The sequence below is a fragment of the Geodermatophilus poikilotrophus genome (assembly GCF_900111455.1).
GTDB classification, from domain to species: Bacteria; Actinomycetota; Actinomycetes; order Mycobacteriales; family Geodermatophilaceae; genus Geodermatophilus; species Geodermatophilus poikilotrophus.
On the sequence record NZ_FOIE01000010.1, the window covers coordinates 55752 to 171094 of the forward strand.

Consider the following 115343-nt stretch of genomic DNA (forward strand, 5'->3'; position numbering starts at 1 on the left):
CGCTGCGGCGCACCAGGCCGGTCATCAGCCCGTCGCGCGGACCCGGGCCGAGGTGCACGCCGACGTAGGCGGCGGTGGCGACGGCGTTGAGCGCGATGCCGAGGCCGACGAGCACGGCCCGGACGGGGAGGGACGACGGCTCGGGCAGGACGGCGAGCGCGGCGTCCAGCGCCAGGCCGATGACGACGACGTTGCTCACCGTGCCCAGCCCCGGCCGCTCGCGGAGCGGGACCCAGGCCAGGAGCACCAGCGCGCCGACGACCATCGTGACGACCCCGAGCGACCAGCCCAGCTGGCGGGCCAGGCCCTGGTGCAGCACGTCCCACGGCATGACGCCCAGGCCGGAGCGCACGAGCAGGGCCATCGACACCGCGTAGAGCACCAGGCCCGCGTAGAGCTGGACGAGGCGGCGGGCCGGCCGGGCGGTCAGGAACTGGTGCATGCCCCGATCCTCCGCCACGATTGGCCTGCAGACCACAGGCCAATCCGCGGGAGGTGGCATGGAGACGACGTCCGCGCGCTCGCTGGCCGTGCTCGTCGGCGACCTCGCCACCGACCGGCCGCCGCGCTACGCGGCGCTGGCCGGGCGCATCCGCCGGCTCGTCGCCGACGGCCGGGTGCCCCTGGGCACGCGGCTGCCGGCGGAGCGGGAGCTGGCGACGGCGCTGGCGGTCAGCCGGGCCACGGTCACCGCCGCCTACACCCGGCTGCGCGAGGACGGGTGGGCCACCGCCCGCCAGGGTGCCGGGACGTTCGCGGCCCTGCCCGCTGGGCCGCACCGCGGTGCGTGGGTGCCCGGGCCGGCGGACGACGGAGCCATCGACCTCGCCCACGCCGCACCCGGGGCACCCGCCGCCGTCCCGGCCGCCCTGGCCGCGGCGCTCGAGGAGCTGCCCCGCTTCCTGGGTTCCCACGGCTACCACCCCGCCGGCCTGCCCGACCTGCGGGCCCGGATCGCCGCGCGCTACACCGCCCGCGGCCTGCCCACGACCCCCGAGCAGGTGCTGGTCACCAACGGCGCGCTGCACGGGGTGTCGATCGGGTTCTCCGCGCTGCTGCGGCGCGGGCAGCGCGTGCTGGTCGAGCAGCCGAGCTACCCCAACGCCCTGCAGGCTGCCCGGGCTCTCGGCGCCCGCGTCGTCCCCGTCGCGCTCGACCTCGACGAGCCCGCGGCCTGGCTGGACGCCGCCGAGCGTGCGCTGTCCTCCGTCCGGCCCGCGGCGGCCTACCTGATGCCGGACTTCCAGAACCCGACCGGCGTCCTCCTCGACGCCTCCGGCAGGGAGCGACTGGCCCGGGCGCTGCGCCGCACCGGCACCCCGGCCGTGGTCGACGAGACGTTCGCCGAGCTCGGGCTGGACACGACGGCACCGCCGCCGCTGGCCGCCTTCGGCGCCGGCCACCTCTCCGTGGGGACGCTGAGCAAGGTGGCGTGGGGAGGTCTGCGGGTCGGGTGGGTACGCGCCGAGGCCGACGTCGTCCGCCGGCTGACCTCGGTGGCCGTCCGGACGTCGATGTCCGGGCCGGTCGTCGAGCAGCTCGCGGCCTGCGCGCTGTTGGACGGCCTCGACGAGTCGCTGACCGCCCTGCGCGAGCAGCTGCGCGAGCGTCGGTGGGTGCTGACCACCGAGCTGCGGCAGCGGTTGCCCGACTGGCGGGTGCCCACGCCGGCGGGCGGCCTGGTGCTGTGGTGCGGGCTGCCCTCGCCGCGTTCCCGTGCGGTGGTCGCGGCGGCCGAGCGGCTGGGGCTGCGGCTGGCTGCCGGCCCGCTGTTCGGCACCGGCCACGCCCTCGACGATCGGCTGCGGCTGCCCTACACGCAGCCGCCGCAGGTCCTGCGCCGCGGGGTGGTCCTGCTCGCGCGGGCCGACGCCGAGGCGACCGGGGCCCGACCGCCGGCGGACGCCGCCGACGGGCCGCAGCCGGTGGTCTGACCCGGCTCAGCCGGCGCCCCGGGCCGCGTGGGCCCGTCGCAGGTAGGCCGAGGGCGTCGTGCCGGTGACGGCCCGGAAGTCGCGGCTGAAGTGGGCCTGGTCGAACCAGCCCAGGGACGCCGCCAGGCCCGCCAGGTCGTCGACCCCGTCGGCGTCGATCGTCGCCGCGGCGTCCTGCAGGCGGTACCGGGAGAGCACCGCCTTGGGGCTCAGCCCGACGTAGCCCGCGAACAGCCGCTGCAGTGACCGGACGCTCATCGCACCCAGCGCCGCCACCTGCTCGACGCGGACCAGCGACCGGTCGGCGGCCATCCGCTCGAGCAGGGCGAGCAGCTCCTGGTACGCCGCGGGCGGGTCCGGAGCCAGTGGGGCGAGGGCCGCGTCGAGCACCGCCGCGCGGGCGCCGTCGTCCTCGACGGCGAGCACCGCGTCGAGCAGCCGGGGGGCGTCGAGGCCGAGGGCGGAGCCCAGCGGCGTCGCCGTGGCCCGGCCGGGGAACCGGCCGCCGAGGGCGACCCAGCCGCCCGGGCGGAACTCGGCCGCGGTCACCCGGCCGGTCCCGACGAGGTCGATGGTGAAGCGACGCGGCGTGACGCCGTGCACCAGGACGGCGGGCAGCGGGTGCCCGAACCGCGGCTCGGAGCCGGACTCCACCGACAGGTCCACGCCGGGGTGGCTGAGCACCTCGGAGCGGTGCGGCGGTCGGCCGGTCCGGTCCCACCGCACCGACCCGTACCGCTCCACGAACGGGGCCAACACCGGGGACACCGGGTCGTCACGGCGCAGACCCACCTCCCGGGCGGTCTCGGCCGGCCGCAGCAGGCCGCTCGCCGGACCTGTCGCGTTCGTCCAAGACGGCACGGCCGGAGCCCAGGCAGGCTCGGGGACATGGCGATCACGGACGGCCGTCCCGACGGCTACACCACGCTGACCCCGTTCCTCGTCTGCTCGCCCGCGGCCGAGGCGATCCGCTTCTACGCCGACGTCTTCGGCGCCACCGTCGTCCAGCGGATGGACGGCCCCAACGGCACGGTCGTGCACGCGGAGCTCGACCTCGGCCTCGGCCGGCTGCAGCTCGGCGATCCCAACGACGCCTACGGTCTGGTGGCCCCGAGCGGGCAGGAGGCGGACCGGGTGAGCAGCTCCACCTGCGTCTACGTCGCCGACGTCGACGCGGTGTTCGCCCGCGCCGTCGAGCGCGGCGCCACGGTGCGAGAGGAGCCGGCCACCTTCGTCACCGGCGACCGCTTCGCCTCCGTCTACGACCCGTTCGGCCACCGCTGGGCGGTCATGACGAAGGTCGAGGACGTCAGTCCCGGGGAGCAGGACCGGCGGCTGGCCGAGTGGGCGGCGTCAGGCGCGCAGTGACGCTCCGCTCACCCGGTGCTCCTCGCCCGGTGATCAGCTGAGCTGATCCCGTCGGGTCCTGGCTCACCACTGGTCGTGGGCCAGGACCCGCGACGGTGGTCCCAGCCGATCGTCGCGGGTACGGCGGAGCGGTCAGCGCCGCGTGCGGCGGGCGACGCGGGCGGCGAAGACGCCGGCGGCGTGGCCGTTGTCGATGTTGCTGACCACCACGCCGGGAGCCGCCGAGGTGAGCACCGTCAGCAGCGCGCCGAACCCGCCGAAGGAGCCCGGCTGCCCGGTCGAGGTGGGGACGGCGACGATCGGCACGTCGGTCAGCACACCGACCAGGCCGGGCAGCGAGGCGTCCAGCCCGGCGATGACGACCAGGCAGTCGACGTCCTGCGGCAGCGCGTCCCCGGGCAGCCCGGCGCGGAACCGGCTGCCCCCGACGTCGTCCACCCGGACCACCGCGGTCCCCGTGACACGGGCGGCGAAGGCTGCCTCGGCGGCCACCGCGAGGTCGCCGCCGACCCCGCACAGCACGCCGATCCGGCCGGCGGGTTCGGGCAGCGGCCCGACCGCCGCGGCCATCGACGCCGCGTCGACCGTCGTGCAGGCGTCGTGCTCGGCGGCCAGCGCGACCAGCGTCTCGGCGGGCGCGCGGACGACGACGGCGGGCCGGTCCGGGAACTGCCGGCGCGCCTCGCGGACCAGGGCGAGCACCTGCTCGGTGCTGCGGCCGGTGCCCCAGATGACGTCGGGCTCGCCAGGCGTCCCGGGGGCCGGCGCGGCCGGCGGGACCGCGGGCTCGACGGGTGGTGCGGCGGCCGGTGGAACCGGCGCCAGGGCCGGCTCGCCGGGGCTGCCGAGGCCCAGCGGCGGGTCGGCGGGCTCGACGAGGAGCGCGGCGAAGCCGCTGCTCACCGCGGTCGGGTCGGCCGGCGGGGGGACAGGCACGGCAGGGACCGCAGGAGCCGCCGCGGTCTCCCTCGGGGAGCGGGCGGCGGCCGTGTCGTCCCGGGGGGACCGGTCCGTCGCGGCCGGCCCGGGCAGCGTGTCCGGCGGGCTCCCGGCGGCCCGCGTCTGGGTCACCGCCGACAGCCGGACGACCCGGTCGCGGCCGGTGCGCTTGGCGTCGTAGAGGACGCCGTCGGCGGCGGCGAACAGCGTGCGCCGGTCGTCGCCGCGGGTGGCCGAGGCGATGCCGACGCTGATCGTCACCGGCACGGGGAGGCCCAGCGCGGCCCAGTCGGTCTCCGCCACCGCGCGGCGGCAGCGCTCCAGCGCGCGCTCGGCCTGCTCGGCCGTGGTGTCGGGCAGCAGGACGACGAACTCGTCGCCGGCCCACCGGCAGACCTCGTCGGTGTCGCGGCACCCGGCCACCAGGATCTCGGCGACCCGGCGCAGGACGTCGTCGCCGCCGGCGTGGCCGACGGCGTCGTTGACCTCCTTGAACCGGTCGACGTCCACGACGGCCAGGGCGGGTGTCGTCCCGCTGCCCAGCAGCCCGTCGAGGGTCGCCTCGGCGTAGCGCCGGTTGGGCAGGTGGGTGAGCGGGTCCTCGTAGGCCTGCCGGCGCAGCTGCCCGGCGGCCCGCTCGGTCTCCAGCAGGCTCTTGCGCCGGCCGAACAGCTCCACCCAGCGGGTGCGCCGCTCGTCGACCCGGTCCAGCTCGTCGGCCAGGTAGGCCTGCAGGTACGGCAGTGCCCGGCCGGCGTCGTCCAGTTCGGCGTGCAGCGTGCACAGCTCGCGCAGCGCGGCCCGGCGCAGCCGCGGCAGGCCGTGCTCGGTGGCCGTGGCGAGCGCCTGGGCCAGCTGCTCGTCGGCGTCGCGGCCGTTCCCCTGCCGGCGCAGTGCGCGGCCCAGGGCGAGCAGCGCCGCGGCGTGCACCGCCCGGTCGCCGGCGGTGGTGGCGTGGACGGCGGCCCGCAACGGTCCCGCGGCGGCGGCGTGCTCGCCCAGGCCCACCAGCGCCCAGCCGTGCACCACCTGCGCGGCCACGACCGCCTCGGCCGACTCCGGCGGCAGCAGGGTCAGCGCCTGCTCGGCCAGCGTGCGGGCCTCGGCGAAGTGCGGCTCGGCCGCGTCCGGGACGCCGTCGTCGAGCAGTGCCTCCCCGAACTCGGCGCACAGCTCCCCCAGGGAGCTGGCGGCGCGGGCGACCAGGAGGGCGGGGTCGCCGTCCTCCGGCCGCAGCGCCCCGGGGACCGCGGCGGCGGCCACCGCGGTCTCGTGCGCCCGCCGCTGGTAGTCCAGGGCCAGCGGCATCAGCTCCAGGTCGGCGAGCACGCCCGCGAGGTCGGTCAGGGTCTGCACCAGCAGCGCGGAGGGCGGCATCGCGGGGCCGAGCAGGCTGGCCGCCTCCACGGCCTCGTCCATGGCGGCGTCGGTGCGGCGGGACAGCAGCTCGATCCGGGCGTGCCGGGCCAGACCGGCGGCGCGCTGCAGCTCGTCCGCGGTGGCGTCGAAGGCGGCCTTGGCCGAGCGCACCAGCGCGATGGCCAGCGCCGCGGAGGAGGCGCGCGGGTCGCCGTCCTCCGATGCGCCGGCGCCGTCGATCAGCTCGGCCACGCCCGCGTGCAGGTCCAGCGCGGGCTCGACGGCAGCGCCGGACGGAGGTTCCACCGGGTCGCCGACGAGGGTGAAGCCGGCCTGCCGCAACCGGCGGACCAGCAGCTCGGCGCGCAGCGTGTCGGCCCAGGCCCGGCCCAGGTCGGTGGGACGGTCGGCGCCGCCGTCGCGCGGCGCGGGCGCCACGTAGGGGGAGTCGGTGCCGACGTCGGCCAGCAGCTCCTCGGCGTCGTCGAGCCGCCAGTTCGACAGGGCGGCGGTCACCCGGTGGTGCAGGGCTCCGGGAGGCACGAGCGCACTGTGCACGCCGCTGTCAACGGAGTCGAGCACCGGCAGGGGGGCACGCCGGGAGCCCGGTGCACTCCCGTCCCAGCCGTCCCTCCCGGTCCGTGCCGTCACGGTGCGTCGTCCCCGGCGCGGCCGCCGTGCGCGCGCACCCGGTTGCGTCCGCCGCGCTTGGCGGTGAACAGGTGCAGGTCGGCGGTGTCGAACAGCGACCGCCAGCCCAGCGGCTCGTCGGCGGCCGCCGGGGCGGTGGCCACGCCGATGCTCACCGTCACCGGCTCGGGCAGTTGCAGGTCGCCCCAGTCGGCGCCGGCGACGGCGGCGCGCAGCCGGTCGACGGCGGTCAGCGCCTGGGCCTCGGTCGCCGTCGGGAGGACGACGAGGAACTCGTCGCCGGCCCACCGGTACACCTCGTCACCGGTGCGGCTGTGCTCGCGCAGCAGCTCGGCCACCCGGCGCAGCACCTCGTCGCCGTGCGAGTGGGACGTGTCGTCGTTGACCGCCTTGAACCGGTCGATGTCGACGACGGCCAGCGACACCGGCTCGACGCCCACGCGCATGCCGCCCAGCCGGCGCTCGGCGCTGCGCCGGTTGCCCAGCCCGGTGAGCGGGTCCTCCAGCGCGACCCGGCGCAGGTGTGCGGTCTGCCGCTCGGCCTCGCGCAGCCGGCTGCGCCGCACGAACATCTCCGCCCACAGCTCCCGGCCACGGGCGTGCGCGCGGCCGGTGTCGGCGCGGTAGGCCTCCAGCCAGTGCAGCGCCTCGGCGGGGCGGCCCATCGCCGCGGTGCCCTGGCCCAGCTCCAGCAGGCACTGCCGGTAGCGCCGGCGGTCCCCGGCGGCGGCGAAGGCCCCGGCGGCGTCGACCAGCAGGTCGGTGGCCTCCGCGTCGTGCCCGCCGCCGGACCGGGTGCGGGCCAGCCGGGTCAGCAGCCGGGCGAGCACGAGGTCGGCGTAGCCGCGCAGCCAGGTGCCGCCGTCCCGGTGCACCCGCTTGTGCGCGCGGCGCATCGGGCCGATCGCGTCCTCGACCTCGCCGCAGCCGGCTACCGCCCACGCCTGGACGACGTCGAGCAGGTCCTGGTCGGCGGGCCCGGCCTCCCAGTCCAGGGCGCGGGCGGCCTCCGCGAGGTCCACCGCCGTCCCGGCCAGCTCGCGGGCGCGCTCGATCTGGCCGCGGCGGTGCAGCGTCTGCGCCAGCTCGGCGTGCTGCTGGGCGCACAGCTGCAGCAGCCGCCAGCGGTCGGCGACGCCCGGCAGCTCGTCCGCCACCCGGGAGCCCTGCAGCGCCTGCGCGACGGCGAGCTCCTCCAGGTCGAGGGCGGCCAGGGCGAGCGACAGCCACAGGTGGGCCTGGTGCAGGGCGCGGGAGGGGCCGTCGGCCGCCGCCGTCTCGGCCAGCAGGCCGGCGTCGATGGCCAGCACCATCGCCGCGTCGACGTGGTCGGCGGCCACCTCGACGACGGCCAGGTACGCCAGCGTCAGCGCGGTCTGCGCGCACGGCAGGCACCGGCCCAGGGCGTCGCGGGCCGCGGAGACACCGGCCGCCACGGCCTCGCGGTCGCCGTCGGCCAGGGCACGGCGGGCGGCCAGGGCGTGCCGCCAGGCGATCCAGCGCGGGTCGGTCGCGGCGTCCAGTGCCTCGGCCGCGCGGTCGTGTTCGGCGGCGAAGGCGGCGGGGTCGTCCCGGTCGCTGGCGGACAGCAGACCCCAGAGCGCATCGTCGAGGTCACCCTCGGTGAGGCGTTCAGAGCCGGGGGTCACGCATCCTCCAACGACGGTGTCCGGCCGCTGCACGGCCACGGGTCGTGCGACCAGCGGAGCAGCTCTCCCCGGTGTGGCACCCGCCCTCGCCCGGGCGCACTACCCTCGTCGGGTGCCTGGGACGCCTCCGACGCGGTACGCCTATCTGGGACCCGAGGGTACCTTCGCCGAAGCGGCCCTGATCAGCGCCGTTGCGCCGGGCGAGGGTTCCCGGATCCCCGCTCCGGGCGTGCCGGCGGCGCTGGCCGTCGTCCGTTCGGGGGACGCCGACGCCGCGCTGGTGCCACTGGAGAACTCCGTCGAGGGCTCCGTGCCGGCCACCATGGACGGCCTGGCCGAGGGCGACCCGCTGCTGATCACCCGCGAGGTGTTCCTGGCACCCTCCTTCGTCCTCGCCGGTCGTCCGGGGACGACGCTGTCGGACGTCCGCTCGGTGGCGAGCCACCCGCACGCGCTGGCGCAGACCGCCGGCCGGCTGGCCCAGCTGCTGCCCGGCGTCGTCCCGCTGCCGGCCACCTCCACCGCCGAGGCCGCGCGGCAGGTGGCGGCCGGTGAGCACGACGCCGCGGTGTGCGCGCCGATCGCCGCCGAGCGCTACGGGCTCACCGCGCTCGCCGACGACGTCGCGGACCGCTCCGGCGCGGTGACCCGGTTCGTGCTCGTCGCGCCCCCGGGCCCGCTGCCGGCGCCGACGGGCAACGACAAGACCTCGCTGGTCGCCGTCGTCGGGGACCGCACCGGGGCGCTGCTGGACCTGCTCCGCGAGTTCGCCGTCCGTGAGATCAGCCTGACCCGCATCGAGTCGCGGCCGACCCGTGAGCGGCTGGGCGTCTACTCGTTCTCCCTCGACTGCGAGGGGCACGCCGCGGACGCCCGGGTGGGGGAGGCGCTCGCCGCGCTGCACCGGGTCTGCGACGAGCTGCGCTTCCTCGGCTCCTACCCGCGCGCCGACGGCCGGGAGAACAAGCCGGTGACGGACGTGTCGACCGACGCGGCGTTCGGCGAGGCCGCCGGCTGGCTGGAGCGGGTGCGCGCCGGCCGGGTGTGACGCCGGGTTCCGCCGTGATCACCGGCGTCTGGCGGGCGTCGTCGGCGTGCTGGGCAGCCACCCGCCGATGACCACCGGGTTCACACCCGTTCGAGCTCGCGCTCCGGCTCCTCGGGGGTGGGCCGGCGGGCCAGCCGGCCGGGCCACCAGGTGCGGTCGCCCAGCAGCGCCACGGCCGACGGCACCACCAGGGAGCGGACGACGAAGGTGTCGAGCAGGACGCCGAAGCCCACCAGGAACGACAGCTGCACGAGGAACAGCAGCGGCAGCACCGACAGCGCGCCGAAGGTCGCCGCCAGCACCAGCCCGGCGCTCGTGATCACCCCGCCGGTCACGGCCAGCGCCCGCAGGACGCCGTCCCGCGTGCCGTGCCGCAGCGACTCCTCCCGCGCCCGGGTCATCAGGAAGATGTTGTAGTCGATCCCCAGCGCGACGAGGAACACGAAGGCGATCAGCAGGATGCCGGGGTCGCTGCCCGGGAAGCCGAAGACGCCGTCGAAGAGCAGGGCGGCCACCCCGACCGTCGCCCCGACGCTGAGGACGACGGTCGCCATCAGCAGCAGCGGCGCCACGAGCGCGCGCAGCAGCAGCGCCAGGACGACGGTGATGACGGCGAGCACCGTCGGCACGATGACCTGCAGGTCGCGGGCCGCGGTCTCGCGGGCGTCGAGGTTGCTGGCGGTGTCGCCGCCGACCAGCGCGGCCGGGTCGGCGGCGTCCAGCGTGCCGCGCAGCTCCTGCACGACCTCGAGGGCCTCGGTGCTGTCGGCCGGGACGCCGAGCACGACGTCGAGCCGGACCAAACCGTCGACGACGACCGGCGGGCCGCCTGGAGGCCCGCCCGTGAACGGCACCACGGTCGCCACGCCGTCGGCGGACGCGGCCGCCTCGGCCACGGCCGGCCAGGTGTCCTCCGGTGTGACCACCACCGTCGGGCTGCCCGAGCCGGCGTCGTAGTGCCGGGCGATCGCCTCCTGCCCCGCGACGCCGTTGGACTCGCCCTGGATGGCGTCGGAGAAGGTGATGCCCGAGGCGTCGTAGCTGGGCGCGAAGACGGCGGCCGCCACCAGCGCGAGCGTGCTCACCGCGAGCACCCGGCGGGGACGGCGTCCCACCGCGGCGGCGACCCGCTGCCAGCCGCGGCCCGCCGGCGGCTCGGCGCCGAACCGCGGGCGGAACGGCCAGAACGCGGCGCGGCCGAGCAACACCAGCGCGGCCGGCAGGAAGGTCAGCGCGGCCACCACCGACAGGGTGACGCTCACCGCGGAGATCGGGCCCAGGCCGCGGTTGGAGGCCAGGTCGGAGAACAGCAGGCAGAGCACGCCGAGGACGACGGTGGCGCCGGAGGCCACGATCGGCTCCCAGGACCGGCGCAGCGCGGTGCGCATCGCGGCGTACGTCGACCGTTCCCGCCGCAGCTCCTCGCGGAAGCGGGCGACCAGCAGCAGGCCGTAGTCGGTGGCCGCGCCGACGACCAGGATCGAGGCGATGCCCTGGCTCTGCCCGTTGACGGTGATCAGCCCGGCGTCGGCCAGCAGGTAGGCGACCGCGTTGCCGGCGGTGAGCGCCAGCCCGGCGGTGCCGATGACCAGGAACGGCAGGATCGGGCTGCGGTAGACGACCAGCAGGATGAGCAGGACGACGCCGAAGGCGGCGAGCAGCAGCAGGCCGTCGATGCCGGCGAACCCGTTGGCGAAGTCGGCGAAGATGCCGCCGGGGCCGGTGACGAAGGTGTCGGTGCCCTCGACCGCGATGGTGTCGCGCAGGTCGGCCACCAGCGGGATGATCTCGTCGCCGACCTCCGGGTCCAGTGGGAGGAGCACCTGCACCGCCGCGCCGTCCGCCGACGGGACGGGCGGGGACGGCGGTGCGGACAGCGCGCCGGCGTCCTCGGCGACCCGGGCCGCCTCCGCGCTGCGCTCGGCGACGGCCTGCAGCGTCGCGGCGTCGAGGGGGCCGTCGCCCTCCCACAGCAGGATGGCCGGGATCGCCTGCACGGGCGAGAAGCCCTGCTGCAGGTCCGCCACGCGGGTGGACTCGGCGCTGTCGGGGAGGAAGGCGGCGGTGTCGTTCTCCTGCAGCCCGGTCAGCTGCGCGCTGAGCGTGGAGAGCGGGCCGGCGCCGCCGAGCCAGACGAGCAGGACGAGGGCGGGGAGCAGCCAGCGGAGCCGGGCCATCGTGCCTTCTCTCGATGTTCGACAATCTCGACAGTCGAGAGACTAGGGTGATCGGCGGTCGTGGGCAACGGGAGGTGGAGTGGACGTCGAGGAGCGCCAGGAGGTCGCCCTGCTGCTGCGCCGGCTCAGCGTGGAGCTCGACGCCGTGGGGCAGCGGTTCGCGACGCTGCACGGGCTCGGGCGCACCGACGTCCGGGCGATGGTGGCTGTCATGGACGCCACCCGCCGCGGGGAGGCGCTGACCGCCGGCGCGCTGGGCCGGGCGGTCGACCTCAGCTCCGCCTCGGTGACCGCGCTGGTCGACCGGCTCGAACGGGCCGGCCACCTGCGCCGGGTGCGCGACCCGCAGGACCGGCGCCGGGTCGTGCTGGAGATGTCGGAGTCCGCGATGGCCGCCGGCGGGCAGTTCTTCGGCGGGCTGAACCGGGACCTGCTGGCGGCGATGGCGGAGTACTCCGAGGAGGAGCTCGCCGTCGTCCACCGGTTCCTCTCGGAGGTGACGGCGGTGGTCGAGCAGCACGCCCACGCCGAGGGGTGAGCGGTGGCGCGGAGGTGGACCCGTCCGGTGCGTCGTCCCCCGCGCAGCTGCAGGGGGGCCTCAGAGGTAGAGGCCGGTGGACTCCTCGATCCGCTCGGCCGCGACGGCGTGCACGTCCCGCTCGCGCAGGATGATCAGCTCCTCGCCGTGCACCTCGACCTCGTGCTGGTCCTCGGGGGAGAAGAGCACCTGGTCGCCGACCTTCACCTGGCGGACGCTCGACCCCACGCCGCGTGCCTCGCCCCACACCAGCCGCTTGGCCACCTGGGCGGTCGCCGGGATGAGGATCCCGCCGGTGGACCGCCGCTCGCCGTCCTCCCGGCGCTGCGCCACCAGGATGCGGTCGTGCAGCATCTTGATCGGCAGCTTCCCTGCGGTGTCCGGCACGCCGATCACGGTACGCGGCGGTGCGGTGCTGGAACGGCGGGCTCCCGGGGCCCTCCCACGGTGGGGGGAACCGGTCCCTCAGGACCAGCCGAGCTCGTGCAGCCGGTCGTCGTCGATGCCGAAGTGGTGCGCGATCTCGTGGACGACGGTGATCGTGACCTCCTCGACGACCTCCTCGGCGGTCGAGCAGATGTCGCAGATCGCCTCGCGGTAGACCATGATCCGGTCGGGCAGCGCGCCGCCGTACTCCCAGCCCCGCTCGGTCAGCGCGTACCCCTCGTAGAGGCCCAGGAGGTCGGGTTCGTCGGCGTTGCGGTCCTCGACGAGGACGACGACGTTGTCCATCAGCGCCAGCAGTTCCGGCGGGACCTGGTCGAGGGCGTCGGCGACCAGGCCCTCGAAGACGGCGGGGGGGAGCGGCCTCACCAGGAGGTCGGCAGCGGCCGGCCCTCCTCGTAGCCGGCCGCGCTCTGCACCCCCACCACCGCGCGCTCGTGGAACTCGTCGACGGTGCGGGCGCCGGCGTAGGTGAACGACGAGCGCACCCCGGCGACGATCTGGTCGACGAGGTCCTCCACGCCCGGGCGGGCGGGGTCCAGGTACATCCGCGAGGAGGAGATGCCCTCCTCGAACAGGCCGGCGCGGGCCCGGTCGAAGCCGCTCTGGGTCGACGTCCGCGCCTTGACCGCGCGGGCCGAGGCCATCCCGAAGGACTCCTTGTACAGCCGGCCGGAGCCGTCGTCGTGGACGTCACCGGCGCTCTCGTAGGTGCCCGCGAACCAGGAGCCGACCATCACGTTCGCCGCGCCGGCGGCCAGCGCCAGGGCGATGTCGCGCGGGTGGCGCACGCCGCCGTCGGCCCAGATGTGCTTGCCCAGCGCGCGGGCCGCCGCGGCGCACTCCTCGACGGCGGAGAACTGCGGCCGGCCGACGCCGGTCATCATCCGCGTGGTGCACATGGCGCCGGGGCCCACGCCGACCTTGACGACGTCCGCCCCGGCCTCGATCAGGTCGCGGGTGCCCTCCGCGGTGACCACGTTGCCGGCGACGACCGGCGTCGTCCCGGCCACCGAGCGGGCCGCGCGGACCGCCTCGACCGCCTTCTCCTGGTGGCCGTGCGCGGTGTCGACGACGAGCACGTCGACCCCCGCGGCCAGCAGCGCCGCCGACTTGCCCGCGACGTCGCCGTTGATGCCGACCGCCGCGGAGGCGAGCAGCCGTCCCCGGGCGTCGACCGCCGGCTGGTAGAGCGCCGAGCGCAGCGCGCCCTTGCGGGTGATGACGCCGACCAGCCGGTCGCCCTCGATCACCGGGGCCGCGCTGACCCGCTCGCCGGAGAGCACGTCGAAGATCTTGGGCAGGTCGGTGCCGGCGGGGACGGTGAGCGGGTCCTCGGTCATCACCTGGGACAGCTGCGTGAAGCGGTCGACGCCCTGGCACTGGCCGTCGGTGACCACGCCGAGCGGGACGCCGTCCTCGACCACCACGACGATGCCGTGCGCGCGCTTGGTCAGCAGCGACAGCGCGTCGGCCACGGTCGAGGTGGAGGAGAGCGTGATGGCGGTGTCGTAGACGGGGTGGCGGGCCTTGGTCCACGCCACGACCTCGGCGACGACGTCGACCGGGATGTCCTGCGGCAGCACGGCCAGGCCGCCGCGGCGGGCCACGGTCTCGGCCATCCGCCGTCCGGAGATGGCCGTCATGTTGGCGACGACGATCGGGATGGTCGTCCCCACCCGGTCCGGGGTGGTCAGGTCGACCTCGAGCCGGGAGCCCACGGTGCTGTGGTTGGGCACCATGAAGACGTCGGCGTAGGTGAGGTCGGTGGCCGGGCGTTGGTCGTTCAGGAACCGCATGACGGCCATTGTCCCGCACGGCGCGGGGCCGGCGGCCGCGCGTCGTCGACGCGCGCCGGGTCAGGCGACCCCGACCGGCTCGGCCTCGGTGAAGCCGGTGCGCGGCATCGCCGTCCACACCGGGGTGCGGCGCATCAGGGCGGCGACCAGCCCGCGCAGCCGGAACCAGGCGTGCAGCTGGCGGTAGCCGAGGTTCTCCAGCAGCCCGGTGAGCAGCAGCACGCCGACCTCCCGCCCCCGCGTGTAGCGGGCGTAGGAGAACTCCTCGACCGCCACGGCGGCGGTCGACAGCAGCGTGCCGAGACCCAGGGCCAGGCCGACCATCACCAGCGCGGTGCCCGTGTCCAGCAGCCCGAGGAACGCGGCCAGCACCACGGAGACGAGGCCGACGACCTCCACGACCGGCCCCAGCAGCTCGAAGAGCAGGAAGAAGGGCAGCGCCAGGACCCCGACCGGGCCGAAGCGCGGGTTGCCGATCATCCGCCGGTGCTTCCACAGCAGCTGGGCCAGGCCGTGCGACCACCGGCGGCGCTGCCGGCCGAGGACCGCGAGGGTCTCGGGCACCTCGGTCCAGCAGACCGGCTCGGGCACGAAGACGACCCGGTGCGGACGGCGCTGCCGCCGCAGGTGCTCCTGCAGCGTCACCACCAGCTCGGCGTCCTCGGCGAGGGAGAGCGCGTCCAGGCCGCCGACCTCGACGACCAGGTCGCGCCGGAACAGGCCGAACGCCCCGGAGATGATCAGCAGCGCGTTGGCGTCGGCCCAGCCGGTGCGACCGAGCAGGAACGAGCGCAGGTACTCGACCACCTGGAAGCGGACCACCCACCGCGAGGACAGCCGCGGCTCCAGGACGCTGCCGCGGGCCACCCGGGCGCCGTTGGCCGCCCGGATCACGCCGCCGCTGGCGACGACGTTGGCCGGGTCCTCGACGAAGGGCCGGGCCACCTGCACCAGGGCCTCGGGCTCGAGCAGCGAGTCGGCGTCGACCATGCACACCAGCGGGTGCCGGGCGACGTTGAGCGCCGCGTTCAGCGCGTCCGAGCGCCGTCCCACGCTGGTCTTGCGGACGACGGTCAGCGGGTCGCCGGTCGTCGCGCGGTGCACCGAGAGGATCTCGCCGTCCACCGGCAGCGAGGCGGTCGGCCGGGCGGTGACCTGCACCAGGCCGAAGCGTTCGGCGACTTTGTCGAAGGTGCGGTCGGTCGAGCCGTCGTCGACCAGCACGACCTCGAGCACCGGGTAGCGCTGGGCGAGGACGGCGCCGAGGGTGTCGAGGATCCCCGCCTCCTCGTCGTGCGCCGGGATCAGCACGGAGACGCCCGGCGTGAGCGGGCTGGCGAAGATCTCCTCGTGGCCCTCGGAACCGTCCCACCGGCGGCTGGCCCGGACCCGGCGCGCGCCGGTCAGCACCAGCGCGAGCATCACCGAGTCCAGCAGCAGCGTGTAGCCGAGGACGGCCCAGCTCATGGTGAGCAGGACGTCGACCAGGACCTCGCGCATCACACACCCACCAGCCGGCCGGGCTGCGGGGCCGCGTCGAGGGTGGCCGCGGCGGCGGTGCCCAGCGGACCGCCCCGTGCCGCGGCGTCGGCCAGGACGGCAGAGCCCTCCGGGCCCAGGGCGACCAGCGCGTCGTCGCATGCGGCGGCGACCTCGCGGGCGGGGCAGGTGAGGCCGGCGAGCAGCGCCGGTGCCCCGGCCGGGTCGCCGACGCGCCCGAGCGCCTCGGCAGCGGCCCGTTGCAGCGGGGGGAGCGCCGCGTCGAGCAGGACCTGCGCGAGCGGGTCGGTGGCGGCCGGGTCGCCGATCCGGCCCAGCGCCGTGGCCGCGGCGCGGCGGACGTCCTCGGGCTGGCGGGCCTCGGTGAGCAGGTCCACCAGCGCGGAGGTGGCGGCGAGGTCGCCGTGCACCCCGACCACGTCGGCCGACAGCGCCCGCGCGGCCGGTGACCCGGTGACGAGGGTGGCGCGCAGGGCCGGCAGGACGGCGGTGCCCAGGTCCAGGACGGCCATGCCGACGACGCCGGCGGGCAGCGGGCGGGCGGTGGTGAGGGAGGCCAGCAGGCCGTGGACGGCGGCGGGGTCGCCCACCCGGCCCAGGGCGCGGGCCGCGGCGCAGCGCACCTCGAGCGAGCGATCGGCGAGCAGCGCGGTCAGCCGGGCCAGGTGGTCACGGCCCGCGGTGCTGCCGAGCAGCGTCGCCGCCCGCCCGCGCCGCCAGGCCGCCCGGGCGTCGAGGTCGGCGGCCGCGCGCGCGACGACGCCGCGGCGGGTGAGCGCGGTCTGGATCGCCTCGCGGTCGGCGCCGCGCAGCTGGGGGAGCAGGTGCAGCAGGACCTCGTCGAGGTCGTGCGGGGCCGCGACGACGGCGTCGGGATCCCCGTCGTCGAGCAGGTCGTGCACCAGGGCCATGAGCCCGGCCCGGTTCCCCTGGGCGGCGGCCAGCCGGCGGGTTCGGGTGGTGTGCACCGCCGCGACCGCGACCAGCAGCACCACGACCAGGACGCCGAGGACGGCCGTCGCGGCCGCGGCCGCCGCGGCGAGGGAGTTCACGCCGGGACGGTGGGGAGGGCCGCGGTGACCCGGCTGACCAGCTCGCGCGTGCTGAAGGGCTTGGCGACGAAGTCGGTGGCGCCGGCGGCGAAGCCGCGCTCGAGGTCGGGTTCCTGCGACTTGGCGGTCAGCAGCAGCACCGGCATCCGGGCCAGGACGGGGTCGGCGTCGGCACGCAGGGCCCGGCAGACCTCCAGGCCGTCCATGCGCGGCATGAGCCAGTCGAGCACCACGAGGTCGGGGCGCAGCCGGCGGGCGGCGGCCAGCCCGGTCTCGCCGTCGGTCTCGACGGTCACCTGCAGGCCCAGCCGCTGCAGGCGGAAGGCGACGAGGTCGGCGACGACGGGGTCGTCGTCGACGACGAGGACGTGCGGCATGGTGGTTCTCCCATCCGTGGGTGGACTCAGACCGCTATCGGCAGGACACGGGTGGGACTGAAGTGGTGCGTGGGACGGGCCGGTCACCACCCGGTCGCGTTCAAGGAAGCGGTGCCGGAGGCCGACACCGGAAGCGTGTTCCCCCACCGCGCCCGCCGTCCCGGCGCCGAGCCGCTGCCCCTGCGGGTGCTGCTCCGGCGTCCCCTGCTCGTGGCGCTCTCGGGGGTGTCCGTCGTCGCCCTGACCCTGCTGGGGCTCGCGGTGCTCGTCGTCCCCGTGCTGGGGAACCGGATCGCGACGTACGACCAGATGGCGTGGGCCCTGCAGGACAGCCACGTCGCGATGCTCAACCAGGAGACCGGGCTGCGCGGGTACCTCATCACCCGCGAGGAGCGCTTCCTGCAGCCCTACGAGGCAGGTGTGGCCGAGCTGCAGGAGGTCGACGCGGAGATCGCCTCGTGGACCGGGGTCGACGCCGAGCTGGCCGGCCGGCTGGCCGAGCTGACGGCGGCCCACCAGGCGTGGACCGAGGACTGGGTGCGCCCCATGCTCGCCGGGCAGCCGGCGGTGGGGGACGCCGTCGCGCTGGCCGAGCTGCTGAGCCAGGACAAGGCGCTGTTCGACCACTACCGGGCGATCGAGGCGGAGGCCCGCGCCGCGGTCGAGGAGCGGCGGGCCGGCGCGATGGCGCTGCAGCGGCTCGCCCTCTACGCCGGTGCGCTCGTCGGGGTGGGCACGGCGGCGGCGGTCGCGGCCGTCCTGCGGCGCGCGTACCGCCGGCTGGAGACCCAGGTCGTCCCGCCGACCCAGGAGGTGCGCGACGCCCTCGCGGCCCTGGCGGCCGGCGACCTCACCCGCCGCGCCGGCGAGTCCGGGTCGGACGAGCTGCGCCGGATCGCCGCGGACGTCAACGCCCTCGGGCACGCGCTGCAGGAGCGCAACGAGCTGGTCGCCGCCCGCGAGCGCGACCTGGTCGCCGCACGTGACGACGCCGAGCGCGCGGGGCAGGCCAAGACCGCGTTCCTCGCGACGATGAGCCACGAGATCCGGACGCCGCTCAACGCCGTCCTCGGCCTGACCGACCTGCTGCTCGCGACCGACCTCACCGACGAGCAGCGCGGCCACCTCGAGACCGTCGCCGGCAGCGGGGACAGCCTGCTGTCCCTCATCAACGACATCCTCGACTTCTCCAAGATCGAGGCCGGCGAGCTGGACCTGGAGGCCGCGCCGTTCGACCTGGTCGGCGTCGTCTACGACGTCGCCCAGCTGCTGGCGCCCACGGCCAGCGGCGCGGGGCTGGACCTGCTCGTCGACGTCGCCGGCGACGGGCCGTGGCAGGTGGTCGGCGACGGCAGCCGGTTCCGCCAGGTCGTCACCAACCTCGTGGGCAACGCGGTCAAGTTCACCTCCGAGGGCCACGTCGTCCTCCGGCTCACCGGGACGGCCGCCGAAGGGCGGCTGCAGTGCCGGCTGTCGGTCGTCGACACGGGGATCGGCATCGGCCCCGACCAGCGCCACCGGTTGTTCCGCTCCTTCAGCCAGGTCGACGCCTCGGTGACCCGCTCCTACGGGGGCACGGGACTGGGCCTGGCGATCAGCCAGCGCATCGCCCGGGCCATGGGCGGCGACATCCAGGTGCACAGCGAGCTCGGCGTCGGGTCGACCTTCACGGTGGCGCTCGACCTGCCGCTGGCCCCGGCCGTGCCCGACGGCTCCTCCGCCGACGGCCTGGCCGGTCTGCGGGTGCTGGTCGTCGACGACAGCCCCACGAACCTGCGGATCCTCGAGCACCAGCTGGTCCGGCACGGCGCCGAGTGCGTCCTCGCGGGCAGCGGTCCCGCGGCCCTCGAGCTGCTCGACCGGGGGACCGGGATCGACGTGGCCGTCCTCGACCTGGACATGCCCGGGATGGACGGCGACGTGCTCGCCGCGCGGCTGCGGGCCCGGCCCGCGACGGCGGACCTGCCGCTGGTCCTGGTGAGCAGCTCCGCGACGCTGCCCGCGGAGCGCTACGCCCACTTCGACGCCCGGCTCAACAAGCCGGTCCGGCCCGAGCGGCTGGCCCGCACGGTGCGCTCGGTCGCCCCCCGCGGCCGGACCGAGGGCGTTCCCGGCGGTGCGGAGCGGGGGAGGTCCGCACTGCCCGCCCCGGCCCGGTCGCTGCGCGTGCTCGTCGCCGAGGACAACGCGGTGAACGCGCAGCTCATGAGCCTCTACCTGCGCCAGCTGGGCCACGAGTGCACGCACGTCGGCGACGGCGAGCAGGCGGTGGACGCCGTCCTGCGCGGCGCCTACGACGTCGTCCTCATGGACGCGCAGATGCCGGTCCTCGGCGGAGTCGAGGCGACCGCCGCCATCCGGCTGCTGCCGCTGGAGACGCAGCCGCGGGTCTACGCGGTGACGGCCAGCGTGCTGGCGGCCGACCGCACCGCCTTCCTCGAGGCCGGGGCCGACGGGTTCCTCACCAAGCCGATCCGGATGGGCACGCTGCGGGACGCCCTGGACGAGGTGACCCTCCCGCCGGACGCGCCGGTCGCGGCCGGGCCGGGGCAGCAGGCCGCGCTCGACCCCGAGACGGTGGAGGACCTCCGCGACCTCGGCGACGACGCCTTCGCCCACCTCTACAGCCGCTACCTCAGCACCCTCGACGACGCGGTCTCGGCCATCGTGGCCGCCGCGGACCGGCCCTCCTGGTCGGTGGACGACGAGGGCTCGGTGCCCCGCCTGGCGCACGGGCTCAAGGGCAGCAGCGCGGCGCTGGGCGCGACCGCGCTGGCGCAGGTGTGCCACCGCCTGGAGACCGTCGACCCGGCCACCCTCGCCGTGGGTGACACGCTGGCCGTCCTGGACCGGGAGCGCTCCCGGGTGCGGACCGCGGTCACCGAGCTGCTGGCCGCCGTCGGGCCGGGGTGCCGGGACGGCGTCAGCGGGCCACCTACGATCGAGCGGTGATCGACCTGCGCCTGGTGCGCGAGCACCCCGACCTCGTCAAGGCCAGCCAGCGAGCCCGCGGGGCCGACGAGTCCCGGGTCGACGAGCTGCTCGCCGCCGACGCCGCCCGCCGCGAGGCGGTCAAGCGCGCCGACGACCTGCGCGCGGAGCAGAAGGCGGCCTCCCAGGCGGTGAGGACGGCGAGCCCGGAGCAGCGGCCCGCCGTCCTGGACCGGGCCCGGGCGCTCGCGGCCGAGGTCAAGCAGGCCGAGGAGGCGCTGCGGGGGGCCGACGCGGCGCTGCGCGAGGCGCACTTGCGCATCGCCAACGTGGTGCACGACGGCGTCCCGCCCGGCGGCGAGGACGACGCGGTGACCCTGCGCACCGTCGGCGAGGTGCCCGCCCACGACTTCCCGGTGCGCGACCACCTGGAGATCGGCGAGGCCCTGGGCGCGATCGACACGGAGCGCGGCGCCAAGGTCTCCGGCGCCCGGTTCTACTTCCTCACCGGCCCGGGCGCCATGCTGGAGTTCGCCCTGGCCCAGCTGGCGATCGGCCAGGCCGTCGCGGCCGGGTTCACCCCCGTCGTGGCCCCCGCGCTGGTGCGCCCCGAGGCGATGGAGGGCACCGGCTTCCTCGGCGAGCACGACGAGGAGGTCTACCGGGTCGAGCGCGACGACCTCTACCTCGTCGGCACCTCCGAGGTCGCGCTGGCCGGCATGCGCAGCAACGAGGTGCTCGACCTGTCCGCCGGGCCGCTGCGCTACGCCGGCTGGTCCTCCTGCTTCCGCCGCGAGGCCGGCTCCTACGGCAAGGACACCCGCGGGATCATCCGCGTGCACTGGTTCGACAAGGTCGAGATGTTCAGCTTCTGCCGGCCCGAGGACGCCGCCGAGGAGCACCGGCGGCTGCTGGCCTGGGAGGAGGAGTTCCTCCAGGCCCTCGAGCTGCCGTACCGGGTCGTCGACATCGCCGCCGGCGACCTGGGCACCAGCGCCGCCCGCAAGTACGACATCGAGGCCTGGTTCCCGTCGCAGGGCACCTACCGCGAGCTGACCAGCACCTCGGACTGCACCACCTTCCAGGCACGGCGGCTGAACACCCGCTACCGGGACGCCGACGGGAGGAACCAGACCGCGGCCACGCTGAACGGCACGCTCTGCGCGGTCGCCCGCACCATCGCCTGCCTGCTGGAGGTGCACCAGCGCGCCGACGGGTCGGTGTACGTGCCCAAGGCGCTGCGTCCCTGGCTGGGCGGCGTCGAGGCCCTCACCCCCGGCATGACGCTCGTGGCTCCCGTGCCGGCACCGAACGCATGACGGCTGACCGGCCGGGCGTGCTGCCCAGCACCGGCACCGCCGGTGCCAGAGCGGACGACGTCGTCGAGCTGGGCGACCTCGGCACCTGGCGGCCCAAGCTGGTCGCCAGCGACCTCGACGGCACGCTGCTCACCTCCGACGGGGAGGTCAGCCCGCGCACCCGGGCGGCGCTGACCGCGTGCTGGGACGCCGGCATCCCGGTGGTCGGGGTGACCGGCCGGGGTCCGCGGCTGTTCGACAGCGTCCGTGCCGCGCTCGACGGACGGGGCATCGCCGTCCTCGCCCAGGGCGGCTTCGTCGTCGACCTGGAGCGCGACGAGGTGCTGCGCACCGTGGGCCTGCCGCGCGAGCAGGCGACCGCGGTCATCGAGCGGATCGAGTCGGTCGCCGGCGAGCTGGTCCTCGCGGTGGAGGACGCCGCCGAGCAGGGCGAGGTGCACTCCCCGCTGCGCGTGCAGCACGGCTTCGACTGGCCCTACCCGGAGCCCGCGCACCTGCTGCCCCGGCACCAGGTGCTGCCTCCCGGTGCGGTGCTGAAGGTCTTCCTCCGCTCCTCGACCCTCGGCCAGGACGAGCTGCTCGCCCGCGCCCGCGAGGTGGTCGACCCGGCCCGGGCCGAGGTCACCCACGCCGGGCTGGGCTTCATCGAGGTGCTGCCGCCCGGCATCACCAAGGCGACCGGCCTGGCCATCGCGCTCGAGCGCTACGGCGTCGGCTTCGGTGACGTGCTGGTCTTCGGCGACATGCCCAACGACCTGCCCATGATGGAGGCGGTGCGCGACGCCGGCGGCCGGGCGGTCGCGGTGGCCAACGCGCACCCCGCCGTCCGGGCGGCCACACCACTGGTCACCAGCGGGCACGACGTCGACGGCGTCGCGCGCTACCTGGAGGCCCTGCTCGACGGGAGGCGGCCGGGTGTCTGACTGGAGACCGCGGCTCATCGCGACCGACATGGACGGCACCCTGCTGCGCGGCAACGACACCGTCAGCGACGCGACGGTGGCCGAGCTGGAGCGCTGGCGGTCCGAGGGGGTGCCGGTCGTGCTGGCCACCGGCCGGCCCCCGCGCTGGATGGTCCGCATCCGCGAGGTCCTGGGGTCCGGCACCGCCGTGTGCTGCAACGGCGCCGTCCTGCTGGACCTGGCCGGCTTCGAGGTGCTCGAGGAGGACGCGCTGGAGCCGGCCGTGCTGCAGGAGGTCACCGCCGAGCTGCGCCGGCACCAGCCCGACACCTGGTTCGCCGTCGAGTACGGCCTGGAGTTCCGCCACGAGCCGGTCTACCAGCCGCGGTGGGACGTCGACGCGCCCGGCGTGGCGGTGGCGACGCTGGAGGAGATGGTCGCCGCGCCCGTGGCCAAGCTGCTGGCCCGGCACGAGACGCTGCCCCGCGACGAGTTCGTGGCGCTGGTGGAGCGCGTGGTGGGCGACACCGCGACGGTCACCACCTCCTCCACCGACGCGCTCGCCGAGATCTCCGCCCGCGGCGTCACCAAGGCCACCGGCATCGCCAAGGTGGCCGCCGAGCACGGCGTCGGCCCCGAGGACGTCGTCGTCTTCGGCGACATGCCCAACGACATCGCCGCCTTCGACTGGGTGCGCGAGGCCGGCGGCCGGGCGGTGGCCATGGCCCACGCCCACCCGGACCTGCTGGCCGCGGCCACCGACGTGACCGGCACGAACGAGGACGACGGCGTCGCGGCCTTCCTCTCGTCGCTGTGACGGCTCCGTGACCAGCTGAGCTGGTCACCGCGGGTCCCGGCGCACCACCGGTCGCGAGCCAGGACCCGCGACCGTGATCTCAGCCGATCACCGGCAGCGGCGGCGCCGGCCGCGGTGGTCGACCCCACCGACCGGGGCACCGCCTCACTCCGCCCGGAGCCGCTCCGCCCGCAGGGCCACCGCGCCCGCCCGCGGGTCGCCGGCCGGCAGGAGGGCGAGCAGGCGGTCGTGGGCGTCCAGGTCGTCCTCGCCCTGGGGGTGCGCCACGAAGGCGTGCAGCAGGTCGACGTCGCCGGTGGCCAGCACCGCGGAGCGCAGCCCGGCGGTCAGCTCCTCGCGCAGCTGGCGGATCTCCGTCGCGTCCGACCGGGGGAGCAGGGGGCCGGCGCACGCCCGCAGGGCCGCGGCCACCTGTCCGGCCCGCAGTGCCCGGCGGGCCGACCCGAAGTCGCTGTCCACGGCGCCGGCGAGCCGGTAGGGCCGGGTGCGCAGCACGTCGCCACCGACGAGGGTGCGCAACCGGCGGACCTGGACGCGCACGGTCGTCTGGTTCCCGTCGTCCCCGTACAGCAGGTAGCCCAGCTGCTCCGCGGTGAGGCCCTCGGGGTGCAGGACCAGCGCGGTGAGGATCTCCGCCGCCCGCAGCGGCAGGGAGACGAGGCGGCCGTCGAGCACCGCGCTGGGGGTGCGGTTGCCGGTGAACCGCAGCGACAGGGCGGCGGCGCGCGGCGGGCGCGTCGCCCGGGGGGTCTGCTCCGCCGTCCGCAGCAGCCAGCCCTCGGCGAGCGGCTCGACCAGCACCTCCCGGCCGTCCGGCAGCAGGGCCCGCTCGGTCGCGCCGTCGAGGTCGACGCGCTCGGGCCAGCCGGAGGGATCCGGGGCGAGCACCCGGCCGGTCGGGGTGACCAGCGCGCCGGCGGCGCGCCCCAGCTGGGCGAGGTGCGGCGTGTTCCGCAGCAGGAAGCGCTGGTCGGCCACGGCCATCCGGGCCCGCAGCTCGCTCTCCGCCAGGCGGGCGGTCGTCGCCACCAGCTGCGCCAGGGACGAGTGCATGGTCCGCAACGGGCCGCTGACGTCGACCGCGCCCAGGGTCGCCCCGGTGTCCGGGTCGTGCACCGGCGCGGCGACGCAGGTCCACGAGTGGTAGGTCCGGACCAGGTGCTCGGCGGAGTGGATCTGCACCGGCGCGTCCACCGCGAGCGTGGTGCCCATCGCGTTGGTCCCGATGGCGGCCTCGCTCCAGTTCGTCCCCGGGAACAGGCCGACCCGGTCGGCCGGGCCGAACAGCTGCCCGGCGCCCTCGCGCCACAGGACGTGGCCCGCCGCGTCGGTGACCAGCAGCAGGTGCACCCCCTCCTCGGCGATGCCCACCAGGCTGTGCCGCAGCAGCGGCATGACCGCGTTCAGCGGGTGGGCCGACCGGATGTCGCGCAGCTCGTCGGGGGCGTGCACCACCGGGGGCGTCCGGCGGTCCGGGTCGACCCGGGCGGCGACGCTGCGCGCCCAGGACGCCGAGACCAGCGGGCGGGGCGCCCGGCGCACCGGACTGCTCCCGAGCACGGCGTCGAAGGTCTCCGCGAGCTGCCGGGCGTGCGCGGCGGCGTCGTCCCCGGGGACACCGGGGCAGGAGGGCCGGTGCCGGGCCGAGCGGGACATGTCACCCCCGGGCATCCTCGCTGGGCGGGCGACGCCGGCCCGCTGGGATCATCACCCATGCCCGTCCGGCCAGCAAGGGAGCCCCGAGGGGCGGCCTCACCCCTCCAGAGCGGCGGCGGCGGCCGTGGCGACGGTGACGTCCTGCTCCACGGAGCCCGCGCTGACGCCGACGGCCCCCACGATCTCGCCGTCGCGCACCAGCGGCACGCCGCCGCCGAAGGCCACCATGCCGCCCGCGGTCTGCTCCAGCCCGTACAGCTCGGCGCCGGGCTGCACCAGGGGGGTGAGGTCGGCGGTCGGCGCGGCCATCAGGACGGAGGTGACCGCTTTACGGGTGGAGATGTCGATGCTCGCCTTGATGGCGCCGTCCATCCGGCCGAAGGCCACGAGGTGCCCGCCGTCGTCGACGACGGCGATGTTCATCGGCTGGCCGATCTCCTGGGCGCGAGCGACGCCCGCCTCCAGGACGCGGCGGGCGGTGTCGTACGTCAGCGAGGCGCTCATGCCGGGAGCAAACCGCACCGCGGGAGGACCGGGCACCTCTCCGGTCGGGTAGGTCCGACCTCTCCGGGTGGAGGGTCGCGGAGGTCGCCCGCCCGGAGGCAACGTCGGTGCAACGTGGCGCGTGCCACAGTGGCGCGTCGTTGCGCGGACCGACCGAGAGTGAGCCTGCGTTGAGCGCCTCCCCGCCTCCCGAGCTGACCACTGCGGACTACCCCCTGTCGATCAACCGGCCGGAGCTGCTGCACACCCCCAGCGGCAAGCCGATCACGGCGCTGACCATGGACGCCGTCGTCTCCGGCGAGCTGTCGGCCGAGGACCTGCGGATCGCCCCCGAGACCCTCCAGCTGCAAGCCCAGCTCGCCGACGCCAGCGGCCGCCCCCAGCTGGCCGCCAACTTCCGCCGGGCCGCCGAGATGACGGCCATCCCCGACGCGGAGGTGCTCGCCATGTACAACGCGCTCCGCCCCCGCGCGTCCACCGCGGCGCAGCTCGCCGAGCTGGCCGACCGCCTGGAGCGGGCGTACTCGGCGCCGGTCTGCGCGGCGCTCGTCCGCGAGGCCGCGGAGGTCTACGCGCGGCGCGACCTCCTCGCCCGCCCGACGGCCGACGTCGGCTGACCCCGCACCCAGGACCGAGAGGGACGCCCCCCATGACCACCACCGAGCCCCGGCCCTCGATCCGCACCGAGCTCCTCGAGAGCCGCCCGGTCAACCTCGACGGGTTCGTCGAGGAGTGGCCCGAGAAGGGCCTCGTCGCGATGGAGAGCGACTTCGACCCGGCGCCGAGCATCCGGGTGGAGGACGGCCGCGTCGTCGAGCTCGACGGCAGGGCCCGCGCCGACTTCGACTTCATGGACACCTTCATCGCCAACCACGCGATCGACGTCGCGTCCGCCGAGGCGTCCATGGCCATCCCCTCGGCCCAGATCGCACGGATGCTCATCGACCCGGGGGTCTCGCGCGGTGAGGTGCTGGCGGTGACCCGCGGGCTCACCCCGGCCAAGGTCCTCGACGTCGTCAAGCTGATGAACGTCGTGGAGATCATGCAGGGGATGCAGAAGATGCGTGCCCGGCGCACCCCGGCGAACCAGGGCCACTCCACCAGCGCCCGCGACAACCCCATCCAGGTGGCCGCCGACGCCGCCGAGGGTGCGCTGCGCGGGTTCGCCGAGCTGGAGACGACCCTGGGCGTGCTGCGGTACGCCCCGCTGGTCGCCATCGCGCTGCAGGTGGGCGCGCAGGTCGGCCGCAGTGGCGTGCTGACGCAGTGCGCGCTGGAGGAGGCCACCGAGCTGGAGCTCGGCATGCGCGGCATCACCGCGTACGCCGAGACGATCTCCATCTACGGCACCGAGTCGGTCTTCGTCGACGGCGACGACACCCCGTGGTCCAAGGCGTTCCTGGCGTCGGCCTACGCCTCCCGCGGCATCAAGATGCGCTTCACCTCGGGCACCGGGTCGGAGGTGCAGATGGGCAACGCCGAGGGCAAGTCCATGCTGTACCTGGAGATCCGCTGCATCCTCATGGCCAAGGGGGCCGGGGTGCAGGGGCTGCAGAACGGCTCGATCAGCTGCATCGGCGTCCCGGGGGCCGTGCCCGGCGGGATCCGCGCCGTCGCCGCGGAGAACCTGGTGGCGAGCATGGTCGACCTGGAGTGCGCCTCCGGGAACGACCAGTCCTTCTCGCACTCGTCGATGCGCCGGACCGCGCGGCTGATGCCCCAGCTGCTGCCCGGCACCGACTTCGTCTGCTCCGGGTACTCGGCGGTGCCCAACGCCGACAACATGTTCGCCGGGTCGAACTTCGACACCGAGGACTACGACGACTGGAACACCATCCAGCGCGACCTGCAGGTCGACGGGGGCCTGCGGCACGTCCGCGAGCCCGAGATCCTGCAGGCCCGGAACACCGCGGCGCGTGCACTGCAGGCGCTGTTCGCCCACCTGGACCTGCCGGCGATCAGCGACGAGGAGGTGGAGGCGGCCACCTACGCCGACTCGTCGAACGACTACCCGCTGCGCGACGTGCTCGCCGACCTCAAGGGCGCGCAGTCGGTGATGGAGCGGGGGATCACCGGGCTGGACCTGGTGCGGGGACTGGAGACGACCGGCTTCCACGACGTCGCCCAGAGCCTGCTCAACGTGCTGCGGCAACGGGTCTCCGGTGACCTGCTGCAGACCTCGGCGGTGCTCACCCCCGACTTCACGCCCCTGTCGGCGATCAACGACGTCAACGACTACGCCGGCCCGGGCACCGGTTACCGGCTGGCGGGGGAGCGCTGGGAGGAGCTCAAGAAGCTGCGCCACGTCACCTCCGCCACGAACCCCGAGACCGAGGTGGGCTGAGCCATGACCGCTGCCACGACGGCGTCCGACCGCACCGTCACGTTGCGGGAGGTCGGCCCGGCCGGCCGGGGGACCCGCCCCGACGAGGTGGTGGTCGCGGTGTCACCGGCGTTCGCCGGGCACTTCACGAAGACCATCGTCGACGTCCCGCACGTCGAGGTGCTGCGCCAGGTGCTGGCGGGCATCGAGGAGCAGGGCGTCACGGCGCGGATCATCCGGGTGTTCGACACCGCTGACCTCGCCGCGATCGCCCACGGCGGCGCGAAGCTCTCCGGGTCCGGCATCGCCGTGGGGATGCTGTCCCGCGGGACGACGATGATCCACCAGAAGGACCTGCCGCGGCTGAGCAACCTGGAGCTCTTCCCCCAGTCCCCGCTGCTGGACGCGCCGGTGTTCCGGATGATCGGCTCGAACGCCGCGCAGTACGCGAAGGGCGAGTCGCCGCAGCCGGTACCGACGCGCAACGACCAGATGGCCCGTCCCCGGTGGCAGGCCAAGGCGGCGCTGCTGCACCTCAAGGAGTTCGAGTGCATCCAGGCCGGCCGTCCGGCGGTCGAGGTCGAGCCCGTCTTCGGGCGGGTCGGGTCACGCCCGCTGGCGTGACGCCGGTCGACCCCGGCCGGTCGCCGGCGCGGCTCGTCGTCGGCGTGGACATCGGCAACTCGACGACCGAGGCGTGCCTGGCCGTCGTCGCGCCCGAGGGCTCGATCACCCACCTCGCGACCGACCTGACCAGGACGACGGGCGTCAAGGGCACGCCGGACAACACCGAGGGCGCCCTCAAGGCGATCCGCGGCGCCCTTGCCAGGGCCGGCCGGAGCGCCGGCCAGGTCGAGACCGTGCTGCTGAACGAGGCGACGCCGGTGATCAGCGGCCTGGCCATGGAGACGATCACCGAGACGATCATCACCGAGTCGACGATGATCGGGCACAACCCCACGACCCCGGGTGGTGAGGGTCTCGGCGTCGGCACCACGCGGTCGATCGGCGAGCTGGGGGAGCAGCAGCCCGGTGAGCCGGTGGTGTGCGTCGTGCCGCACGGGTGGGACTTCGACGACGTCGCGGCGACGCTGAACGCCGCCGTCGCCGCTGGTGTGGACGTCGTCGCGGCGATCCTGGCCGGGGACGACGCCGTCCTGGTCACCAACCGGCTCGAGCGGCCCATTCCGGTGGTGGACGAGGTCTCCGCCGTGGAGAAGGTCCCCCTGGGCATGCTGGCCGCCGTCGAGGTGGCAGCACCGGGGCGGACGATCCGGACGCTGTCCAACTCCTACGGCCTGGCCACCGTCTTCGAGCTGGACCCCGTCCAGACCCGGCAGGTGTCCCCGGTGGCCCGGGCGCTGACCGGCAATCGCTCGGCGGTGGTCGTGCGCACGCCGACAGGGGACGTCACCGATCGGCGCATCCCGGTCGGCGAGCTGGTGCTGCACGGCGCGGGCAAGACCCTGCGGGTGGACGTCGACGCCGGCGCGGAGGCGATCATGGAGGTCGTCGGCCGGGCGCAGCCCCTCGACGACGCGCGCGGGGAGCCCGGGACCCACGTCGGCGGCATGCTCGCCCAGGTCCGCGACACGATGGCCGACGTCATGGACATCGCCGGCCAGCCGGACGTGCCGGTGTCCGAGATCGCCATCCGTGACGTACTCGCGGTCGACACGTTCGTCCCGGCCGAGGTGCGCGGCGGGCTGGCCGGCGAGGTGGCCCTGGAGAACGCGGTCGCGCTCGCGGCGATGGTGCGGACCAGCCGCAGCCGGATGCAGTTGGTCGCCGACCTGGTGTCCGAGGGGCTGGGCGCTGCGGCGGAGATCGGCGGGGTCGAGGGCGAGATGGCGGTGGGCGGCGCGCTCACCACGCCCGGTGTCGACCGGCCGATCGCCGTCCTCGACCTGGGCGGCGGCTCGACGGACGCCGCCCTGCTCACCCGCGAGGGCGAGTGCACGGCCGTGCACGTGGCCGGGGCCGGGGAGCTGGTCACCAAGCTGATCGACTCCGAGCTGGCGCTGGGCGACCGAGACGTGGCCGAGGGCGTCAAGTGGTTCCCCCTGGGCAAGGTCGAGAGCTTCTTCCACCTGCGCCACGAGGACGGCACGGTGGAGTTCGTCGATCAGCCGCTCTCGCCGCACGTCTTCGCCCGGGTCGTGGTGCTGACCCCGGACGGTCCCGCTCCGGTCCCCACCCGGCACGGCCTGGACCACGTCCGGCGGGTGCGCCGGGAGGCGAAGCGGCGGGTCTTCGTGGTCAACGCCCTGCGCGCACTGCGCCAGGTGGCACCGGGGGGCAACCTGCGGGCGCTGGAGTTCGTCGTCCTGCTCGGCGGCTCGGCGCTGGACTTCGAGATCCCGGACATGATCGCCGACGCCCTCGCCCCGCACGGGATCGTCTGCGGCACGGGCAACGTGCTCGGCACCGAGGGGCCTCGCAACGCGGTCGCATCGGGTCTGGTCCGCGCCCACGCCGCCCTCCTGGCGGAGGAGGCCCGGTGCCGGAGCAGGTGACGGTGCCGGGGCCGCGGCCAGCCGTGCTGGTGTACCGGCACCCCGGGACCCCGGCGGCGGTGCTGCGGCAGGTCCGCGCCGGCGTCGAGGAGGAGGGGGTGCCCACGGACGTCGTCGACGTCCCCGGCCCGGACGACGCCACGGCCCTGGCCCACGCGGCGGCAGGGGAGTCCCGGCTGGGGGTGGGCATCGGCCTCGACGCCTCCGGTACGGCCGCCGTGCACCACGGCACGCTGCCCGAGCGGACGCCGGTGGCCGCTACCCCGGCCGAGGCGGACCCCTCGGACTGGCGGCGGGCGGGTCGGATCGCGGCCCGGGTGGTCAAGCACCTGCCGCTGGCCTGACCGCGGTGATCAGCTGATCACCGGGAGCGCGGGGCTACAGGTACTGTCCGCCGCCGGGGTGCGGGTGCGGCCCCGGGGCCGGGGTCGACCCGCCCGGCAGCGCACGGCGGCGCATCTCCTCCAGCTGCGCGCGGGCGGCCATCTGCTGGGCGAACAGCGCGGTCTGGATGCCGTGGAAGACGCCCTCCAGCCAGCCGACCAGCTGGGCCTGGGCGATGCGCAGCTCGGCGTCCGACGGGGTCTCGCCCTCGCTGAAGGGCAGCGTGATCCGCTCCAGCTCCTCGCGCAGCTCGGGGGCCAGGCCCTGCTCCAGCTCGCGGATCGAGGAGGCGTGGATGTCGCGCAGCCGGTTGCGGCTGGCGTCGTCCAGGGGCGCGGCGCGGACCTCCTCGAGCAGCTGCTTGATCATCGTGCCGATCCGCATGACCTTCGCCGGCTGCTCCACCATGTCGCCGATGGCGCCGCCCTCGCCGCCACCGTCGCTGCCCTGCCCGCCCAGAGCGCCGTCCGGCGCGGGCATCGTGCCGACGGGCCGGCCGTCGGGGCCGACGACGACGACCTGCTGAGGGCGTCCACTGCCGTTGTCAGGTGCGGTCATGTCCCCATCCTCCCCGCCGCCGCAGGAGCCTGCCGGGGTGGTACCGGGGCGGCCTCGACGGGGAGGGGCAACGGCTAGGGTCGAGGCCCATGGGACCGGGGGAGGGGCGGCTGGACGTCGCCCGCGTCCGGGGCCTGTTCCCGGGTCTCTCCGACGGCCTGGTGCACGCCGACGGGCCGGCCGGGTCCCTGCTCCCGGAGAACGTCGTGCTGGCCGTGTCCCAGGCGATGCGGGTGCCGGTGGCCGATCGCGGCGGGGTCTTCCCGGCGTCCGCCCGCGCCGAGGGGCTGCTCGCCAGCGCCCGCACCGCCGTCGCCGACCTGGTCGGTGGGGTGTCCGCCGGCGTCGTCCTGGGGCCGGACACCGCCCGGCTGACCTGGACCCTGGCCCGGGCGCTGGCCCGCACCTGGCGCCCCGGCGACGAGGTGGTGGTGAGCCGGCTCGACCACGACGCGAACGTCCGGCCCTGGGTGGAGCTGGCCGTCGGCGCCGGCGTGGCAGTGCGCTGGGCCGAGGTGGACATCGAGACCGGCGAGCTGCCCGACTGGCAGTACGACGAGCTGCTCGGTCCGCGCACCCGGCTGGTCGCGGTCACGGCGGCCAGCTCCGCGATCGGCACCCGCCCGGACGTCGCCGCCATCGCCCGCCGGGCGCACGCGGTGGGCGCGCTGGTCTTCGTCGACGGGACGCACGCCGCCGCGCACGACCTGCTCGACGTCCGTGCGCTGGGTGCGGACTTCCTCGCCGTCTCCGCCGACATGTGGTGCGGCCCGCACGTGGGCGCGGTGGTCGCCGACCCGGCGCTGCTCACGGAGCTCGAGCCGGAGAAGCTGGCGCCGGTCCCCGACCGGGTGCCCGACCGGTTCGAGAGCGGCGGGCACGCCTTCGAGCTGCTGGCCGGGGTCCCGGCGGCCGTCGAGCACCTGGCCTCGCTGTCCGAGGACGCGCGCGGCACCCGGCGGGAGCGGCTGGGGACCTCCATGGCGGCGGTGGCTGCCTACGAGCGGGGGCTGTTCGACTGGCTGGACCAGGCGCTGCGGGCCATGCGCCACGTGCAGGTGATCGGCTCGGCCCCGCTCACCACGCCGACGCTGTCGTTCACCGTCGCCGGGATGCGCCCGCGGCAGGTGGCCCACGAGCTGTCCCGGCGTGGCATCTGCGCGTGGGACGGCGACCTCTACGCCCGGGAGCTGTTCGACGCGCTCGGCGTCAACGAGGAGGGCGGCGCCGTGCAGCTGGGTCTGATGCACTACAACACGGCCGAGGAGGTCGGGTACCTGATCGACGCGGTCGCCGCGCTGCGCCCGCGTTGAACCTGGGGACGTCCTGGAACGGCCCTCCTGCGGGGTCCCGCCGCGAGCCTGCGAGTGGTGGGGGGGCAGGAGGGTCCTGCTACTGGGCGAGCAGCAGGACCTTGCCGACGTGCTCGCTGGCGTCGACCACCCGGTGCGCCTCGGCGGCGCGGGACATCGGCAGCCGCCGGTCGACGATCGGCCGGACGACGCCGCGCTCGACGTCGGGCCACACGTCGTGCCGCACCGCCGCGACGATCTCTGCCTTGCCGCCGGGCCCGGTCGCCGGCCGGGCCCGCAGCGTCGTGGCGTGCACCGCGGCGCGCTTGCGCATCAGCTTGCCGAGGTCCAGCTCGGCCTTGGTGCCGCCCTGCATCCCGATGCAGACCAGCCGCCCTCCGGTCGCCAGGACGTCGACGTTGCGGGCCAGGTACCTGGCGCCCATGTTGTCGAGGACGACGTCGGCGCCCGCGCCGTCGGTCTCCTCCCGCACCCGCTCGACGAAGTCCTCGTCGCGGTAGTTGATGCCGACCTCGGCGCCGAGCTCGCGGCACACGTCGAGCTTGGCCTGGGCGCCCGCCGTGGTGAGCACCCGCGCGCCGGCGCGGGCGGCCAGCTGGATGGCCATCGTGCCGATCCCGCTGGACCCCCCGTGCACCAGGAAGGTGTCGCCGCGGCGCAGGCCGGCGAGCATGAAGACGTTGGACCACACGGTGCAGACGACCTCGGGCAGGGCCGCCGCGGTGGCCAGCTCCACCCCGGCGGGGCGCGGCAGCAGCTGCCCGGCCGGGACGGCGACCCGCTCCGCGTAGCCACCGCCGGCCAGCAGCGCGCACACCTCGTCGCCGACCTTCCAGCCGGTCACGCCCTCGCCGACCTCGCTGACCACCCCGCTGCACTCCAGGCCGAGGACGTCGCTGGCGCCGGGCGGCGGCGGGTAGAAGCCGGCCCGCTGCAGCAGGTCGGCGCGGTTCACCGCGGTCGCGACCACGTCGACGAGCACCTCGCCGGGACGCAGCACCGGGTCGGGGACCTCACCCCAGCCGAGCACCTCGGGGCCACCGGGTCCGCTGACGGTCACCGCGCGCATGCCCCCGACCTTAGGAGGACCCCGTCCTCCCCACCCCTCGCGAGCTCGGGCCGGGACCCGGGACGGGGCTGCCAGCTCTCGCGGTGGCCCCCGACACCGCGACGCAGCGCCCGGAGTCGCCGGCCGCCTCGGCGAGGTCGGCGAGGACCTCGCCCACGGCCGGCCGGGAGACCCGCATGCCGGCGACGTCCCCGGTGTCGGAGAGGGCGGCCGGCTCGTCGCCGTCGGTCAGGTACACCGGCTGGACCAGCGTCCAGGCCAGGCCGCTGTCGCGGACGATCCGCTCCTGCCGCTCGTGGTCGGCGATCTGGGGCCGCAGCAGGAGGGCGAGGACCAGGCGGCTGGACAGCGGCAGGCGGTCGCGGGACTCCCCGACGCCGTAGGACGACTGGACGACCAGGCGCCGGACGCCCTCCTCGGCCATGGCGGCGACGACGGCGGCCGTGCCGCGGGAACGCACCTCCAGCGGGGTGCCGGAGCTGCCGAGCAGCCGCACGCGCAGCGGGTGCTCGCTGATGCCCAGCGTCACCACGACGGCGTCCTGGCCCCGGACGGCGCGGCCGACGTCGGCCGGCACGGTTGCGTCGCCGTCCACCGCCCGGACCCCGGCGCGGCCCCCGAACACCGTGCTCGCCCGGCGGGCGAAGGCGGTCACCTCGTGCCCCCGGCCGGCGAGCGCCTCCACCGCCGCCCGGCCCGATCCCCCAGTTGCTCCCACGACCAGCACCTTCACGTCCCTGCTCCTCCCGGTGACACCGGCCTCCTGGCCGGTGCTCCCGATGCTGGCGAGCCGGGACCGCCGGGCCCATGACCGCACGTCCGGGGTCCGTGCCCGTTCGTCCGGACGGCCTGGACGGCGGGTGCGGGCAGCGACAGGCTGGGGACGTGACCACCGACGCGGTGCCCGGCCTGCCGTGGACGCCGGTGGACCCGGTCGGCGGTGTGCTCGCCGACCTGCGGATCCGGGGCCTCTTCTACTGCCGGGCGGAGGCCACCGCCCCTTGGGGGGTGGAGATGCCCGCCCTCGAGGGCTGCATGAGCTTCCACGTCGTCACCGCGGGCAGGTGCCTGCTGGAGGTCGACGGCGTGCGGTCGGTGCTGCAGCCCGGGGACCTCGCGCTGGTGCCGCACGGCCGCGGCCACCTGCTGCGCAGCGACCCGGACGCGCCGATCGCCGGTCGGGCGGACCTGCTGCCCCAGCAGTACCTCGCGGAGCACCACTCGGTGCTGCGGCTGGACGGCGGCGGGCTGCCGGCCGGGATGGTGTGCGGCGTCGTCCAGCCCGAACGACCCGGTGCGGCCCACCTGCTGGACCTGCTGCCGCCGGTCCTGCACGTCGACGGGGGCGACGCGGCGCGCGGCGGCTGGCTGCCGGTGCTGCTCGGGGTGATCGCCGACGAGTCCCGGCACGACCGGCCGGGCTCCGAGGCGGTGGTCACCAGGCTCGCCGACGTCGTCGTCATCCAGGCCGTGCGCGCCTGGCTCGACAGCGCGGCCACCGGGGCGGGCTGGCTGCGGGCACTGCGGGATCCGCAGGTGGGGCGGGCGGTGGCCCGGCTGCACCGGGAACCGGGGACGGCGTGGACGCTGACCCGCCTGGCCCGTGAGGCCCGGATGTCACGGTCCTCGTTCGCCGCCCGCTTCACCGAGCTGGCCGGGGAGCCGGCCATGCACTACGTGGCCCGGTGGCGGATGCACCTGGCCACCGTCGCCCTGGCCGACGGGGCGCGGGTCGGGGAGCTGGCCCGGCACCTCGGTTACGAGTCGGAAGCAGCCTTCTCCCGGGCCTACAAGCGGGTGGTCGGGGTCCCGCCGGTCGCCGCGGCCCGGCGCGACCCCGGACGCGCCGAGGCGCCGGCCGCAGCGCGTGCGCGCGGCTGAGACTCCCGCCGGTCCCCTGGAGGGTCCCGCCGCGAGCTCGCGAGGGATGGGGGCAGGGGGTTCTCCTCAGGTGCGGGCCTCCGGGGCCTCGGCGCGGAGGTGGAGGGCCAGCTCGGCGCACAGCTCGGCCATCGCCTGGGAGGCGCTGCGGCAGAAGCCAGGGAAGCTGAGGTAGCCGTGCGGCATGCCGACGTACGTGGTCGTCCGCACCGGCACCCCTGCCGCCCGCAACGCCGCCGCGTAGCGCAGGCCGTCGTCGCGGATCGGGTCGAGTTCGGCCACCTGGACCAGCGCAGGCGGCAGTCCGGAGTGATCGGCCGCGAACAGCGGCGAGACGTACGGGTCGCGCGGGTCCTGCCCACCCAGGTAGTGGTCACGGAAGGCGATCACGTCGGCCTTGGTCAGCACCGGCGCGTCCGCGTTCTCGTCGATCGACGGGCTGGACAGGCTGAGGTCGGTGGCCGGGTAGACCAGCCCCTGGAAGGCGATCCGCGGCCCGGTGCGATCCCGTGCCATCAGCGCGACGACGGCGGAGAGGTTGCCGCCGGCGCTGTCGCCCATGACCGCCACCCGGTCGGGGTCGGCGCCGAACTCCGCCGCGCGGGCCACCACGTCGCACAGCGCGGCGTAGCAGTCCTCGGGGCCGGCCGGCCAGCGGTGCGTGGGCGCGAGCCGGTAGTCCACGGACACCACGACCGCCCCGACCGCGGCCGCGACGCTGCTGCAGTGCCAGTCGACCCCGTCGAGGTCGCCGAGGACCCAGCCCCCGCCGTGGAAGTCGACCACGAGGGGCAGCGGGCCACCCGCACCCGCCGGCCGGTGCACCCGCGCCGGCAGGCTCCCGACCTGGCCCGCCACCTCGACCTCTTCCTGTTCGGTGCCGGGCACCACCCCGCCGAACACGAAGTCGACCACCCGGTTGTGGCCCGGGTGCCGCGCCTGCGCCTCCGCGATCCCCGCGGCGTCCAACCGGGTGATCGAGAAGCGGCGGGACAGCAGTCCCAGCAGCCGCACCCGCAGGTCCATCCGTGCCATCGGCCCGCCCCGCCCGCCCTCGCCGTCCTCAGCCCGCCGCGCGGAGGTCCTTGCGCAGTATCTTGCCGGCCGCGGACTTCGGCACCGCCTCGATGAACTCGACGATGCGGATCTTCTTGTGCGGCGCCACCTTGCCGGCCATGTACTCGATGACCCCGTCCTGGGTGAGCGTCGAGCCGGGGGCCCGGACGACGAAGGCCTTCGGCAGCTCCTCGCCGCTCGCCTCGTCCGGTACGCCGATGACGGCCGCGTCGGCGATCTCCGGGTGGCCGATCAGCACGGCCTCGAGCTCGGCCGGGGCCACCTGGTAGCCCTTGTACTTGATCAGCTCCTTGACGCGGTCGACGACGGTGTAGCAGCCGTTCTCGTCGACGACGGCGACGTCACCGGTGTGCAGCCAGCCGTCGGCGTCGATCGTGTCGGCCGTCGCCCCGGGGTTGTTCAGGTAGCCCTTCATGACGTTCGGGCCGCGGACCCACAGCTCGCCGCGGGCGCCCGGGGCGGCGTCCTCGCCGGTGGCCGGGTCGACCAGCCGGCACTCGGAGTTCGGGACGGCGAAGCCGACGGAGCCCTTGGGCACCGAGCCCGGGGCCGCACCCGGCGGCTCGGCGCCGAGGTCGGGGGTGGTGTGCGAGACCGGCGACAACTCGGTCATGCCGTACCCCTGGGCCACCGTGACACCGCTGTCGGCGCCCTTGCGCAGCCGCCGCTCAGCGGCGAGCGCCAGCTGCTCGTCCAGCGGGGCGGCGCCCGAGAGGACCGAGGTCAGCGACGACAGGTCGTACTGGTCGACCAGCGGGTGCTTCGCCAGTGCGAGCACGATGGGCGGCGCCACGAAGGCGCGGGTGATCTTCTGGTCCTGGATGGTGCGCAGGAAGTCCTCGAGGTCGAAGCGCGGCAGCGTCACGACCGCACCGCCCCACGCCAGGCCCTGGTTCATCAGCACGGTGAGGCCGTAGATGTGGAAGAACGGCAGGACGGCGATGATCCGCTCGTCCGCGCCGAGCTGGATCAGCGGGCGGCACTGCGCCACGTTGGCGACCAGGTTGCGGTGGGTGAGCATGACGCCCTTGGGCAGGCCCGTGGTGCCGCTGGAGTAGGGAAGCGTGACCAGGTCGTCGGCCGGGTCGAAGTCCACCTGCACCGACGGCGCGTCGGTCGAGAGCAGGTCGACCAGCGAGGCGTGGCCCTCGGCGCCGTCCATGACGACGACCTCGTCGACCGGCGCCTGCTCGACGGCGGCCCGCGCGCGGTCGAGGAACGGCGAGACGGTGATGAGGATCTTCGCGCCGGAGTCGCGCAGCTGGAAGGCGATCTCGTCGGGGGTGTACAGCGAGTTGATCGGCGACATGACGCAGCCGGCGGCGGCGATGCCGTGGAAGACGACCGGGTACCACGGGGTGTTCGGGCAGAACATGGCCACGACGTCGCCCTTGCGCAGGCCGCGGGCGTGCAGCGCGGCCGCGACGCGGTCGACGTAGGCGGCCAGCTGGCCGTGGGTGATGACGTCGCCCCGGAGCCCGTCGATGAGCGCGGGCGCGTCGGGCTTCTCCCGGCCGGCGGCGAGGACGAACTCGGGGACGGAGACGTCGGGGATCTCGACGTCGGGGAAACGGCTGGCCAGCGCCACGGGTGCAGCTCCTTCGCACATCGGTGTGGCGCCAGTCTCACATCCCCCGTGGTCCGGGCCACAAGGGGGTTACCGGCGAGTACCCCGGTCGGGGGGCAGCGCGGCCCCGCTGCAGGGACCGGCCACCGGCCCCGTCCGGGGGCTCCTCGCGAGCGGGCGGGGGAGGACGGGGTCCTCCTCCGGTGGGGCGCAGTGGGTCTCCCTCAACGTGGCCAGAGCACCGACTGGGTGCAGCGGAACAGGGCGACGGTCTTGCCGGACCCCGCCGCGGTGACCACGGCGTCCCACACCTGCGTCGTCCGTCCGGCGTGCGCGTTGGTGGCCACCGTCGTGAGCCGGCCCTCGCGCAGCGTGCCGAGGAAGTTGCTCTTCAGCTCGATGGTGGTGAAGCCGGTCGACCCCTCCGGCAGCAGCGCCCGGGTGGCCAGCCCGCAGGCGGTGTCGGCCAGCCCGACCACGGTCGCGGCGTGCAGGTAGCCGTTGGGGGCCAGCAGCTCGGGGCGGACGTCGAGCGCGGCCTCCAGCCGGCCGGGCTCGTGGGCGGTGATCGTCAGCCCGAGCAGGCCCGGCAGGGTGCCCGGGAGCAGCGCGTTGAGCTCGTCGGCGGTGTGGAACCCGGTGGCGGCCATGCCGGCAACCTAACGGCCCCTTGCAGGGTCCCGTCGCGAGCGTGCGAGTGGCGGGGGGCAAGGGGGTCCGTCGACCGACGAGTGGCCGGGTGGCCCCGTCCCGGGGCCCGCCCTGAGCTCGCGAAGGGTGGGGAGGACAGGGTCCTTCAGGCCAGGCCGCGGGTGGTGCGCGCGGGCGGACGGTCGCCGCGGATGGCGGCCACCATGTCCAGCGTCTGCCGGGTCGCCGCGACGTCGTGCGCGCGGAACACCGTCGCCCCGAGCCAGGCGCTGACCGCCGTCGCCGCCAGGGTGCCGGTCAGCCGCTCGTCCAGCGGGACGTCCAGGGTCTCGCCGACGAAGTCCTTGTTCGACAGCGCCACCAGCACCGGCCAGCCGGTCGCGACCAGCTCGTCCAGCCGCCGGGTGGCCTCGAGCGAGTGCCGGGTGTTCTTCCCGAAGTCGTGCCCCGGGTCGACCAGCACCCGGTCGCGGTCCACGCCCGCGGCGACCGCGGCCTCCGCGAGCGCCGTCGTCCGGGCCACCACGTCGGCCACGACGTCGTCGTAGGCCACCCGGTGCGGACGGGTGCGCGGCGGCAGCCCGCCGGCGTGCGTGCAGACGATCCCGGCGCCGCACTCGGCCGCCACCACCGCGAGCTCCGGCTCGACGCCGCCCCACGCGTCGTTGACGACGTCGGCGCCGGCGGCCAGCGCCTCCCGCGCGACCTCCGCCCGCCAGGTGTCGATCGAGATCGGCAGCGCCGGGTGCGCGGCGCGGATGGCGGCGACCAGGTCGACGGTGCGGCGGACCTCCTCCGCAGGGGACACCTCCTCGCCGGGCGCGGCCTTGACCCCGCCGACGTCCACCATGTCCGCGCCCTCGGCGACCACCCGGTCGACGCGTTCGACGGCGGCGGCCAGCTCGTAGGTCGCGCCGCGGTCGTAGAAGGAGTCCGGGGTGCGGTTGACGATCGCCATCACGACCAGGGCGCCGTCCGGCACGGACAGGGCACCGAGCCGCAGCAACCCCGCTCCCCTCGCCGTCGTGCCGTGTGGTGGAGTCAGCAAACCAGACCCGCGGATCAGGAGGAGAGGCTCATGGCGCAGACCACGGTCGAGGGCGTCGAGGGCGTGCTGGCGAAGGTCGGCCAGCACCTCGGGCACAGCGACTGGGTGGAGATCACCCAGGAGCAGGTGGACAAGTTCGCCGACGCCACCCACGACCACCAGTGGATCCACGTCGACGTCGAGCGGGCGAAGCGGGAGAGCCCCTTCGGTGGCCCCATCGCCCACGGCTACCTGACGCTGTCGCTGGTGTCGGCGCTGTCCGGGCAGATCATCGAGGCGACGGGCTTCCGGATGGGCGTCAACTACGGCGCCGACAAGATCCGCTTCATGTCGCCGGTGCCGGTCGGCGCCCGCGTCCGCGCCTCCGCGACCCTCGACGAGGCCAAGCAGTTCGAGGGCGGGGTGCAGATGAACCTGGGCATCACGATGGAGATCGAGAACCAGAGCAAGCCGGCGATGGTCGCCTCGATCCTCTTCCGCCGCTATCTCTGAGGGCAGGCGCTGGACGGCGCGCCTCGGTGATCAGCCGACCTGACCACCGGCGGTCCTGGCTCACCACCGGTGGTGAGCCAGGACCGGCGACCGTGGTCCCAGCTGATCACCCGCCGCTGACGGCCCCCTGAGGGACCCCGGCCCCGTCTCGGGTCCCGCCCGAGCTTGCGAAGGGTGGGGAGGACGGGGTCCTCCTCCGAGTGGTGGGGCAGGGGCCCTTCGTCAGTCGACCAGGGCCTGGTTGACCAGCTGGCGCAGGTGGTTGCGGATCGGCAGCGTGCTCGAGGGGAGCAGCTGGGTGTAGAAGCCGACGGTCACGTCCTCCACCGGGTCGACGTAGAACGCCGTGGACGCCGCCCCGCCCCAGCTGTAGTCGCCGAGGCTGGACAGCACGCCGTAGCGCACCGGGTCGATGACCATCGAGAAGCCGAGCCCGAAGCCCACCCCGCGCAGCGGCGTCTCGGCGAACAGCGGCCGGCCGAAGGTCTCCAGGTCCTGGTCGCCCGGCAGGTGGTTGCGGGTCATGTAGCCGATCGTGCGGGTGCTCAGCAGCCGGCCGCCGTCGTAGGAGCCGCCGCGGCGGAGCAGCTCGACGAACCGCAGGTAGTCCCCGGCCGTGGAGACCAGCCCGCCGCCGCCGGAGAGGAAGGCCGGCTTGGTGTGCGCCCCGGCGCCCATCGCGTCGTAGGGGGCGAAGCCGGTCGGCGCACCGCCGGGCTGCCCCGGGACGGCGGCGTAGAGCCGGGCGAGCGAGTCGACGTCGTCCCCCTCGCGGAGCCCGAAGGAGGTGTCGGTCATGCCGAGCGGGCGGAAGATGCGCTGCTCGAAGAACTCGTCGAGCGGGAGGCCGGAGACCACCTCGACCAGCCGGCCCAGGACGTCGGTGGAGACGCCGTAGTTCCACTCCGACCCGGGCTGGAAGACCAGCGGGATCGCGGCCCACTGCCGGCAGACCTCTGCGGAGTCCGCGCCGGCAGGGGTGCCCCACTCGTGCCCGGCGGCCCGGTACATCGCGTCCACCGGGTGGGCGTGGTGGAAGCCGTAGGTCAGCCCCGAGGTGTGCGTGAGCAGGTGGCGCACCCGGATGGGCTCGACCTGCGGCTGGGTCACCGGGCGCAGTGCCGAGCCCGCCACGTAGACGCGTGTCTCGGCGAACTCGGGCAGCCACTTCGCGATCGGGTCGGACAGCTCGAAGGCGCCCTCCTCGTACAGCACCATCGCCGCGACCGAGGTGACCGGCTTGGTCATCGAGTAGATGCGCCACCGGGTGTCCCGCTCGACGGGCAGGCCGGCCTCGACGTCGCGGTGCCCGGCCGAGCCGACGTGCACCAGGTGTCCGTGCCGGGCCACGGTCACCAGGTAGCCGGGCAGCTGGCCGTCGTCCACCCAGCGGGCCAGCCGCCGGTCCAGCCGGGCGAGCCGGCCGGCGTCGAAGCCGACCTCGGCCGGGTCGGTGTCCACCTCGAGTGCCGTCGTCACGGGTCCTCCGTCCCTCGCGCCGTCCACCGCCGGACGGCGACTGCCCAGGCATCCTGACCCACCCGGTCGTGGGCCCGGTCACAGGGGCAGCCGCCGTCCCGACCCGGACGGTGCCGGGGACGCTCCCGATCAGCCGGGGACGTCGCCGGGACGCTCCGGGTCACACGGGGACGTTGCTCGCGGCCTTCTTCAGGTTCGAGCCCGCGGTGACCTTGACCGTGTTGGCGGCGGGGATGTCGATCGACTCGCCGGTCTGCGGGTTGCGGCCGGTGCGCGCGGAGCGCTGGGTGCGCTCGACGGTCAGCAGGCCGGAGACGGCGACCTTCTCGCCGCGGGTGATGGCGTCGACGAGCTCGTCCTGGAGCCCGGCGAGCACCGAGTCGACGGTCGAGGTGGGCACGTCGGCCCGCTTGGCGATGGCGGAGACGAGTTCGGCCTTGTTCACGGGGTTCCTTCCGTGTCGGTGACAGAGCGTGCCTGACCGCGCCGGACGGCGGGTCGGACCGCAGGCACGGTGCCATGCCGTACCGACAACCCGCCACCGAGGGGGGTCGAACGGGTCCCCTCGCGTCCCACCGGCCCCTCGTGGGCGACCGGTCCCCGCGCGGCGCCGTCGGATCCCCCTGCTCCCCGTCGCCGGCCCCGTCCCGGGTCCTGCCGGCCTCCCTGCAGGGTCCCGCTGCGAGCTCGCGAGTGGCGGAGGGCAGGGAGGTCCTTCCTCTAGCGTGAGGGGGTGCCAGTGATCCCCGGGACCGACCTCACCGTCAGCGACCTCTGCCTGGGCGGCAACGTCTTCGGCTGGACGGCCGACGAGCCGACGTCCTTCGCCCTGCTGGACCGCTTCGTCGACGCGACGCCCGGTCCGCAGGGGCCGTTCGTGGACACCGCCGAGTCCTACGGCCGCGGCGCCTCCGAGGAGATCCTCGGCAACTGGATGGCCGAGCGCGGGCAGCGCGACCGGGTGGTGGTGGCGACCAAGGCCTCGCGGCTGGAGAAGGAGCACCCGCTCTCGGCGGCGGAGATCCGGACGGCGGTCGAGGGCTCGCTGCGCCGGCTGCGGACCGACCGCATCGACCTGTACTACGCGCACTACGACGACGAGGGCACCCCGCTGGAGGAGACGCTGCGCGCCTTCGACGAGCTGGTGCAGGCGGGCAAGGTCCGGTACGTCGCGGCGTCGAACTACTCGCCGGACCGGCTCACCGAGGCGCTGCAGACCTCCGAGCGGCTGGGGCTGACCCCGTACGTGGCGCTGCAGCCGCACTACAACCTGATGGAGCGGGCGGTCTACGAGGACGGGCTGCGCGACGTCGTGGCCGCCCACGACCTGGGTGTGCTGCCCTACTACGCGCTGGCCAAGGGCTTCCTGACCGGCAAGTACCAGGCCGGGGAGCCGGTCGACTCGCCGCGGGCGGAGGGCGCCTCGGCCTACGTGGGGGAGCGTGGCGACCGGGTGCTGGCCGCCCTGCGGCAGGTGGCCGACGCCCACGGGGGAACGGTCGCCGCGGTGGCGCTGCGCTGGCTGGCCGACCGGCCGACCGTCGTCTCGCCGATCGCCAGCGGCCGGTCCGTGGAGCAGCTGGCCGACCTGCTGCCCATGCAGGACCTCGTGCTCACCGAGGAGGAGACGCGGGCACTGGACGCCGCCAGCGCCTGACGGGAGGACCTCGTCCTCCCGTCAGCTCCCGGCGACGGCGGTGGCGAGGTCGTCGACGCGCAGCAGGCCGACGACCTCGCCGGTCGCGTCGGTGCAGACCACCGGGTCGAAGCGCAGCGCCGGCGGGCGGGTGAGCGCCCGCCGCAGGACGTCGACGGGGTCGTCGGACAGGTCAGCGCGCAGCGGGACCGGCGCGCTGTACGGCTCCCCGGTCCGCGGGCAGGCCAGCCACAGCGCCACCGGCTCGCCCCGCCTGCCCACCAGCACCGCCGGCGGGACGGCGGGCGGCGGCTCGCCGGCGTCGGACCGGCGCACCGGGCGCACGAGCGCGGCCACCCCGTGGGGCACCCGCGCACGGGCGGCGTGCGTGCGGACCAGGGCGGCGACCTCGGGCGCCAGCGGCGCGAAGCCGGACCCGGGCCGGCCGAGCAGCCAGCCCTGCGCCAGCGGCACGCCCAGCCGGGTCAGCGCGGCCAGCTCCGCGACGGTCTCGACACCCTCGGCCAGCAGCCGGGCGCCGATGCGGCCGGCGAACCCGCCCACCACCTCGGCGAGCGCGGTGCGCACCGGATCGGTGTCCACGCCGGTCACCAGGGTCCGGTCCAGCGTCACCAGCCGAGGGCGGACGGCGGCCATCTGCTGCAGGCCCGAACCGGCGTCGTCCAGCGCCACGAGAGCCGCGCGGGCGTGCAGCGCGTCGGTCCGCCGGCGCAGCGCGTCGAGGTCGTCGGCGGGCGTGTGCCCGGTGAGCTGGACGACGACGCGGTGCAGGTCCGGCCGGGTGGCGAGGGCGTCTTGGACCGGGGCGCTGCCGAGCAGGTGCGGGCTGACGTTGACGGTGAGGAACGTGTCGGCGGGTAGCAGCGGGACGGCGGCCAGGGCCTTGGCGATCGCCAGTGCCTCCAGCTCGGCGGCCAGGCCGCAGTCGGCGGCGGCGGCGAACCAGACGCCGGGGCCGGCGGTGCCGGGGAAGCGGGAGAGCGCCTCGTAGCCCACGACGCGCACCGCGGCGAGGTCGACGATCGGCTGGAACACCAGCGCCAGGTCGTCGGGGTCGGCGAGCAGCGGACGGCAGTCGGGCAGGCTGCTCACCGGGGTGGCCGTCATGCACCGCCCATCGGCTCCCGTGCCGCCGCGCTCGACCCGGGACCGGCCGCTCTCCCCACACCGGGTGGGTGGAGCGGCGGCGACACGAGCGAGGGACGATCCCCGTCCCCGACGGGTCGTCGTGTCAGGATGTGCGGTCGACGTGGCCGGCGCACCCGCCGCCCACAGCGGACGAGGGAGTGCGGCATGACGTCGGCGCCTCCGTCCCTGCGGCCGGACGTGCTCACCGACCCCGGGCGGGTCACCGCGGCGCGCCGGCTGCTCGCCGAGGCGTCCCCCGGCGTCCACGACCGGTTGGCGCAGCTCGCCGCGCGGCTGGCGCAGGCCCCGGCGGCGCTGGTCTGCCTGGTCACCGACGCCGAGGTGCCCGTGGGGTCCTGCGGACTGCCGGCGTCGGTCGTCAGCGGTCCGCTGCCGCTCGCGGGCTCCCCGTGCGCGGTGACCGTCGGGCTGGGCGTCCCCGTCGTCGTCCCGGACGCGGCGCGGGACGAGCGGCTGGCCGACCTCCCCGCGGCGGCCGACGGGTCGCTCGTCGCCTGCCTCGGCGTTCCGCTGCGGGCACGGTCCGGAGAGGTCGTCGGGGCGCTCGCGGTGTTCGACGGCGTCCGGCGCGACTGGTCGTCGGACCAGGTCGCCTCCCTCGAGCAGCTGGCCGCCTCGGTGGTCGCCGAGCTGGAGCTGTCCGCGGCCCGGTCGGCCACGGACGCCTCGCTGATGCGCCTGGAGCTGGCGCTGGAGGCCAGCGCCGTGGGCACCTGGGAGGTCGACCTGCGGGGGCACACCATCGACTGGGACGAGCGCTGCGCGGCGATCTTCGGCTACGACTCCACCGTCCGGCTGGGGATGGACCGGCTGTTCGCCGAGCACGTGCACCCCGACGACCGGGAGCGCGCGCAGGAGGAGATGCAGGCCGCCGTCGACGCGCTGGCCCGCTACACCATCGAGCTGCGCGTGGTCCGCACCGACGGCGAGGTGCGCTGGACGGTCAGCCGCGGCCGGGTCCTCGCCGGCCCGGACGGCGGGCCGGTGCGGATCGTGGGCACTGTCGTCGACGTCACGGAGGCCCACGAGCAGGCCGAGCGGGAACTCGACGCCGTCCGCCGCGCCGCCGCGATCGCCGAGGTCGCCGCCGAGCTGGCCGGCGCCACGCGGGTCACCCAGCTGGCCGAGATCGCCCTGCGCGCCGCTGCGGTGCTGGGCGCGGAGTCGATCGGGCTGGCGGTGTTCGACCCGCGCGACGACCGGCTGTACCTGCACCTGACCCGCCGCATCGTCGACACCGTGGCCAGCACGGCCGACGTCCAGCTGCCGGCCGGCGGGGTCGAGACGCCGCTGGACGACGAGCTGCCCACCCAGTGGGTCGCCCGGCACGGGGAGCCGCTGCTGTTCCCCGACGCTGCCGCGGCCGAGGCGCGCTTCCCCCGGATGGCCCAGGTCAACGAGGTGCTCGGCAGCCGGGCCCTGGCCGCGCTGCCCCTGCGGGTCGGGGGGCGGCTGCTGGGCAGCTTCGTCGTCGTCTGGACGACCGAGCACGCCTTCCCCGACCGCGACGTCGAGCTGCTCGAGGGGCTGACCGCGCAGATCGCGCTGACCGCCTCGCGGCTGCGGGCCGACACCGTGCGCGCCGACGCCGTCGCCGCGATGGCCGAGGCCACCGCCCGGCTGCAACTGCTCGCCGACGCCGGGCGGGTGCTGTCGGGGACCCTGGACATCACCCTGCAGGTCGGCCAGCTCGCCGACGTCGTCGTCCCCACCCTCGCCGACTGGTGCTGGCTCGTGGTCACCGACGAGCAGGGCCGGCTGCACGAGGTGGCCTCCGCGCACCGCGACCCCGCGCTGCGCGCCGAGCTGGAGCTGTACGTGCACTCGATGGTCGCGGTGATGACCGACGAGGCCGCCGCGCCGGTGGTGACCCGCACCGGCCGCCCGCTGGTGCTGCGCGGGATCGACGCCGCGCGGGTCGAGCGCTCCATCCCGGAGCCCGCCACCCGCGAGCTGCTGGGCCGGCTGGCACCGGACTCCGCGGTGATCGTGCCGCTGGTGGCACGCGGGCAGTCCCTCGGCGCGCTCGGGCTGTTCAACGGCGTCGAGCGAGGGCCGCACACACCGGCCGAGGTCGAGACCGCGGTCGAGGTGGGCCGCCGGGCCGGCCTCGCGCTGCACCACGCCCGGCTCTACGGCCAGCAGCGGGAGCTGGCCGGCGCCCTCCAGCACAGCATGCTCACCGCACCTCCGGAGCCGGACCACTGCGAGATCGTCGTCCGGTACGTGCCCGCGGCGGAGGGCGCGGAGATCGGCGGCGACTGGTACGACGCGTTCCTCGAGCCCGGCGGCGCGACCGTGCTGGCCATCGGCGACGTCGTCGGCCACGACACCGGGGCCGCCGCCTCCATGGGGCAGCTGCGCGGCCTGCTGCGCGGGATCAGCTACTCCAGCGGCGCACCGCCGGCGCAGGTGCTCACCCAGCTCGACCGGGCCGTCCAGGGGCTGGGGCTGGACACGATGGCCACCGCGCTGGTCGCCCGGCTCGAGCAGGAGGACGCCGACCTGCGCGCCGACCGCACCCGGCTGCGCTGGTCGAGCGCCGGCCACCCGCCACCGGTGCTGCTGCTGCCCGACGGCCGGGTGCAGGTGCTCGACGACGACCTGCCCGACCTGCTGCTCGGGGTCGACCCGTCGGCCGCGCGCCGGGACCGCGTCGCCGTCCTGCCGGCGGGCAGCACGGTCCTGCTGTACACCGACGGGCTGGTCGAGCGCCGGGACCGCGACCTCGACGCCGGCACCGCGGAGCTGGTGGCCGTGCTGGCCGAGTACGCCGCGCTGCCGCTGGCCGACCTGTGCGACCGGGTGCTCGAGCGGCTCTTCCTGCCCGACGCGGAGGACGACGTCGCGCTGCTCGCCGTCCGGCTGCACTCCCAGGCCCGTCCGCGCCCGCCAGAGGCCGGCCCGCAGCTGCTCCCACCGGGCATCCCGCCGGCACCCGCGGTGCGCCCCGAGGCCGGCACCGCCTGGTGATGCGCCGCGCGGCCCCGTCCAGAGGCTCGCCGCGAGCCTGCGAGCGGTGAGGAGGACGGCGTCCTCTATCGGTCGCGGCGGCGCCACCGGGTCGGGCGCCCCGCCCGCTGGCGCCGCAGCCGGCGACGGGCCCGGTTGGGCAGGTCCACGGCGACCGGCGCCTCCCAGCCGCGCCACACCGAGAGCACCCGCAGCGCGGCGACCAGGACGATGACCAGCGCCGCCACCGGGATCGGGTCCAGGCCGACCGGGCCGGCGAGCACGGTGAGCGCGACGGCCCCGAGCAGCGCGGCGACCGCGTTGTACGGGCCGGGCTGCACGATGTCGGCACGCTGCGCCAGCAGCACGTCGCGGATCACCGCGCCGCCGACCGCGGTGAGCGTGCCGACGAAGACCACGCTGGCGCTGGGCAGGGCGGCCAGCTGCGCCTTCTGCGCACCGATGACGGTGAAGAAGCCCAGCGTGACGGCATCGAGGACGACGAGCAGCCCGGTCAGCCGGGACAGCCAGCCGGAGAAGTAGAAGGTCACCGCCGCGGTGATGGCCACCGTGGGCAGGTAGGCGGGGTTGGTCAGGGCGACCGGCGGCAGGTCGCCCAGCAGCACGTCGCGGACGAGCCCGCCGCCGAGCCCGCCGCTGACGGCCAGCAGCAGGACGCCGGACACGGCGAACCCCTCGCGGGCGGCGAGCAGCCCGCCGGTCAGCGCGCCGATGACGATCGCGGCGAGGTCGACCGGAGCCGGCACCCGCAGCGTCTCCGCGGCCGCGGCCAGGATCTCCACGGCCGCATCCTCCCGCGCCGTCCGCCGAGCCCGGCCGCAGCCCCCGCACCCTCGCCCGTCCCGGTGATCATGGGGTCGTCGCACGCGCCGCCGGCGTGTCGAGCGGTGTCGCCGACACCGATCCCATGATCAAGACCGTGAGGAGGTCGTCACCGCCGGTGACAGATCGGCCCCGACGTCGCTAGCTTGCGGCTCCACCCGCCGCTCACCTGGAGGCCGCCGTGCCCGTACGCCCGCCGGACGAGACCGAGGTGGCCGCGCTCGCGGCCAGCTACGGCATGAAGCCCACCGCCGAGGAGGTGGCCGCCTACACGCCCATCGTCGCGGCCTTCCTCAGCTCCTACGACGCGGTCGAGGAGCTCTACGCCGGGATCGCTCCGCAGGCGCCCGCCGACCGGCCGAGCACCCGGCCCGCCGAAGCGGACAACCCGCTCGGCGCCTGGTACGTGACCACCGAGATCCGCGGCGCGGCCGGGGGCCCGCTGGCCGGCCGGACGGTGGCGGTCAAGGACAACGTCGAGGTCGCCGGCGTCCCGATGATGAACGGCTCCCACACCGTCGAGGGCTTCGTCCCCCGGCAGGACGCCACCGTGGTCACCCGCCTGCTGGAGGCGGGCGCGACGATCACCGGCAAGTCCGTCTGCGAGGACCTCTGCTTCTCCGGCGGCAGCCACACCTCCGTGACCGGGCCGGTGCGCAACCCGTGGGACCCCGCGCGGACGACCGGGGGCAGCTCCAGCGGCAGTGCCGCGCTGGTGGCGTCCGGGGTGGTCGACCTGGCGGTCGGCGGGGACCAGGGCGGCTCGATCCGCATGCCGGCGGCGTTCTCCGGCATCGTCGGCCACAAGCCGACCCACGGCCTGGTGCCGTACACCGGCGCCTTCCCGATCGAGCTCACGCTCGACCACCTGGGCCCGATGACCCGCACGGTCGCCGACGCGGCGCTGATGCTCGACGTCCTCGCCGGCCGGGACGGCGACGACCCGCGCCAGCCCGCCGACGTGGTGCCCGAGCAGTACGCCGCCGCGCTGGGCGGGGACGTCGCGGGCCTGCGCGTCGGGGTCGTCGCCCAGGGCTTCGGCTGGGCGGAGCTCTCCGAGCCCGGCGTCGACGACACCGTCCGGGCGGCCGCCGGGCGGCTGCGGGAGCTGGGCATCGAGGTCGTGGACGTCGACCTGCCCTGGCACCGGCACGCGCTGCACGTCTGGAACGTCATCGCCACCGACGGCGCCACGGTGCAGATGATCGAGGGCAACGGCTACGGCTGGAACTACGAGGGCCGCTACGACCCCGAGCTGGTCGCCCACTACGGCCGCCAGCGCCGCGAGGTGGTCGACCGGTGGTCCCCGACGGTGACGGCGGTGGCGCTGGCCGGCCGCTGGTCGTACGAGCGGGAGCAGACCCGGCACTACGCGATGGCGCAGAACCTGGCCACCGAGGTGCGCCGGCAGTACGACGCCGCGCTGGCCGACGTCGACCTGCTGGTGATGCCGACCGTGCCGATGGTGGCCCCGGAGATCCCGGCACCGGACGACCCGGTGGAGACCCGCGTCGCCCGTGCGCTGGAGATGATCGTCAACTGCGCCCCGTTCGACGTCAGCGGCCACCCGGCCACGAGCGTCCCGGCCGGGCTCTCGCAGGGGCTGCCGGTCGGGATGATGCTCGTCGGCCGCCGGTTCGAGGACACCACCCCGCTGCGGGTGGCGCACGCCTTCGAGCAGCTGGTGGGCGGTTTCCCACCGCCACCGGCCCGCTGAGTCTCCGCCGCTGACCCCGCCGTGACCACGGGGTCGTCGTCAGCCGCCACGGCGTGCCGAGCCGTGTCGGGGGCGACGACCCCGTGATCGACGCCCGGGGGAGAGGGGGAGATCCCGCCCGGCCGGCTCTCACTGGCCGGGCGGGACCTCCAGCGAGGTCGCCGTCCCGCGGCGCAGCCCGGTGTCGTGGGTGGCCATCGCCTCCTGGCGGCCGGGTTCCTCGCGCAGGATGGCCGCGCCCTTCCAGTCCTCCGGGATGGCGAAGGCGTCGACCAGCGTGACCAGGTGCGGTCGCAGGTCCTTGAGCAGCGCGTTCACCGTGGCGGTGAGCGCCTTGGAGCGGCTCGCGGTGAGCCGCCCGTGCTCCAGGAACCAGGCCCGGTCGGCCTCGATGGTGGTGAGCGCGTACAGGTCGCAGACGCGCTCGAGCAGGGCCTTCGCGCCGGAGTCGGTCGTCCGCTCGATGCCGGCGACGAAGGCCTCCAGCACGATCCGGTCGACGTGCGCCTGCGCCGTCCGCAGGACGTGGTCCTGGACGTCGTTGAAGACGTCGAAGGGCTGGACGCCGGGGGTCCCAGCGCCGCGCCGCAGCCGCCGGATCGCACTCTCCAGCAGGTGCTTCTCGCGGTCCTCGAGCACCTTCAGCTGCCAGCCGCGGTCGAGCAGCGGCACCTCGTCCTCCCGGCCGGGGACGGCGTCGACGAGCCGGGCGATCAGGCCGCGGGCCGCCGTCCGCTCGAGCACGGTCTCCCGGACCATGTCGGCGATGAAGCCGACCCTGCCCCAGCCGTCGAGGGAGCCGAAGGCGTCGCGGTAGCCGGTGAGCAGGCCCTTGGCGACCAGCTGCTGCAGGACGGTGTTGTCGCCCTCGAACGTGGTGAAGACGTCGGTGTCGGCCTTGAGGTGCGGCAGCCGGTTCTCCTGGAGGTAGCCGGCGCCGCCGCAGGCCTCGCGGGCCATCTGGATGGTCCGCGTGGCGTGCCAGGTCTGAGCGGCCTTGAGCCCGGCGGCCCGGGACTCCAGCTCCCGCTGCGCGCCCTCGTCGAGGTCCTCCGCGCCCTGGACGTCGTGCATCGTGCCGACCAGCTCCTCCTGCGCGAAGGAGTAGGCGTAGGTGGCGGCCAGGGCCGGCAGCAGCTTGCGCTGGTGCACGAGGTAGTCGTTGAGCAGGACCTCGCGGTCGGCACCGGGTGCGGAGAACTGCCGCCGGGTCTCGCCGTAGCGGACGGCGATGTCGAGCGCGAGCTTGGTCGCCGCCGCCGCCGAGCCGCCGACGCTCACCCGGCCGCGTACCAGCGTGCCGAGCATGGTGAAGAAGCGCCGGGTCTCGTTCTCGATCGAGCTGGTGTAGGTGCCGTCGGGCGCGACCGAGCCGTGGCGGTCGAGCAGCATGTCCCGCGGCACGGTCACGTGGTCGAAGGACAGCCGGCCGTTGTCGACGCCGAGCAGCCCCGCCTTCGGGCCGTCGTCGCCGATGGTGACGCCGGGCATCGGCGCACCCTGGTCGTCGCGGATCGGCACCAGCCAGGCGTGCACGCCGTGCCGCTCGCCCCTCGTCACGAGCTGGGCGAAGACGACCGCCATCCGGCCGTCCTCGGCCGCGTTGCCGATGTAGTCCTTGCGGGCGGCCTCGTGCGGCGTGTGCAGGTCGAAGGTCTGCGTCGCGGAGTCGTAGGTGCACGTCGTCCGCAGCTGCTGGACGTCGGAGCCGTGCCCGGTCTCGGTCATGGCGAAGCAGCCGGGCAGCTCGAAGGACATGATCGCGGGCAGGTACGCCTCGTGGTGCCGCTCGGTGCCCAGGGCCTGCACGGCGCCGCCGAACAGGCCCCACTGGACGCCGGCCTTGACCATCAGCGACAGGTCGGTGAAGGCCAGCATCTCGATCGCGGTGACCGAGCCGCCGGCGTCGCCCTCGCCGCCGTACTCCTTGGGGAACCCGAGGGTGACCCGGCCGGACGCGGCGATCTTCTCCGCCATCCGGGTGACCCGCGCGCGGGCCTCCTGCACGTTCTCGCCGTAGACCGGCAGCAGGTCCGGGTCGTGCAGGTTCTCCCGCGCGTCGCGGCGCACGTGACCCCAGCGGCCGTCGAGCACCTCGGTGAGCGTCCTCGGGTCCACCGCGTGCGGCAGGCTCGTGGTCATGCGTTGTCCTCCTTGCGGGTCACGACGCCGGAGAGGCCGGCCCAGGTGAGATCGGTCAGGTGGGCGGCGAGCTCCACCCGGGGCATCGGACGATCGGCCTGCAGCCACCAGTCGGCAGCCGAGCGGACCAGGCCGACCAGGCCGTGCCCCCAGGGCAGGGCGGCCGCAGGGTCCCGACCGGCCTGCTCGAGGACGACCGCCACCAGCGCCGCGGCCTGGTCTCCGACGAGGTGGGACAGGTTCGCGATCGGGTCGCTGTCGGCCGGGTGGCCGATCGGCGGCCCCTGGACGACGAAGCGGTAGAGCTCGAGGTCGGCCTCGAGGAAGGCCAGGTAGGTCTCCACCGCGGCGGTGAGCATCTGCCGCGGGTCGGTGGTGGTGTCCATCGCCTCGCGCAGCCGGTCGGTGAGGTTGGCCGCCACCCGCGCGCAGACGGCGACGTGCAGTTCGGTGCGGTCGGCGAAGTGCCGGTAGACGACGGCCTTGCTGGTGCCGGCGGCGGTGGCGATCTCCTCCATGCCGACGCCGGCGCCGTGCCGGCCCACCGCGGCGATCGTGGCGTCGACCAGCTGCTCGCGGCGGGCGCGACGGTGCTCGTCCCACCGCGAGTCGCGGCGGTCGCGCCTCGTCGTCCCCGACTTCACGACACTGACAGTACCTGATACCGTGGGTTTCAGGCACCTGGCAGGGCGGTGCTCCGCCGTCCCTGCCCCCATCCAGTGATCCGGGAGGTCACCCCGATGGCTCCGCAGACGCGGAAGGCCGCGATCGTCGGCGGCAACCGCATCCCCTTCGCCCGCTCGAACTCCGCGTACGCGCAGGCGTCCAACCAGGACATGCTCACCGCGACGCTGGACGGGCTGGTCGCCCGCTTCGGGCTGCAGGGCCAGCAGGTCGGCGAGGTCGTCGCCGGCGCCGTCCTCAAGCACGCCCGCGACTTCAACCTGACCCGCGAGGCGGTCCTGGGCTCGCGGCTGTCGGCCGCCACCCCGGCCTACGACGTCCAGCAGGCCTGCGGCACCGGGCTCGAGGCCGCGGTCCTGGTCGCCAACAAGATCGCGCTCGGTCAGATCGAGTCCGGCATCGCCGGCGGCGTCGACACCACCTCCGACGCCCCGCTGGCCATCCACGACGAGATGCGCCGCGTCCTGATCGCGCTCAGCAGCGCCAGGACCCTCCGTCAGCGGCTCGAGGCGCTCGCCGGCGTGCGGCCCGGGATGTTCGTGCCCGAGGCCCCGCGCAACGCCGAGCCGCGCACCGGCCTGGCGATGGGCGACCACCAGGCGATCACCGCCAGGGAGTGGGGGATCAGCCGCGAGGCCCAGGACGAGCTGACCGTCCGCTCGCACCACAACCTCGCCGCCGCCTACGAGCGCGGCTTCTTCGACGACCTGGTCACCCCCTATCTCGGGCTGACCCGCGACGAGAACCTGCGGCCGGACACCTCGGTGGAGAAGCTCGCGAAGCTGGAGCCGGTGTTCGGCACGGGCGACCCCGACGCCACCATGACCGCGGGCAACTCCACGCCGCTGTCCGACGGCGCCTCCGCCGTCCTGCTGGCCTCCGACGCGTGGGCCGCCGAGCGCGGCCTGCCGGTGCTGGCCCACCTCGTCGACGCGCAGACCGCCGCCGTCGACCACGTCCACGGTGGCGAGGGCCTGCTGATGGCCCCGGCGTACGCCGTCCCGGTGCTGCTGGCCCGCAACGGCCTGACGCTGCAGGACTTCGACTTCTACGAGGTCCACGAGGCGTTCGCCTCGACGGTGCTCGCCACGCTGAAGGCCTGGGAGGACCCGGCGTTCTGCAAGGAGCGGCTGGGCCTGGACGCCCCGCTGGGCGCCATCGACCGGTCGCGGCTCAACGTCAACGGCTCGTCGCTGGCGGCCGGCCACCCGTTCGCCGCGACCGGCGGGCGCATCGTCGCCTCGCTGGCCAAGCAGCTGCACGAGGCCGGCCCCGGCAGGCGCGGCCTGATCTCCATCTGCGCAGCCGGCGGCCAGGGCGTCGTCGCGATCCTCGAGTCCTGAAGGAGCACCCGTGGGTGACTGGTACCGCGACCTCGCCAACTCCGGCGTCGGTTCGACCCTGGTCGGGCAGCTCGGCCTGCCCCGACCGGCCGTGCTGCGCCGCTACGAGCCCGGCGCGCCGCTGCTGACCGGCCCCGCCGTGGTCGGCACCGCCGGTGCGGGCCGGCTGCGCGAGACCCTGACCCGCGTGCTCGAGGACGCCGGGGTCACCGTGCTGCCGGGCGTCGACGACGACGGCGGGCGCCTGGCCGCCGTGCTGCTCGACGCCACCGGCGGGACCGGCCCGGCCGACCTGGCCGCGGCGTACGAGTTCCTGGCGCCGGCGGTCAGGCGGCTCGGCCCTTCCGGCCGGGTGCTCGTGCTGGCCGACCCGCCGTCGGACGCGGACTCCCCGGCCCAGGCCGCCGCCCGGCAGGCGCTGGAGGGGCTGGTCCGCTCGGTCGCCAAGGAGCTGCGCAACGGCGGGACGGCGAACCTGTTGGTCGTGCCCGCCGACGCCGGGGCCTCGGTGCCCGGCCCGGTCCGCTTCTTCCTCTCCGGGCGCTCCGCCTACGTCGACGGCCAGGTGGTCCGGCTGACGGCCGCCGACGTCCCGGCGGGCGAGGACGCGGAGCGCCCGCTGGCCGGGAAGGTCGCCGTCGTCACCGGTGCGGCGCGCGGCATCGGCGCCTCGATCGCCCGGGTGGTGGCCCGCGACGGTGCCCACGTGGTGGCCGTCGACGTCCCGGCGGCCGGCGACAAGCTCGCCGAGGTCGCCAACGAGATCGGCGGGACGGCGTTCCAGCTCGACGTGACCGCGCCCGACGCCGCGCAGCGGCTGGTCGCGCACCTGCGGGAGCGGCGACACGCGGGCGTGGGACCTGGAGTGGACGTCGTCGTCCACAACGCCGGTATCACCCGTGACAAGCTGCTGGTGAACATGGACGCCGCCCGCTGGAACTCGGTGATGGCGGTCAACCTGCAGGCCCAGCTCGACCTCACCCAGGCGCTCCTGGACGCCGACGGCGTGCTGCGGCCCGGCGCGCGCGTGGTCTGCGTGAGTTCGCAGTCGGGCATCGCCGGCAACCGCGGGCAGACCAACTACGCGGCGTCCAAGGCCGGCGTCATCGGCATGGTGCGGGCGTGGGCGCCGGCGTTCGCGGAGCGCGGCGCGACGATCAACGCGGTCGCGCCGGGGTTCATCGTCACGGAGATGACGGCGAAGATGCCCTTCGGCACCCGCGAGATCGGGTCCCGGATCAACTCGCTGCAGCAGGGCGGCCTGCCCGTCGACGTTGCCGAGACGATCGCCTGGCTGTCGCGGCCCAGCGCCGCCGGGGTGAACGGCCAGGTCGTGCGGGTGTGCGGCCAGTCGTTCCTGGGGGCGTGATGGCCCGCACCGTGCTGCAGACGGCGCCGTCGATGCCGGCGCTGTTCGCCCGGGCTGCGGTCACCGCGCGCGGTCGCGGCGGCGACCTGCCCGACACCCGACTGGCCCGCACCGGCGTCCGCGTCGAGGCCGCCGCCCTGGCCGCCTATGACCGGGTCTGCGGGTTCTCACTGGCCGATCCGCTGCCACCGACGTACCCGCACGTGCTGGCCTTCCCGCTGCAGCTGGCGCTGATGAGCGACCGGTCGTTCCCGCTCGCGCTGCCGGGCCTGGTGCACGTGCGCAACCGCATCGACCTGCTGCGGCCGGTGCGGGCCGACGAGGCGCTCGACCTGGAGGTCTGGGCCGAGCGGCTCGCCCGGCACCCACGCGGGGCGACGGTCGACCTGTGCGCGTCGGTCTCGGCCGGCGGCGCCGAGGTGTGGCGCTCGCGGTCGACGTACCTGGCCCGCGGCGCGAAGGCCCCCGAGGGCGCGCCGGAGTCCGACCTCTCGCTGCCGGTCGGGGAGCTGCCGCGTCCCGTCGCCACCTGGCGGGTGCCCGACAGCGCCGGACGCCGCTACGCGCGGGTCTCCGGCGACGTGAACCCGATCCACCTCTCCGGGCTGACGGCCAAGGCCTTCGGCTTCAAGCGGGCCATCGCGCACGGCATGTGGGTGGAGGCCCGTGCGCTCGGGGCGCTGACCGGACGGCTGCCCGACGCGATGGCGGTCGACGTGGTGTTCCGCAAGCCGCTGCTGCTGCCCTCGACGGTCACGCTCGCGACCGCCCCGGTCGTCGGCGGCGGCTGGGACCTCGCCGTCCGCAACCTGCAGAGCGGCGCCGAGCACCTGCTGGGGACCGTCCGCCCGCTGTGACGCTCGTCGGTCACGGCGCCGCCCCGCCTCAGCAGGTCTCCACCAACGGGGTGCGCCGCCTCGGTGATCTCTGACGCCGCTTCGAGCAGCGCGGACGCCGGTCCATAACGACTGGGTCACGTACCGTCGCGACACCGTCGGAGGACAGGAGGCCCCACCGGAGCCCTGGTTCCGTGTCCGGCGCATCCGGATGCCCCGGGTGCCGCGCCCGGCGTCCCGGGCCCCGCGCGAGGAGTCCGCGTGCCGGTCCGATCCCTCTCCCGCCGCGTCCTCGGCCTCGGCGCCGTCGGCGTGCTGGCGACGTCCTCGGCGGTGCTGTCCGCAGTCGGGACGGCACACGCCGCACCAGCGTCCTTCGCCGGGACGGTCACCGCCGGGGCGACCCCGGCCGACACCGCCATCACCGTTCCCGACGGCTACTGCGCGCTCCGGTGGGAGCTGGTCGGCGGCCAGGGCGGAGCGGCGGGGGACCACCTGGGTCGCCGCGGCGGCCGCCTCGTGGGCACGACGGCCGTGGCGGCCGGTGACCACTTCCTGCTCCAGCCCGGCCAGGCCGGCGGCGTGGCGGGCAGCGAACCCGTCGGTGGCCACAGCGGCTCCCAGCCCTCCGGTGAGGCCGGGGACGCGACGCAGGGCGGCGGCGGCGGGGCCTCGGTCGTCCGGCGGGGCACCAGCCCGGGTGGCGAGCGCTTCGCCGTCGTCTTCGGTGGCGCCGGTGCCGATGCCACCGGCGCGGATGCGTCCGGAGGCGCGGGAGGGGACGGCAACCTGATCGCCGAGCCCGCCTGGCTCCCCACCCATCCGCACTCGATGGGCGTGGCCGCCACCGAAGGCGACGGCCACATCAGCTACACGGGCGTGGCCTGCACGGCGCCGCAGGCACCGTTCCTCTACGACGTGGTCCCAGGAGACGCGCCGGGGTCCCTGCAGATCACCTTCAACCCGCCGGTCAGCTCGCCGGTCGACGGCCGGGCGGCGATCACCGGCTACGAGGTCAGCCTCGACGGCGGCAGCACCTGGCGCGCGCTGACCCCGTCCAGCATGGGGAGCCCCCACCGGGCCGTGGTGACGGGGCTGGCGCCGGCGGTCTACCGGGTCGCGGTGCGGGCCACCAGCGCAGTCGGCCCGAGCGAACAGAGCAGCTACGTCACCCGGTCGCTCCAGCGCCGGCTCGGCGTCCCGACCGGGATCACGGCCACGGTCGGTGCCACCTCGATGCGGATCGCCTGGCAGGCGCCGACGGACGCCACCGGCATCACCGGCTACCGCGTGCGCGCGTCGGCCGTCGTCGACTGGGACCACCTCGAGCGCCTGCCCGAGGTCGGGATCGTGGACTGCGAGGTCGGTGCCGGCGAGCGCAGCTGCCTGGTGGGCGTCGAGCCCGGCTGGGCCTACGACGTCAGCGTCTACGCGGTCGGTGAGCCCGGGACCTCCGTCGAGACCGGGTCGACCACCGCCCTGACGACCGAGGTCGTGCCCGAGCCGCGGCCGGCCGCGGTCGTCCCCGAGTCCTCGGGTCCGCTGGTCCCGAAGACCCCGCTCGACGACGTGACCGGCGGTGAACGGATCGAGGTCAGCGGCACCGGTTACCTGCCCAACTCCACGGTGGTGCTCATCGTCTACTCGACGCCCCAGGTGCTGGGCACCGTGGTCACCGACGGGACGGGTGCCTTCACTAACACCGTGCTGCTCCCCGCGGGGCTGCCCGCGGGCTCGCACACGCTCGTCGCGTCCGGCGTCGACCCCGACGGGAACCCGCACGACCTGACGTCGCCGGTCACCGTGACGGCCTCCTCCACCGGTGTCACGGGCACGGGAGGCGCCGACGCGGCGGCGACCGGCACCACCCCGGCCACCACGTCGGCGAGCGGCCTCGCCTCCACCGGGGCGGACGTCGCGTTGCCCGTGGTCGTGGCCCTGGTGACGCTCACCGCCGGTGCCGGCCTGGTCGTTGCCGGCCGCCGCTGCACCGCCGAGTAGCCGGGGCAGCGGCGGCCGCCCCTGGGGACGGCGGCCGCTGCGCCGTGCGGGAGTCGCGCTCCTCCGGTGAGGTGGGTTCGTGGAGCACACGGACCCGACCGAGCACCCGCGGCCGCTGCTGCGCCGTCCCTGGACCTCGCTCGACGGCGAGTGGGAGTTCGCCGCCGACCCCGGCCTCGCGGGCACCGTCGACGGCGTCGTGTTCGACCGCACCATCCAGGTGCCCTACGCCCCGGAGACCCCGGCCAGCGGCGTGCACTGGACCGGCCGGCTCGACCGCGCCTGGTACCGCCGCCGGCTGCCCGGCCGCGCCGGCGACCGGCGCACCGTCCTGCACTTCGGCGCCGTCGACCGCAGCTGCGACGTGTGGGTCGGCGGCGCGCACGTCGCCTCCCACGAGGGCGGCTACACGCCGTTCAGCGTCGACGTCACCGACCACCTGGCCGACGACGGCGCCGAGCTGGTGGTCCGCGCCGACGACGACCCGCTGGACCTCGAGGCGCCGCGCGGCAAGCAGGACTGGCGCGACGAGCCGCACGCGATCTGGTACCCGCGCACGACCGGCATCTGGCGCACCGTCTGGGTGGAGCAGGTGGCGCCGCGGCACATCGCCGACGTCCAGTGGCGCACGGACCCGCGCCGCATGCGGGTCGACGTCCGCGTGCAGCTCGGGGTCCCCGTCTCCGGTGCCCGGCTGCACCTGCGGTTGCGCGCCGGCGAGCGGCTGCTGGTCGACGACTCGGTGCGCGTGGACGGCCGGGTCGTCGAGCGCACCGTGCAGGTGGGGGACGGCGGCATCGACGACCGCAGCGGGCTGCTCTGGTGGCCCGGGCCCGACCCGGTGCTGCTGGACGCCGAGCTGGCGCTGGTCGCCGACGACGGCGAGGTGCTCGACGAGGTCGAGAGCTACACCGCGCTGCGCTCGGTCGAGGTCGGCGACGGGCGGCTGCTGGTCAACGGCCGTCCGGCGCCGCTGCGGCTGGTGCTCGACCAGGGCTACTGGCCCGACACCGGCGCGACCCCGCCCGACGTCGCGGCGCTGCGGCGGGACCTGGAGCTCACCCGGGCGCTGGGCTTCACCGGGGCCCGCAAGCACCAGAAGACCGAGGACCCGCGCTACCTCGCCCTCGCCGACCGGATGGGCCTCCTGGTGTGGGCGGAGATGCCCTCGGCGTACCGGCCCGGCCCGACGGCGAGCGCCCGGCTGCTGCGCGAGTGGGCCGACGTGGTGGTCGCCCACCGCGGGTTCCCGAGCGTGGTGGCGTGGGTGCCGCTCAACGAGTCGTGGGGCGTGCAGGAGGCGGAGGCCGACGAGCGGCAGCGCGGGCTGGTCCGCGCCCTGGCGGCGACGGCGGACGCGCTCGACGGCACCCGGCCGGTCTCGGCCAACGACGGCTGGGAGACCCTCGGCGGCGACGTCCTCGGTGTCCACGACTACGAGCAGGACCCCGCGGTGCTCGGCGAGCGCTACGCCACGGCCGCCGACCTCGAGCGGGTGGCCACCGGGCGCCGTCCCGACGGGTACCTGGCCGACCTCGACCGCGCGGGCGTCGCAGGCCGCGCCGTCGTCCTCTCGGAGTTCGGCGGTGTGGCGCTGCGCTCCCCGGAGGACGCGGGCTGGGGCTACGCCGACGCGACCTCGCCGGAGGACCTGCTGGCCCGCTACCGCGCCCAGTGGGCCGCGGTGCACGGCAGCACCGCGCTCGCAGGCGCCTGCTGGACGCAGCTGACCGACACGTACCAGGAGGTCAACGGGCTGCTGGGGATGGACCGGGTACCCAAGGTCGACCTCGACGCGCTGCGCCGGGCCACCCTCGGCGAGCCCGAGGCGGCGCCCGCGCCGACCGCCCCGCCGATCGACCCCCCGCCGAGTTGATCACGGGGTTGTCGCGCGGCGACACGCTGCGGACGGCGTGCCCTCCGGCACCGAACCCATGATCAACAGCGGTGGACGGCGAGTGGGCGGGCCGGGCCGCGTCCAGCGTGCGGTGTCGTTCCGTTCCGGTCACGGGTAGACAACGATCACCGTCCCGACCTGCGAGCCGAGGCGGTCCGGGCCAGGGTCGGGCGCAGACCGAGACAGTCGAGCCGCCGGAGGTCCCCGTGCGCAGCAACCGACTCCTGCCCCTGCTCGCCGCCGGTGCCCTGGTGCTCAGCGCCTGCGGCGGCGGCGGGGAGAGCGTCGACACCGGGACCGGCGGCGGCGGGGGCGGTGGCGGTGGCGGTGGCGGCACGCTCGTCGCGGCGGTGTCCGCCCAGCCCGACCAGTTCGACCCGCACGTGACCACGGCCTACCCGAGCTTCCAGGTCCTGGAGAACGTCTACGACACCCTCGTGGTGCCGAACGCCGAGGACCTCACGATGGAGCCGAGCCTGGCCGAGAGCTGGGAGACCAGCGAGGACCAGCTGACCTGGACGTTCGCGCTGCGGGACGGCGTGACCTTCCACGACGGCAGCACGTTCGACTCCGCCGACGTCGTCTACTCCTACCGGCGGATCATCGACGAGCAGCTGAGCAACTCGTTCCGGTTCCAGAACGTCACCGCGGTCGAGGCGCCCGACCCGCGGACCGTGGTGATCCGGCTCAGCCAGCCGACGCCGAACCTGCTGGAGCGGATCGGCTCCTTCAAGGGGATGGCGATCCTGCCGGAGAACGCCGCGGAGGACCTCGACCTCACCACCGACGCCAACGGCACCGGCCCCTTCCAGCTGGAGAGCTCCGACGCCAGCAGCACCGTGCTGACCGCCTACGCGGACCACTGGGGCGGCGCGCCGACCGTCGACGGGGTCGAGTTCCGCTACATCACCGAGCCGGCGGCGGCGCTGACCGCGCTGCAGAACGGTGAGGTGCAGTGGACCGACAACGTCCCGCCGCAGCAGATCGAGTCGCTGGGCGGCGACGACACCGTCGAGCTGCAGACGACGCCCAGCGTCGACTACTGGTACCTGTCCATGAACTACGCGCGCCCGCCGTTCGACAACCGCGACGTGCGGCGCGCGATCTCCTTCGCCATCGACCGCGAGGCGGTGGCCGAGGCGGCGTGGTTCGGAGCGGCCCAGCCCAACCAGACGGCGATCCCCGAGGACAGCTTCTTCCACACCGACTACGCGCCGTTCCAGCCCGACCCCGACCAGGCCCGCCAGCTGCTCGAGCAGGCCGGCGTCCAGACGCCGCTGACGATGGGCCTGATGGTCACCGACGAGTTCCCGGAGACGGTGACCGCCGCGCAGGTGATCGCCAGCCAGCTCGAGCCGATCGGGATCGACGTGGAGATCGAGACCCTGGACTTCGCCACCTGGCTGGACCGCCAGGGGCAGGGTGACTTCGACGCCTTCTACCTCGGCTGGCTCGGCAACCTCGACCCGGCGGCCTACTACCAGGAGCAGCACCAGACCGACGGGCCGAACAACTACCAGGGCTACAGCAACCCGCAGGTCGACCAGCTGCTGCAGGCCGGGGCGACCGAGACCGACGAGGCCGCCCGCAAGCAGGTCTACGACCAGGCGGCGCAGATCATCGTCGACGACGTCTCCTACCTGTACCTCTACAACCCCGACGTGGTGCAGGCGTGGGCGCCCGGGCTGTCGGGCTACCAGATCCGGGCGGACAAGGCGATCAACTTCGAGACCGTGGAGCTGCCCTGACCGGCTACCTCCTCCGCCGGGTCGGCCAGTCGCTCGTCGTCCTCGCGGGGGTGAGCGTCATCGTGTTCGGCCTGGTCCACCTGGTACCGGGCGACCCGATCCGGCTCGCGCTGGGCACGCGCTTCGACCAGGAGACCTACGACGCCCTGCGGGCGCGGGCCGGTCTGGACCAGCCGCTGGTCGAGCAGTTCTTCGGCTGGGCAGGCCGGGCGCTGCGCGGTGACCTCGGGGTGAGCTTCCGGACGGGGGAGACGGTCACCTCGCTGATCAGCGAGCGGCTGCCCGCGACGCTCACCCTGGCGGTCGCCTCGATCCTGGTGGCGCTGCTCATCGCCGTCCCGCTGGGCACCCTGTCGGCGCTGCGGCCCCGGTCCGTCGTCGACCGGGTCGCCACGGTGCTCAGCCAGATCGGGATCTCCGTGCCGGAGTTCTGGATGGCGATCGTGCTCATCCTGGTCTTCGCCGGGACGCTGGGCTGGCTGCCCTCGGGCGGCTACGTCCCGCTGACCGAGGACCCGGCCGGCTGGGCGCAGCGGCTGCTGATGCCGGCGGTGGTCACCGGGGTGGTGTCCGGCTCGGTGATCACCCGGTTCGTCCGGTCGAGCGTCCTGGAGGCGCTCGGGGCCGACCACGTCCGGACGGCGCAGGCCAAGGGGCTGCCGGCGCGGCAGGTGTTCACCTGGCACGTGCTGCGCAACGCGCTGCTGCCCCTGGTCACCGTCACCGGCGTGCAGCTGGCCTACCTGCTGTCGGGAGTGGTGGTGGTGGAGATCGTCTTCTCCTGGCCGGGGCTCGGCCAGCTGGCCCTGCAGGCGGTCCAGTCCCGGGACTACCCGGTCCTCCAGGGGGCGATCCTGCTGTTCGCCGTGGTGTTCCTGCTGATCAACCTGGTGGTCGACCTGCTCTACACCGCCATCGACCCGCGGATCCGGCGATGACGGGGACGGCACGCAGCCGAGGCCGGCTGCGGTGACCGGCGCGCCGCTGCCCGAGCCGGCAGCCTCACCGACCGCCACCGACGCCGGCGTCCCCTCGACGGCGCGGCCCCCGCGGCCGCGCTGGCGGCAGACGCTGGGCCTGCTCGCCCGCAACCCCACCGCGGCGGTCGCGGCGACGGTGCTGCTGCTCATCGTCCTCATGGCCGTGTTCGACGAGAGCCTGGCGCCCAGCGGCCCCAACGAGATCGCGGTCGAGGACCGGCTGCAGCCGCCGAGCCCGGCGCACCCGTTCGGCACCGACGACCTCGGCCGGGACATCCTCAGCCGGGTGGTCCTGGGGGCGGCCGTCTCGCTGCGGGTGGGGTTCCTCGCGGTCGCCTTCGCGCTGGTCGTCGGGGCCCTCATCGGCCTGCTGGCCGGCTACTACGGCCGCTGGGTGGACGACGTCCTGATGCGGTTCATGGACGTCCTCTTCGCCTTCCCGGCGGTGCTGCTGGCGATCGCGGTGCTCGCCGTCCGTGGCCCCGGGGCCGGCAACACCGCCCTGGCCATCGGGATCGTCTACATCCCCGTCTTCGCCCGGGTCACCCGCGCCAGCGTGCTCGGCGTCCGGGAGGAGGTGTACGTGCGGGCGTCGCGGTCGGTGGGTGCTTCGGACTTCCGGCTGCTCACCCGGCACGTGCTGCCCAACGCGGCGCCGCCGATCATCGTGCAGACCTCGATCAGCCTGGCCTTCGCCGTCCTGGCCGAGGCTGCGCTGTCCTTCCTCGGGCTGGGCACCCAGCCGCCGAACCCGTCGTGGGGGCTCATGCTGGCCGAGGGGCGCGGCTTCATCGACCTGGCCTGGTGGCTGGCCTTCTTCCCGGGGATGGCGATCTTCCTGACCGTGCTGTGCTTCAACCTGCTCGGCGACGGGCTGCGGGACGTTCTCGACCCGCGCCAGCGCACGCTGATGGCTGGGAGCGGCAGATGAGTGAGCTCGCGCCGCTGCTGGAGGTGGCGGACCTGCGGGTGCGGCTGCGCACGCCGCGCGGTCCGGCCGAGGTCGTCAACGGGCTGAGCTACACCGTCGGGCGCGGCGAGACGGTGGCGGTGGTGGGGGAGTCCGGCAGCGGCAAGAGCGTCTCGGTCCTCGCCCTGCTCGGGCTGCTCCCCGCCCGCGTGGCGGCGGTGACCGGCGCCGCGCGGCTGGACGGCGAGGACCTGCTCACCATGCCGCCCGAGCGGCTGCGCGAGGTGCGCGGCCCCGGCGTCGGGATGGTCTTCCAGGACCCGATGACCTCGCTGAACCCGGTCCTGACGATCGGCCGGCAGCTCGTGGAGGGGATCCGCGCGCACGGCGAGGTGTCCAAGGCCGAGGCCCGGGACCGCGCGGCCGGGCTGCTGGCCGAGGTGGGCCTGCCCGACCCGCGGCGCGCGCTGGACCGCTACCCGCACGAGCTCTCCGGCGGGATGCGCCAGCGGGTGGTCATCGCGATCGCGCTCAGCAACAACCCCTCGCTGCTCATCGCCGACGAGGCCACCACGGCCCTCGACGTCACCGTGCAGGCGCAGATCCTCGACCTGGTGGCGGGGTTGCAGAGCGAGCACGGCACCGGGGTCATCTGGATCACCCACGACCTGGGCGTGGTCGCCGGCATCGCCGACCGGGTGCTGGTCATGTACGGCGGCCGCTGCGTGGAGGACGGCTCGGTGGACGACGTCCTGGAGCGTCCGGCGCACCCCTACACGCGCGGCCTGCTCGGCGCGCTGCCGGACCTGGCCTCGTCCGACGACGGCGAGCTCGCCACGGTGCCGGGCACCCCGCCCGCCCCCACCGACCTGCCGGCCGGCTGCGTGTTCTGGCCGCGCTGCCCGGTGCGCTCCGACCCGCGCTGCGAGACCGAGCAGCCGCCGCTGGCGGTGGTCGGCGCGTCGACGGGCGGCCTGCCGCACCGCGCGGCGACCTGGTGCAGCGAGGGGAGCTCACGATGACCGACCTGCCGCAGGGGCCGACCGCCCACGCCCGGGGCGCCCCCGACTCCGGCGTCCCGGCCTCCGGGGTACCCGGCTCCGACGTCCTCGTCTCCGCGCGGGGGCTGGAGGTGCACTTCCCGGTCCGGTCCGGCAGCGCCCTGCGGCGGACGACGGGGCTGCTGCGCGCCGTCGACGGCGTGGACCTCGACATCCACCGCGGGGAGACGCTGGGGCTGGTCGGGGAGTCCGGCTGCGGCAAGTCGACGCTGGGCAACGCGCTGCTGCGGCTGGTGGAGCCCACCGGCGGGACGGTGACCTTCGACGGCACCGACGTGACCGGGCTGGGCCGCCGCGGGCTGCGCGACCTGCGCCGGCGGGCCGGGATGGTCTTCCAGGACCCGTTCGCCTCGCTCGACCCGCGCCGGACGGTGCGGCAGACGGTGTCCGAGCCGCTGGAGGTGCACGGCCTGCGGTCGGGACGGCAGGAGCGCTCAGCGCGGGTCGCCGAGCTGCTGGAGCTGGTCGGCCTGGACCCCGCGGTCGCCGACCGCTACCCGCACGAGTTCTCCGGCGGCCAGCGGCAGCGGGTCGGCATCGCACGCGCGCTGGCCGGCGAGCCGGACTTCCTGGTCTGCGACGAGGCGATCGCGTCGCTGGACGTCAGCGTCCAGGCGCAGGTGCTCAACCTGCTCCGCCGGCTGCAGCGTCAGCTCGGGCTCACGCTGCTGTTCATCTCGCACGACCTCTCCGCCGTCCGGCACGTCTCCGACCGGATCGCGGTCATGTACCTGGGGCGGGTGGTCGAGGTCGGCCCCGCGGCGGCGGTCGGCTCGGAGCCGGAGATGCCCTACACCCAGGCGCTGCTCTCGGCGGTGCCCGTGCCCCACCCGGCCCTCGAGCGGGCGCGGCAGCGGATCGTGCTGGGCGGCGACGTCCCCTCGCCGGCGAACGTCCCCAGCGGCTGCCGCTTCCGCACCCGCTGCCCGTATGTCTTCGAGCCCTGCCCGGACGTCGACCCGGCGCTGCAGCCGGTCGGCGCACCGGGCCAGCTCGCCGCCTGCCACCTGCACGGCGTCGTCGGCCGCCCGGTCCAACGGGAGGACGCCGTCGCCGCGGAGTGAGCGGCCGGCGTCGTCCACCCCCGCCTCCTCCGCGACGGACGGGCGCCGCGAGGCCGACGGGCGGGGACGCCGGCACGGGCACGGGTAGGGCGCCGGTGGTGCCACCATCGCGCGGTGAGCACGGTGACGCTGCGCCCGATGACCGACGCGGAGTTCGCGGGGTTCCGGTCCGCCGCCGCGCGGGCCTTCGCCGACGAGCTGGCGGCGACCGGTGGTTGGTCGCCCGAGGAGGCGCTCGAGCGGGCCCTGCAGGGCAGCGCCGAGCTCCTGCCGCAGGGGCGCGCGACACCCGGGATGCTGCTGCTCACCGCCGTCCTGGACGACGGGACGGCGGTCGGCTGGCTGTGGCTGGGGCTCACCCACCCCCGCGGCACCCCGGACTGCGCGTTCGTCTACGACATCGAGATCGCCGAGGGCCACCGCGGCGCCGGGCTCGGGCGGGCGCTGCTGGCGGCGGGGGAGGACGTCGTCCGGTCGCACGGGGTCGCGGCGGTGGAGCTCAACGTCTTCGGGGACAACGCCCGCGCCATCGGGCTGTACACGTCGGCCGGGTACCGGGTCGTCACCCAGCAGATGCGCAAGGACCTCGGCGCGTAGGGCAGGGCCGTGCGCCGTGTGTCGGGCGGCTCGCCGACCAGCGCGCAGCGGGGGATGGCTGGTGCGGCGCCGTCCCTGGTAGGACAGCCCCGTGCAGACGGCGGAACTGCGCAGGCGCTTCGCCTCCAGCGCGGTGGCCCGCCTGGCGACGGTGCGGCCGGACGGCGCACCGCACCTGGTCCCCCTGGTGTTCGCCCTCGTCGACGGCACGGTCTACTCGGCGGTCGACGCCAAGCCCAAGCGCACGTCCCGCCTGCAGCGACTGGCGAACGTCCGCGTCGAGCCGCGCTGCGCCCTGCTCGTCGACCACTACGAGGACGACTGGTCGCACCTGTGGTGGGTCCGGGCGGACGGCACGGCTGCGGTGGTGGACGACCCGCCGGCCGCGCACCCCGGCCTGGCGGCGCTCGCCGAGCGGCACCCCCAGTACCGCGAGCAGCCTCCCACGGGGCCGCTGCTGGTGGTCACGGTCCAGCAGTGGAGTGGTTGGTCGAGCACGACCTGAGGAGAGGACCCGGCATGGAGATCGGCATCGGCATCCCCAACAGCGTCCGAGGCACCACGGGCGCCCAGTTGCTCGAGTGGGCGACACGGGCGGAGGCGGCCGGCTTCTCCAGCCTGGCCTCGATCGGCGCGGTCTCCTACCCCTCCTACGAGGAGCTCACCGTGTTCGCCGCCGCCGGTGCGGTGACCGAGCGCATCCGGTTCCTGCCGAACGTGCTGATCGCGCCCGCCCGCAGCACCGCCGAGCTGGCCAAGCAGGCCGCCACCGTGCAGGAGCTCACCGGCGGGCGGCTGACGCTGGGCCTCGGGGTCGGGTGGCGGGAGGCGGACTACACGCTGACGGGGCGCGACTTCGCCGGCCGCGGCCGGCTGTTCGACCAGCAGCTGGCCGACCTCCGGCGGGCCTGGGCGGGGGAGCCTCTCGCGGACGGGACCCGCCCGGCGGCACCCGAGACCGGCCACCACGGGGTCCCCGTCCTCGTCGGCGGCAACACCGACGCGGCGATCCGGCGGACGGTGGAGCACGGCATCGGCTGGACGGCGGGTGGCCTCCCGCCTGAGGCGACCGCGCCGTTCGTCGAGCGGGTGCACGCGGCCTGGGCGGAGGCCGGTCGCGAGGGCTCCCCGCGCATCGCCGCGCTGAACTACTTCTCCCTCGGCGACACGGAGGCGCAGTCCCGCGCCTACCTGCTGGACTACTACGAGCCGATGGGCAGGGAGACGGCCGAGTACATCGCCGGGAGCGCGCACCGCTCCCCGCAGGCGATCAAGGAGGTCATCGCGGCCTTCGCCGAGGTCGGGGTGGACGAGCTGATCCTCGATCCCACGGTCTCCGACCCGGCGCAGGTGGAGATGCTCGCCGAGGTCGCGCTCTAGGCCGAGTGGGCCGTCCGGTCGCCCGCCCGCCGACCGGCCCGTTCAGCGGGCGGGCCGGTGTGCCAGGGTGGCCCGATGGCGGGTGTCGGGCAGAAGAGCGGCCGTCGGACGGCGGCTCACGGGTACTACGCGGGCCACAGCGTCCACGCCGCGCCGGGCGTGCACGAGTACGCCGTGGAGCTGGTGCGGGCGGCGCTGCCGCAGGGCGGGCGGGTGCTGGAGGTCGGCGCCGGCTGCGGTGCCCTGGCGCTGCGGCTGCGCGACGCCGGCCTCGACGTCGTCCCCACCGACCTGGACCCGCCGCACGACTGGATCCACCGGCTGGACCTCGACGACCCGCAGTGGACCGACGAGACCCAGGGGCCGTTCGACATGGTCGTCTGCGTCGAGACCCTCGAGCACGTGGAGAACCCGCGGCAGGTGCTGCGCTCGATCCGGTCGCTGCTGCGGCCGGGGGACAAGCTGCTGGTCAGCACGCCGAACGTCACGCACCCGCACTCACGGCTGAAGATGCTGCTGCGCGGCGCGCCGTACATCTTCGGCCCGAAGCACTACCACCAGCCCGGGCACATCACGATCCTCCCGGACTGGATGCTCACCGAGCACGTGCGGCTGGCCGGGTTCGGCTCCATCGAGGTCCGCACCGGCGGCGACACCTTCTACCGCGGCGTCGTGCGGCTGGCGTACCGCGTCGAGATCGCGCTGCTCGCGCTGCTCGGCGTCCGGCAGCGGGCCGACTCCGGGCAGGGCATCTGCACGTTCGTCACCGCCGTCGCGGTCTGACACGCCGGCGCGCGCGTCGTCCTCCCGAGGTGACCGACCCGCCAGGAGGCGCCGTCGAGCTCACCGGGCGGCGGAACGGTCGACATGTGGGTGCGCGCTGCGACGGGTCACCGTGGTCGTTGGGGCGGATGGCAACGATTCGGCGTCGCGGGTCCAGGGGCACGTCGCGCGCGTCCCGGAGAACCGGGCTGCGACACCTATCGTTCTCGCACCGCCGCCGGTTCGCCGACGGCGCACGGGAACCTGTCGCCCTTCCCCGGTGACGGCCCGTTGTCGGGGGAGGTTTGGTCGCCGGTGAGCAGCATCGTGGGCACCCGGTTCAGCGAGGTGGTCCTGGGCGGCGTCGTCCGCCAGGGCTGGTGGCTGGTCGTCGACGAGGAGGACGGCCCCGGGTTCGTCCTGGCCGGTCCCTTCGGCGACCGCGACGAGGCCGTGTGGGCCCTCGACGACCTCGAGGACGCCCCGGCCGGGCTGCACCCCGTGTACGGCGTCCGGCGGGCCGACGGCCTGCTGCGCCGCCGGTCCTCGCCCCAGGACCGCTCGTGGTGGTCCTTCCTCGGCGAGCAGGTGGACCGGCTGCCCGAGGGGTGGGACGCCGACCTGGACGACGAGCACCCGCTGCCCGGCCTGGTCGTCGAGGTGGTCGCGGTGCTGGCCGAGGCGGGGCTGTTCCTCTACGACCCCTCCGGTGCCGACGGCGAGCTGGGCGGGGTGTGCCTGACCCCCGAGGCGGCCCTGGACGGCGTCGTCGTCAGCTGGCGGCAGCACGACCGGATGAGCCGGGACCAGCTGCACGGCGCCGCCGCCGACGCGCTGGTGCAGCAGGTGATGAACCGCGCGCTGGCCGAGGTGCTGACCGCGCGCGGCTTCGCTGTGGAGCCGCTCGGCGGCGCGTGCGTGGTCCGCGAGGGGGAGCTGCCCGAGTAGTCGGCTGCCGGAGCGGGACGTCGATGGCGCGTCGGCCGAGGCCGCCGACCAGGTGCTGCCCGACCACGTCTGACTCCTCCCGCAGTCGACCACGGGCTCGTCGCAGCAGACCCGCCGCGACACGGCGGGCCGTGCGCCAACGACCCCGTGGTCGACACGGCGAGGGCGGCAGGCGGACGGCTCTGCCGGGCGGTCCCCGCGTACCCGGCTAGCGTGGCGCCGTGGCCGCCACCCCGTTCCGCCCGCCCTGGTTCGGCAACCGAGGCGTGCAGGTGCTCGCCGGTGGAGCACTGGCCTACTGCCTCGTGCAGCTGGTGGTGCAGCTCGTCGACGGCCTGTGGGCGCAGGCGTTCCTGGACTTCGCCTGGAGCGTGCTGTTCGGCTACGTGCTCGTCGAGTCGCTGCGCTTCCGCCGCGAGCAGGACGCAGCCGCGGGTGAGCCGGTGGAGCCCGGCGACTGACCGGGCGGGGACGAGCGTCCTCGGACCCCCGTCACGGGGCGTGGCGGGGCCCGGCGCGCCGGTGGGCTAGGACGGCGACGGCACCAGCTCGGCGAGCAGAGCACGGACTCGGGCGTCGAGGTCGTCGACGATGCGCCGGACCGTGTCGAGGTCCTGGCCCTTGGGGTCGTCGACCGGCCAGTCCTCGTACCGCTTGCCGGGCACGTACGGGCAGGTCTCGCCGCAGCTCATGGTGACCACGACGTCGGCGGCCTCGACCAGCTCGTGGCCCAGCTTGGTCGGGGTGTGGTCGGTCACCGGCAGGCCGCGCTCGGCGAGGACCTGCGCGACGACCGGGTTGACCCCGGTGCCGGGCCGGGAGCCGGCGCTGCGGACGTCGACGCGGTCGCCGCCGTGGTGGCGCAGCAGCGCGGCTGCGGCCACCGAGCGGCCGGCGTTGTGCACGCAGCTGAACAGGACGGAGGGGCGCTCGGCGGTCATGGTGTTCCTCCCGCGGAGGGCCCGCGGCGGGTGCCGGGGCCGGTGGCAGCGGATCGGCCGGCGACCTCGGCGGCGGCCGGGTGGAGCAGGCGGACTGCGGCGCTGGCGCCCAGCAGCACGGTGCCGAGCGCCTCGGGCAGCGCCTCGTGCGGCGGCGCCGGCCCCACCGCGGTCATCGGGTCGCCAGGGCGGCGCGCAGCGCCTCCAGGGCGGCCGGGACGACGGCGTACCAGACGTTCCGTCCGCGCTTCTCGCTGGTGGCCAGCCCGCTCTCGACCAGGATCCGCAGGTGGTGGCTGACCGTGCCCTGGGTGCGGCCCACCGGCGCGGTGAGGTCGCACACGCAGATCGCGCCGCCCTCGGCGGTGGCCAGCAGCGACAGCAGTCGTAGGCGTACGGGGTCGCCCAGCGCGGCGAACTGCTTGGCCAGGGTCTTCGCGTCGGGCGCGGAGAGCACCTCGGTGGTCAGCGGCGCGCAGCAGGCGACCACCTCGGGCCGGTCGAGCACCGGCAGCTCGCGCACGGTCATCGGGTTGGTCTCCTCGTCGTCGTTGCTGCCCTGGAAACCATTGACAGGGGTCGATGCTAGCGGCACAGTGACCCATCGACAATTGTCAATGGTCCGGCGCCCGCGCCACTGACGAGGAGGTCACCCCGTGTCCCGCATCCAGCTCGCCCTCGACGTCGACGACGTCGAAGCCGCGACCGCCTTCTACGCCAAGCTGTTCGGCGTCGCGCCGTCGAAGACCCGGCAGGGATACGCGAACTTCGCGATCGCCGACCCGCCGCTGAAGCTGGTGCTGCTGGAGAACCCCGGACGGGGCGGCACGCTCAACCACCTCGGCGTGGAAGTGGCGTCGGTCGACGAGGTCGACGCCGAGCAGACCCGGCTCGCCGCAGCCGGTCTCGCCTCGACCGAGGAGCGCGACTCGACCTGCTGCTACGCCAGGCAGACGAAGTTCTGGGTCGAGAACACCCCCGACGACCTGCGCTTCGAGATCTACACGGTGCTCGAGGACAGCCCGACGTTCTTCGGCGACGTCGCCCCCCCGGCCGCCGACAGCGGTGGCGACACCGGCGCCGCGTCGGCCTGCTGCGGCCCCACCTCCTCGGCCGAGGCGCCCGAGCCCGCCGGCGGCTCGACCCCTTCGGCGGCCCCGGCCCCTGCCACCGCCTGCTGCTGACCCGCGAACGGGAGGACCACCGCGGCCTCGCGCCACCTCGAGCTGCCCGCGGCCGGGAGCTGCGCCGGGAGGCGGCCGCCGCTCGGCTCGTCGCGCTCGTCCGCTGCTGCCGGCCGTCGGGCCGGGACCGCGCCGCCCGGCGCGCCACCGAGGCCGGGTGCCGGGTCCGGTCGACCAACAGGAAGGCACCGGGACGTGGGGACACCCTCGCCCCCCGTTCCGCTGGCCCCTCGTCCGGTCCCGTGCCGGCACGGGTAGCGTCAACACCCCGAGTTCCGGGCTGCAGACGTCTCCGCAGGTCAGGAGCTCGGAGGAGGGCTCGCCTAGTGGCCGATGGCGGCGGTCTTGAAAACCGCTATGGGGTAACACCCATCGTGGGTTCGAATCCCACGCCCTCCGCTCTGACCAGCGGTTTTGCATTGCCTGAAGAGCTCCTGCGAGGGGTGTCGGGCGCCGTCCTTCGCTCGCGTGCCCGCTACGTGCCCGTACGGTTCGGGGTCGTGCCCGCTGCGAGGCGCCCGAGGCGGGCGGCGACCTCGGCGTCGCGCCGCTCGGCCGCGTGCTGGTAGATCATCGCCGCGCGGGAGGACGAGTGGCCGGCGCGTCGCATGACCTCGGCCAGAGTCGCCCCGCTCTGCGCGGCCAGGGTGAGTCCCGCATGCCGCAGGTCGTGCAGATGGACATCGGGCAGGTCGGCTGCTCGCCGGGCCGTGCTCCAGGCGGCGTGGACGTGATGGGCGCGAAGGGCCCTCCCGTTCCTCCGCACGAACACCCGAGCGGTCGGCAGCGCCGGGAAGCGGGTATTCAGGTGCTCCGCCAGTGCCGAGACGCCCTGCGGGCGGAGGTGGACGACGCGCTGGCTACCCGCCTTCGGTGGGCTCTCCACGGGGCCCGCGTCCGTCTCCACGACCTGCCGCTGCACGGCCACGGTGCCGGCGTCCATGTCGATGTCGCCGACGCGGAGGGCCAGCAGCTCGCCAAGGCGCAGGTGGGCCCAGAACGCCAGGTCGACGAAGCCCCGGAGGTTCTCGGGCATGAACGCGGAGAGGTGCTGCACCTGGTCGACGTCAAGGAGCGGGCGCTCGTCACTGCGGGCCTGGCCCGCACCCTTGATCCGGCAGGGATTTCGGGGGAGCGCGTCGTCTGCAACGGCCGTGGCCAGGATGGCGTGGAGGAGGGCATAGGCCTGCCTGGTCGCCGTCGGGCCGGTGGCCGCGCTCGTCTCGGCGTGCCACCGCCGCACCGCGGCCGGGGTGATCCGGTCCAGCGGCATGCCTCCGAGCGCGGGGAGCACCCAGCGGTCGAGGGAGTGCTGATACGTCTCGCGAGTTCTCACGGCCAGGGGACGACCTCGAACGGTTCGCTCGGCCAGCCACGCCTGGCTGTACTCGCGGAGTGTGACGCCGCTGCGCAGGGGGTCGAGCCAGACGCCGCGACCCATGTCGACCTCCACCGCGGCCAGGAAGCGTGCCGCGTCGGTCTTGGTGGCGAACGTGCTCGGTGCTGACCGGTCCTGGCCGTCCGGGCCCGGGTAGCGGGCCTGCCACCGGCCGGAGGGCAGCTTGCGCACGCGACCGAAGCGCCTCCTGCTGCTGCTTGCTGGCATGCTCCGACCTTGGCCGCCTTCGGCTCTGCAGGGAACTCGTCTGTGGACGCCGGGTGCCCTACCGGCAGGGCACCCGGCCGGCCGCGATGAAGGCGTCCAGCGCGCAACGCTCGAGGCGCACGTGCTTGCCGAGCTTGACGTAGGGGATCCGCCGCTCGCTGATGAGGCGGCGGACGAAGCGCTGCCCGGTGCCCAGGTACTCTGCCGCCTGGCCGATGGTGAGCAGCTGACCGGAGTCGCTGGGTGGTGGACGCCCGTGGACGGATGCCGGTGACATCGCTTCTCCGTGCAGAGCCTGAGCCATGTCAGCGGTCGCCCGCTGGGTGAGTAGGACGCTGATCTTCCGGATTGCTCCAGTAGGGCCCGACTGCGCCGCCGAGGGGCGCACCAGCCTGACGGGCCGCGCCTCCCGTATCCCGGTGAGAGCGCCGATGGGGGTGCAGGCTCATCGCGAGCTCCCCGAGCCGGGGGCAGTTTGACCGTGCTGGGCGTCGATCCAGCTGCGAAGGTCGTCGGCCCGGTAGAGGACGCGGCGGCCGAGGCGGAAGCTGTGCGGGCCTGTGCCCAGGTGGCGCCAGTACCGCAGGGTGGCGACGGGGGCGCGCAGCAGCTGGGCGGCTTCGGTGATGGTGAGCAGCTCGGCGGGCGGCTCTGCGGTGTGATCGAGGCCGGGGGTCTGATCGGTCATGGCTGTCTCCGAGGGCTGGGCGAATCTGGATGGCTGTCCACCCGTAGAAGGCGCCGTTTTCCGGCCATTGGTGACAGCGCACAGCCAATTTCTCCGGTCGATCTCCTGTGTTGCTCCGGTGCGTCTCCGGTGGCCGGTGACCCAGTACGTGAGAGCCGCCAGGTCACGATCCGCCGTCGGGGGCGGCGCCAAGCGGTGGCGTCCGGCAGGGGACCGGCTCCGGCAGGGGACCCACCGGGGGGTCCGCGGATCCTTCAGTAGTTCTTCAGTTCTCCTGCAGTGCCCGCTCGCCCGGGCCGGCAGCAGGCCGGGAAGCGGCTCCGCTCACCGCCCGAGGCTTGGGGTGACACCTCGTGCTGGCCGTGGGCCGTGACGCTCGGACTCGGGCCGCGGAACAGATGCGGGGTAGCCGGCCGGCCCCGGCGTGCCGGCTCGGCGCTGCTGGCGGTCGGCCTCGTAGTGGGCGCGCCAGGCGTCGCGGGCTGCGCTCAGCCGGTCGGGCGGCTGGCCTGCGAACGCGGGGTCGGCTCGCAGGTCGGCGACGCGGGCCCGGGCGGCGGCCAGCTCGTGTGCGGTGGTGGCGACGGAGCGTTCGAGGGCGGTCAGCCGCCCGGCCGGATCGGGTGCCCAGGCCAGCGGTCCGAGCGGGTCGAGCCGTTCGGCGCGGCGGCGCTGCGCCTCGGCCAGCGCGGCCTGGGCCTGCTCGCCGGCCCGGCGGGCGGCCTGGGCGGTTGCGGGCGGCCCGGGCTGTTCGGGATGCTGCTGTGCGGCGGCCCGGCGGGCGGTGGTGTCGAACGCCCGCCACAGTGCGGGCCGGTCGTCGAACCGGTCGGCTACCCGGGCGAGCTGCTCGGCGTCGGTAGGCAGGTCGGGCAGGTGGAGGCGCCACCGGTCGGCCCAGCCGGCCAGCTGCTCACCGGCGCGGGTGATGGGGGCGCGCTTGAGGCCCCACCAGCCGGGCCCCTCGAGCACCACCCGGGCCGCGGTGCGGGCGGCGCTGCGGTCTGCGTCCCAGGCGGCGAGCAGGCCCTCTCGGATTCGGTCGGCCTCCTCGGCGAGGGCAGCGTCGGCGGCCTCGGCCCGCTGGGCCGCGTGCTGGGCGGCCAGAGCCGCCTGCCGGTGTTCAGCCTCCAGCCGGGCCAGCTCGCCGCCGGAAGCGGTCTCGAGCGCCTCGGCCCGGCGCAGCACGTCACACCACGGCTGCAGGAGGGCCAGCCGGTCGAGGCAGCGCTGCTCGACCGTCCAGGCCGCATGCAGGTCGCCCAGCAGTTGCCCGAGCGGGCGTGGTGTGGCGTAGCGGGCCGCCTCGGCGGCGGCGAGCTGCGCGGCGTGCCCGGGGCCGAGGTCGGCGCGGTCGCGGCCGAAGGCGGCGATCCACTGCTCCCGTGCGTCGGCGAGGTCGGGGGCGATGAGGCGGGCGGTGTTGGCGGTGCGGCCGCGGGTCATCCCGACATAGGCCGCCGCGGCACCGGTGTGCTCGCCGACCACCAGGTGCGCTGCGGTGACCGTGTTGCCTTGCACGCCGTGCGCGGTGCTGGCGTAGGCCAGCTCCACGTGGGCGGTGACGTAGCCGGCGGGCAGCACGCGCTGCTTCGTCTGCGCTGGGGTAACACGGGATGGGACCGGGGTGACGTCTCCCGGGGGTGGGGTGACGGTCAGCCGGCCGTCGCGGTCGACAGCGGTGACGATCCAGGTGTCGCGATTGGCGACGGCCAGGTCGCGGTCGTTGCGGCGAGTGACGACCCGGTCCCCGACTCCGATCCGCTGTCCGCTGCGGGTGGTGACGGTCCGGGTGTCGTCGACTTGCCCGTCGGTGACCAGCCGGTCGCGGATGGCCGCGCTGAGCTCGGCGGCCTGCTCGCGGGTGTCGACGACCACCGCCACCGGTTCACCGACCCCGTAGGAGGTGGCGGAGGTGGCGGCGAGCGTCGCCTGCAGTGCGCCGTGATCAGGGTGCAGCCGGATCTGACCGCGGGTCACGAGGACGTCGAACACCGCGCCCGGGTCCTCGCCGGTGCGCATGGCCAGGGTCAGCGCGGCGTACTCGGCGTCTGGCACCATCCGGCCGGCGTCGTCGGTGCGGGTGAACCGGTGCAGCGTGTCCAGCATCAGGTGGCCGGCCGGGTCGACCTGCCCGGCGGCCAGATCCAGCACGCCGCCGCGGCCGACCGCGGCCAGCTGATGCCGGTCACCCAGCAGCGCCAGCCGGGCGCCGGCCTCGTCGGCGATGGTCAGCAGGGCGCGGGCGGCGTCCTGGTCGAGCATCCCGGCCTCATCCACCACGAGCAGGTCACCTGCGCCCAGGCGGGCCGTCTGCCGTGGGCCTGCGTAGGGCACGCCGGTGACCGGATCAACCTCGCCGAGGGCCAGTCGGGTCCAGGCGCCGTGGTCGCTCCAGCGCCAGCCGTGCTGATAGGCCAGCCCCGCGGCTGAGCCGGTGTGGGCGCCGACCTCGGCGGCGGCGATCTGGGCCGCCTTGAGGGTGGGGGTGACGACCACCAGGCCGCGGCCGCTTGCATGCAGCAGCGCCCGGGTGGCGGCCAGGGTGGTGGTCTTGCCCGCCCCGGCCGCACCCTCGATGACGACCAGCGGCCGGTCGCCGGCCAGCGCGCTGACCGCCGCCGCTTGCCCGGCGTCCAGCCGCCCGCGCACGGCAGCGGGCAGCACCGGCTCGTCGACTGCAGCGCCGGTCCTGCCCCGGGCGGCGAGGCGATCGGTCAGGTCGGCTTCGACGTCGAGCACCGGCTGGGAGGTCCATGCCCGGATGTGCTCCGGGACGCCGGCTCCGTCCCGGTCGAGCAGCGGCACGCACCGTTCCAGGGCCCGGGCGGTGAGGTCCTCGGCCAGCTCGGTCCGCACGCCGGCGTCGATGACCACGCCGGTGGCGGCGATCAGCTGCTCCACCTGGCCGCGGACGTCGGCGGCGTTCCACGCCGACCGGGCGGCCGCCAGCCGGGTCAGCACGCGCTGGACCGCCCCGTCCCGGTCCAGCCCGCCCACGGGCGTCGGGGTCAGGTCGACTTCCTGCCCGGGGTCGCGGTAGCCCAGGGCCGTCAGCTCGGCTATCCAGCGGGCGGTCAGATCGGTGCCCGATTGTGGGGTGACCTTGTCCGGGCGGCCCTCGGCCCACGCCCGAGCATCCCACACCCGCCGCAGCCCCGGCCCCGGGGTCTGGCTGGGGTGCGAGGCCGTCCACTCCCGTTCGTAGCGGTCCAGGTTGCGGCCGATCTGGGCCGCCCGGGTGCTGAACGCGGCAGCGTAGGCGGCGAGCTCCGGTAGGTCCCCGGCTGCGTCCATCGCGTAGCCGTGTGCGGCCAGCGCGGCGCGGAACCGCGGGTCGCAGGCGACCGCGGCGTGCCCGACGCCGTTGATTGCGGCGAGGAAGTCGCGCACCCCGACGGTGTGCAGCCCCCGCCACCGGCCGGCGGCGAACACCCGCGCGCCGATCTGCAGGTGCAGGTGCCGGTGCGGATCCCCGGCGCGGGAGGTGTAGTGCCGCACCGTCACCGCCTCCAGGCGATCCACGGGAACCTGCACCTGGCCACCACGCGGGCCGACGCGGGTGGTGGTGTGCTCGGCCAGCCAGCTGATGATTTGAACCGCGGCGCGGTCCTGGGCGGCGTCGTAGGCAGCGGCGACGTCGGGGTGCAGGGCGGCGGCCAGCGACCAGGACTTGGGGCCGTTGACCACGACCTCGACAAACCGCACCGCCCGGTCATCGGTGCGCAGCCGACCCCGCGGCTCGCCGGTATCAGGATCCAGCCCGGCGACCCACGCCTCGTAGCCGTCCCCGGCCAGCGCGGCCAGCTCGGCCACCTGACCGTCTGTGGCGGTGTAGCGGCGGGCGATGCCGGTGCCCTCGGTCAGGTAGTAGTCATCGGCCCGGCCCCAGTCGGCCTCCACGTAGTGCCGCGCCGCCGAAGGAGCACCGGCGTAGATCTTTATTCCGCCGTGCATTTCTCAGCGCCCGCCAACAATGGCCAACAAGTCACCCCTAGAAGCGGCGGTGGGCCCCGCGAAGCGGGGCCCGGACTACCGCTATTGGTAGCATACGTGCCGCTCCCTGCAGAGGGCTCGAGTGGCAGGAGATGCAGGCCCGTTTCGATGCGGAGAGGGATGCCTCAGATCGAGATGTCGAAGAATGTTGGTAAGGGTTGATTGCGTCGAAGGCAGCGCAAGAGTTTTGCGGGGCGCCGCCGCTTGCTCGTAGTGGCCCTTGACGCCCGAGCAGCTACCCGAAGACCCCTGAACCTGCAGTTCTGCCGCCACCTGATCTCCGTGGGGCTGCCCGACAACCCCGCCCTCCTGCAGCAGCAGGTCGGCCGGATCGTCCACCACGGTTTCCCTCCGCCCAGCTGAGCACTGGCGATCCTTTTCGCTTGCCAATACGACCGCGCCGCCTTGGTCCGCGTGGTCCACACGGGGAACGAGGCAGGCCTGTTGTCGATGCCGACCGCCTGACTGCCGTTGTGACGCCCGGTCCCGTTGCGCTCGGGCGAAGATGGGGCCGAGCGTCCGCCTGCTAAGCCCTGGATGCCTTCACACGCACAGCGGGGTAGCCGCCGTCTCGCATGTGGATGAGTTGCGTCGTCGCCAGCGTCAGGCGGGTCCCGTCAGCGGCCCAGCCAACCGCTACCAGGAGTTCGTCGCTCCCGGGACGTGCGACGCCGGCGTCGGGACGCTTGCGTGGACGTGCACCCCCCGCACGAGCCCATACACTGTCAGCGCGCGGCCGTAGCCTTGGGGCATTGAGGATATGAGCAGCCGTCTCCAACAAGGGAGCAACGTGACGGAGCAGCGGTCGCAGAAGTTCAATACGGCGCCACGCATTACCCCGCTTGACGTGCTCGAAAACTTTCTTGGCGAGGAGCCATCAGGTAAAGCTATCCGGTGCCTCACGTACGAGCAGTTGCGAGAGTTGGGCGATCTGTCTAAACAATCTGCAAACGCCTCCCTCAACGACCCCGCTCCACCGGATACCTACTATCACGGCGGCTGGGTTGGCGCGCATTGGCAGTACCAGATTATGGCTGGCGACCTCAATCTTGCACTGCTCTACTATCCGCAAATCCTTGTACACGACCCGCTGGCCGAGTTCTTCTTCGACGAGCACGACAGGCTGCCATCACTTCGCCCTCTGCATGAGGCCAATAGCAGGATGATTCTCAGTGGCGGTCCGCAGATGTGGAGCCAACACTCAAGTGCGCGAATGACCAAGGATGATTACCAAGAAGAGCGAGAACGCCTAGCCACCATTGTGCAGTACATCAGCGAATTAAGCCCGCTGTTGAAGGCTGGGGTCCTCGTCTGCCGGACGCAGTATCCGACGCTCATAGCGCGAAATGAAGCCATTATGTCTTCGGTTCGCCACGACGTCCGGTCTCCCTCGATGCAGGAAGCGGTCACAGAGGCCAACGCAATAGATCCAGTCGCCGTCTGGGACTCGCTACGCGGAATGCAACTGACACCCAGCACTGGCTACCGCAAGGTGGACGAACCCTGGGCAGCACAGTACGAGTTCTATTTTCTCGCCAAGACGCTCGCTGTAGCTGACCAGGCTGGCGCGGTCTACGCGCCTCCCGCCAGCGGGGACTTGCACCTACTGCGGCAGAAGGCGCGCGCCGGCAAAATTCCTCTACCGCTAGGTCACCCTCGCGGTGTACTCGAGGAGGTGGCACGCCTCCTGGTTCCGGACCTCCAACTTCGCGCCCGCGATGCTGTGGCCATCCGAAACTCAGAGGATGCCTTCGACGACTGGCGCAGGCAGATCTCCTCACTCGCTCGCGACGCCTCGTCGGATAGTGCGGATGAAATGCGACAGCGCGTGGAGGATGCCCTTATTCCAGCCATTCGGCGTGTCGAGAAGGCATCGTCCAGCACCGCGGCATTGAAGTCCTCACTGCGGGATACAGGCGCGTACGTGGCCATGAGCGCGCTGCCTGGCGCCAGCGCCGCAGCTCTCACCGGGGGAGTTCCAGCCGTCGCCGCCACCGCCGCGGCCGTCGGCGGGGTCCTCAAGTGGCTCTATGACGCCTACAAGCCAAAGAAGGTCGACAGTCGCGATGCAGTGCTCGCCTCGCTAATCCGAGCCAAGAAGGATGCAACTAAGGGTCCGTCGAGTTGAGGCCGCGGCCGAGTGCGGACCGCACGGGCTGAACGTCGGTTCTCGGTGGCGGCGCAGAGGCGCAGTGCCAAGTTGGGGAACTGCGGCAGCGCAGCGGCATGGAAGGAAACATCCGCCAGGGGTCTCTGCAGGTTAGCGCCAGCGTTAGGGGCGGGAGGGCGGCGTGACGGCCGCGCTGCGCAGCTAAGGCAGTCGTTGGCGGACGAGCCGCGAGCGCGACTGGTCCTGCCCGTCCCAGTCCACGTGATCGACGGTCAGTCCCCAGACCCTCGGGCGGTCGAAGGTCAGGTCTGCCGCTGCGTAGATGTCGGCCCGCTGGGGCTGGGGCTCTGCGCCCAGCCAGTGGATCTTCTCGCCGAGCAGCCAGGTCCACATGGCCAGGTCGGCCCGGCCTAGCGCGTCGGCGAGGGCATCGGCTCGGATGAAGAGCATGGTCGTCGAGCCGAAGGACCGGCCTGCCGTGGAGAACGCGACGATGCGGCCTTGGCTGGTCCAGGAGTACTCGGTCTCGACCGGCCCGAGGCCCAGCTGGCGGGCGTCGGCAGGGTCGCCGCCGCTCCACCGGGCGTCGAGCAGGTCCAGCAGCGCGGGCGCGGGCAGGACCGCACGTGGGAGGTCGATCGCGGAGCTGTCGCGGGAGCCGGAAGAGTCGTAGCCGGTGGTGGCCAGGGCGAACGGGGCGTCCGGGGCGCCGTGCTGGGTGGTCCGCTGCCATCCCGGGGGGTCGTAGGGATGGGCCTCGGCGAAGCTCCGCCGCTCGGCGTCGACCTCGGCCATGCGGGCCTGCCACGGCTGCTGATCGGGGTAGCCGCCCAGGTACCCGGTCGGGTGCTCGGACGGGGTGGGCATCCACAGCCCCATCCAGTTCTGCTCGGGCGCCCAGGTGCGGAACGCGTCGAGGTCCGCCGTGCGGACGATGTTGGCCTGGGCGCGGATCCACAGCTGGCGCTTGTTGTCGTCGGCCCGTCCTGCGCCGGTCCAGGTCGTGTGCGACTCGGCTGCGAGCCAGACCCCGCCTGCGGGGTCGGTCGCGGCGAGGAGCTCGTGCGGCGCGGGGATGTCGGAGGGGTCGTGGAGCCATCCCGCGCCGTCGCGGTCGGCGGATGGCGAATGCACGTGGGCCGCCAGCCACCAGGCGTCGCGGCGCTCGTCGCGGTTGCGCAGTGCGCGTAGCCGCCCAGCGGCGGTGTCCTGCGGTGGCTCGTCACCGCGTAGGACAACGCTGGGGTCCAGATCGACGGCACCGCCGACCTGAAACGGGGTGTCGTAGGACTCGGGCCGGGCGTCCTGCCAGCTCTCATGAAGCTGGCAGTGGTCACCGAGTTGGCCGACAAGCTCGTGGTAGGCGATCCAGGCGTACTTCTTGCCGAACCGCTCGGTCTGCGACCAGCCCGCCGAGCGGGCGCGGCTCAGCATCCTGTCGCGGTCGTCAAAGCGCTCGGAAGTCCAGCCGAGGTCTAGCACACGGGCGGCGATCCACCGGCCGAGCAGGTCGGGGTCGGGTCGCACCGGACCACGGTCGTCGGCACGGTGGCGGGCGCGCTCGAGCCGGTCCAGGGCCGGGCGAGCGGACGCGGGAATTCTGTCCTCCAGGACGCGGACGACCGCCCATCGCGGCAGCCCGTCGTCACCGGGGGCGTCGGCTCGGCCGAGGAAGTCGGCGACGGCCTGCCGACCAGTCGGCGGGAGGGCGTCCAGCAGTACGGTCCGGGCGGCCTCGGCCTCACGGCGCGCGGCGGCGCGCCGGGCGGCCTGGCGCCGCGCCTGGTTGGGCAGGGCGAACTCGGCGGCCAGGCCCCGTTCGATCGTGTACTGCTGGAAGTCAAAGCCGAGCACGGTCGCCGTGGTCAGGTAGCGCTGGCCGGGCCTGCCGTACTGATGGGCGAGCGTGCGTAGCGGCGGGGCGGTCAGGGGCCAGTTGCTGGTGTACGGAGGCACGGCGGCGGACAGGTCGCGGTCCAGTTGCCGGCCGTGTGCGCGCAGGGCGGTGTCGATGGTCTCGACGGCGGTCCGGGCGTAGTGCCGGATGAGGGCGTGAGCCGTCGGCCGGTCGACGGCGAAGACGGCGTCGTAGACGGCCCGGCCGAGCGCGGCGATGTCGTCGAGGCGCTCGAGCTGGACGCTGCGGTGGCGCAGAGCGTGGCCGCAGGCCGCGGCCAGGACACGTTCAGTGACGTAGGGGTCATCGACACCGGCGAAGCGCTCGACGAGCTGGGCCGCCACCGCGGTTCGTCCGTCCAGGAGCCGGACGAGCGCCTTGGTGGCGGTGTCGCGCAGCCGCCGGTTGGGGCTGGTGCAGAACCAGGCTAGGAGGGTCGCGGCGAGTTCGGCGACATCGTCGGCGGGCGTGCTCGTGGGTGACCACGCCCAGTCGATGGAGCGGGTGATGGGGTCGAAGTCGTCACCCCAGATGGACAGCAGCGGTTCCGACCAGTGCAGGTCGCGCTCGGGCAGGTTCAGGCGGTGCAGCGCGGCGTCGAGCCGGTGGGCGTTAAGAGGGTGGTCGGGGACGCAGGCGAGGCTGATGAGCAGGGCGAGCCAGTCGTGCTCGCCGATCGCACCTGTGTCCAGGTACCGCTGGAGGAGCTCGTGGGTCCGGTCGGTGAAGGACGCTGGGGCCCGCCACGGAAGGGTGTCGAAGAACGCTCGGCGCAGGACGTCCTGCAGGTAGGCGTTGTGGACCTGCGTCTTCGTCAGGGCGCGGTAGGGGCGCCGGGCGGCGCGTCGTCGCGGCCTGACGCCTGTGACATCGGCCAGCTCGCGGCCGCGGCGCTCGGGTGTGAGCAGGACCAGCGCCTCGAGCAGGCCGGCCCGGGCCCAGGCGCCTGGGCCGCTGGCCAGGGCCAGCACGGCGTCGCGCAGGGCGGCGTCATCGGCGTGGGCGGCGAGGATCGCGTCGGCGCGCAGGTGGTCGGCCAGCCGCTGGTAGGTGAACCGGACGATCTCCTGGGGTGCCGCGCCGTCGCCGGTGGTGCTGGTCTCGCGGAGCAGGATGCCGTCGGCGATCAGCGCGGTCAGCAGGGACTTGCTGTGCTTGGTCTCGGGGTGCAGACCGAGGCAGATCTCCCTGGCGGCATGCAGCGGCAGCGCCTCGACGTCCGCGTCGAGCATGGCCCGGGCGAGGGCGTCGGCGGCGCGTCGCACGAGATCATCGGAGGGGTCGACGTCGAGTCTGGCCGGGTCGCTGATCGCCCGGTTGACGGCCTCGAGCAGGCCGTCGAACACCCAGGTGAGGCTGGCCGCCTCGCGGGGGACGCTGTCCAGCCCCCGTGCCCTGACCGACAGGCACATGCTCCGTAAGAACAGCGGGTTGCGGAGTTCGGGCAGCAGCGGCGGGAGGTCGGGCAGCCGCAGGCCGTAGTGCTCGGCGTAGCGGACGAGCGCCTCCCCCTCGTGCCCGGTTAGGCCCGGGTGGATGAGCCGGACCGCCGAGCCGGTGGGCAGGTCGTCGGGCAGGACCGTGGGAGCGTAGGTGTCGCGGATGGTCAGGACGACGGCGAGCCACGGGTGGCGAGCAATGTCGGCGAGGAAGCCGTTGAGCTGGTCGCGCCACAGCGCCGGGCCGGGGCCTTCGTTGACGGCGTCGATGATTATGAGCGCCCGTCCGGCGCCGCGGACGCGTGCGGCGACCTCGAGCGCGGCACGCAGCTCCTGCCCTGTCATCGGCAGGTCGACGGTTTGGGCGATTTGCTGCCAGACGGGCCGGAGCTGCAGGTGCTGTCCCAGGACGAGCAGCGTCGGCAGGCCCTCACGCGCCCGGGCGGCCGCGGCGTCGGCGACGAGGTGGCTCTTTCCGCAGCCGGCCGGTCCCTCGATCAGCAGCGCGCCCGCGTCGGCGGCTCGCGCCTGCCTGCCGCTCAGGGCGTGGGCCGCGGTCTCGGCCGAGCGGCGGGCGGCGGAGGCTTCGGCTGCAGCGTCGTACATCGCGTCCCGCCGGGCCTGGGCGGGGTCGCGGTCCGGCGCGGGCCGCTCAGCGGCGCTGCGGCGCCGCCCAGTGCGGAGCGGCGTGGCCGGGCGCACGGCGACGACGATGCGGGCCGCCGCGTCGTGCAGCGTCTCCTCGGCACGGCGCGCAGCCACAGCGCACGCGTCCACAGCGGCGCGGAGCTCGGACAGGACGGCGCCGTCGGCCGTGGTCAGCCGCCGACGACTGGCGTCCAACACCTTTCCGGCGCGGGCGGCAGAGTCCGCCGCGTCGGTGACTGCCGCAGCCAGGTCGGGTTGCTCGGCGACGTGGCTCGACGCGGCCAGATGGCGCAGGATCATGTCGCGCTTGGCGACGTCTCGGACCAGCCCGGCTAGTCTCTCGGCCCAGCGGGGGCTGCGGCACAGCGCATCGATGGCGTCCGCGACGTCGAGCTCGACGTGGACGCTCGGGTCGTACCGGCCGCCGAGGTTGACGATCTCCCGCTCGACCTGGTGGCGGAAGAACTCGTTGGTGAACAGCCGCTCGTCGAAGAAGTACCGAACCGCGCCGGCGTGCTGGTCCTGCGACAGCGCCGTCACGACGTCGGAGTGGCCGATATAGACGAACTCGACCGTCATCCCCCGTGCCGCCGCTGCGGCCTCCCACGCGGCGACGCTCTCGTGCCACCGTTGCATGCCGCCCTTGGCCTTCCCCCGGGCGATGGAGGTCCGGTCCACGGGCAGGATGAAGGCGTACCTGGTCAAGGTGGGGTTGGCGTCGAGCGCGTCCTCCGCGCTCCTGGTCATCTGCTTGAACGCGTCGGCGTCCAGGCGGAACAAGTACTTCGCCTGCCAGGCCCACGTCCCGTCGCCGGGTGGCGGGGCGGCGCAGGAGAACTCGACGCCGGCATCGGGGGTGGCCCTGCGCTGAAGGCGCGTCCCCAGGGGCAGCCCGTCGATGTCCGGGACGAGGATGTAGCCAAGCTCCTCCCACGCCCGCTGCTGGCTCGTCTCGTGCTGCCGGATACGCGCGAGGTCGATCTGCGGGAGGGGTCCAGCTGTCGGCACGGCGATTCATGGTCCCACGTTGCCGGTCATGAGCTCACGCTGACCCGGATCGTCGACCGCCTCATCGGTCCAACCTCGCTGACCCCAGCCCTGGCGATCAGCACGTGAGTAGCCCAAGCACGGCGTCCGTCCACACTTCTGATCGCTTCCCACAACCGGCTCTCCTCCGGCTGCAGCGGGTCGGGGGAAAGGTGGGCCGCAGGCCCATCCCGAAGGGACGCGCAGCGCCCTTCCGGCGACCCGCTGCAGCCGACATCCTCGGCCGGCTGTGGAGCGGTCTCGTCGCCGTCTGAGACGGCGCGGATGGAGCCGCAGATCACGCCGGTCAGTCCGCATAGGGTCCGCGGACTCCGCGAATAAATGCGCTGCACCTTGCGCCGGAACTTCGGCGGATAACTACGCCTGCCCACAAATCCTCCCTCGGGGTTGCGCGGTCAGGATTCCAGTCACCCGACTCCACGAGAGGCAGGGCAGACCACTTTCGTTCAGGGCCCAGCCGATACCGCCTGAACGCTGCCCGGATGCAGGCCCCAACCACCCGGCAGCCCAGCATGCGGGCCCTCGCCGCTGACCTCGGCGTCGTCATCGGCACCGTGGGCCGGGGCTGCCGCGAACTCGAAGGAGCTGGGCTGGTCGCCAGCCGGCGTCGACTGGGCACCGTCGTGGCCGCGCTCTCCGTGCCGGCGGCCGCAGCCAGTGACGTGCGGCAAACAGCCCCTGAACTCGTTAGCCGAGCCCACCAAGCCGGCATAAGCGAGGACACCGCGCTGTCGCTGTTGCGCGCAGCACTGGTCGCACCCGCGCCTGACCGCTCGATAGCTTGGAGAGGATTGGTGTGCGCTGAGCCGTCGATGGAGCCGAGGTCAGCTGGGGGAGGAGAGGTCCAGGGCTCCCCTAAGCAGGTCACCGACGAGCTGCACATCGTCGGCCTCGACGTCGTGTCCTTCAGGTACAGCCCGGATTCTGCGCAACGACCGGGCCGCGTGCTCCTGGAACCACCTTTGTGCGTGCAGGAAAGCGTCGGCGCGTAGCTGCTCGTCGGCGTGCTCAAGTTGGTCTCTGGAGACGGGGCCGCACTGGGTGTCCAGCGTCAGCCGGAGGATGTCCAGGAGATCGGTGCCCTCTTTCGCTGCCCCGCGGTTCATGATCGCCTGCAGTTTCATCGCGATGATGGGGCCGGGCTCGGCCACCGCGACGGTGATCGGAGCGGCGCCAGCGACGGCAAGCTGAAGATCAGTGGCTGTTGCTGCCGCCCACGCATGGGACTGGACATGCAGTCGATCGGTTTCGTCTTCGGGAAGGGGATCGCGGTCGGCTTGGGACACGTGCAGTACGTCGACCTGTACCGGGCCGAGGGGAGTGTCGAGGAGGACTCCTGATGGGCCACTTTCCGTAGCCTCGGCCAGGAGAATCTCGAGATGGGGTCGGCTACCCGCGGTCTGGACGTCGACGGTGTCTAGGTCGATTGTGGCCCGGTAGGGGGTACCCAGGCGGCACACGACGGCCAGGCCGCCGACCACGATCACCGGGCTCCCGGTGCGTTCGGCGACCAGCGGGATGGCTGACACCAAGCGCGTCATGGCCTCGCCGGTGAGCTGGACCAGCCGCGGGTCACCAGACACGTTGCACCGGGTCGGTCGGAGTCCAATCGCGCAGGATCTCCCGGCCGCGGCCGGGATCTTGGGCCAGGTCCAGGGCAACGAACAGCGGGTGGGCCAGCGGCCACTCGGTGGACCAGTCGGCGCCGTCGACGCGCCGCTCACACACAGCTGGAACGGGCGCGACCCGTACCTGGCCGGCTCGTTGCGAGGGGCTGGTCGCCGGCCCCAGCAGGTGCACGGCGCGCCGGAGTGTGCTGCGGTCGGGCACGTAGAAGTCCAGCGGGTGGTCGGAGCGGATGGCCACTGGCGCGCCGTAGTGGGCGGCTGCGACGCTGTCGCTGAGCGCCCATCCGGTGGTTGTCTTGACGTCATCGAGGCCTAGTCGGAGAGCCTCGTTGTCCCTCCCGCGCCCTGGCCCGGGCAGTGAGGCCACATCAACCCGAGCCGAGCCCCAGTGCCGTGCCAGCTCCCAGAACAACTCTGGACCCTCCGGCTCCAGTTCATCGGTCACCAGCTGGGCGGCCCGCATCGCCGAGAATGCCTGGGACACCGAGCTGGGTGCCCGCGACACTGCGTCCGCGGCTTCGCGCACCCCCCATGTCTTCCAGGGCTGCATCAGCAGCAGTGCCGCCAGCTCCACTCCGACCTGACCGATGACACCTAGTCGCTCCGGCGCGGGATCTGACAACTCGGCAACGGCCGTGTCCACGAAGATTCCAGGACCCACCAGCCGAAGGTGACCGCGCAGGTCAAGCCAGCCCATGCCCGCCTCGTTCAACACGTCCCGCGCGGCCGACGTAATCCGCGGGGCCACCACGACCTGCAGTAGTGGCGTGGTGGAGTGGACGACCTGGTTCCGCAGCCGCTGGGCCGCCTCGGTGTTGACCAGCGCCATCGACTTGGCCTGGATGAGGACGGTTGGCCCGCCGGGAACCTCGATCACGACATCTGCGCCGTGGTCCCCCATGGAGGGTGGCCGGGCGAACAAGCCGAGGGAGGTGGCGGCGGCGACAAGCGCCTCCTCGGCATCAGTCGGCGTTAGGTGAGCGGGCACACAGCCAGGATGGCAGTTGTTCGGTGTTCGGTAAATAGCGAACACCGAACAAGCTCGACGTGGAACCCCAATCGGGCAACCGAGACATCACGGGCGTGCGGCTCGCTCGACAGTCCTGACGACCGCGCTGGCCATGCACCTCGCCGGTCATCGATATCTCTGCGAGGGCGCGACCTTAGGCTGCAGCGCTCCCTAGCCTTCCGGGCAGGACACCGAGGAGGCGAGGTCACCATGCCCAGAAAGCCAGTTCAAGACCTGCGCACCGCTACGACGTGGAAGGCGAGCGTTGATGTCCGCGGGCTCGTCACGTCGCTGATCGACACGACGCACCTGCTCGACCCGGGTGGGAGTGGCATGACGGCATGCAGGCAGCGCCCGGACATCGAGCCTGGGGAGACTCGATACCCTCACCGGCAGCTGCGCCGGGGAGACGTGCGGCTCTGCGTCGAGTGCGCCAGGGTCGCCGGCCATCTACGCACCGTCGGAGTCATTTAGGGGATGCTGACGAGGTGGCCCGCACCGGCCGAGCTCTAATCGGCCGGTGCGGACCCTCCTGTGTCCTGGACTACTTGATGTCGCGCGAGGAGGCCGGATCGTTCCCCGGGGCGACGGTGTCGGAGTCGCGGATGCGGCCGTCGCGACCGTGGATTCGCACCTCCCCGCCACCGTTGTTGCGCACGATGGTCCGTGCGCGGTCGGTGGCCTCCTTCTGGGTCGGCTGGTGCGAGCTGGACCGGGACGCGCCCGGCTTGACGACGTCCCAGCCCCCCTTCGGGTTTGGCACGACGTGCCGGTTGTTGGTGGTCACGGCTGATCGATCTCCTTTCGAGTCACACGCCCTGAGCGACACCCCGAAGGTAGCCTGATCAGAGCACTGCACGAGGGCTTCTGCGCCGGATTTGACCCCTACCCTTAAGGCGGTAGGGAGGGCCACCCGAACCCGGTAGCCCCCACCCTTACGCCTGCTGGGGTAGTGCTCGTACCCGGCACTACGGGATAACCTCTCGTCGATGCCTAGATCCGATGACGTAGCAGATGGCCAGGTGTCCCCGGCGCAAGTGCCTGCAACGACCCCGAGTGCGGTCCAAACTGGTCTAGCTCAGGTCGCTCCCGCAGGCGCGCTCCGTCGCCCTTCGGTCGAGGCGCTGACGGCGGCGGAGTTTTTGAACACGCGGGTGAAGGGGCGCAAGGCCCAGGTGCGTCGCCGGATGATCGAGCGATTGGACAACCACCCCGAACCCCCGCCACTGGCTCGATTGCTGCGCGGTGGCCGGGGTGGCGCAGTCCGCACGAAGCTGTTGCTGTCGATCCTGTGGGTGGCCGCCGGGGAAGGACACGACGTACGGTTCCCGGCCCGCGCGTTCGCCAGCCTCATCGATCTCCCCAAGCCCGACACCGACGGGGCTCGCCGAATCCTGGACGCCTACAGCTGGCTGGAGAACCGGAAGTTGATTGCGGTCCAGAGCCGGCCCGGCCTGGCCTCGAAGGTCACCCTTCTGGAGGAGTCCGGCAGCGGCGCGGACTACAGCATCCCCGGGGCCGTGCTCAAGGCGGCCGGCAAGGACGCCTCGGTCGACACTCTCAACGCCCACCGCTACATCACCCTCCCGCCGGCCTTTTGGACCAAGGGTTGGATCAGCGTGCTGTCCGGTCCGGCGGTGGCGATGCTGCTCGTGCTGGCTGTCGAGCAGGGCGGCGGCTCCGCGGCCAAGGAGTTGTGGTTCAGCCCAGGCATGGCCAAGCGGCGCTACGACCTATCTGAAGACACCCGCAGTGCAGGGGTGAGGGAACTCGCCGACGCCGGGCTGGTCACCATCCTCAAGCGCAACCTGGACCCCGACCCCTTCGCGCCCCGCCGACTGCGCAACGTCTACAAGCTCGACCTCGACCAGCTCGAGCGGGACGCGGCTGTCTACCCCGCGCGCTAGCTCGATGGTGGCGATCCTCGCGCTATGTGTCTCCACCACCACGCTCAACTGGCAGGTGGGGCAGTACGCCCTCGGTGCCAGCCGCCCACCGTCCACCTCAAGGTCGGTGCTCTGGGGATGACGGCGTGGCGACTGGGCCCGTGTCCACGATGAACCTTGAGCAGCTCCGCGAGCAGGGCGCCGGGCAGGCCGTGCTGGCCGTCCAGGTCCGCAACCGAGGCCGCCTCGCCACCTCCATCACCGACTGGTCGATCAGCTTCAACAACGGTGCTTCGTTTAACCACCCCGGCACTCGCTGGGCCACTGGTGTGGGCTGGTCGGTCGCCACGGCTGGAAGTAGCACGGGCACTGTTTCCTGCGGCGTCGGCCGCGCGGTCCGACCCGACGGGAACCCGGAGTTGCGCGACCGCGACCGAGGCCAGCACCAGCAGGCCGCCGGCGAGCTGCACCGGGGTGAGGGACTCACCGAGGGCGAGCGCGGCCAGCGCTGTGGTGACGACGGGTTCGAACGTCGACAGGACCGCCAGGGTCGACGGGCCGGTCCGCATACCGCATGCGGTGCCCGTCATCGGGTGCTGCATGAACCCAGCCGACCCCGAGCGACGCAGACGAGCCGTGTCGGCGGCCGACCCCTTGTTGATCGGAGCTGGCCACAAGGCTCGGACGGCCGTGCCCGCTACGTGCCCGTAGTACGGGCACGTAGGGGCTATGAGCGGTAACCACCGGTCTCAGCAACATCGCGATTGACCTGCGGAAACGGTTGATCGGCGTTGGTTCGCAAACCCCCCGTACCAGGCTTGAAAACCGCTATGGGGTCAAACCCATCGTGGGTTCGAATCCCACGCCCTCCGCCCCAGGGGTCAGCTGCGGATCAGCAGCTCCCCGCCGACCACGCGGAAGTCGCGGTGCAGCTCGCGCAGGACCGCCAGGCCCTCGACGTCGGCGGCGCCCACGCCGCGGAGGTCGAGCACCACGCGGGCGTGGCCGGCATCGCGGAGCCGGTCGGCCGTGCCCCGCACCAGGTCCGCGCCGCTCGAGGTCAGGTGGCCGCGCACCGTGATAAGTCCGGCCCGCCGGTCGACGACCTCGCTCAGCACCCCGCTCACGCGACCGCCAGCGCGGGTTCGGCCACCAGGACCCGCCACAGGCCGGTGCGGCGCAGCAGCCCCTCCGTGCGGAGGTCGGCGCCGCGCAGCACCACCGCGCCCCCGCGGGCCCGGCAGATGCGGTGCGCCGAGACCAGCACGCCGACGACGGCGTCGGGCAGGTGCTGCACCCGGGAGAGGTCGATGACGAGGGAGCGGGCCCCGGCGTGCAGCGTGCCGAGCAGTGCCCAGCGGACGTCGGCCAGCCCGCCGGCGAGCAGGTCGTCGTCCAGGTGGATGGTCACCTCGTGCGCCCGAGCCGGTGCGGGGGCCATCGTCACAACCGTCCTCCTCGTGATCACTGCCCGCTATCCTCCGCGCACGGTCTGACAGTTCTCTGGGTCCGATGTGTGAGTCCGCCGGACGGCGTCACCCGCACCGGGCAGGCGGACTCGAGCCGCACCGTCCGGACGACGATGGAGGGGCATGCGCTTCCCCGACTCCCTGCGTGCGCGGGAGCCACGCGCCTCGGCGCACTCGATCGTCCTCATCATGGGGGTCTCGACCGTCGTGCTCGCGCTGTCCACGACGTTCGGGCCCAACTCGGTCAGCAGCACGACGAGGGCCGCCTCCTGGGCGGGGGTCGCCGCGCTGGTCACGACGATCGCGGTGTGCGTCCTCGTCCCGGCCGAGCGGCTGGACCGCGCCGGCGTCTTCTCCCTCCTGGGACTGACCGGCGTGCTGCTGGTCTGCGTCCTCAACGTGGTGACCGACGACCCGTCCGCCGGCGCCCAGGCCTTCCTCGCCTTCCCGGTGCTCTGGGCGGCGTCCCACCTGCGCTGGGCCGCCGTCGCCCTGGTGACGGGAGCGGCCGTGGTCGGCAACGGGGTCACCCAGCTGCTGCTGCAGCCCGTCGAGCCGGCGGTGCACGACCAGCTCGTCGTCGGGACCGTGCTCGTCGTGGCGTCCGTGATCTTGGTCCGGACCGCCTCGGTGCAGGACCGCCTGGTGTCGGCGCTGCAGCAGCGGGCCGACGTCGACCCGCTCACCGGACTGGTCACCCGCCGGGTCCTGGACGACGCCCTGACCGGGGCCCTCGAGCGGGAGCCGACCGGCGACGGGACGGCGCTCGTGCTGCTGGACGTCGACTCGTTCAAGCAGATCAACGACGCGCACGGCCACCCCGTGGGGGACGACGCGCTGGTCCACCTCTCCGGCCTGGTCCGGCGGCAGGTGCGCGCCGGGGACGCCGTGGTCGGCCGGCTCGGCGGCGACGAGCTGGCGCTGCTGCTGCCCGGCTGCAGCGCGGAGACCGCGGCCCGGCGCGCGCGGGAGCTGCTCGAGACGGTGCGCGCCTCACCACTGCCGCGCGCCGACGGCGGCCTGCTGCCGCTGTCGATCAGCGTGGGGGTCGCCCACGCGCCGCTGCACGCGGACTCGGTGCGGGAGCTCTACGCGGCCGCCGACGCGGCGCTCTACCGGGCCAAGCGGGCCGGCCGCGACCGCGTGGAGGTCGCCGTCAGCGCCGTGCCCCGGCCAGCCGACGGGCTGCCGCGGCAAGGGTCCGTCCCGTGAGCCGCCCGTCGGACAGGCCCAGCGCCACCACGTCGTCGAAGACGCGCTGATCGGCGCCGGCCGCGCGCACGGCGGCGTCCATCACGGGCGGCCAGCGGGACAGCTCGGACGCCAGCCGCGACGCGCGCAGGTGCCCCGCCAGCCGCCGGCGCAGCAGCCGCCGGTAGCGCGCGCCGGCGCCGGCTCCGGCGGTCGCCGCCGTCCCGGCCAGGGCGCCGGAGAGGACGGCGTAGAAGATCCCCTCGCCGGTCAGCGGGTTGACGAGCGACGCGGCGTCGCCGGCCAGCAGCACCCGGCCGTCGGGCAGCCGTGGCCGGCCGGTCGACAGCGGCAGCCGGTGCGCCCGCAGCGCTCCGGGCGCCACCCCGGGCAGCAGCCGGTGGAGCCCGTCGACCAGCGCGGCCCTCGTCGCTCCGCCCGACACGAGTTCGCCGTAGCCGACGTTGGCCCGCCCGTCGCCGAGCGGGAAGGACCACGCGTAGGCCGGCCAGCGCTGCTCGGTGGTCACCAGCACCTGGGTCAGTCCCTGTGCGGGGAGCGCGGGGGCGTAGCCGCGGATCGCGACGGCCAGCCGGTCCGGGCGGTTGCTCGACAGCCCCAGCGCCCGGCGGACGACGGACTCCGCACCGTCGGCCCCGATGAGCACCTCCGCCCGCAGCCCGCCGTCCACGGTGACGCCGTCCGCATCCACGGCGACCGTGCGGACGGCGTGCCGGCGGAAGTCCGCGCCGGCCGCACGCGCCTGGGCGAGCAGCCGGGCGTCGAGGACCTCGCGCGGGACGACGTACGACGGCCGGTGCGTCTCGCGCTCGACGACCGCCCCGCCGGGCGAGCGCAGCGAGAGCCGGGGGACCGGCGGGTAGCCGGCGACCAGCGCGGCGGCGTCCGCGCCGAGGTCGGCGAGCACGTCGAGCGCCTCGGGGGCGACGCCGTCCCCGCACACCTTGTCGCGGGGGAAGTCGGCGCGGTCGACCACCAGCACCGAGGCGCCGGTGCGCCGGGCGGCCAGCGCCGCGGCCGCGCCGGCCGGGCCGCCTCCGACGACCACGACGTCCCAGCGCTCCACGGGCCCGACGCTACGGCCCTCCGCAGTAGAAGGCCCTCGCCCCCCTCAACCCTCGCGAGCTCGGGCTGAGCCTCCAGGCGAGGCCAGCCTGCGAGTGGCGGGGTCGAGGGTCCTCCCACCGCCCCGGCCGCGGTCACGGCGGGGTCGGCGCCCACTTCCGCACCGGGTGCTCGTACCGCTCGACGAATGCCAGCAGCTCCGCGGGCTCGGTGACCACGCCCAGCGCGTCCAGTCGGCGGGCGTCGAGGTAGCCGTCGTCCACCATGCGCCGCAGCTGGGCCAGCAGCGGCTGCCAGAACCCGTCGACGTCCACCAGGACGGCGGGCTTGGCGTGCAGGCCGAGCATCCCCCAGGTCCAGGCCTCGAACAGCTCCTCGAGGGTGCCGGCGGCTCCGGGCAGGGCGACGAAGGCGTCGGCGAGCTCGGCCATCCGCGCCTTGCGCTCGTGCATGGAGGTGACCACCTCCAGCTGCGGCAGCCCGGGGTGCGCCAGCTCGTCGTCCACCAGGTGCTGGGGGATGACGCCCACGACGTGCCCGCCGGCGGCCAGGGCGGCGTCGGCCACGACGCCCATCAGCCCGGCGCGCCCGCCGCCGTAGACGATGCCGACGCCGGCGCGGGCCAGCCCGGCGGCGAACCCCGCCACGGCGGACCGGTGGGACGGCGGCCCGCTCTGGGACCCGGTGAAGACGGCGACGCGCACGACGCCGAGCCTGTCACGGCGGCGCGGCCGCCGCGGACGGGGTTCACTGGGCGGGTGTTCTCCTCCACCGACGGCTGGGTGACCTGCGCGCTCGGCCACCGGCACTGGGGACGGGTCGGTGCGGCCGGCCTGCTGGTGCACCGCGCCGGCGCCGACGGCCCCGAGCTGCTGCTGCAGCACCGGGCCACCTGGTCGCACCACGGCGGCACGTGGGGGACGCCGGGTGGCGCGCTGCACGCCGGTGAGTCCGCCGAGCACGGCGCCCTCCGGGAGGTCCAGGAGGAGCTGGGGCTGACGCCGCAGGACCTGGCGCTCGGCCCGTCGTCGGTCGACGACCACGGCGGCTGGTCCTACACCACCGTGCTGGCCCGGCCGCTGCGCGACATCGAACCGGGCGACCTGCGGCTGGACGGGGAGAGCGACGGCGTCGCCTGGATCGCGCTGGGCGACCTCGTGTCGGTGCCGCTGCACCCGGGTTTCGAGGCGTCGCTGTACCGCCTGCACGACCTGCTCGTCGCCTGAAGGAGGACCTCTCCTTCGAGGACCCCCTTGCCCCCGCCACTCGCAGGCTCGCGCCAGGCCCCGTCCGGAGGCTCGCCGCGGGCCTCGTCCCGGGTCCCACCCTGAGCCTGCGAAGGGTGGGGAGGACGAGGTCCTTCCCCGGTGAGGGGGACGGGGTCCTCCTGCCTGCACGGGGGCCGTCAGGGCTCGGGGCGGTGCCCTGGACGGGGCCACCGCGCCGCCGTTCAGGCCGGGATCACCGTCACGGTGAGCGCGCGGTGGTCGCCGACCGGGAGCGTCGAGGCCCCGGCGTCCCGACCGCGCAGTCCGTCCCCCACCGCCAGCAGGTGGTCCAGCTGCACCCGCGGGCCGGACGCCGGGAAGCTCGGCTCGCGCACCAGCGGAGTCGCCCGGAGCAGCCGGCCCGGCAGCGCGCCCGGCAGGTTCAGGTCACCGGCCAGCACCACCGGCCCGGGCATCCCGGCGATCCACCGGCGCAGCCGCAGCAGCTGGCGGACGGCGGTGTGCGGGGCGAACGACAGGTGGGTGGCGACGACGGTGAGCGACCCCAGCCGGGCGGCGACGGCGGCTCGCGGCTCGTCGGGGAACCACCACCACCGGACCCGGCCGGTCAGCGGGTCGGGGCCCTGCACCGGCAGCCGCGCCCGGCCGGCGCCCAGGTCGAGCACCGACCACTCGAGCACCGGCAGCCGGCTGAGCAGCGCGATGCCGTAGAGCGGGCCGTCGAGCGGGGTCTGCGGGCCGCGCAGCAGCGGACCGGCGGGGGACCAGCTGCGGAAGGGGTCGGGCGTGCCGGCCACCGTGGCGGCGCCGCGCCAGTCCGCGGCGCCGAGGCCGGCGGCCAGAACGGCGGCCTGGTCGACCCCGTGCGAGCGCGGCTGCCCGGCGTCGACCTCCTGGACGGCCAGCACGTCGACGTCCAGCCCGGCGACGGCCTCCTCCAGCCCCGCGGCATCGAGGACCGGACCGCCCGGGCTGCGGCCCGAGGCGGTGTTCACGGTGCCGACTCGCACGGCGGGCCCCCGGGACACCCCGGCGACGCTACCCGGGCGTCGGGTCCGGTGCCGTCTCGTTCCAGGTGCCGCTGAGTGCGGGGATGCCTACCCTGTGCACGCCTTGTCCCGCCGACGGAGGAGCCGGCCCTGCCCCCCGGCCCCCGCGCCGGCACCGCGACCACAGCCCGCACCGGAGCCGGCCCCGGCGCCGCCACCGCCGTGCGGGTGCGGCACGGTGGGGAAGACCACCGACGGGGTCGGCGGCGTCGTCGGCGAGGTGACCGAGGGCGCCGGCGGGCTGGTCGGCGGGCTCCTGCCGTGACCGTTCCCGGCCGGCGCTAGGTTCGGCCCATGACCGCCCGCGACGACGTCTCCGAGATCTTCGACAGCGCGGCGTGGCAGCCGGTCGAGGGCTTCGACTTCGCCGACATCACCTACCACCGCGCCGTCGACGGCGGGGTCGTCCGGATCGCGTTCGACCGGCCCGAGGTGCGCAACGCCTTCCGCCCGCAGACCGTCGACGAGCTGATCACCGCCCTCGAGCACGCCCGCCTGTCGACCGACGTCGGCTGTGTGCTGCTCACCGGGAACGGGCCCAGCCCCAGGGACGGCGGCTGGGCGTTCTGCTCCGGTGGTGACCAGCGGGTGCGCGGCAGGTACGGCTACGAGCACGACAAGGGGCGTACCAGCGGCCGGCTGCACGTGCTGGAGGCGCAGCGGCTGATCCGCTTCATGCCCAAGGTCGTCGTCTGCGTCGTCCCGGGCTGGGCGGCCGGCGGCGGGCACAGCCTGCACGTCGTCGCCGACCTCACCCTCGCGTCGGCCGAGCACGCCCGCTTCAAGCAGACCGACGCCGACGTCGGCAGCTTCGACGGCGGCTTCGGCTCGGCCTACCTCGCCCGGCAGGTCGGCCAGAAGTTCGCCCGGGAGGTGTTCTTCCTGGGCGACGAGTACTCCGCCGAGGACGCGCACCGCATGGGCATGGTCAACCGCGTCGTCCCGCACGCCGAGCTCGAGGCCACCGCGCTGGACTGGGGACGGCGGATCGTGGCCAAGAGCCCGACCGCGCAGCGGATGCTCAAGTACTCGTTCAACCTGATCGACGACGGGCTGGTGGGCCAGCAGCTGTTCGCCGGTGAGACGACGCGGCTGGCCTACATGGCCGAGGAGGCCGTGGAGGGCCGGGACGCGTTCCTGGAGAAGCGGGACCCGGACTTCAGCCGGTTCCCCTGGCACGTATAGGACCCCCTTGCCCCCCGCCACTCGCAGGCTCGCGGCGGGCCCCTCAAGGGGGCCGTTCCAGGGGCAGCCAGGAGCCTGACCGTACGAAGGAGGACGACATGATCGTCGAGGTGGTGGGCGGTGCCGACGAGCTGCCCGAGGTGCGGGTCACGGACGTGGACGACCTGACCTCCCTGCAGCTGGCGCTGGGGGCGGTGACCGACGAGGAGGCCGACCAGGCCCTGCGCGACGCCGGTCTGGGCCGCGTGCAGGACGCGGACACCGGCGTCCTGGACCTCGCTGCGCTCCGAGCGGCAGCCGAGCCGCAGGCCGGGAGCGACGACTGGGCGCAGCGCTGGGACGGCATGGTCGGCCAGGCGGCGGAGGCGGGGCGGCTGGTCGACGACGGCGGCGGCCTGCAGGTCCGGGTGGAGAGCGCCGCCGGCGCCTGACCTCCGGGCGGCCGTCAGCCGATCCGGCGTGTTCCGGAACGCGGGACCCCGGAAAATCCGGAAACCCCCGGTGTCGTCATTGTGGCGGCCCCATCGGCACGTCACCATGACCCCGTGACCCGCATCGCATCGGTCTCGGCATGAGCGGAACGCCGGGGCGCCCACTGAGCGCCGAACTGTCCGAGCAGCTGCTCACCGTGGCCGTCGACATCCTGGCCGACGAGGGGTGGGGCAAGCTCAACAGCGACCGCGTCGCCGCGCGCGCCCGTGCCGGCAAGGCCGGCATCTACCGGCGCTGGCCGACGATGGCGGCGATGGCTCGTTCGGCGGTGGGCCGGTTCACGCTGGTCCGGGTCCCGCCGGACCAGGGCTCGCTGCGGGACGACCTCGCCGCGCTGGTCGACCGCTGGCGCCGGCCGCTGGACCGCGAGGAGCGGGCGGCCGCCAGCCTGGTCGGTGCGGCCCGGCACGAGGAGGACCTCCGCGCCGGCCTGGACGCCGCGCTGGTGCAGCCCCTGGCCGAGGCGATCCGGGCCATCGGCGCCCGGGCGGCCGAGCGCGGGCAGCAGGTCCCCGAGGCGCGCCTGGCGCTGCTCAGCTCGGTCATCGAGGCCTTCTGGTGGCAGCGCTACACCTCCGACCGCGGGGCGCTGAGCCGTGAGGAGGTGCAGCGCGTGCTCGACGAGGTGCTGCTGCCCGTGGTCGTGCCCGACCAGGAGCGCGCCCCGGTCTGACTCAGCCGGTGCGCCGCAGCCGGCCGGCTGCCGGCGGGGGCAGCGTGGAGCTGAGCCCGCTGAAGACCTGGGCGGCGACCGAGCAGGCGAGGGCGACGCCCTCCTCGGGGTCGGCCGGCAGGGCTCCGGCCGGTCCGGCGAGCAGCTGCCGGTGCTGCACGATGAGCGTCCGGACGGCGGCCAGCCAGACGGCGGCGGTCACCGACGCTGCGGTGCGGACGTCGGTGGGTACCGCAGGCGCGCCGCCCTCCGCCGTCCACGTCTCGAACAGCGCGTCGGCCAGGCGGGCCGTCGCCTCGTGCTGCAGCTCCCGCTCGCGGGCCCGCAGTGCGGGGGAGGCCTCGAGCGTCGCCTCGAACACCCGGCCGTCGGGTGTGGCGAGCTGCCGGGCGTGCACGGCGACCCGCTCGATGAGGTAGGCGTGCAGGGCCTCGAGAGGGGTGGTGCCCGGGGCGCGGGAGCGCACCGACTCGGCGGCGCCGTCGACCCAGGGGGTGTGCCCGTCGAAGAAGAGGTCCTCCTTCGTCGGGAAGTGGTTGAAGACGGTCTGGACGGCGACGTCCGCAGCCGCGGCGATGTCGGCGATCGTGATCGCCTCGAAGCCGCGCTCGGCGAACAGGGCCTGCGCGGTCTCACGGATGAGTGCCCGGGTCTGCGCCTTCTTCCTCGCGCGCCGGTCCAGTACATCGCTCACGGTAGAAGGTTAACTCCGCTCGGTAAGCACGGGCCGTGTGCCCCGTGTCACCCGCCCATTGTGCGCCCGTAGAGCCTCTGTAGCACGGTCCGCTTCCGCGTCCCGACGAGGACGGACGAGGCGACCGGGCCGTGTCGCGCACCCGGTCGGCCGGCGCGGCGTGTCCCCGACCTCCCCGTCGAGCGCACCCGCGGCCCCACCCCGGGAGCCCGGCACCGCCGACGCCGGGAACCCACCGTGACCTGGGCGGTTGCGTCGTCCGCAGGTGGGGCAGGACCCCGGCATGGGCGAGCCCCGCACCGGCAGCCGCGTCCGCGTCGGACTCGTCGGCGCCGGGGGTGTCGGCGTCCGCCACGCGCGGACGCTGGCCGGCTTCCCCGACGTGGACGTGGTCGGCGTCACCGACGTCGTCCCGGGTGCCGCGGACGAGCTCGCCGCAGAGCTCGGGGTGCCGGTCGTCGCGGACGTCGACCGGCTGCTCGCCCAGCCACTGGACGGTGTCTGGCTGTGCGTGCCGCCCTTCGCCCACGGCGCGCTGGAGCTGGCCGCCGTCCGTGCGGGGGTCCCCTTCTTCGTCGAGAAGCCGCTGGCCACCGGCGTCGAGGTCGCCGAGGAGGTGGCACGCGCCGTCGTGGGGGCCGGGCTGCCGACCGCGACCGGCTACCACTGGCGGCACCTGGACACCGTGGCCGCCGCCCGTGCCGTCTGCGCCGCGCACCGGCCGCGGCTGGTCGACGCCACCTGGCTCGACAGGGTGCCGCCGCCGGCGTGGTGGTCACGGCGGGAGCGCTCCGGCGGCCAGGTGGTCGAGCAGCTGACCCACGTGCTCGACCTTGCCCGGCTGCTGGCCGGCGAGGTGGCTGAGGTGCGCGCCGTCGCCGCGCCGTCCACCGTGGAGGGCCGCGACGTGGACGACGCGACCGCCGCCTTGCTGTCCTTCGACTCCGGCGCCGTCGGCACGGTGACCGCGGCCTGCTCGCTGCCGGGCAAGCTGGCCGCCGGGCTGGCCGTGGTGTGCGACGGCGCGGCGGTCGAGCTCACCGAGACCTCGCTGACCGTCACCACCGCCGCGGGGGCGGACCTCAGCCAGCCGCGGGTCGACGGGCGCACCGCCGTCGACCGGGCGTTCGTCGACGTGCTGGCCGGCGGGGCGCCGGCCACCGGGCTGGTCGACTACGCGGAGGCGCTGCGCACCCACCGGGTCGCGGTCGCGATCGCCGAGTCCGCCCGCACCGGGGACGCCGTGCGGCCCTGAGGCGGTCAGCGGAGGGCGCGCTGCCCGCGAGGGGCCGGCAGCCGGTGGCGGGACCGGCGGCGGGCGCGGTCCAGCGTCTCGCCGTAGAGCCGCTCGTAGCCGTCGGCCATCACCGCGGGGGCGAACCGGCGGCGGGCCTCGTCGGCGCAGGTCTCCGGGTCGATCTCGTCCAGCCGGCCCAGCGCCGCGGTGAAGCCGGCCTCGTCGACGGCCAGGAACCCGGTGCGGCCGTCGTCCACCAGGGAGGGCAGGCAGCCGCGGGCCATGGCGACCACCGGCGTCCCGGCGGCCAGGGCCTCGCAGACGGCGGTGCCGCCGGGCTCCTCCCAGCGGATGGGGAACAGCGCCGCGCGGGAGGTGCGCAGCAGCTCGTCCTTCGCCGCACCCCCGACGCTGCCGATCCAGCGCGCGGTGACGCCGTCGAGGTGCGGCTCGACGTGATCCAGGAACCAGGCGACGTCGGGGTGTGAGCGGGCCGGGTGACCGGGGGTGGCGAGCGCCACCTGCAGTGCCTCCCGGTCGGGCAGGCCGCCCACCGGGCCGGCGAGCACCAGCGGCACCCCGGCGGCGCGGCAGGTCCGCAGCGCCGTGTCGATGCCCTTGGCCTCGCACAGCCGGGCGAGCACCAGCACCGCGTCGGAGCGGTTCGCCCGCCGCACCGGGGGTGGGCCGTCGACCGGCACCGACAGCGGGACCACGCCGACGACCTGCTCGCGCAGCCGCGCCGGCGCCTGCGCCACCTGGGTGTCGGAGACCCCGGCGAACCACACCCGGCCACCGCCGTCGAAGGACGCCCAGAAGTCGGCGTTGCGGCCGGTGTCCCAGTGCAGCGTGGCGAGCGTCGGCGGCGCGGTGTCCCCCAGGCCGGCCAGCAGCGCCGGGCCCACCACCTCGACGTGGCTGTGCACGAGGTCGAACGGCTCGCCGGCCAGCGCGTGCTCGGCGAGGGTGGCCAGCACCACCTGCTCGTGCGCGTGCGCGGTGCCGACGACCTGCGGGTACGGCCCGCCCAACTGCTCGAAGCGGCCGGTGGGGAAGGCGCTGACCAGGCCGTCGACCGGCAGCGCCGAGTCGCCGACCGAGGCGAGGACGACCGTGTGCCCGCGGGCGCGCAGCTCGGCGGTCAGCGTGGCGACGACGTTCTCCAGGCCGCCGTAGCCGGGCGGTGGGACCGGCAGCCACGGCCCGGCGTCCATGAGGAGCTTCACGCCCGGCTCCCCGGACGGTGCTCGGCGGCGCGGACCGCCCGCATCGGCGGCCGCTCCACGACGCCGACGTCCCAGGTGACGCCCTCGAGGCCGTCGGCCGTGCGGAGGAACTGCAGCAGCTCGCGCTCCGGGCGACCGGCGCCGGGCCGGCGGGCCAGCGCGGTCTGCAGGATCTGCCCGGTCATGCGGCCGAGCGCGGCGTCGGCCTGGTGGGTGTGCTGCCGGGTGCCGAGGTCGACCTGGGCCAGGGCGTCGAGGCCGGCCAGCGCCGCGAGGTCGACCAGCAGGCCCAGCTCCACGCCGTAGCCGGAGACGAACGGCACCTGCTCGAGCAGCTCGCGGCGGCCGGCGTACTCGCCCGACAGCGGCTGGACGAAGCCGGCGAGCTCCGGCCAGAAGGCGTTGAGCAGCGGCCGGGCGACCAGCTCGGTGACCCGGCCGCCGCCGGAGGGGACGATGCCCTCGGAGGTGGCCAGCGGCCGGTCGTAGAGGGCCTTGACGTAGCCGACTGTGGGGTCGGTGAGCAGCGGGCCGAGCAGGCCGACGACGAACCGCGGGTCGAAGGCGACCAGGTCGGCGTCGATGAACACCAGCAGGTCGCCGCTGGTGACGTGCAGCGACTTCCACAGCGCCTCGCCCTTGCCCGGCCGGCTGCCGTGCCGGGGCAGCACCGCGTCGACGGCGACGACGCGGGCGCCGGCCGCTGCCGCCACCCTCGCCGTCCGGTCACTGGAGCCGCTGTCGACGACGACCACCTCGTCGACCAGTGGGCAGCGCTCCACCAGGGCGTCGCGGATGGCGGCCACGATCGTGCCCACGGTGCGTTCCTCGTCGAGCGCCGGGAGCACCACGCTCACGGTGGAGCCGCGGGCGCCCTTGACGGCCACCAGGTCGGGGGCCGCCCAGGTCTCGGCGGGGAAGGTGCGGTGGTGGAGCCAGCGTCGGACGTCGGGTCGCACAGGTCTCCCCAAGGCCGGGTGCCGACGTCGGTGTCGGCACGGAGGTCCCCGTCGGGCGACAGGATGCAGGAGAAACGGCTGTTCCGGGCCGGTGTCCGCGTCCCGTCGCCGGCCTGCGGGTGCCCCTCCGGAGGCTCACCCACTGCCCCGGACGGCGGGCAGCGTCCGGGTGTCCGGCGGGACAGCCGTGCGCTGCGTGCCGTGGTCGTGGGGGTGCGAGCACGCCCGTGGGCGCTCGGTCCCGCTCACCCAGGCGAGCAGCGGCTGAGGTCCGAGCGGTGGGGTCGCCGCCGCGTCAGCCGACGACGACGTCCTCCAGCAGCGCCCGGTACTCCGGCACGCTCGCCATCGGCGGCCGCTCGTCGACGGCGACCGCCGTGCTGTGCGGCACGAACCCGCTGCCGTCGTGGCGGAACTGGGTGAGCAGCCCGCCGGCCCGCCTGCGTCCGGCCCGGGCGAGCACGGTCGAGACGACCTGCCCCGCCATCCGGCCCAGCGCCTCCTGCTCCTGCGAGGTGTGCCGGCGCACGCCGAGGTCGACCTGCGCGAGCCCGGCCAGTCCGCAGAGCTCCAGCAGGTCGACCAGCAGCCCGACCTCCACGCCGTAGCCCGACACGAACGGCACCCGTTCCAGAGCGGACCGCCGTCCGGCGTACTCGCCGCCCAGCGGCTGCACGAACCCGGCGAGCTCCGGCCACAGCGCGTTGAGCAGCGGCCGCGCGGTCAGCTCGGTGACCCGCCCGCCGCCGGCCGGGACCGACGAACCGTCCACCTCGAGCGGCCGGGTGTAGCAGCCCTTGACGTAGTCGACCTGCGGATCGGTGAGCAACGGCGCGAGCAGCCCGGGCACGAAGTGCCTGACGTCGCCGAGCAGGTCGGCGTCGAGGAACACGACCAGGTCGCCGGTGGTCGCGGCCAGCGACTTCCACAGCGCCTCGCCCTTGCCGGGGCGGCTGCCGTGGCAGGGGAGCACGTCGGCGGTGGCGACGACGTCGGCCCCTGCGGCCCGGGCCACCGCAGCGGTCGCGTCGGTGGAGTCGGAGTCGACGACGAGCAGCTCGTCGACCAGCGGCATCCGCCGCACCCAGTGCTCGTGCAGGTCGCCGACCAGCCGGCCGACCGTCGCCTCCTCGTCGCGTGCGGGCAGGACGACGCTCACCCGGTGCTGCCCGCGCCGCTTGGCACGCAACAGGGCGTCGAGGTCGAGCGCGTCCAGCGAGGGAGCCGAGGAGGTGCGGAGCTCGAACCAGGCGCGCGCGTCGGGTCGCATCACCCCACTCTCGGTGAGGTGATCACCGGTGCGCCACGGGGCGCGACGGAGTTCACGCGGTCGTCACCAGGTGTCCGGCGGCCGGTCACACCGGGACGCCGGAGGCGCGCCGTGCCGTCGCGCTGAGCGTCCCGACGGCGGCGCCGTCCCCCGCCGGCTCGGGGTGGCCCAGGTCGGTGAGCCAGCCGCGGAGGACCCGGTGCAGCTGCTCGGCGCCGACGACCTCGCCGGGTGGCCGGAACGAGCGCGGGTGCAGCAGGAAGGCGTGCTGCTGCGGTCCGCCGAGCCCGCCGTGGGAGCCGACGTGCGGCTCGAACGCCGAGGCCTCGTCGGTGGCCGGGTCGTAGCGGCTGTTGACGACCACGTCCGGGCAGTGCGGGAACGTCGAGGCGCGGGCCACCAGCCGTGGGGCGTGCGGGCCGTAGGGGAGCAGCGGGTCCTCGCCGAGGACCGTGCCCGACGCCAGCCGGTGCAGCCCGTCGCGGCCGAGCACCACCGGCCCGTGCTCCTCGGAGTGCACGAGCAGGAAGCCGACGCCGTCGTGGTCGACCAGGCCGGGCAGCAGCGCCGGCCAGTGCCGCTCGATCTCCTCCAGCGACACCCGGCCGGGGAGGTCGGCGAACGAGACCATCGCGGTGTGGCCGGAGACGGCGACGACCACGCCCGGGGCGACCCGCGGCACCCGGCCCTCCCGGTCGGCCGGCAGTTCGTGCGCGTGCGGCACCCCCTCGGCGCGTTCCACCCGCTCGCGCAGCCGGCGGGCGATCGGCCCGCCGCCCTCGGCGAGCGCCGCCCCGACCTGCCAGCCCTCGGTGAGCCGCCGGCTGTCCCGTGGGCCGGTGAGGTGCCGGTCGGGCAGGTCGCCCGGCCCCCCGCAGAGCCGGCCGACCAGCTGCTCGACGGTCTCCCCGAAGCGGTGGGCGAAGGACTCGCCCTGGGTCTGCCCGTGGTCGGAGAGGCACACCAGGTGGTACTCCCGCGGCGCGAGCTGGGCGGCGCGGTGCAGCCGGCCGATCTGCTGGTCGATGCTGTGCAGCACGGCCAGGCTGTCGGCCCGCTCGAGCCCGCCGTGGTGCGCGGCCTCGTCGTAGCCGAGGAAGTCGGCGTAGGCGACCGGCCGGCCGGCGAGCATGTCCTCGAGCAGCGCGAAGACGACGACGTCGCGGGAGACGACCGTCGTCCCCGGGCGGGCCAGCGGGTAGATGCCGCCGCGCGACACCCGCGGCCGGACGTCGTCGCGGCGTTCGCGGGCGGCGGCGACCAGCTCGCGGTACACGTCGACGAGGGAGCCGGCGACCGTGCGCAGGGCGTTCCCCGGGTTGGCGAAGTAGGCGTAGTACCCGGTGCCGGGCCGGTCGTGCCGCTGCCGGGCCCGGCGGCTGGCCGCGGGGACGACGTACGCCAGCGAGCTCATCGTGAGGCTGACGTGCGTGGCGTCGCCGGTGAACAGGTTGCCGTGGCCCGCTCCGCCGCCGGCCAGCAGCCCACGGCCGTCGGAGTGCGCCCGCTCGATCTCGGCGGCGTCGGTCGGCGAGGACACCCGGACGATCCGGTCGCGGTCCTTGTCGTACCAGCGGAAGCCCGGGATGTCGGCGTTGGAGCCGTGCAGGATGCCGCAGACCGAGGCGCCGGTCTGCGAGCTCCAGTCGGTGTGCCAGGAGGTCAGCACGTGGCTGCCCGAGCGCAGCCAGGCGGCCAGGTTGGGCATCGACCCGTCGCGGACGGCGCGCCGGGCGGTGTCGTGGGACAGCGCGTCGATCTGCAGGAACAGCACCCCGGGCGGGCACGGCGCGGCGTCCGCCGTCCCCCGGGCCCGCCGGCGCGCGCGGCGGAAGAACAGCTCGTCCTCGTCGAGGGCGAGCACGCTGCTGACCAGCCCGGAGACGCCGGCCATGGCGACGCCGACGACGACCGCGGTGCGCAGGTCGGCGATGACGACGCCGGGCACGAGGAAGGACAGGCCGAGCACTGCGGCCCCCAGCAGCAGGAAGCTGCCCAGGCCCAGCGTGAAGAAGGCCAGCGGCAGCGCGACCCGCATGACCATCGGCCACACCACGCCGGTGAGCAGGCCCAGCAGCAGCGCGATCAGCGGCGGCTGCCACCACGCCGGCATGGTGAACGCGCCGAGCCAGCGGTCGAGGACGACCAGCGCGGCGGTGCTGACCGCCCAGGTGAGCAGGACGCGCGCCGGCGTCCGGCCCCGCTGGAGGACCCGCCCGGAGGGAGCCGTCATGCCGGCCCGCAGGCCGAGGGGTCGGGCTCGGGCTCCGGGTCGGGGGTGCGCCGGCGGTGCGAGCCGACCACGTTGAGCACCGCGCCCACGACCAGCACCAGCACGGTGGCCAGCAGGACGGCGATCAGCGGGGAGTCGAAGATGCCGCCGCTGACCACGCCGAGGGCGGCGTAGGCGACCGCCCAGAGGAAGGCGGCGAGCAGGGACGCCGGCAGCAGCCGCCGCCACGGGTAGGCCAGCGCGCCGGCCGCCAGCAGCACCGGGATGCGCCCCGCGGGCAGCAGCCGGCCGACGACGACGATCTGCCAGCCGTGCCGGTGGAACTGCTCGCGGACCTCCTCGATCCGGTCGGCGTGCTGGCCGCGGGCGACCCAGCGGACCGCCGCGGGCCCGCCGAACCGGCAGATCGCGAAGGTGACCAGGTCGCCGGCCCAGGCGCCGAGGGTGGCCACCAGCACGACGAGCACGACGTCGAGCTCGTGGGCGGTGACGGCGAACGCGGCGCCGGCGCCGACGACCGCCCCGGTCGGCACGACGGGCACGACCGAGCCGAGCAGCACGCCGCCGAAGAGGACCGGGTAACCGATCGACGAGCTGTCGGTCCAGCCCGCGGCGAGCGCGCCGGCGCTCACGACGTCGTCCCGACGGGCAGCGGCACCGGCTGCCCCGGCTCGGCGACCACCACGGCGGTGTCCAGGCCGCGGGCGGCGACGGCGGCGGCGAAGTCCCGCGGCGGGTCGGTGAGCAGCCGGCGCATCCGCGGCAGGTGCGCCACGCCACGCAGCGCGAGGGTGCCCCAGTGCACCGGGACGGCCACCCGCGGCCGCAGCCGCACGACCGCCTCGGCCGCGCCCGCCGGGTCGAGGTGGCCGGGGCCGAGCGTGAGGCCCCAGCCCCACACCGGCAGCAGCGCGACGTCGACCCCGCGGTCGCCCAGCAGGCCCATCGCGTCGGTCAGGTCGGTGTCGCCCGCGGCGTAGACGGTGCGCCCGCCGCCCTCGACCAGATGGCCCACCGCGCAGGTGTCCGGGCCGTGGGTCAGCCGCGGACCCCAGCGGTGCCCGGCGTGCTCGGCCGGGACGGCGGTGACCCGCAGCGCGCCGTGGGTGAGGCTCTCGCCCGGCAGCACCTCGGTCACGTGGCTGAGGCCTCGCGCGCGCAGCCACGCGCCGGCACCGCGGGGGACGACGACCCGCACGTCCGGGCCCAGCAGCCGCAGCGAGGGCAGGTGCAGGTGGTCGCCGTGCAGGTGGCTGAGGAGCACCAGGTCGACGCCGGCGTAGGTCTCCGACGCGGGCACCGGCACGACGCGGCGCAGCGGCCCGACGCGGCCGGTGAGCAGCGGGTCGGTCAGCACGACGTGCCCGGCGAGCTCGACGCGCACCGTCGAGTGGCCGAGGAAGTGCAGGTGCGGTCCGCCCACTCGCCCAGTATCGACCGCGACTCCGACGATCCGGCACCGGTTTGACCCCTACGGCACCTCCCGGGGTGGAGCGCCGCCTCACCCCCTCCGCCCGAGCCCCCAAACCCGAGCCCCTCAGCCCCCACCCCCACCGGGTTGATCATGGAGTTGTTGCAGGCGACACGCCGCGACGCGCCGACAGAGCCGGCAACAACCCCATGATCACGGCCGAGGGGACGTGGCGACGGCGGAGGGGCAGGCCGGACGGCGGAACCGCAACGGACGGTTGTCGCCGGCGACCGCGGCTCCCGGAGCGCCGAGTGGGCGCAGGAGTGGCAGAGTTGCCGGTGTGAAGACCTGGCTCGACGCGTGGCCGGTGTTCCGGCAGCTGACCGGTGCCGACCCCCTCGGACGCGGCCTGGCCGCGCGCAGCAAGGCGACGGAGAACGTGGTGAGCCGCACGGCCACCGCCGACCGCGTCGTGCAGAGCGTGTGCCCGTACTGCGCGGTGGGGTGCGGCCAGCGGATCTACGTCAAGGACGAGCAGATCGTCCAGATCGAGGGCGACCCGGACTCGCCGATCAGCCGCGGCCGGCTGTGCCCGAAGGGCAGCGCCAGCAAGCAGCTGGTCACCAGCCCGACCCGGGTGACGACGGTGAAGTACCGCCGTCCGTTCGGGACGGAGTGGGAGGACCTCGAGCTCGGCACCGCGATGGAGATGATCGCCGACCGCGTCCTCGAGGCCCGCCGCAAGGGCTGGCAGGACGAGAACGACGGCAAGCGCGTCAACCGCACCATGGGAGTAGCGAGCCTCGGAGGGGCGACCCTCGACAACGAGGAGAACTACCTCATGAAGAAGCTCTACAGCGCCCTGGGCGCGATCCAGATCGAGAACCAGGCCCGCATATAGCACTCCGCCACGGTGCCCGGTCTGGGTGCCACGTTCGGCCGTGGCGGCGCCACGAACTTCCAGGAAGACCTCGCGAACTCCGACTGCATCGTCATCGAGGGTTCGAACATGGCCGAGTGCCACCCGGTGGGCTTCCAGTGGGTGAGTGAGGCCAAGGCGCGCGGCGCCAAGGTGATCCACATCGACCCGCGGTTCACCCGCACCAGCGCGATCGCCGACCTGCACGTCCCGCTGCGCATCGGTACCGACATCGCGTTCCTCGGTGGCCTGATCCGATACGTGCTCGACAACGAGCTGTACTTTAAGGAGTACGTCGTCGCCTACACCAACGCCGCGGCGCTGGTGAGCGAGCAGTTCGTCGACTCCGAGGACCTCGACGGCCTGTTCTCCGGCTTCGACCCGGAGAGCAACACCTATGACGAGGCCAGCTGGCAGTATGAGCCGGAGGAGCCGCCGCACTCGGGCTCGGACGACCCGGCCGGGGCCGCGGAGCAGGACCGCAGGGAGCAGGACCCGGAGATCAAGAAGACCGACAAGGCCCAGGCGGCCGGCAGCGGTGGTCCGCCGATCGCGGCCAAGCCCAAGCGCGACGAGACGCTGCAGCACCCGCGGTCGGTGTTCCAGGTCCTCAAGCGGCACTTCGACCGCTACACCCCCGAGATGGTGGCCGAGGTCTGCGGCATCGAGCCGGAGGTCTTCCTGCAGGTCGCCCGCTGGGTGACCAAGAACAGCGGCCGCGAGCGGACGACGGCGTGGGTGTACTCGGTGGGCTGGACGCAGCACAGCGTCGGCGCGCAGTACATCCGCACCTGCTCGATCCTGCAGACCCTGCTGGGCAACATCGGCCGTCCCGGCGGGGGGATCCTCGCGCTGCGCGGGCACGCCAGCATCCAGGGCTCGACCGACGTCCCGACGCTGTACAACCTGCTGCCGGGCTACCTGCCCATGCCGCACGCGCTGCAGCACGGGTCGCTGGACGAGTACTGCGCCGACGCGGCCGGCAAGGCCGGGTTCTGGGGTAACAAGCGCGCCTACATGACCAGCCTCCTCAAGGCCTGGTGGGGGGACGCCGCTACGCCGGAGAACGACTTCGCGTTCGACTACCTCCCGAAGATCGACGGCGACCACAGCTCCTACCGGACGATCGCCGACATGATCCAGGGCAAGGTCTCCGGCTACTTCCTGGTCGGCGAGAACCCGACGGTCGGGCACCCGAACGGGCGGATGAACCGGTTCGGGCTGGCCAACCTGGACTGGCTGGTCGTCCGCGACCTGCAGATGATCGAGTCGGCGACCTTCTGGAAGGAGTCCCCGGAGATCGAGACCGGGGAGCTCGCGCCCGAGACGATCGCCACCGAGGTCTTCTTCGTCCCCGCGGCCTCGCACGCGGAGAAGGAGGGGACCTTCACCCAGACCCAGCGGCTGCTGCAGTGGCGGCACAAGGCGGTCGAGCCGCCGGGTGACGCCACGAGCGACCTGTGGTTCTACTTCCACCTCGGTCGCATCCTGCGGGAGCGGCTGGCCGGCTCCACCGACCCGCGGGACCGCCCGCTGCTCGACCTGACCTGGGACTACCCGACCCACGGACCAGACCAGGAGCCGAGCGCCGACGCCGTCCTGCGGGAGATCAACGGCACCGGCCCGGACGGGCGCGCGGTCTCGGGCTACCTGGAGCTGAAGGACGACGGCTCGACGTCGTGCGGCTGCTGGATCTACTCCGGCGTCTACGCCGACGAGGTCAACCAGGCCGCCCGCCGCAAGCCCGGCCGCGAGCAGGGCTCGGTGGCCGCCGAGTGGGGCTGGGCCTGGCCGTACAACAGGCGCATCCTGTACAACCGCGCCTCGGCCGACCCGGACGGCAGGCCGTGGAGCGAGCGCAAGGCCTACGTCTGGTGGGACGAGGAGGCCGGTCGGTGGACCGGCCTGGACAACCCCGACTTCGAGGCGACCAAGCGGCCGGACTACGTGCCGCCGGACGGCGCGAGGGCGCAGGACGCCATCGGCGGCGCCGACCCGTTCGTCATGCAGGGTGACGGCAAGGCGTGGCTGTTCGCCCCCGCAGGGGTGGTCGACGGCCCGCTGCCGACGCACTACGAGCCGGCGGAGTCCGTCGTCGAGAACGCCCTGTACAAGCAGCAGGCGAACCCGACGCTGGAGCACATCGAGGGGCCGTGGAACCGGGAGAACCCGCCGCTCTCCGATGTCTTCCCGTTCCAGGTGACCACCTACCGGCTGACCGAGCACCACACCGCCGGCGGGATGAGCCGCACGCTGCCCTACCTGTCGGAGCTCCAGCCGGAGTTCTTCGTCGAGGTCAGCCCGGAGCTGGCCGAGCTGCGCGGCCTGACCAACGGCGAGTACGCCACGCTGGTCAGCTCCCGGACGGCGATCGAGGCGAAGGTGCTGGTCACCGAGCGGATCCGGCCGATCCGGCTGCGGGACGGGCAGGTCGTGCACCAGATCGGGATGCCCTACCACTGGTCCTACAGCGGCATCTCGACCGGCGACGGGGCCAACGACCTGCTCGGGATCGTGCTCGACCCGAACACGCACATCCAGGAGGACAAGGTCAGCACCGCCGACATCCGGCCGGGACGGCGACCGCGCGGGCCCGAGCTCATCGAGTTCGTGGAGGGCTACCGGCAGCGGGCCGGGGTGCCGTCCGGGCGGGTCGGGGTCAACGGCCGCGACCCGGTCGCCGCCGAGGCCGGCGAGGGGTCGAAGTTGTGAGCCGGCGAGGGATCGAAGCCGTGAGCCCGCGAGGGACCGGAGCCGTGAGCACTCGAGCAGCAGACAGGAGACCGGCGTGACCTCGGTCAGTTCGGCGAGCCCGGCCTTCACCGGGCGCGATCCCGACAACCGGCTGTACGGGCCGCTGCCCGACGTGCAGGCCGAGGCCGGGTACGACGGCGACCACCCGGCGCGGGTGGGCTTCTTCACCGACACCTCGGTGTGCATCGGCTGCAAGGCCTGCGAGGTGGCCTGCAAGGAGTGGAACTTCCTGCCGATGGACGACGCACACGGCGTGCGCGACGTCATGGGCCTGTCCGGGATGTCCTACGACAACACCGGGCAACTGGGTGCCAACTCCTGGCGGCACGTGGCGTTCATCGAGCAGACCCGCACCGTCGACCTGCCGATGCCGACGTTCGGCCGGCCCGGGGACGACCGCAACGACACCGGCCGCTCGGTCACCGACGGCCCGAACGACGAGAGCCTGGCGACGGCGCAGCAGTCCAGCGTGCTCAACGCCGAGGCGCTGTCGGAGTTCGACCCGCAGACCGGGCAGTCGGGCACGGACAAGCAGATCCGCTGGCTGATGAGCTCCGACGTGTGCAAGCACTGCACGCACGCCGGGTGCCTCGACGTCTGCCCGACCGGCGCGCTGTTCCGCACCGAGTTCGGCACGGTGGTCGTCCAGGGCGACATCTGCAACGGCTGCGGCTACTGCGTGCCGTCCTGCCCGTACGGCGTCATCGAGCAGCGCAAGGGCGACGGCCGGGTCTTCAAGTGCACGATGTGCTACGACCGACTCACCGACGGCCTGCAGCCCGCGTGCGCGACCGCCTGCCCGACGCAGTCGATCCAGTTCGGCAACCTCGACGAGCTGCAGGCCCGCGCCGACGCGCGGCTGGCCACGCTGAAGTCCCAGGGCGTCGAGACCGCCCGCCTCTACGGGCGGGACGAGGACGACGGCGTCGGCGGCGCGGGCGCGTTCTTCCTGCTGCTCGACGAGCCGGAGGTCTACGGCCTGCCACCGGACCCGGTCGTCACCACGCGCGACCTGCCCGCGATGTGGAAGTCCGCCGGCGCGGCTGCGGCGATGATCCTCGGGGTGGCGCTGTCGGCCGTCCTCGGCTCGCGGAGGAAGTAGTCGCATGACTGAGGGCATCACCACGCCCGGCGCCGGCTGGCGGCGGGCCGACGGGCCGCCGGCGCAGAAGCGGCAGAAGCGCCGTCGCCGGCGCGGCGGCGGACGTCCCGGCGGCGAGGTGGCGATGGTCGAGGAGGCCGAGTTCACCTCCTACTACGGCCGGCCGATCATCAAGCCGCCGGTGTGGAAGACGCCGGACGTGCCGTTGTACCTCTTCCTCGGTGGCGCGGCCGGTTCCTCGTCGATCATGGCGGCGCTGACCGACCTCACCGACCGGCCGGCGCTCACCCGCAACGCCCGCTACGTCTCCGGTGGCGCGGCGATCGCATCGGTCGTGTTCCTGATCCACGACCTCGGCCGGCCCGAGCGGTTCCTGCACATGCTGCGGGTGGTCAAGCCGACGTCCCCGCTGTCGATCGGCTCGTACATCCTGGCGCCGTTCAGCGCGGCGGCCGGGGCGACGGCGGCGGTGGAGCTGCTGGGCTGGTTCCCGCGGCTGAAGCGCTTCGGCGGGGTGGTCGCGGCGCTGTTCGGCGGCCCGTTGGCGACCTACACCGGGGTGCTGTTCGCCAACACCGCCGTCCCGTCCTGGCACGCCGCCCACAAGGAGCTGCCGTTCGTCTTCGGCGCCTCGGGGATGGCCGCCGGCGGGGGCATCACCATGGCGCTCAGCCCGATCGAGGAGGCCGGGCCCTCGCGCAAGATGGCGGTGGCCGGCGCGGCGATCGAGCTGGCCGCGATGCACCGGGTCGAGACCGAGTTCGGGATCGTGAGCAAGCCGTACCACGTGGGCAAGGCGGGCAGGCTGCTGCGGGCGGCGAAGTCATGCACCGCGGCCGGCGCGGCGCTCACCGTCGTCGCCGGGCGACGGCGCGCGGGCGCGGTCGCCGCGGGTGCGCTGCTGGCGGCCGGGTCGCTGCTCACCCGCTTCGGCGTCTTCGAGGCGGGCATGGCCAGCGCCCGGGACCCGAAGTACACCGTCGTCCCGCAGCGCGAGCGGCTCGCCGCGCGCGAGGCCGGGCAGCAGGTCGCCTCGAACGGGCACGCCCCGACGATCACCCGCTGACCCCGGTCCCGCCGACGGTGCGTCCGGCGGCGGGATCGGCGACGAGGAGCGGGCCGCGGGGTCCTCATCGGCTCCGTGGTGCGGAGCCGGCTGGCCGACCTGCTCGACGGCGTCCTGGCACGTCGCCCGGCCCGGCTCCCCGCAACCCGCGGCCCGGCAGCCCCGGCCTGCAGGTCAGCGCTCCAGCACGGACCGCAGGGCGCGGTGGGCGAGCGTCGGTCTCCCCTGCTCGAAGAGCAGGTCGTGGCCCTGCCGGAGGCGCCCGTCGGGCGCGACCCACCAGTTGTAGCGGTCGTCGACCCCCCACGTCGTGTACGAGACGCAGTTGGGGTGCCGGAAGCAGGCGGCGAACACCTCGGCGTACTGCTCGGCCTGGGCGTCGGGTCCCTCAGAGCGGGTCACGTCGTTCTCCGAGATGCGCACGCGCAGGCCGGCCCCGGCGAACCGGTCGATGCTGCGCGTCAGGTCGTCGCCGTCGATCCGGTCGGTGGACAGGTCGTAGACGTGGGCCTGCAGTCCGACGCCGTCGATGTGGCCACCCTGCGCGTTGGTCTCCGTCACCAGCGCGAGCAGGGCGTCCTGCCGGGGGCCGGGGACGTCGGCGCCGTTCTCGTTGACGTACTGCGCGACGTCGGGGTCGGCGGCGTGCACCGCCCGGGAGACGACGGCCGGGTAGCCGGGCCCGAAGACCCGGTACCAGACGTTGTGCCGCAGCTGGGTGCCCTGGTCGACGCCGAACGGCTCGTTCACGACGTCCCACGACGCCAGCCGGCCCCTGAAGTGGGTGACGACCGTGGTGACGTAGTCGAGCAGCGCGGTCGCGCTCGCCCGGCGGTCGGCCTCAGTGGTAGTGGGCAGGTCCTGCATCCACCGTGGCAGGGCCTCGCCGAACGTGAGGGTGTGGCCGTGCACGTCCATCCCGTGCCGCCGGGCGATGTCGACGAGGGCGTCGGCCTCCTCGAACGTGTACACCCCCGGGCCGGGCGAGAGGTGCTGCGGCTTCATCGCGTTCTCCGGTGTGACGGAGCCGAACTCGGACAGCGCCGCTCGCGCGTACTCGGGGTCTGCGGTCAGCGGCCCGAGCGCGAGGGCTGCGCCGACCCGGAAGTCGGGTCGCTGCCGCGCGGCCAGTGCCTGCAGGCCGTCGCGTGCGGGCGGGACGGTGAGCCGCGTGGTGTCGACGGCGCTGACGGCGCCGCCGTCGAGTGCCCGGGCGGTGAGCGAGCGGACCGTGAAGGAGCCGCCCTCACCGGACAGGCCCAGCCAGACCTGGCCCGAGGTGAACACGTCCCCCAGCTCCGGAGCCGTGACCGTCTCCCCATCGCTGGCGATCCGCAGCGTGTCGCCCGACCGGCTGACCGTGAGCGGGGCCGCCGGGTCGGCCAGCGTCACCTGCTGGTCGTACACCGGCCGGGGACGGGTGGGGTCGTCGGGCAGGGAGCCGTCGTGGACGGTGACCCGCAGGTCGCGGCCGCGGAGCGTCAGTCGCACCGACCCCGGCTCGATGCGGAACTCGTCCGCGACGACGGGGGGCCGGTCGTAGAGGGTCAGTGACGCAGCGCCGGTGGCGTCGGCGATGGTGGCGGTGACCGAGAAGTCCCCGTCGACCTCCAGGTGCGTCCCGTACAGCTGCAGTGGCGGGTTCGGCTGTCCTCCGCTGCCGTCCTGCTGCACGATGCGGCGGTCGGTCGCCCGGACGTGGAGGCCGTCCTCCCCGGCGGTGACCCCGGGCGCGGCGGTCCAGTCCTGCCCGATCAGGTCGACGGTGCGGTCGCGGTCGGGCGCCGAGCAAGCGGCCAGGCAGAGCACCAGGACGGACGCCGCGACCGCCAGGTACGCGGCGAGTGACCCCCCGGCCATGGCTGCTCCTGTCTCGTCGTCCCGCCGGCGCGAGCGGGCTCGACCGTACGCGGTCGGGGTCGGCCGGGATCCCGTGGTCACGGCCTCCCAGGATCCCCGGCGGGCCGAGCCCGGGCACCCTCGGTGCCCCCCTGGACGGGCCGGGGTGGTGGCACGGCGACCGGACGCCGCCCGGCGGGGACGGCGCCGGTCGGGGCCGTTGGCCGGGTCAGGACGTGCTCACCTCGGCGAAGGCCTCCGCCACCGGCACGACGGTGATGCCGCTGTCCCGGACCAGGTCCAGCTGGGTGCTGAACGCCTCGTTGAAGACCACGCGGGCGTCGCCACCCTCCGCCATGGGGTTGATCTTGTGGTAGATGAGGATCAACCAGCCGTTGGTGCGCTTGGTCTCCTCCAGCAGCCACGCGACGTGCTCCGGCTTCGTGTCCTGGTCGACGTAGAACGTCCTGAGCCGATAGGGCTCGAGGTTCTGCCGGGTGTTGACGCCGGTCTCGGTGGTGCGCAGGGTCTGCAGGTGCTGGCGGGCGTACCACTCGACCTGGGCGTCGGTCCTGCCGTGGGGGACGGCGAGGTGCTCCGTGGGCAGGCCCGCCGCGGCGAGCGCCTCCTGCCCCCTCCACAGCTGCTCGTCGAGCCGCTCGGCGCTGAGGGTCGTGAGGTCGAAGTGCTCGTAGCCGTGCAGGGCGACCTCGTGGCCCTGCCGGTCGAGGGCCTGCAACTGGGCCGCCGTCATGAAGTCGGGCGTCTCGATGACCGCCGGGTTGACGTAGAACGTCCCCGGGAAGCCGCGCTCCTCG

The 115343-nt window shown here is 74.6% G+C and carries 100 protein-coding genes and 1 tRNA gene (2 of these 101 cut by a window edge); 49 read left to right on the forward strand and 52 right to left on the reverse strand.

The genetic code is table 11. The features are described 5' to 3' along the window. On the reverse strand, nt 1-442 hold the 5' portion of the coding sequence (gene yczE, locus BMW27_RS20570; RefSeq protein ID WP_091447833.1) for a membrane protein YczE. It extends 182 nt beyond the left edge of the window; only the first 442 of its 624 coding nucleotides appear in the window; the start codon lies at nt 440-442; the stop codon falls past the left edge of the window. Between the two features lie 58 nt (nt 443-500). On the opposite strand from yczE, the gene yczR reads away from it, so the two are divergent. Beyond that, the gene (yczR, locus tag BMW27_RS20575; protein ID WP_091447835.1) at nt 501-1934 is read left to right on the forward strand and encodes a MocR-like transcription factor YczR; all 1434 of its coding nucleotides are present in this window, start codon (nt 501-503) and stop codon (nt 1932-1934) included. 6 nt (nt 1935-1940) lie between these two features. Here the strand turns inward: yczR and BMW27_RS20580 are convergent, their stop codons facing one another. Beyond that, a complete protein-coding gene (locus BMW27_RS20580) occupies nt 1941-2795 on the reverse strand; it encodes a helix-turn-helix domain-containing protein (RefSeq protein ID WP_139206948.1) in 855 nt (284 codons plus the stop codon). 27 nt (nt 2796-2822) lie between these two features. Here BMW27_RS20580 and BMW27_RS20585 point away from each other — a divergent pair, with 27 nt between their 5' ends. Next, nucleotides 2823-3302: a VOC family protein gene (locus BMW27_RS20585; protein WP_091447838.1), complete on the forward strand. Its 480-nt coding sequence runs from the start codon at nt 2823-2825 to the stop codon at nt 3300-3302. 132 nt (nt 3303-3434) lie between these two features. Here the strand turns inward: BMW27_RS20585 and BMW27_RS20590 are convergent, their stop codons facing one another. Both BMW27_RS20590 and BMW27_RS20595 read right to left on the reverse strand, forming a co-directional pair. Further along, nucleotides 3435-6143, reverse strand: a complete 2709-nt coding sequence (locus tag BMW27_RS20590) for a diguanylate cyclase domain-containing protein (RefSeq protein ID WP_245743767.1) — start codon at nt 6141-6143, stop codon at nt 3435-3437. Between the two features lie 104 nt (nt 6144-6247). Further along, nucleotides 6248-7900 (reverse strand): GGDEF domain-containing protein, encoded by a 1653-nt coding sequence (locus tag BMW27_RS20595; protein WP_091447841.1) that lies wholly within the window; start codon nt 7898-7900, stop codon nt 6248-6250. A gap of 112 nt (nt 7901-8012) precedes the next feature. Here BMW27_RS20595 and pheA point away from each other — a divergent pair, with 112 nt between their 5' ends. After that, on the forward strand, nt 8013-8948 hold the full coding sequence (gene pheA, locus BMW27_RS20600; RefSeq protein ID WP_091448076.1) for a prephenate dehydratase: 936 nt from the start codon (nt 8013-8015) through the stop codon (nt 8946-8948). A gap of 80 nt (nt 8949-9028) precedes the next feature. On the opposite strand, the gene BMW27_RS20605 is transcribed toward pheA, so the two are convergent. Next, entirely contained in the window at nt 9029-11125 is a 2097-nt protein-coding gene (locus tag BMW27_RS20605) for an MMPL family transporter (protein ID WP_091447842.1), read from the reverse strand. 79 nt (nt 11126-11204) lie between these two features. Here BMW27_RS20605 and BMW27_RS20610 point away from each other — a divergent pair, with 79 nt between their 5' ends. Further along, nucleotides 11205-11663 (forward strand): MarR family winged helix-turn-helix transcriptional regulator, encoded by a 459-nt coding sequence (locus BMW27_RS20610; RefSeq protein WP_091447844.1) that lies wholly within the window; start codon nt 11205-11207, stop codon nt 11661-11663. A gap of 60 nt (nt 11664-11723) precedes the next feature. On the opposite strand, the gene BMW27_RS20615 is transcribed toward BMW27_RS20610, so the two are convergent. The 6 genes from BMW27_RS20615 to BMW27_RS20640 all read right to left on the reverse strand — a co-directional run bounded on the left by BMW27_RS20615 (nt 11724) and on the right by BMW27_RS20640 (nt 16835). Continuing rightward, nucleotides 11724-12050, reverse strand: a complete 327-nt coding sequence (locus BMW27_RS20615) for a GroES family chaperonin (protein WP_245743768.1) — start codon at nt 12048-12050, stop codon at nt 11724-11726. A gap of 78 nt (nt 12051-12128) precedes the next feature. Further along, entirely contained in the window at nt 12129-12476 is a 348-nt protein-coding gene (locus BMW27_RS20620) for a metallopeptidase family protein (protein WP_091447845.1), read from the reverse strand. Continuing rightward, nucleotides 12473-13906, reverse strand: coding sequence for a GuaB1 family IMP dehydrogenase-related protein (locus BMW27_RS20625; RefSeq protein ID WP_091448078.1), 1434 nt, complete (start codon nt 13904-13906; stop codon nt 12473-12475). Before BMW27_RS20625 ends, BMW27_RS20620 begins: the two co-directional genes overlap by 4 nt. Nucleotides 13907-13966: 60 nt before the next feature. Then, nucleotides 13967-15406 (reverse strand): glycosyltransferase family 2 protein, encoded by a 1440-nt coding sequence (locus BMW27_RS20630; RefSeq protein WP_091448080.1) that lies wholly within the window; start codon nt 15404-15406, stop codon nt 13967-13969. Beyond that, nucleotides 15406-16458 (reverse strand): HEAT repeat domain-containing protein, encoded by a 1053-nt coding sequence (locus BMW27_RS24425; protein WP_139206949.1) that lies wholly within the window; start codon nt 16456-16458, stop codon nt 15406-15408. Before BMW27_RS24425 ends, BMW27_RS20630 begins: the two co-directional genes overlap by 1 nt. After that, the gene (locus BMW27_RS20640) at nt 16455-16835 is read right to left on the reverse strand and encodes a response regulator transcription factor (RefSeq protein WP_091447847.1); all 381 of its coding nucleotides are present in this window, start codon (nt 16833-16835) and stop codon (nt 16455-16457) included. The genes BMW27_RS24425 and BMW27_RS20640 overlap by 4 nt, the downstream gene beginning before the upstream one ends. Nucleotides 16836-16886: 51 nt before the next feature. Between BMW27_RS20640 and BMW27_RS20645 the strand changes: the two genes are divergently transcribed. The 4 genes from BMW27_RS20645 to BMW27_RS20660 are packed head-to-tail and all read left to right on the forward strand — an operon-like array spanning nt 16887 to nt 22804. Beyond that, complete coding sequence (locus BMW27_RS20645; RefSeq protein ID WP_091447848.1) at nt 16887-19787, forward strand: hybrid sensor histidine kinase/response regulator; 2901 nt, start codon at nt 16887-16889, stop codon at nt 19785-19787. After that, nucleotides 19784-21085 (forward strand): serine--tRNA ligase, encoded by a 1302-nt coding sequence (gene serS, locus BMW27_RS20650; RefSeq protein WP_091447850.1) that lies wholly within the window; start codon nt 19784-19786, stop codon nt 21083-21085. The genes BMW27_RS20645 and serS overlap by 4 nt, the downstream gene beginning before the upstream one ends. Continuing rightward, a complete protein-coding gene (locus BMW27_RS20655; RefSeq protein WP_091447852.1) occupies nt 21082-22008 on the forward strand; it encodes an HAD family hydrolase in 927 nt (308 codons plus the stop codon). Before serS ends, BMW27_RS20655 begins: the two co-directional genes overlap by 4 nt. Continuing rightward, a complete protein-coding gene (locus BMW27_RS20660; protein ID WP_091447854.1) occupies nt 22001-22804 on the forward strand; it encodes an HAD family hydrolase in 804 nt (267 codons plus the stop codon). The genes BMW27_RS20655 and BMW27_RS20660 overlap by 8 nt, the downstream gene beginning before the upstream one ends. Before the next feature lie 144 nt (nt 22805-22948). Here BMW27_RS20660 and BMW27_RS20665 read toward each other — a convergent pair whose 3' ends face one another. Further along, nucleotides 22949-24460, reverse strand: coding sequence for a helix-turn-helix domain-containing protein (locus BMW27_RS20665; RefSeq protein WP_091447856.1), 1512 nt, complete (start codon nt 24458-24460; stop codon nt 22949-22951). Nucleotides 24461-24556: 96 nt separating this feature from the next. Continuing rightward, nucleotides 24557-24964, reverse strand: coding sequence for a GlcG/HbpS family heme-binding protein (locus BMW27_RS20670; RefSeq protein ID WP_091447859.1), 408 nt, complete (start codon nt 24962-24964; stop codon nt 24557-24559). A gap of 170 nt (nt 24965-25134) precedes the next feature. Here BMW27_RS20670 and BMW27_RS20675 point away from each other — a divergent pair, with 170 nt between their 5' ends. From BMW27_RS20675 to BMW27_RS20695, 5 genes are read left to right on the forward strand one after another with little or no spacing between them, the layout of a single operon-like run. Continuing rightward, a complete protein-coding gene (locus BMW27_RS20675; protein ID WP_175486594.1) occupies nt 25135-25581 on the forward strand; it encodes a diol dehydratase small subunit in 447 nt (148 codons plus the stop codon). 32 nt (nt 25582-25613) lie between these two features. Further along, a complete protein-coding gene (locus BMW27_RS20680; RefSeq protein WP_091447863.1) occupies nt 25614-27308 on the forward strand; it encodes a propanediol/glycerol family dehydratase large subunit in 1695 nt (564 codons plus the stop codon). Nucleotides 27309-27311: 3 nt separating this feature from the next. Further along, complete coding sequence (locus tag BMW27_RS20685) at nt 27312-27911, forward strand: propanediol/glycerol family dehydratase medium subunit (protein ID WP_091447866.1); 600 nt, start codon at nt 27312-27314, stop codon at nt 27909-27911. Beyond that, on the forward strand, nt 27908-29803 hold the full coding sequence (locus BMW27_RS20690; RefSeq protein WP_091447869.1) for a diol dehydratase reactivase subunit alpha: 1896 nt from the start codon (nt 27908-27910) through the stop codon (nt 29801-29803). The genes BMW27_RS20685 and BMW27_RS20690 overlap by 4 nt, the downstream gene beginning before the upstream one ends. After that, nucleotides 29788-30147 carry a glycerol dehydratase reactivase beta/small subunit family protein gene (locus BMW27_RS20695; protein ID WP_091447871.1) on the forward strand — a complete coding sequence of 120 codons (360 nt, stop codon included), beginning with the start codon at nt 29788-29790 and terminating at the stop codon, nt 30145-30147. Before BMW27_RS20690 ends, BMW27_RS20695 begins: the two co-directional genes overlap by 16 nt. A gap of 34 nt (nt 30148-30181) precedes the next feature. Here BMW27_RS20695 and BMW27_RS20700 read toward each other — a convergent pair whose 3' ends face one another. Beyond that, nucleotides 30182-30745, reverse strand: a complete 564-nt coding sequence (locus tag BMW27_RS20700) for a bacterial proteasome activator family protein (protein WP_091447874.1) — start codon at nt 30743-30745, stop codon at nt 30182-30184. A gap of 89 nt (nt 30746-30834) precedes the next feature. Between BMW27_RS20700 and BMW27_RS20705 the strand changes: the two genes are divergently transcribed. After that, the gene (locus tag BMW27_RS20705) at nt 30835-32058 is read left to right on the forward strand and encodes a cysteine desulfurase-like protein (protein WP_091447878.1); all 1224 of its coding nucleotides are present in this window, start codon (nt 30835-30837) and stop codon (nt 32056-32058) included. Nucleotides 32059-32137: 79 nt separating this feature from the next. Here BMW27_RS20705 and BMW27_RS20710 read toward each other — a convergent pair whose 3' ends face one another. Beyond that, nucleotides 32138-33127 carry an NAD(P)H-quinone oxidoreductase gene (locus BMW27_RS20710; RefSeq protein ID WP_091447880.1) on the reverse strand — a complete coding sequence of 330 codons (990 nt, stop codon included), beginning with the start codon at nt 33125-33127 and terminating at the stop codon, nt 32138-32140. Between the two features lie 10 nt (nt 33128-33137). Beyond that, nucleotides 33138-33860, reverse strand: a complete 723-nt coding sequence (locus BMW27_RS20715; RefSeq protein WP_091447882.1) for an NAD(P)-dependent oxidoreductase — start codon at nt 33858-33860, stop codon at nt 33138-33140. Nucleotides 33861-34012: 152 nt separating this feature from the next. On the opposite strand from BMW27_RS20715, the gene BMW27_RS20720 reads away from it, so the two are divergent. Continuing rightward, nucleotides 34013-35008 (forward strand): AraC family transcriptional regulator, encoded by a 996-nt coding sequence (locus BMW27_RS20720; RefSeq protein ID WP_245743769.1) that lies wholly within the window; start codon nt 34013-34015, stop codon nt 35006-35008. A 66-nt stretch (nt 35009-35074) separates the two neighbouring features. Here the strand turns inward: BMW27_RS20720 and BMW27_RS20725 are convergent, their stop codons facing one another. The 4 genes from BMW27_RS20725 to folP form a co-directional block, all read right to left on the reverse strand. Beyond that, a complete protein-coding gene (locus BMW27_RS20725) occupies nt 35075-36043 on the reverse strand; it encodes an alpha/beta hydrolase (protein WP_091447888.1) in 969 nt (322 codons plus the stop codon). 28 nt (nt 36044-36071) lie between these two features. Continuing rightward, nucleotides 36072-37673 (reverse strand): 4-coumarate--CoA ligase family protein, encoded by a 1602-nt coding sequence (locus tag BMW27_RS20730; RefSeq protein ID WP_091447890.1) that lies wholly within the window; start codon nt 37671-37673, stop codon nt 36072-36074. A gap of 203 nt (nt 37674-37876) precedes the next feature. Next, nucleotides 37877-38302, reverse strand: a complete 426-nt coding sequence (locus BMW27_RS20735) for a PaaI family thioesterase (protein ID WP_091447892.1) — start codon at nt 38300-38302, stop codon at nt 37877-37879. A 146-nt stretch (nt 38303-38448) separates the two neighbouring features. Beyond that, a complete protein-coding gene (gene folP / locus BMW27_RS20740) occupies nt 38449-39309 on the reverse strand; it encodes a dihydropteroate synthase (protein ID WP_091447894.1) in 861 nt (286 codons plus the stop codon). Between the two features lie 72 nt (nt 39310-39381). On the opposite strand from folP, the gene BMW27_RS20745 reads away from it, so the two are divergent. Further along, a complete protein-coding gene (locus tag BMW27_RS20745) occupies nt 39382-39843 on the forward strand; it encodes a MaoC family dehydratase (protein WP_091447897.1) in 462 nt (153 codons plus the stop codon). A 222-nt stretch (nt 39844-40065) separates the two neighbouring features. On the opposite strand, the gene BMW27_RS20750 is transcribed toward BMW27_RS20745, so the two are convergent. Beyond that, the gene (locus BMW27_RS20750; RefSeq protein ID WP_091447900.1) at nt 40066-41322 is read right to left on the reverse strand and encodes a serine hydrolase domain-containing protein; all 1257 of its coding nucleotides are present in this window, start codon (nt 41320-41322) and stop codon (nt 40066-40068) included. Between the two features lie 160 nt (nt 41323-41482). Next, a complete protein-coding gene (locus tag BMW27_RS20755; protein WP_091223132.1) occupies nt 41483-41767 on the reverse strand; it encodes an HU family DNA-binding protein in 285 nt (94 codons plus the stop codon). A gap of 288 nt (nt 41768-42055) precedes the next feature. On the opposite strand from BMW27_RS20755, the gene BMW27_RS20760 reads away from it, so the two are divergent. Further along, the gene (locus BMW27_RS20760; protein ID WP_175486595.1) at nt 42056-42979 is read left to right on the forward strand and encodes an aldo/keto reductase; all 924 of its coding nucleotides are present in this window, start codon (nt 42056-42058) and stop codon (nt 42977-42979) included. A 21-nt stretch (nt 42980-43000) separates the two neighbouring features. On the opposite strand, the gene BMW27_RS20765 is transcribed toward BMW27_RS20760, so the two are convergent. Further along, the gene (locus BMW27_RS20765) at nt 43001-44086 is read right to left on the reverse strand and encodes an EAL domain-containing protein (RefSeq protein WP_091447905.1); all 1086 of its coding nucleotides are present in this window, start codon (nt 44084-44086) and stop codon (nt 43001-43003) included. 186 nt (nt 44087-44272) lie between these two features. Here BMW27_RS20765 and BMW27_RS20770 point away from each other — a divergent pair, with 186 nt between their 5' ends. Further along, nucleotides 44273-47101, forward strand: coding sequence for a SpoIIE family protein phosphatase (locus BMW27_RS20770; protein WP_091447907.1), 2829 nt, complete (start codon nt 44273-44275; stop codon nt 47099-47101). A gap of 65 nt (nt 47102-47166) precedes the next feature. Here BMW27_RS20770 and BMW27_RS20775 read toward each other — a convergent pair whose 3' ends face one another. Continuing rightward, the gene (locus BMW27_RS20775) at nt 47167-47883 is read right to left on the reverse strand and encodes a trimeric intracellular cation channel family protein (protein ID WP_091447909.1); all 717 of its coding nucleotides are present in this window, start codon (nt 47881-47883) and stop codon (nt 47167-47169) included. Nucleotides 47884-48104: 221 nt separating this feature from the next. On the opposite strand from BMW27_RS20775, the gene BMW27_RS20780 reads away from it, so the two are divergent. Next, nucleotides 48105-49640 carry an amidase gene (locus BMW27_RS20780; RefSeq protein ID WP_091447913.1) on the forward strand — a complete coding sequence of 512 codons (1536 nt, stop codon included), beginning with the start codon at nt 48105-48107 and terminating at the stop codon, nt 49638-49640. 129 nt (nt 49641-49769) lie between these two features. Here BMW27_RS20780 and BMW27_RS20785 read toward each other — a convergent pair whose 3' ends face one another. Together BMW27_RS20785 and BMW27_RS20790 are read right to left on the reverse strand one after the other, a co-directional pair. Beyond that, nucleotides 49770-51782 (reverse strand): acyl-CoA dehydrogenase family protein, encoded by a 2013-nt coding sequence (locus BMW27_RS20785; protein WP_091447917.1) that lies wholly within the window; start codon nt 51780-51782, stop codon nt 49770-49772. Continuing rightward, a complete protein-coding gene (locus tag BMW27_RS20790; protein WP_091447919.1) occupies nt 51779-52426 on the reverse strand; it encodes a TetR family transcriptional regulator in 648 nt (215 codons plus the stop codon). Before BMW27_RS20790 ends, BMW27_RS20785 begins: the two co-directional genes overlap by 4 nt. Nucleotides 52427-52522: 96 nt before the next feature. On the opposite strand from BMW27_RS20790, the gene BMW27_RS20795 reads away from it, so the two are divergent. The 16 genes from BMW27_RS20795 to BMW27_RS20870 all read left to right on the forward strand — a co-directional run bounded on the left by BMW27_RS20795 (nt 52523) and on the right by BMW27_RS20870 (nt 69823). Then, complete coding sequence (locus tag BMW27_RS20795; protein ID WP_091448084.1) at nt 52523-53809, forward strand: acetyl-CoA C-acetyltransferase; 1287 nt, start codon at nt 52523-52525, stop codon at nt 53807-53809. A gap of 10 nt (nt 53810-53819) precedes the next feature. Further along, the gene (locus BMW27_RS20800; protein WP_091447921.1) at nt 53820-55178 is read left to right on the forward strand and encodes a 3-oxoacyl-ACP reductase; all 1359 of its coding nucleotides are present in this window, start codon (nt 53820-53822) and stop codon (nt 55176-55178) included. Next, the gene (locus BMW27_RS20805) at nt 55178-56035 is read left to right on the forward strand and encodes a MaoC/PaaZ C-terminal domain-containing protein (protein WP_091448086.1); all 858 of its coding nucleotides are present in this window, start codon (nt 55178-55180) and stop codon (nt 56033-56035) included. Before BMW27_RS20800 ends, BMW27_RS20805 begins: the two co-directional genes overlap by 1 nt. A 240-nt stretch (nt 56036-56275) precedes the next feature. Beyond that, the gene (locus BMW27_RS20810) at nt 56276-58015 is read left to right on the forward strand and encodes a fibronectin type III domain-containing protein (protein WP_091447922.1); all 1740 of its coding nucleotides are present in this window, start codon (nt 56276-56278) and stop codon (nt 58013-58015) included. A 79-nt stretch (nt 58016-58094) separates the two neighbouring features. Continuing rightward, nucleotides 58095-59891, forward strand: coding sequence for a glycoside hydrolase family 2 protein (locus BMW27_RS20815; RefSeq protein WP_091447925.1), 1797 nt, complete (start codon nt 58095-58097; stop codon nt 59889-59891). A gap of 227 nt (nt 59892-60118) precedes the next feature. Beyond that, the gene (locus tag BMW27_RS20820; protein ID WP_091447927.1) at nt 60119-61660 is read left to right on the forward strand and encodes an ABC transporter substrate-binding protein; all 1542 of its coding nucleotides are present in this window, start codon (nt 60119-60121) and stop codon (nt 61658-61660) included. Continuing rightward, nucleotides 61657-62598 (forward strand): ABC transporter permease, encoded by a 942-nt coding sequence (locus tag BMW27_RS20825; protein WP_091448088.1) that lies wholly within the window; start codon nt 61657-61659, stop codon nt 62596-62598. Before BMW27_RS20820 ends, BMW27_RS20825 begins: the two co-directional genes overlap by 4 nt. A gap of 31 nt (nt 62599-62629) precedes the next feature. Further along, the gene (locus BMW27_RS20830) at nt 62630-63571 is read left to right on the forward strand and encodes an ABC transporter permease (protein WP_091447929.1); all 942 of its coding nucleotides are present in this window, start codon (nt 62630-62632) and stop codon (nt 63569-63571) included. After that, nucleotides 63568-64572: an ABC transporter ATP-binding protein gene (locus BMW27_RS20835; protein ID WP_091447930.1), complete on the forward strand. Its 1005-nt coding sequence runs from the start codon at nt 63568-63570 to the stop codon at nt 64570-64572. The genes BMW27_RS20830 and BMW27_RS20835 overlap by 4 nt, the downstream gene beginning before the upstream one ends. After that, nucleotides 64569-65675 (forward strand): ABC transporter ATP-binding protein, encoded by a 1107-nt coding sequence (locus BMW27_RS20840; protein ID WP_091447932.1) that lies wholly within the window; start codon nt 64569-64571, stop codon nt 65673-65675. Before BMW27_RS20835 ends, BMW27_RS20840 begins: the two co-directional genes overlap by 4 nt. A 114-nt stretch (nt 65676-65789) precedes the next feature. Then, on the forward strand, nt 65790-66272 hold the full coding sequence (locus BMW27_RS20845) for a GNAT family N-acetyltransferase (protein ID WP_217638231.1): 483 nt from the start codon (nt 65790-65792) through the stop codon (nt 66270-66272). A gap of 91 nt (nt 66273-66363) precedes the next feature. Next, on the forward strand, nt 66364-66777 hold the full coding sequence (locus BMW27_RS20850; protein WP_091447934.1) for a TIGR03668 family PPOX class F420-dependent oxidoreductase: 414 nt from the start codon (nt 66364-66366) through the stop codon (nt 66775-66777). Between the two features lie 14 nt (nt 66778-66791). Beyond that, nucleotides 66792-67652 carry an LLM class flavin-dependent oxidoreductase gene (locus BMW27_RS20855; RefSeq protein WP_091447936.1) on the forward strand — a complete coding sequence of 287 codons (861 nt, stop codon included), beginning with the start codon at nt 66792-66794 and terminating at the stop codon, nt 67650-67652. 75 nt (nt 67653-67727) lie between these two features. Next, nucleotides 67728-68435 (forward strand): class I SAM-dependent methyltransferase, encoded by a 708-nt coding sequence (locus BMW27_RS20860; RefSeq protein WP_175486596.1) that lies wholly within the window; start codon nt 67728-67730, stop codon nt 68433-68435. 294 nt (nt 68436-68729) lie between these two features. Further along, on the forward strand, nt 68730-69362 hold the full coding sequence (locus tag BMW27_RS20865) for a hypothetical protein (protein WP_091447942.1): 633 nt from the start codon (nt 68730-68732) through the stop codon (nt 69360-69362). 221 nt (nt 69363-69583) lie between these two features. Next, nucleotides 69584-69823: a hypothetical protein gene (locus BMW27_RS20870; RefSeq protein ID WP_091447945.1), complete on the forward strand. Its 240-nt coding sequence runs from the start codon at nt 69584-69586 to the stop codon at nt 69821-69823. 66 nt (nt 69824-69889) lie between these two features. Here the strand turns inward: BMW27_RS20870 and BMW27_RS20875 are convergent, their stop codons facing one another. From BMW27_RS20875 to BMW27_RS20885, 3 genes are read right to left on the reverse strand one after another with little or no spacing between them, the layout of a single operon-like run. Beyond that, the gene (locus tag BMW27_RS20875) at nt 69890-70303 is read right to left on the reverse strand and encodes an arsenate-mycothiol transferase ArsC (protein ID WP_091447948.1); all 414 of its coding nucleotides are present in this window, start codon (nt 70301-70303) and stop codon (nt 69890-69892) included. Further along, nucleotides 70300-70479 carry a hypothetical protein gene (locus BMW27_RS20880; protein WP_091447950.1) on the reverse strand — a complete coding sequence of 60 codons (180 nt, stop codon included), beginning with the start codon at nt 70477-70479 and terminating at the stop codon, nt 70300-70302. Before BMW27_RS20880 ends, BMW27_RS20875 begins: the two co-directional genes overlap by 4 nt. After that, nucleotides 70476-70832: an ArsR/SmtB family transcription factor gene (locus tag BMW27_RS20885; protein ID WP_091447952.1), complete on the reverse strand. Its 357-nt coding sequence runs from the start codon at nt 70830-70832 to the stop codon at nt 70476-70478. Before BMW27_RS20885 ends, BMW27_RS20880 begins: the two co-directional genes overlap by 4 nt. A 127-nt stretch (nt 70833-70959) precedes the next feature. Here BMW27_RS20885 and BMW27_RS20890 point away from each other — a divergent pair, with 127 nt between their 5' ends. After that, on the forward strand, nt 70960-71487 hold the full coding sequence (locus BMW27_RS20890) for an ArsI/CadI family heavy metal resistance metalloenzyme (RefSeq protein ID WP_091447955.1): 528 nt from the start codon (nt 70960-70962) through the stop codon (nt 71485-71487). Nucleotides 71488-71799: 312 nt separating this feature from the next. After that, nucleotides 71800-71886, forward strand: a tRNA-Ser gene (locus tag BMW27_RS20895). Between the two features lie 76 nt (nt 71887-71962). On the opposite strand, the gene BMW27_RS20900 is transcribed toward BMW27_RS20895, so the two are convergent. The 4 genes from BMW27_RS20900 to mobF all read right to left on the reverse strand — a co-directional run bounded on the left by BMW27_RS20900 (nt 71963) and on the right by mobF (nt 77738). Further along, nucleotides 71963-73093 (reverse strand): site-specific integrase, encoded by a 1131-nt coding sequence (locus BMW27_RS20900; protein ID WP_091447957.1) that lies wholly within the window; start codon nt 73091-73093, stop codon nt 71963-71965. Between the two features lie 58 nt (nt 73094-73151). Next, nucleotides 73152-73370 (reverse strand): helix-turn-helix domain-containing protein, encoded by a 219-nt coding sequence (locus tag BMW27_RS20905; RefSeq protein WP_091447959.1) that lies wholly within the window; start codon nt 73368-73370, stop codon nt 73152-73154. A 168-nt stretch (nt 73371-73538) separates the two neighbouring features. Then, nucleotides 73539-73781 (reverse strand): helix-turn-helix transcriptional regulator, encoded by a 243-nt coding sequence (locus BMW27_RS20910; RefSeq protein WP_091447961.1) that lies wholly within the window; start codon nt 73779-73781, stop codon nt 73539-73541. A gap of 324 nt (nt 73782-74105) precedes the next feature. Then, nucleotides 74106-77738: a MobF family relaxase gene (mobF, locus tag BMW27_RS20915; RefSeq protein ID WP_091447964.1), complete on the reverse strand. Its 3633-nt coding sequence runs from the start codon at nt 77736-77738 to the stop codon at nt 74106-74108. A gap of 829 nt (nt 77739-78567) precedes the next feature. On the opposite strand from mobF, the gene BMW27_RS20920 reads away from it, so the two are divergent. Then, nucleotides 78568-79905, forward strand: coding sequence for a hypothetical protein (locus BMW27_RS20920; protein ID WP_091447967.1), 1338 nt, complete (start codon nt 78568-78570; stop codon nt 79903-79905). 183 nt (nt 79906-80088) lie between these two features. Here BMW27_RS20920 and BMW27_RS20925 read toward each other — a convergent pair whose 3' ends face one another. The 4 genes from BMW27_RS20925 to BMW27_RS20945 form a co-directional block, all read right to left on the reverse strand. Beyond that, complete coding sequence (locus BMW27_RS20925) at nt 80089-84879, reverse strand: ATP-binding protein (protein ID WP_091447969.1); 4791 nt, start codon at nt 84877-84879, stop codon at nt 80089-80091. Nucleotides 84880-85742: 863 nt separating this feature from the next. Continuing rightward, nucleotides 85743-86501: a hypothetical protein gene (locus tag BMW27_RS20930; protein WP_217638232.1), complete on the reverse strand. Its 759-nt coding sequence runs from the start codon at nt 86499-86501 to the stop codon at nt 85743-85745. Then, nucleotides 86491-87534, reverse strand: a complete 1044-nt coding sequence (locus BMW27_RS20935) for a hypothetical protein (protein ID WP_091447971.1) — start codon at nt 87532-87534, stop codon at nt 86491-86493. The genes BMW27_RS20930 and BMW27_RS20935 overlap by 11 nt, the downstream gene beginning before the upstream one ends. Nucleotides 87535-88099: 565 nt before the next feature. After that, nucleotides 88100-88342 (reverse strand): DUF2188 domain-containing protein, encoded by a 243-nt coding sequence (locus BMW27_RS20945; RefSeq protein WP_091447977.1) that lies wholly within the window; start codon nt 88340-88342, stop codon nt 88100-88102. Nucleotides 88343-88709: 367 nt separating this feature from the next. On the opposite strand from BMW27_RS20945, the gene BMW27_RS20950 reads away from it, so the two are divergent. Beyond that, a complete protein-coding gene (locus BMW27_RS20950) occupies nt 88710-89462 on the forward strand; it encodes a hypothetical protein (RefSeq protein WP_091447980.1) in 753 nt (250 codons plus the stop codon). 44 nt (nt 89463-89506) lie between these two features. On the opposite strand, the gene BMW27_RS24645 is transcribed toward BMW27_RS20950, so the two are convergent. The 3 genes from BMW27_RS24645 to BMW27_RS20965 form a co-directional block, all read right to left on the reverse strand. Next, nucleotides 89507-90043: an EamA family transporter gene (locus BMW27_RS24645; protein WP_091447983.1), complete on the reverse strand. Its 537-nt coding sequence runs from the start codon at nt 90041-90043 to the stop codon at nt 89507-89509. A 279-nt stretch (nt 90044-90322) separates the two neighbouring features. Further along, a complete protein-coding gene (locus BMW27_RS20960) occupies nt 90323-90568 on the reverse strand; it encodes an STAS domain-containing protein (protein ID WP_091447986.1) in 246 nt (81 codons plus the stop codon). Continuing rightward, nucleotides 90565-90882, reverse strand: coding sequence for an STAS domain-containing protein (locus BMW27_RS20965; protein WP_091448095.1), 318 nt, complete (start codon nt 90880-90882; stop codon nt 90565-90567). Before BMW27_RS20965 ends, BMW27_RS20960 begins: the two co-directional genes overlap by 4 nt. A 151-nt stretch (nt 90883-91033) precedes the next feature. Between BMW27_RS20965 and BMW27_RS20970 the strand changes: the two genes are divergently transcribed. Beyond that, on the forward strand, nt 91034-92122 hold the full coding sequence (locus BMW27_RS20970; RefSeq protein ID WP_245743772.1) for a GGDEF domain-containing protein: 1089 nt from the start codon (nt 91034-91036) through the stop codon (nt 92120-92122). Here the strand turns inward: BMW27_RS20970 and BMW27_RS20975 are convergent. Further along, the gene (locus BMW27_RS20975) at nt 92067-93188 is read right to left on the reverse strand and encodes an NAD(P)/FAD-dependent oxidoreductase (protein WP_091447989.1); all 1122 of its coding nucleotides are present in this window, start codon (nt 93186-93188) and stop codon (nt 92067-92069) included. The genes BMW27_RS20970 and BMW27_RS20975 overlap by 56 nt on opposite strands. A gap of 133 nt (nt 93189-93321) precedes the next feature. Continuing rightward, nucleotides 93322-93891, reverse strand: coding sequence for an LOG family protein (locus BMW27_RS20980; protein WP_091447991.1), 570 nt, complete (start codon nt 93889-93891; stop codon nt 93322-93324). Between the two features lie 54 nt (nt 93892-93945). On the opposite strand from BMW27_RS20980, the gene BMW27_RS20985 reads away from it, so the two are divergent. After that, complete coding sequence (locus BMW27_RS20985; protein WP_091447993.1) at nt 93946-94413, forward strand: NUDIX domain-containing protein; 468 nt, start codon at nt 93946-93948, stop codon at nt 94411-94413. A gap of 224 nt (nt 94414-94637) precedes the next feature. On the opposite strand, the gene BMW27_RS20990 is transcribed toward BMW27_RS20985, so the two are convergent. After that, entirely contained in the window at nt 94638-95444 is an 807-nt protein-coding gene (locus BMW27_RS20990) for an endonuclease/exonuclease/phosphatase family protein (protein ID WP_245743774.1), read from the reverse strand. Between the two features lie 315 nt (nt 95445-95759). Between BMW27_RS20990 and BMW27_RS20995 the strand changes: the two genes are divergently transcribed. From BMW27_RS20995 to BMW27_RS21005, 3 genes are all read left to right on the forward strand, one after another. Continuing rightward, a complete protein-coding gene (locus tag BMW27_RS20995; protein ID WP_091447995.1) occupies nt 95760-96650 on the forward strand; it encodes a 1,4-dihydroxy-2-naphthoyl-CoA synthase in 891 nt (296 codons plus the stop codon). Between the two features lie 98 nt (nt 96651-96748). Continuing rightward, nucleotides 96749-97081: a hypothetical protein gene (locus BMW27_RS21000; protein WP_091447998.1), complete on the forward strand. Its 333-nt coding sequence runs from the start codon at nt 96749-96751 to the stop codon at nt 97079-97081. 140 nt (nt 97082-97221) lie between these two features. Further along, nucleotides 97222-97815 (forward strand): TetR-like C-terminal domain-containing protein, encoded by a 594-nt coding sequence (locus BMW27_RS21005; protein WP_091448001.1) that lies wholly within the window; start codon nt 97222-97224, stop codon nt 97813-97815. A gap of 1 nt (nt 97816) precedes the next feature. Here the strand turns inward: BMW27_RS21005 and BMW27_RS23570 are convergent, their stop codons facing one another. After that, entirely contained in the window at nt 97817-98509 is a 693-nt protein-coding gene (locus tag BMW27_RS23570; protein WP_217638233.1) for a TetR/AcrR family transcriptional regulator, read from the reverse strand. Nucleotides 98510-98792: 283 nt separating this feature from the next. On the opposite strand from BMW27_RS23570, the gene BMW27_RS21015 reads away from it, so the two are divergent. Further along, nucleotides 98793-99764, forward strand: a complete 972-nt coding sequence (locus tag BMW27_RS21015) for a Gfo/Idh/MocA family protein (RefSeq protein WP_091448003.1) — start codon at nt 98793-98795, stop codon at nt 99762-99764. Nucleotides 99765-99769: 5 nt separating this feature from the next. On the opposite strand, the gene BMW27_RS21020 is transcribed toward BMW27_RS21015, so the two are convergent. From BMW27_RS21020 to BMW27_RS21045, 6 genes are all read right to left on the reverse strand, one after another. Continuing rightward, nucleotides 99770-100972, reverse strand: coding sequence for a glycosyltransferase (locus tag BMW27_RS21020; RefSeq protein WP_091448006.1), 1203 nt, complete (start codon nt 100970-100972; stop codon nt 99770-99772). Continuing rightward, nucleotides 100969-101931 (reverse strand): glucosyl-3-phosphoglycerate synthase, encoded by a 963-nt coding sequence (locus BMW27_RS21025; protein ID WP_091448010.1) that lies wholly within the window; start codon nt 101929-101931, stop codon nt 100969-100971. The genes BMW27_RS21020 and BMW27_RS21025 overlap by 4 nt, the downstream gene beginning before the upstream one ends. Before the next feature lie 295 nt (nt 101932-102226). Then, the gene (locus tag BMW27_RS21030) at nt 102227-103201 is read right to left on the reverse strand and encodes a glucosyl-3-phosphoglycerate synthase (protein WP_091448101.1); all 975 of its coding nucleotides are present in this window, start codon (nt 103199-103201) and stop codon (nt 102227-102229) included. Between the two features lie 85 nt (nt 103202-103286). Next, nucleotides 103287-105434, reverse strand: a complete 2148-nt coding sequence (locus BMW27_RS21035) for a phage holin family protein (protein WP_091448013.1) — start codon at nt 105432-105434, stop codon at nt 103287-103289. Next, nucleotides 105431-106066, reverse strand: a complete 636-nt coding sequence (locus tag BMW27_RS21040; RefSeq protein ID WP_091448016.1) for a DedA family protein — start codon at nt 106064-106066, stop codon at nt 105431-105433. Before BMW27_RS21040 ends, BMW27_RS21035 begins: the two co-directional genes overlap by 4 nt. Beyond that, the gene (locus tag BMW27_RS21045; RefSeq protein WP_175486598.1) at nt 106063-106857 is read right to left on the reverse strand and encodes an MBL fold metallo-hydrolase; all 795 of its coding nucleotides are present in this window, start codon (nt 106855-106857) and stop codon (nt 106063-106065) included. Before BMW27_RS21045 ends, BMW27_RS21040 begins: the two co-directional genes overlap by 4 nt. Nucleotides 106858-107185: 328 nt before the next feature. Here BMW27_RS21045 and BMW27_RS24670 point away from each other — a divergent pair, with 328 nt between their 5' ends. The 4 genes from BMW27_RS24670 to nrfD all read left to right on the forward strand — a co-directional run bounded on the left by BMW27_RS24670 (nt 107186) and on the right by nrfD (nt 112686). Continuing rightward, nucleotides 107186-107746, forward strand: coding sequence for a dehydrogenase (locus BMW27_RS24670; RefSeq protein WP_091448022.1), 561 nt, complete (start codon nt 107186-107188; stop codon nt 107744-107746). Nucleotides 107747-107758: 12 nt separating this feature from the next. After that, nucleotides 107759-110476 carry a formate dehydrogenase gene (fdh, locus tag BMW27_RS21055; protein WP_091448025.1) on the forward strand — a complete coding sequence of 906 codons (2718 nt, stop codon included), beginning with the start codon at nt 107759-107761 and terminating at the stop codon, nt 110474-110476. Nucleotides 110477-110552: 76 nt separating this feature from the next. Further along, the gene (locus BMW27_RS21060) at nt 110553-111620 is read left to right on the forward strand and encodes a 4Fe-4S dicluster domain-containing protein (protein WP_091448028.1); all 1068 of its coding nucleotides are present in this window, start codon (nt 110553-110555) and stop codon (nt 111618-111620) included. A 4-nt stretch (nt 111621-111624) separates the two neighbouring features. Continuing rightward, a complete protein-coding gene (gene nrfD / locus BMW27_RS21065) occupies nt 111625-112686 on the forward strand; it encodes an NrfD/PsrC family molybdoenzyme membrane anchor subunit (RefSeq protein WP_091448030.1) in 1062 nt (353 codons plus the stop codon). A 174-nt stretch (nt 112687-112860) separates the two neighbouring features. Here the strand turns inward: nrfD and BMW27_RS21070 are convergent, their stop codons facing one another. Next, nucleotides 112861-114546: an endo-1,4-beta-xylanase gene (locus BMW27_RS21070; protein WP_091448032.1), complete on the reverse strand. Its 1686-nt coding sequence runs from the start codon at nt 114544-114546 to the stop codon at nt 112861-112863. 208 nt (nt 114547-114754) lie between these two features. Further along, a protein-coding gene (locus BMW27_RS21075; protein WP_091448033.1) for a polysaccharide deacetylase family protein crosses the window boundary here: on the reverse strand, nt 114755-115343 show its 3' portion. It continues 1100 nt past the right edge of the window; the window shows 589 of its 1689 coding nt (coding positions 1101-1689); its start codon lies beyond the right edge, outside the window; the stop codon is at nt 114755-114757.

Excerpts from the sequence above, each read along its gene's own strand:
- BMW27_RS20905 (WP_091447959.1), bottom strand. The coding sequence starts at position 73,370 with ATGTCACCGGCATCCGTCCACGGGCGTCCACCACCCAGCGACTCCGGT.
- BMW27_RS20795 (WP_091448084.1), top strand. The coding sequence starts at position 52,523 with ATGGCTCCGCAGACGCGGAAGGCCGCGATCGTCGGCGGCAACCGCATC.
- BMW27_RS20835 (WP_091447930.1), top strand. The coding sequence starts at position 63,568 with ATGAGTGAGCTCGCGCCGCTGCTGGAGGTGGCGGACCTGCGGGTGCGG.
- BMW27_RS20965 (WP_091448095.1), bottom strand. The coding sequence starts at position 90,882 with ATGGCCCCCGCACCGGCTCGGGCGCACGAGGTGACCATCCACCTGGAC.
- BMW27_RS20625 (WP_091448078.1), bottom strand. The coding sequence starts at position 13,906 with ATGCGGTTCCTGAACGACCAACGCCCGGCCACCGACCTCACCTACGCC.
- BMW27_RS20680 (WP_091447863.1), top strand. The coding sequence starts at position 25,614 with ATGACCACCACCGAGCCCCGGCCCTCGATCCGCACCGAGCTCCTCGAG.
- BMW27_RS20785 (WP_091447917.1), bottom strand. The coding sequence starts at position 51,782 with ATGACCACGAGCCTGCCGCACGCGGTGGACCCGAGGACGCTCACCGAG.
- BMW27_RS20885 (WP_091447952.1), bottom strand. The coding sequence starts at position 70,832 with ATGACCGTGCGCGAGCTGCCGGTGCTCGACCGGCCCGAGGTGGTCGCC.
- BMW27_RS20860 (WP_175486596.1), top strand. The coding sequence starts at position 67,728 with ATGGCGGGTGTCGGGCAGAAGAGCGGCCGTCGGACGGCGGCTCACGGG.
- BMW27_RS20655 (WP_091447852.1), top strand. The coding sequence starts at position 21,082 with ATGACGGCTGACCGGCCGGGCGTGCTGCCCAGCACCGGCACCGCCGGT.
- BMW27_RS20970 (WP_245743772.1), top strand. The coding sequence starts at position 91,034 with ATGCGCTTCCCCGACTCCCTGCGTGCGCGGGAGCCACGCGCCTCGGCG.
- BMW27_RS20855 (WP_091447936.1), top strand. The coding sequence starts at position 66,792 with ATGGAGATCGGCATCGGCATCCCCAACAGCGTCCGAGGCACCACGGGC.
- BMW27_RS20995 (WP_091447995.1), top strand. The coding sequence starts at position 95,760 with ATGACCGCCCGCGACGACGTCTCCGAGATCTTCGACAGCGCGGCGTGG.
- BMW27_RS20770 (WP_091447907.1), top strand. The coding sequence starts at position 44,273 with ATGACGTCGGCGCCTCCGTCCCTGCGGCCGGACGTGCTCACCGACCCC.
- BMW27_RS21015 (WP_091448003.1), top strand. The coding sequence starts at position 98,793 with ATGGGCGAGCCCCGCACCGGCAGCCGCGTCCGCGTCGGACTCGTCGGC.
- BMW27_RS20665 (WP_091447856.1), bottom strand. The coding sequence starts at position 24,460 with ATGTCCCGCTCGGCCCGGCACCGGCCCTCCTGCCCCGGTGTCCCCGGG.
- BMW27_RS20585 (WP_091447838.1), top strand. The coding sequence starts at position 2,823 with ATGGCGATCACGGACGGCCGTCCCGACGGCTACACCACGCTGACCCCG.
- BMW27_RS20875 (WP_091447948.1), bottom strand. The coding sequence starts at position 70,303 with ATGACCGCCGAGCGCCCCTCCGTCCTGTTCAGCTGCGTGCACAACGCC.
- yczR (WP_091447835.1), top strand. The coding sequence starts at position 501 with ATGGAGACGACGTCCGCGCGCTCGCTGGCCGTGCTCGTCGGCGACCTC.
- nrfD (WP_091448030.1), top strand. The coding sequence starts at position 111,625 with ATGACTGAGGGCATCACCACGCCCGGCGCCGGCTGGCGGCGGGCCGAC.
- BMW27_RS21000 (WP_091447998.1), top strand. The coding sequence starts at position 96,749 with ATGATCGTCGAGGTGGTGGGCGGTGCCGACGAGCTGCCCGAGGTGCGG.
- BMW27_RS24645 (WP_091447983.1), bottom strand. The coding sequence starts at position 90,043 with ATGCAGCACCCGATGACGGGCACCGCATGCGGTATGCGGACCGGCCCG.
- BMW27_RS20605 (WP_091447842.1), bottom strand. The coding sequence starts at position 11,125 with ATGGCCCGGCTCCGCTGGCTGCTCCCCGCCCTCGTCCTGCTCGTCTGG.
- BMW27_RS20670 (WP_091447859.1), bottom strand. The coding sequence starts at position 24,964 with ATGAGCGCCTCGCTGACGTACGACACCGCCCGCCGCGTCCTGGAGGCG.
- BMW27_RS21005 (WP_091448001.1), top strand. The coding sequence starts at position 97,222 with ATGAGCGGAACGCCGGGGCGCCCACTGAGCGCCGAACTGTCCGAGCAG.
- BMW27_RS20840 (WP_091447932.1), top strand. The coding sequence starts at position 64,569 with ATGACCGACCTGCCGCAGGGGCCGACCGCCCACGCCCGGGGCGCCCCC.
- mobF (WP_091447964.1), bottom strand. The coding sequence starts at position 77,738 with ATGCACGGCGGAATAAAGATCTACGCCGGTGCTCCTTCGGCGGCGCGG.
- BMW27_RS20710 (WP_091447880.1), bottom strand. The coding sequence starts at position 33,127 with ATGCGCGCGGTGACCGTCAGCGGACCCGGTGGCCCCGAGGTGCTCGGC.
- BMW27_RS20805 (WP_091448086.1), top strand. The coding sequence starts at position 55,178 with ATGGCCCGCACCGTGCTGCAGACGGCGCCGTCGATGCCGGCGCTGTTC.
- BMW27_RS20725 (WP_091447888.1), bottom strand. The coding sequence starts at position 36,043 with ATGGCACGGATGGACCTGCGGGTGCGGCTGCTGGGACTGCTGTCCCGC.
- BMW27_RS20640 (WP_091447847.1), bottom strand. The coding sequence starts at position 16,835 with ATGCCGCACGTCCTCGTCGTCGACGACGACCCCGTCGTCGCCGACCTC.
- BMW27_RS21070 (WP_091448032.1), bottom strand. The coding sequence starts at position 114,546 with ATGGCCGGGGGGTCACTCGCCGCGTACCTGGCGGTCGCGGCGTCCGTC.
- BMW27_RS20735 (WP_091447892.1), bottom strand. The coding sequence starts at position 38,302 with ATGGCCGCCACCGGGTTCCACACCGCCGACGAGCTCAACGCGCTGCTC.
- BMW27_RS20910 (WP_091447961.1), bottom strand. The coding sequence starts at position 73,781 with ATGACCGATCAGACCCCCGGCCTCGATCACACCGCAGAGCCGCCCGCC.
- BMW27_RS20765 (WP_091447905.1), bottom strand. The coding sequence starts at position 44,086 with ATGACGGCCACCCCGGTGAGCAGCCTGCCCGACTGCCGTCCGCTGCTC.
- BMW27_RS20745 (WP_091447897.1), top strand. The coding sequence starts at position 39,382 with ATGGCGCAGACCACGGTCGAGGGCGTCGAGGGCGTGCTGGCGAAGGTC.
- BMW27_RS21030 (WP_091448101.1), bottom strand. The coding sequence starts at position 103,201 with ATGCGACCCGACGCGCGCGCCTGGTTCGAGCTCCGCACCTCCTCGGCT.
- BMW27_RS20685 (WP_091447866.1), top strand. The coding sequence starts at position 27,312 with ATGACCGCTGCCACGACGGCGTCCGACCGCACCGTCACGTTGCGGGAG.
- BMW27_RS20630 (WP_091448080.1), bottom strand. The coding sequence starts at position 15,406 with ATGCGCGAGGTCCTGGTCGACGTCCTGCTCACCATGAGCTGGGCCGTC.
- BMW27_RS20700 (WP_091447874.1), bottom strand. The coding sequence starts at position 30,745 with ATGACCGCACCTGACAACGGCAGTGGACGCCCTCAGCAGGTCGTCGTC.
- BMW27_RS20880 (WP_091447950.1), bottom strand. The coding sequence starts at position 70,479 with ATGACCGCGGTGGGGCCGGCGCCGCCGCACGAGGCGCTGCCCGAGGCG.
- BMW27_RS20705 (WP_091447878.1), top strand. The coding sequence starts at position 30,835 with ATGGGACCGGGGGAGGGGCGGCTGGACGTCGCCCGCGTCCGGGGCCTG.
- BMW27_RS21035 (WP_091448013.1), bottom strand. The coding sequence starts at position 105,434 with ATGACGGCTCCCTCCGGGCGGGTCCTCCAGCGGGGCCGGACGCCGGCG.
- BMW27_RS20900 (WP_091447957.1), bottom strand. The coding sequence starts at position 73,093 with ATGCCAGCAAGCAGCAGCAGGAGGCGCTTCGGTCGCGTGCGCAAGCTG.